The organism is Sphingobium herbicidovorans, from assembly GCF_002080435.1.
Taxonomy (GTDB): domain Bacteria; phylum Pseudomonadota; class Alphaproteobacteria; order Sphingomonadales; family Sphingomonadaceae; genus Sphingobium; species Sphingobium herbicidovorans.
Map to the genome: position 1 here is coordinate 2,305,960 of NZ_CP020538.1, position 111,136 is coordinate 2,417,095.

Here is a 111,136-nt window from a genome sequence, read left to right on the forward strand (position 1 = left end):
TTCCGGGCCTGCAGCACTGGCTGGAAAATGCATTCTATATGGTGCGCGTCGTCGATGCGCAGAGCCCGCGTGAACGCGACGGCCCTGATAGAGATAATAGGCGCGTGTTGCTGGCGACCGAGATCGGCCACGCCACGCATCGCGACATCCTGATCACGCTGATCGAGGGAAAGCCATCACTGGTGGCTGCCTCCAACGGCCTGCCCGCTCGCGTCGCCTTTGCCCTTGAAGATATGGCCTTCGCCTTCGCCCTGATCGCAGAGCTGGCGCGCCCTGCGGCCATCCCGGCGGTGGGCGATGCATCGAGCGCACGGCTGATGACGATGGCCGGGCGCGTCGCCCGCAGCGACGCCACCGTCCTGATCCAGGGTGACACCGGCACCGGCAAGGAGGGCATGGCGCGTTTCCTTCATGCCCAGTCGGGCCGCATTTCGCACGATTTCATCGCGGTCAACTGCGCCGCGCTTCCTGAAACGATGATGGAAGCGATGCTCTTTGGTCACAAGAAGGGCAGCTTTACGGGGGCCGCCAACGCATCGGACGGCCTGTTCCTTGCCGCTGACGGCGGCACGCTGTTCCTGGACGAGATTGCCGAACTGCCGCTGGCCCTGCAGGCCAAGCTGCTGCGCGCGTTGCAGGAAGGCGAAGTCCTGCCCGTAGGCGCGACCCATCCCGTTCCGGTCAATGTCCGCATCATCGCGGCGTGCAACCGCAACCTGGCCGCAGAAGTCGCCGCAGGCCGCTTTCGCGAAGATCTTTACTGGCGGCTCAACGTCATGCCGCTGGAGCTGCGCCCGCTGGCCGAGCGTCCGGGCGACGTGACCGCGATCGCCGCCGCCATGCTGCTGCGCCATCAGGATTTCGTGTGGCCTACCGCCGCCGCGCTGGAAAAACTGGCCGCCCATGTGTGGCCGGGCAATGCTCGTGAACTGGGCAATGTCCTGCAACGTGCGGTCGTGCTGCGCGACGGGGAGAGGATCGATGCCGACGACCTGCATATCGCCGGTGCGCCGCAGCTTCGCGTCGTGGGAACGGAGCCTGCACAAGCCGCCGAGCCGGTCCGCCTGCGCGACGTCGCCCGCCAGTCAAAGCTGGACGCGATCCGCGCCGCGCTGCGCGAGACGGACGGCCATCGCGCCGCCGCCGCCGCGAAGCTCGGCATTTCAGAACGCACCCTGCGCTATCGGCTTGCCGAGATGCGCGAACTCGCAGCGGCTTGAGGGAGGTAAGGCATGACCGGCATTTCCCCTACTGACAGCGTGATGGCCATTCGCAACGCCATCCTCCAGAAGAACGCCGCCCTGCGGGACGTCGCCCAGACCGGAACGGTCGGCGGCGGCGCCGAGGGCGCCAAGCCCGGCGGCTTTACCGAAGCGCTCAACTCCGCGCTCAATCAGGTGAACGGTCTGCAGGCGCAGGCAGGCGAGGCGGCTTCCGCCTTCGAACGCGGCGAAACGACCGACATCGCCGCCGTCATGCTGGCCAAGCAGCAGGCGTCGGTCAGCTTCGAAGCGACCCTTCAGGTCCGCAACAAACTCCTGTCCGCCTACAAGGACATCATGAGTATGCCGGTGTAATATGAGCGAGAACGCACTTTCCACCAACGTCGGCGGCGCTGCCGCTCTCCCCGCCGCCAGCGGCCCGGCCCTTGGCACCGGTATGAACCCCGATGCGCTAAAGGCGCGCTTCACCGGCTTCATCAAGCAGCCTGCGGTGGCGAAAAGCCTGCCGCTGCTGGGCCTGCTGGGCGTGGTCGCCACGGCAGGCGCGGCCTGGCTCGCCCTGCGCGAACCGCCGCAGCGCGACCTGTTCCGCGGCCTGCCCGATGCCGACAAGTCGGCGGTGGCGCAGGTGCTGGACCAGAATGGCCTGGCTTACGACTTCGACAATTCGGGCGCGATGACCGTGGCCGAGAATGACTATTTCAAGGCGAAGATGATGCTCGCCGCGCAGGGGCTGCCCAAAAGCGCGCCTGACGGCAACAGCATGATCGACAGCCTGCCGATGGGCGCATCCCGCGCCGTGGAAGGCGAAAAGCTCCGTTCGGCCCGCGAGATGGACCTTGCCCGCACGATCGAGGCGATCGACAGCGTTGAAAGCGCCAAGGTGCACCTGGCCGTCGAGCCGCCCAGCGTCTTTTTGCGCGAGCGGGCAAAGCCTTCCGCCTCGATCATGCTGCGCCTCGCTTCGGGCCGCACGCTGACCGACGCGCAGGTCAGCGCGATCGTCCACCTCGTCGCTTCTTCGGTGCCGAAACTCAGCCCCGATCAGATTTCGCTGGTGGATCAGAACGGCCGCCTGCTTAGCAATAATGACGGAAACGCCGCCGATGATCGGCAGCTGGCCGTCCAGACCAAGATCGAGGATCGCTATCGCCAGTCGGTGATCGCGCTGCTGACGCCGATCCTTGGCAACGGCAATTTTTCGACCGAAGTGCGTGCGGAGCTGAACTTCGCCGAACGTCAGGCGACCCGTGAAAGCTTTCCGCAGGACGAAGCGCGGTTGCGCGCCGAAACCGGCAGCTGGGCGTCCGATCCGCGCGGTCAGGGCGCTGGCGGCGAGGCGGGCGGCATCCCTGGCGCGCTGAGCAATCAGGCGCCGGTCAATCCCACCGTCACCCAAACCAATCCCAATGGTCAGGCCGTCAGCCAGGGCACGCAGGAAAATCAGCCTGCCACCCAGGCCAGCGCGCCGCTCAAGACCGAAGAAACATTCAACCGCAGCTTTGAACTGGGCCGGGAAGTGTCCGTCACCAAGGACGCGATCGGCACGGTCAAGCGCCTGTCGGTGGCCGTCGCCCTGGACAATGGCGCGGACGGCAAGCCCCGTTCAGCGCAGGAGATCGCGGCCCTCGAAGCGCTGGTGAAAGGCGCGGTAGGCTTTGATCAGGCGCGTGGCGACGTCGTCGCCCTGTCGTCGCGCAGCTTCGTCAAGGCAGAGGAAGTGCAGGCCCCCTGGTATGAGGCCGACTGGATCTCTCCGCTGGTGCGGAACCTGTCCGCCCTGGCCGTCGCCCTGCTGGTCGTCTTTGGCATTGGCCGCCCGCTGCTGAAGCGCCGTGCCGCCGCGCAGGAAGCTGCTGGCGCGCAGGCCGCTGCCGCAGGGCAGAAGATCGGCCGCGAGATTTCGACCGAAATCGGCCGGCAGGCTGTCGCGGCGCCCGGCGCGGGACAGGCCGTCACACTCGACATGATCTCGTCCACCTATGACTATGCGCAGCGCGCCGACCTAATTCGCAACTTCGTGAAGCAGGACCCGGATCGCGCGGCTCTGGTGGTTCGCGACCTTCTGAAGGAAGGGAAGAAGGACAATGGCTGAAGTCGCCGAAGCCGCCGCCATCAAGGGTAGCGCCGCTGCCGCCGTCCTGCTGATGCTGTTCGACGAGGATGAGGCCGCGCAGATCCTCTCGCGCCTTGAACCCGATGAAGTCCGCCAGCTTGGCTATGCCATGTACGACGTTGCCGATGTGCAGGTCGAGGAAGTCAGCGAGGCGCTCGACCATTTCGTGACCAAGGCGAAGAAGCGCACGACCATCGGCTATGGCGCGACCCGCCATATTCGCGGCGCGATGACCAAGGCGCTGGGCGAGGAACGCGCGGAAACGATCCTGGCGCGCATCACCCCGCCGACCCGTTCCACCCAGCTGGAAATGCTGAAATGGATGGACGCAAAGGAAGTCGCGTCGCTGATCGAGGCGGAGCATCCGCAGATAATGGCGATCGTGCTCGCCCATTTGGAAGCGCCGGTCGCCGCCGATGTGCTGCAATTGCTGCCCGCCGAATATCAGGAAGAGATCGTCTATCGCATCGCCACGCTCGGCCCGGTGTCGAACGAGGCGCTCGATGATCTGGAGCAGCTGCTGCTGCGTGGATCGACATCCAAGAAGCAGGGCGCGGCGTCGCAACGCGGCGGCACGATCGAAGCGGCCGCGATCATGAACAATGTCCGCAAGGAAAATGAACAGCGCATCATGAAGGCGGTGGCCAAGCGCGACAAGATGATCGCGCAGACCATCGAGGAAGAGATGTTCGTATTCGATAACCTGATCGACATGGATGACAAGAATATGGGCACGCTGATGCGGACCATCGACAGCTCCGTGCTGGTCGTCGCGCTCAAGGGTGCGAACGACATGCTCAAGGGCAAGATCTTCGGTTCGATGTCGGCCCGCGCGGCGCAGGCCATTGCGGACGAGATCGAAGAACGCGGACCTATCCGCCTGGCCGAGGTGATGGAGGCGCAGAAGCTGATCATCGCCACCGCGCGCCGCATGGCGGACGCCGGCACCATCATGCTGGGCGGCAAGGGGAACGACTTTGTTTAAGGTTCTGGGCGCCAGCAGCAGCCATGACGTCGCCAGCATCCCTTTGGGCAGCATGGGCCAGGTGAAGAGCGGTAGTTTCCGCAGCCTGTTCAACGAAGGTCCGATGGCGGCGATGGCGATGCATGACGCCGCCGCCGCGCCGATGACCGACGAGGACCTGCTGGAACAGGCGCGGATCGAGGCATTCGCCCAAGGGTTTGACGAAGGCTGCCGCGTGATCGGGGACTCCCAGGTCGCAGAGGCCGAAGCCCGCAACCGGCTGGCCGAGGCGCTGGAACTGTTGTCGCCTGCGCCCAGCGGCATGCTGTCCAACATGCTGTCGGCAACCGTCGTCCGGCTGGTCGAGCAGATCGTCGGCGAGGTCGAGATTGATATCGAACGGCTCGTGCAGCGCTGTGACACGGTTGCCGCCTTCATCGAGGAGAACGATCCGAAGGGCGCGCTTCACCTCCACCCGGACGACATCGCCATGTTGCAGGACGAAACAATCGGCGTGCGGATGGTCCCCGACGAGGCGATGCATCGCGGTTGCGTAAGGCTGGAGACCGCCGACGGCTGGGTCGAGGATGGTCCGGATGTGCGCCTGTCGCGCCTGCGCGCGCTGCTCGACGATATGGAAGGTAAGGCGTGATCAAGGCCTCGCTCGCGCAGGCGGAGACGCTGTTCGACCATCTTCAGGTGCAGAACCGCCAGCCGCGTCATGTCGGCCGGCTGGTCAGCCATGATGCCGGGATGTTGGAAGTCACCGGCTTTCGCAAGCCGATCGGCGCGGGCGCGCGCGTAATCGCGTCGGACGGAACGATCTGCCGGGCCGAGGTCGTCGGCTTTCGCGGCGACAGGACGCTGCTGGTGCCGCTGGACGCCGACGCACCGCTGGAAAATGGCGCGCGCGTGGAGCCGGACAGCCAGGCGACGATGGTGCAGGTCGGCGACGGCCTGATCGGTCGGGTCATCGACGCCATGGGTCAGCCGCTGGACCGCAAGGGGCCTATCATCGCTGGCGGATCGTGGCCGCTCAACGGCGTGAAGGGCAATGTGCTCGACCGTGGCCGCGTGACCGAACCCTTTGACCTGGGCGTGCGCGCGGTCAACGCGCTGCTGACCGCCGGGCGGGGGCAGCGGATCGCGATTATCGCTGGCTCGGGCGTCGGCAAGTCGGTCCTCATGGGCCAGATGATCGCGGGCGCCGAAGCCGATGTCGTGGTCGTCGGCCTGATCGGCGAACGTGGCCGCGAAGTCAGCGATTTCCTGGAAACCAAGCTCAAGCACACCATGGGCAAGAGCGTCGTCGTCGCCGTGCCGGCCGATCATCCGCCGGTGCTGCGCCTGCGCGCCGCCGCCCGCGCGACCGCCATCGCCGAATATTTCCGCGCACGCGGGAAGAAAGTGCTGCTCCTGATCGACAGCCTGACCCGTTGCGCCCATGCCCAGCGTGAGATCGGTCTGGCGCTGGGCGAACCGCCCGCGATGAAGGGCTATCCGCCGTCGGCGCTGGCCCTGATCCCCCGTCTGGTGGAGCGGGCAGGGGTGGACAGCCGCACCGGGGGGTCGATCACCGCGCTCTACACCGTGCTGGCCGATGGCGACGACACCGACGATCCGATCGTCGATGCTGCTCGCGCCATCGTGGACGGCCATTTCGTGCTGTCGCGTCACCTGTCGGAACAGGCGATCTTTCCGGCGATCGACATCGGGAAGTCGCTGTCGCGCGTCATGGCTGACGTCGTGCCGGACGAACATCGTTACGCCGCCGCTTCCTATCGCCGCCTTTGGGCCGCTTATGAGGAAAATCGCGATCTTATCCTGATGGGCGCCTATCGCCCTGGCAATGATCCAGTAATCGACGAAGCGGTGCAGCGCCGTCAGGAAATCCTGGACTTCATCCGCCAGGACCAGAAAAGTTTCATCGACCTGTCCACCAGTGCTGACGCGCTGATCGCCGAGTTCGGCGCATGAAGGGGATGGTTGCCCGCCGCCAGCGCGTTCTGCGCGTGCGTCATGTGCAGCATGCCATGGCCGTGGCCGAAACGGCGCGCGCGCGTGACGAGGCCGAAGGGATCGAACGCAATGCCGACAGGCTGCGCAAGGTGCGCGGTGATCTTTTTTCCAACCCCGGCATGGCAACTGGCGCGAATTTTGCAGCGATGCAGGAACTGGCCGGTCGTCTGGAGCAGGCGGGCCGCCAGCTGGATGGTGCGCTCTATGATGCGCGCCGCAAGGTTGAAGTGAAGGAAGGCATCAGTCTCGTGACCAACAGGGATCGTGAAATCGCCGAAAAACTGAAGGATCGCGCCCGCGCGGACCTTGAAGAATGGCGGGAAAACAAGCTGACGGCCTTGCCTCGCTATCGCCGGATGCAGCGGACAGGAGATGTCTGACATGAACATGCTTTCCAGCCTCAAGACACTGCTTTCTTCCTCGACCCTGCAGGGGACTGCCGCCGTGGCGGCCTCCGGGCAGGAGACGGCCGACTTTGCAGCGATGCTGAACGGGTCGATGGCGGCCACGCTTCCCACCGAAGCAGCGGCTACGCCCGCGCCGGATATGGCTGGCGCAGCGCCATCCGTGTCCGCCACGCCGAAACTGGATGTCGACCAGCCGGCTGAGCATGTCCGCCATGATCATGTATCGCACGGCCTGGCGATTGCGGTCGCGGCTGGCAAGGGGACGCCTGCTACCCTTCCGCCCGGCATGGCGCTGGGGCTGATCAAGCATGAAGCGAAGTTGCAGTCTTCGCTCGCGCCCGCGATGGAAGCGGAAAGCGAGACTGCCGATGCTGCGCCTTCGCCTGACGCCGTGACGCCGCAATCCGAAGTGTCGGAGGATGCAGTGGTGGCCGAGGCAAAACCCAAATCGCCTCTTGCGCCTCACCAGAAGGATGCCGGCGCAGACGCTTTGGTAGCGCCGACACCGGCAGAAGCCGAGGCAGAGACAGAGGTGCAGGCGGAAGGACAGGGTCCATCCGAAGCCGGCACTGACGCCGATGCCTCCATGGCATATGTGCCGGGCGTCGGGCCGGTGGCGATGCCCGTAATCGCCGTTCAGCCGACGCCTGTCTCACCTCCGCCGGTCGCTGCGACGCTGGTGGCGATCGACGCGCCGAAGGGTGAAGGTGAAAGGGCGCCTACCCCGACGCAGGGCATCGCGCCCGCGCTTGTGTCGAGTGAAGGTCAGCGTCCTGAAACCGATCAGACGCCCCCTTTATCCAAGGCCACGGCCACGGTGGTTCAGCCTGATAAACCCCACGCCCCTGCGCCCGCGCCTGCTGTCGTCACCAGCCCGTTGCCGATTTCGCAGGAGCGCGCCGCCATCAGGCAGGCTGGAAGTCAGTTTCCACACCGGGCAGCCAGTCGGGATGAACCGGCAGCTCAAGATGCGGAGCCGGTAACGGAAATTCCGCAGCCCACTGCGCCGGTCCTCAACGGCAAGCCGGTGAAGGCCGAGGCGATTGCCCTGCTGCAACTGGTGCGCGAGCAGGTCTCCGCCCGTCAGTCCGGCGCATCCGTGCGGGTGGGTGAGCAGGTTTCTGCCGCTGCCTCTGCGAAGGAAAAGCCCGTTACTGCCAAGGGCGATGCGCCGCCTGCCGTGTCCATGGGCATGCAGCCGATCGACGCAGCGCCGATCACGTCGAGCGTCTCGACACCGTCCCTCGGCGTGCAGCCCTCAATATCACCGGCTCCGGTCGTCGATCTTTCCGCCAGCCTTGGCGCGCAGATGGTCGATATGGGCGTATCGGGCCAGTGGATCGACGGGCTTGCCCGTGACATTGCCGGGCTTTCCGCCAATGGCGCGCAGGGCCGGTTCCAGATCGACACGCATCATTTGGGCGCTGTGCAGGTTGACATAAGACAAGGGGCCGAAGGCGCCGCCGTCAGCCTGACCGTGGCCAGCGAGGCCGCCGAGGCCGCATTGCGGCAGGACAGCGACCGGTTGAAGCTGGACGCGGGTCTTGCCGCCGTGCGCATTTCCGAAGTCCGCGTCGAACGCTCTGCCGCGGTCGCCGAGGCCCAGCGCGCGGACATGGGCGGGCAGTCTTCTTCGCAACAGCAGTCCCACCCACAGCAGCAGGGGTCGCACAGCGCGTCCGCCTGGCAGCAGAATAACGGGCAGAATATGGGGCAGCCCCACGGCCAGCAGTCCCGCTGGCAGGGCCGTGAAAATAACGGTCCTGGCCCTAAAAGCTCGTCCGATCCTGCCGTTCTTAACCATGCGGATGCGCGGTCGAGCGCCCATGATGGGGTGCGCGCGCGCTACGCCTAAATTCCAGGACATTCGGGGGACCGGCACATGAGCGACGAGGCGAAGACGAAGAAAAAGAAGGGGGGAGGCATGAAAGTGATCCTCCTGATCGTCGTCGCACTGGTCCTGGGTGGCGTGGGCACGGCGGGCGGCCTGTATGCCGCCGGTTTCTTCAGCAAGAAGGAAGAAGGGCCAAAGGTTGATCCCAAAAAGCCCGTGCTCGTCCTGGCCGGTGAGAATGCCGAGGAGGTCGCCAAGGCCCATGGCATGGGCGCCGAGGCGCATGGCAAAGGCGGCGCGGCTGGACATCCGGGCAAGGGCATAGACCTGCCTGCGCCCGCCAACCCGGCGGCCTATCAGGCCACCTATTTCCAGCTCCAGGCGCCCTTTACGTCCAACATGTCGGACACGGACGCCTTTGCGCAGATTTCGATCGCCGTATCGACCTATTACGACATGCGCGTCATCGAAGCGATCAAGACTCATGAGATGGCGATTCGCAGCCAGGTCTTGATGTTGCTCGCCCAGCAGCCCGTGGAGATATTGGCGACGCCGGAGGGCAAAAGACAGCTTCAGGGCCGGATCAAGGGCGTTATTAACGATGTTTTGAAGCAAAAGACCGGTTATGGCGGTATCGATAACGTATATTTTACCAATTTCGTTATTCAATAGGGGTGCCTGAAAGGTCGGGAAGTCCCCTGACCCTCTAGGGCAGGGGACTATCATGAACGACGTTCAGACCTTCGCGTTCGGGCGCGGGGAATCGCAGACACCACAGATGCTGTCCGGGCTGGACCGGCTGGGCGAAAAGCTCGGCCGGCGTTTGCGCGCGCTGATCGAGCCGATTTCAGGCGTGCGCCCGCATGTCGGGATGGCCGATGCGCGGGTTCTGGACTTTGCCCAATGGTCCGCCGAAGTGCCTGCCTTTTGCAGTATCGGCGTCTACCGCATCGCGCCGCTGAAAGGGCAGATGCTGCTGCGGATGGACGCGGCAATGATTTCGACGCTGGTCGATTGCTTCTATGGCGGCATTGGCAACCGGCCACTGCCTGATCGTGGCGAGTTCACGCCGACTGAGGACCGCTTGATCGCCCGGATTTCCGAAGCGATCATCGCGCGCCTCGTCGAAAGCTGGGCCGATGTCCTGCCGCTGGAAACAGCGCTCATCATCCGCGAAACCGGCATCGGCTTTGCCTCGGCGGCGCAGCCGGGGGAGCAGATGGTGCTGCAACGCTTCATGCTGAGCATAGCGCGCGACCAGGAATGGCCCATCGACCTTCTGTTCCCCTTGTCCTCGCTGCGCGCCGTCGAGCCGCTGATGGGCGCAAGGGCGCCGACCGACGAGGAACGGATCGACCCCATCTGGCAGGCCCGCATTGCAAACCGCATGCGCGACATCCGCCTGCCCGCCCGCACGGTGCTGGCGCGCCCCAATCTTTCGCTCGCCGACCTCATGCAGTTGAAGGCGGGCGACATCATTCCGGTGACCATCAGCCGCAGCCTGCCGCTGATCGTGGGGGACCGGATCGTCGCCCATGGATCGATCGGCGACCAGGACGGCCGCGCCGCATTCCAGATCGAAAAATTAGCACAGGGACCTGAACAATGAGCGATATGAGCGAAGCGCCGCGGATCGACGGCTTTGGCGATGAAGGCGGCAGCCGCATGGCGAACAATCGCCAGTTCCGCTTGCTGGCCGACATTCCCGTTCGCATGTCGGTGGAAGTCGGATCGACGTCGCTGCGTCTGGCGGAGGTCATGGACCTGGCCGAGGGCAGCATCGTGGAACTTGACCGTCAGGCCGACGACCTGCTCGACATCATGGTCAACGGCGCGCTGATCGCCAAGGGCGAGGTGGTGACGGTAAACGGCCGCTACGGCATCCGCATCGTCGATATCGCCGCCGCCGAAAGCCGTCTGGCGGGGGTCGAACGGCGCGGCTGATCACGCCACACGCGCTTTTCCCTTGCTGTGCGGCGATCTTTCTGATTCGGAAAGACGATTAACCATCATCGCGGATAGCGCTCCATGTTCTGGTATTTCGTCAAACTGCTGATCCTTTTGCCGCTGGTGGGCGGCATGGCCTTCGGCGCGCTGTGGCTATGGCGCAAATATCAGCCCGGCATGATAGCGGGGCAGGACGGGCGGTCGCTGAAGCTGCTGGAGGCGCTGCCCATGGGCACGTTCGGCAAGCTGGCCGTGGTCGAGTTCGAGGGCAAGAAGATCCTGCTGTCCGTCACGCGCGGGCGGATCGAGAAGATTGCGGAAGGCGATCCCTATCGTGCGCGCTAGGGCGCTTCTGATCGGGGGACTGGCGCTGACTGCCGGCCTAATGCTGGCTGAGCCCGCGCTGGCGCAGGCGGCGGCGCAGGCCGCGCCCGTTGCGCCCGTCGATAATGGCGGGGCGCTGACCCGGGCGATGGGCGCGATTTCGGGCGACGGACGCCCGCTATCGCTGTCGCTGCAAATCCTCGTCCTCATGAGCCTGCTGTCGGTGCTGCCGTCACTGGTCCTCATGATGACCAGCTTCACCCGCATCATCATCGTCCTGTCGCTGCTGCGTCAGGCGCTGGGTCTTCAGCAGACGCCGCCCAATCAGGTGCTGGTCGGCCTGTCGCTGTTCCTGTCGCTGTTCGTGATGCGCCCGGCGATCGACCAGATCAACGCGCAGGCGTTCGATCCCTATGGCAAGGGGCAGATCAGCATCGAGGAAGCGGTAGGCCGTTCGGGCAAGGTGCTGCACGGATTCATGGCCAAGCAGACGCGCGAGAATGACCTCAAACTGTTTGCCAACCTCGCCGAAGCGCCCGCCTTTCGCTCGCCCGCCGACATTCCCTTTTCGATCCTGCTGCCAGCCTTCGTGACCAGCGAGTTGAAGACTGCATTCCAGATCGGGTTCATGATCTTCCTGCCGTTCCTCATCATCGACCTTGTCGTCGCCTCCACGCTGATGGCGCTGGGCATGATGATGCTGTCGCCGACGATCATATCCATGCCGTTCAAGCTGCTGCTGTTCGTGCTGGTCGATGGCTGGGCGCTGACCATGGGGTCGCTCGCCGGGTCGTTTGCGACATGACGGGTGTCCGGCTCCTAACGGGGGGAGGCGTTTAGCCCATGGACAATGCCGACTTCTTCATGGGCCTTGCCCAGCAGGCGCTGTGGATCACGGCGCTCGCGGCGGCGCCGATCCTCATCCCCGCGCTGATCGCCGGCGTCCTGATCGGCATGGTGCAGGCAGCGACATCCATCAACGAACAGACGTTGAGCTTTATTCCCAAAATCATCATCGTCGGCGCGATGTTGGTTCTGTTCGGCGGGTCGATACTGGTGCTGATCGCCGATTTCACCCGCGAGATATTCGAACGCATCCCGGACCTGCTGCAATGATCGCACCGGGCTTCGCGAATGTAGAGGCGCAGCTGTGGGTCTGGCTGATCGCCATGATCCGTCCCGGCGCGGCTTTCGTCGCGGCCCCCGTATTTGGCGCGCCCGCCGTGCCGCTGCCGCTGCGTTTCATTCTTTCGCTGGCCCTCGGCCTTGCCGCATTGAACAGCGTCACCATCCAGTTGCCGCAGGACGGCGTCGCCAGCTTTGAAGGCGTGATGATGGTCGCGGGCGAGGTGCTGGCCGGGCTTGCCATGGGGTTTGCCGTGCAGATCGGCTATGCCGCCGCCTTCGTCGCGGGTGAGGCGATCGGCAATGCCATGGGTTTGAACTTCGCCGCCATGGTCGATCCATCTTCGGGTCAAGCGACGCAGGCGGTCGGCACTTTCCTGTCCATTCTCGCCACCTTCCTGCTGCTGGGCATGGACGGCCATCTGATGCTCGCGAGCTTCGTGGTGCAAAGCTATCAGGCGATGCCGCCGGGTGGGGCGATGATGAGCAATGACGCCGTGTGGCATCTGGTTCAGTTTGGCGGATCGCTGCTGGGCGCGGGGGTGACCGTGGCGCTGCCGGTGGGCTTTGCCCTGGTGCTGGTGCAGATCATCATGGGCATGCTCGCCCGCAGCGCGCCATCGCTGAACCTGTTCGCGGTCGGCATGCCGGTTGCGCTCATGGCTGGCCTGGTCCTGCTGGCCATCGCCGCGCCGGTAATGGGGGAGGGGCTTACCGCCGCGCTCAAGGCCGGGCTGGATCAGGCCCAGTCGATTGCGGAAGGGCGCTGAGCGATGTCGGGCGGCAATGGCGGCGGCGAAAAGACCGAGAAGCCAACCCAGAAGAAACTGGATGACGCCGCCAAGAAGGGCGACATCCTTCAGTCCAAGGAACTGGCGACGGCGCTGGTGGTCATGGCCGGGATCGGCTGGTTAGCTGTGACCGGGCCGTCCGTCATCGACGCACTCTCGCAGATGTTGATGGAGGCCCTGCGCTTTCGCCGGGAGGACATTACCGACTTCGCCCCCGCGACGCGCGGCATGAGCCTGCTGACGGGTATCGCCCTGCCGGTGGGCGGCATATTGCTGGCGACGACGCTCGCCGCGATTGCCGGGCCCGCCATATTGGGATCGCTCGGCTTTCGCCCCGGCGCCTTTGCGCCCAAGGCGTCGAAGCTGAACCCGGCGGCGGGGCTCAAGCGCATCTTCGGGATGCAGGGCCTGATCGAGCTGTTGAAATCCATCGCCAAGGTGGCGCTGCTGGGATCCATCGGCGTCTGGCTGATGTGGGACCGGCTGACGGAGATCATCGGCCTTGGCTCGGCGGGTCTGGCCCCGGCCATGTCCGACCTTGGCAACATGTTCATCATGACCTGCCTAGTCATGGCGGGCGGGCTGTTCCTGATCGCTGGCATCGACGTGCCCGCCCAGATCATGCAGCGGTCCAAGCGGCTCGCGATGAGCAAGCAGGACGTCAAGGACGAGAACAAGGAAAGCGAAGGGTCGCCCGAGCTGAAAGGGCATATCCGCCGTCGCCAGTTCGAAGTGCTGAGCGGATCGACCCGTCAGGCCGTGGCCGACGCCAGCGTCATCATCACCAATCCCACCCATTTCGCCGTCGCCCTGCGCTACAAGCCCGGTCAGGACGCGGCGCCGGTGGTGGTGGCCAGGGGTTGTGACGCGATCGCGGCGGCCATTCGCGAGCTGGCGGACGAGAATGGCGTCACCGTCCTGCAATATCCCGACCTTGCCCGCGCCATCTACTTCACCTCACGCGCCGGACAGGTTGTGAATGAAGGGCTTTATATGGCGGTGGCGACCGTGCTTGCCTTCGTCTTTCGGGTCGAAAACCGCATGGCTGGCGAGATGGACCGGCCGTTCATCAATGTGCCCGACGATCTGCGTTTCGACGCGGATGGCCGCAAGCTGTGAAAAAAACAGGGTGAACTAAAACTTAGGCAATGCTGGCCGTATTATGTTCATGGGGACGCATTAGGATGGTGCGTCATGAACGAATATTTTTCGCGGAGCGGCTTAACGCAGGTTGATCGGACCACAAGCCGCGCGCCTTCCGCTGTGCCCGCGGTCCAGCCGATAACGGCGCAGCAGGGCGCCGACCCGCAGGCGGGCAGGTCCCGGCCGGGCAAGCCGTACAATGGCGAAGCGGGGGCCGCTCTCTCTGAAGACGATCTGGCGAGCGCGGCGGAATATGCCAGGGTGCAGGCGCGGGTCGCGGATATTCTGGCAGAATTGCGCTCCACCACTGGCGCATCGACCGTGCAAGGGGCAGAGGCGAATATCCAGTCGCTGCTGCCTGCGCCGATCATTCTCGTGCCGCTGCCGCCTGCGTCCAGGGAAGTTGTGGAAAGCGCGGTGATGCTGGGCAAGCGCATCGCTGAGCAATCCAGCTATGCCCATGCAGCGCAGGCGAATTTGAGGCGCGGCACTGTCGATCAGCTGCTTTCGACAGGCAATTGAGAAAGGTCGTCAGCGTGTGATCTTTCTTAACCACGAAAATCATTCCTAAAGGTCTTCGCCCTAGAGCCGTTCTCACTTTCGAAAGGACGGATGATGACCTCGGTAAGCAGCAGCATCGCGACGGCCCTCGGCATCGGTTCGGGAATCGACACCGGCGCTCTGGTCACCAGCCTTGTGAGCGCGGCGCGCGACCCCAAGCAGAAGGCCATCACCGACCGGCAAAACACCAACAACGCCAAGATTTCCGCGCTGGCTTCGGCCTCCAGTTCGCTCAATACCTTTGCCGATGCGCTGAACAGCCTGCTCGCAGGGACGGGCTTTGCCGGTTCGCCGGCCTCCAACGATCCCAGCATCGCCGCCGTCAGCCTGCTGCCGGGCGGCGTGCCCAAGCTGCCGGCGCAGCTTGAGGTGCAGCAGCTTGCCTCCGCGCAGACCATTTCTTCTGCGGCAGAGGCTGGCGCGACGGCCGCCAGTCCGGTTGGCGCAGGCAGCTTTGAGCTGAAGGTCGGGACCGGCGCGCCGGTCACGGTGACGCTCACCGCGCCCAACACCAGCTATGCCGATCTCGCCGCCGCGATCAACGCGCAGGGAACCGGCGTCACCGCCAGCGTCATCACCGACAATCATGGTACGCGCCTGGTCATGAAGGGCGAGACGGGCGCCGCCAACAGCTTCACCTTCACGCAGGTTTCGGGCGACGCGTCACTCGCGGCCTTTACCTGGGACGGCGCGACGGGCGGCATGACGCGCCAGGTCGAGGCGAAGGATTCGATCATCCTGCTGGACGGCGTCGAACAGCATTATTCCAGCAATACGATTGACGGGGCCGTCGCCCATCTGCGCATCGACCTTAACAAGGCCGCGCCGGGGACAAGCGTCACGTTGGCCTCTACCGAGCCGACCACATCGATGCGCGACCTGATGGTGGAGTTCGTCGATGCCTATAATACGCTGATGAAGGCGCTGAATACGGCGTCGCAGACCAGCGGGGGATCGTCCGGCGCGGGCGTGCTGAACGGCGACTCGTCCATTCGCGACATGAAGCGGCAATTGTCGCAGATGACATCGACGGTTCTGGCCACCAGCGGCACATATACGACGCTGTCCTCCATCGGCGTAAGCACCAATCGCGACGGCACGCTGAAGCTAGACACGGAGGCGCTCGACAAGGCGCTTGCCGCCGATGCCAAGGGCATCACCCAGATGCTCAATCCGGCGGTCAAGTCGGAAACGACGCCGGGCCTCGCCGGGCTGATGGACGGCGTGCGCGACAGGATCGAGCAGAAAGACGGGCCGCTGGCCATGGCCAAGGCCAAATATGAGCAGCTGGGCGAGGATCTGACGAAGCAGCTTGAAAAGCTGAACGATCAGATGACCGATTACCAGGCGCAGCTTTCGAAGGTTTACACCGCGATGGAAACAAGGCTGTCGGCGCTCAAGGCAACGCAAAGCTATCTTGAGCAGCAGGTCGCCATGTGGACCAAGAGCGATAATTGATAACAGGGGTCTGACAAGATGTTTTATTCTCAAGGATATGCGGGCACGAATGCGGCGCGGCGTTATGCGGCCGTGCATTCGGGCAGCCGGATCGAAGGCGCAACGCCCCATGCCCTGGTGAAGGTGTTGTTCGACGAGCTGCTGATTGCACTGGAGGCGACTGCGCTGGCCGAACGGAATAACGACAGGCTGAAGGTTTCGGACAAGCAGGCCCGCGCCATGTCGATCCTGATCGCGCTCGAATCCAGCCTGGATTTCGACAATGGCGGCGACATCGCCACCGGCCTTGCCCAGATCTATCGCGAGGCGCGCCGCCTGCTGCTGTTGAGCGCCAAGGAACGCTCGCCCGAGCACGCCGAACAGGCCCGCGACATCATCGCCGAGATCGCCGACGCCTGGAACCAGATCGCCTGAACGGCAGGCCCGGCGGCATAGGGGGTTTTAGCGCACTTGCACCGCTCCGGCGGCGCTAGTATAGGCGGTGCTCGCAAAGGGCGGCCCGGCGGGGGCCGCCTTTTTGCGTTTTGCGACTTTTTCATCAGCCCAGCGAAGGGAGGGCCTCCATGTCGATTACGCCGCTCATGCCCGTTTACCCCCGGTGCGATGTCCGCCCGGTCCGAGGCGAGGGCTGCTATCTGATCGGCGAGCGCGGGGAACGCTATCTCGACTTCGCCAGCGGCATCGCGGTCAATCTGCTCGGACATGGCCACCCCCGGCTGGTGAAGGCGATCGCCGATCAGGCCGCGACGCTGATGCATACGTCGAACCTCTACGGCATGCCGCTCGGCGAAAAGTTCGCGCAGCGGCTGGTCGATGCGACCTATGCCGACACGGTCTTTTTCACCAATTCGGGCGCGGAGGCGGTCGAATGCGCGATCAAGACCGCGCGTCGTTACCATTATGCCAATGGTGAGGCGCACCGGCACAAGATCATCAGCTTCGACAACGCCTTTCACGGCCGGACGCTGGGGACCATTTCGGCGACCAGCCAGCCCAAGATGCGCGACGGCTTCGAACCGCTGCTGCCCGGTTTTACCGTGGTGCCGTTCAACGACCTGGAAGCGGCCACCGCCGCGGTCGATGAGAATACCGCCGGTTTCCTCGTCGAAACGGTGCAGGGCGAAGGCGGCGTGACGCCCGCGACGCAGGCGTTCCTCGCTGGCCTGCGCAAGCTGTGCGACGAGAAGGGCATGTTGCTGATCCTGGACGAGGTGCAGTGCGGCTATGCCCGCACCGGCACCTTCTTCGCCCATGAGCAATATGGCGTGAAGCCGGACATCATGGCGGTGGCCAAGGGCATTGGCGCGGGTTTCCCGCTGGGCGCGTGCCTGGCGACCGAAGATGCGGCCAAGGGCATGGTGTTTGGCACCCATGGATCGACCTATGGCGGCAATCCGCTTGCCATGGCGGTGGGCATGGCCGTGCTGGACGAGGTGCTGGGCGACGGTTTCCTCGACCATGTGAACAGCATTGGCGCGCGCCTGCGTTCGGCGCTGGAGCAATTGATCCCCAATCACGATATTTTCGAGGATGTGCGCGGAATGGGCCTGATGCTGGGCGTCAAGCTCAAGGACGGCGCCGATTCGCGCGAGTTCGTGGCGCACCTGCGCGACAATCACGGGCTGCTCACGGTGGGGGCGGGGCAGAATGTCGTGCGCATCCTGCCGCCGCTCATCATCGACGAAAGCCATGTCGCCGAGTGCATCGAAAAGCTGTCGGCCGGCGCCCGCAGCTTCGCGGAGGTTCAAGCGGCATAACACCAGCTGCCGTTCGCCCTGAGCTTGTCGAAGGGCATCCCTTCTTCTGAAGAAAGAAGAGGGCTTCGACAGGCTCAGTCCGAACGGGTTGAAGGGTTTGATCATGACCAGACATTTCCTTAATCTCTCGGACGCCGGGGGCGATGCGCTCGCCACCATGATCGGCGACGCCATCGACCGGAAGGCCGCGCGCAAGAGCCTGCCCAAGGGTCAGGCCGATGCCGATGCGCCGCTCGCGGGCCACACGCTGGCGATGATCTTCGAGAAGAATTCGACCCGCACCCGCGTCAGTTTCGACATGGCGATCCGCCAGCTTGGCGGCACGTCGCTGATCCTGGATGGATCGACCAGCCAGCTTGGCCGGGGCGAGACGGTCGCGGATACCGCGCGCGTGCTGAGCCGCATGTGCGACATGATCATGATCCGCACCGACGATCATGCGAAGATCGAGGAAATGGCTCGCCATGCGACGGTGCCGGTCATCAACGGCCTGACCGACCTGTCGCATCCCTGCCAGATCGCCGCCGACCTGCTGACCGTCGTGGAACATGGCCTGGCGCTGCCGGGCAGCCAGTGGGCATGGCTGGGCGACGGCAACAATGTGCTCCATTCGATCATCGAGGCTGCGGGCCTGTTCAAGTTCGACGTCCGGATCGCCGTGCCGGAGGGCTATGAGCCCGATCACGCCTTCATTCAGGAAGCGCGGGCGCTGGGCGCTGGCATCACGCTTACCCGCGATCCAGTCGCGGCAGTTTCCGGTGTCGATGCCGTCGTCACCGACACCTGGATTTCCATGGGGCAGGCGCATGCCGACGAAAAGCTGAAGGCGATGATGCCCTATCAGGTGTCCGTCGACCTGATGGCCAAGGCGAAGCCCGGCGCGAAATTCCTGCATTGCCTGCCCGCCCATCGGGGCGAGGAAGTGGTGCCTGAAGTGATCGATGGTCCGCAGTCGCTGATCTGGGACGAGGCGGAAAACCGCATCCATGCGCAAAAGTCGGTTCTGCTCTGGGCGGCCGGGCGGCTTGGTTGAGTTTGGGGCGAACCGTCCTATCTAGGGGCGGATCGGCGCGAACGACAAAGGGGTTGCCTCATCCTGCAAGACGGTTTGCATGGCTGTCCGGTTGCGCCGAGTGGATTTTGACTTGCCCGCCCCGCGGGTTGCATGGAGCCTGAATTGAATTCTTCCGCTCATATCGATCAGGCCCTGGGCTTCACCATCCCATCGCGCAACGCGCGGGGGCGCGTCCTTCGCCTGGGGCCGGTGCTCGACGATGTTCTGGCCGCGCACAGCTACCCGCCGCCGATCGAGCGGCTGCTCGCCTCGGCGCTCGTGCTGGCCGCGCTGCTCGGCTCGACGCTCAAGGATGTGGACGGCCAGCTGACGCTTCAGGCGCAGACCGAAAATGGGGTCGTCAGCCTGCTGGTTGCCGATTACAAGGGCGGCGAAGTGCGCGGCTATGCCAAGTTCGATGCGGACCGGCTGGCGGAGATTGGCCCCGATCCGACGTTGTTCGGCCTGTTCGGCAAGGGTTATCTCGCCATCACCTTCGACCAGGCGGTGACCGGGGAACGCTATCAGGGCATCGTGCCGCTGGACGGCGAATCGCTCGCCCAGGCGGCGGAACATTATTTCTTCCAGTCCGAACAGATACCCAGCGTCGTCCAGATCGCCGTTCGCCACGAAGCGGGGCAGGGCTGTTTCGCTGCCGGCATGCTGCTCCAGCACCTGCCCGAAGGGGAAGTGGGGCGGGAACGGCTGCACACTCGGCACGATCATCCTGAATGGGAACATGTGCAGGCGTTGGCGACGACGCTGAAGGATGAGGAACTGACCGACGCAGCGCTGCCGCTGACCGACATCGTGTGGCGTCTTTTCCATGAGGAAGAGGTGGTGCGGGTCACCGAACCTGTCGATCTCGTCAAGGGTTGCCGTTGCGACTTGGCCCATATCCGCAGCGTCATTGGCCGTTTCCCGGCGAAAGAACGTGCGGAGATGGCGGACGATCAGGGCGTTATCGGTGTCGATTGCGCCTTTTGCTCGCGCCTGTTTCCGGTTTCGCTGGACAGTTTCGCGCAAGGCTGACACGAATTTATTGCGATATCGGAACGGGTTTTGGAGCGTCCAGCGGGGGCTGGCGCATCAATTTGCCGCAATTGAGGCGTATGGAGGCGGAGACGCGTTCATGCGTGCGGCAACCCGGTCATGGAGTTCGCGATGAAAGACGGGGGCTATCGAATGAAGACAGGTCGGCACGCCTTTGGCGCGGCTGTTGCCATGCTTATCGCACTATTGCCGGCCGGAACGCGCGCGTTGCCGCCGCTGCCGCTTCGCGGGCTTGAACCGGGGGAGTGGGAGCTGCGCGCCCGCCCGGAAGCGGGAGAAAAGGGCGATATTCGCAGAATATGCCTCACCGATCTGCGTCAGTTGATCCAGCTGCGGCACGCCCGCGCCAGCTGCAAAAGCCTGACAGTCGATGAAGGCGCAAAGCGGCTGGTGGTCAGCTATGATTGTGCAGGCGCAGGCGGCGGGCGCACGGACTTGCGGATTGAAACCCCGCGTCTTGTGCAGATACAGTCGCAAGGCATAGCCAATGGCGCGCCATTCTCTTTCAGTTTGGAAGGGCGGCGGGTCGGCGCCTGTCATTGACGGGCTCCCTTGCGTCAAGCCGGTCGGGGCGGTAGCGCGGAATCATGGCTGCCAATAATGGGAAATTCGCCGTCGTCCTGCTGTCGGGCGGCCTCGATTCGATGGTCGCGGGCGGACTCGCGCGGGAAGCGGGCTATCGCATTTTTGCGCTGACGATCGACTATAATCAGCGGCATCGGGTTGAATTGGGGGCGGCGGCCCGCGTTGCGTCCGCGCTTGGCGCGCTGCGTCATATCATCCTGCCGCTGGATCTCACCGCATTTGGCGGATCGGCGCTGACGGCTGATATATCAGTGCCCAAGGGCGGCGTGGGACCGGGCATCCCCAACACCTATGTCCCCGCGCGCAACACGATTTTCCTGTCGCTGACGCTGGGCCTTGCCGAAGTATCGGGGGCCAATGACGTGTTCATCGGCGTCAACGCGCTGGATTATTCCGGCTATCCCGACTGCCGCCCCGAATTTATCGACGCGTTTCAGAAGATGGCGGCGCTCGCAACCAAGGCTGGCGTCGAAGGTCATCCGCTTCGCATCAACGCGCCGCTCCAGCATATGAGCAAGGCGGACATTGTCCGCGAAGCGCATCGCCTGGGCCTAGACGCTGGGATGAGCTGGTCCTGCTACGATCCCGCCCCCGGCGACCTGCACTGCGGCCTGTGCGACAGTTGCCGATTGCGGTCGAAGGGATTTGAAGAGGCTGGCCTGCCCGATCCGACCCGCTACGCGACGAAGCCCTAGGAGCAGGCGGATGACATACGCCGTCAAGGAAATGTTCCTGACGCTCCAGGGCGAAGGAGTGCATAGCGGCCGCCGTGCTGTGTTCCTGCGCTTTGCCGGATGCAATCTGTGGACCGGCCGGGAAGAGGACCGGCGCAAGGCCGTCTGCCAGTTTTGCGATACCGATTTCGTCGGCACCGATGGCGATGGCGGCGGCAAGTTCGCCGATGCCGCATCGCTGGCGGATGCCGCGCTCGCTTTCTGGGGCGAAGGGCAAGAGGGGCGCTATATCGTTCTGACCGGCGGCGAGCCGATGCTGCAGATCGATGAAGCCCTGATCGACGCATTGCATGCGCGCGGTTTCACGATCGCGATGGAAAGCAACGGTACGATCGCCGCCCATCCCGGCATCGACTGGGTCTGCATCAGCCCCAAAGCGGGCAGTGAGGTCGTGCAGCGCAGCGGCAATGAATTGAAGCTGGTCTGGCCACAGCCGGGAATTGGCCACAGCCTTGCCGATGTGGCGGGCATGGAGGGCTGGGCCTTTGGCCATCTGCTGATCCAGCCGCTCGACGATCCCAACGCCCCGGCCAACATGCAGGCCGCGATAGATCTGGTGATGGCCCGGCCCCGCTGGCGCCTAAGCCTTCAATCGCACAAATATCTCGGGCTGCGCTGACTTTAGCCTTGGTTCCTGCCGCCGCCGTCTGCGTTGACGCAAACGGCGGCGGATGAAGGCTATTGCTCGCCCACCTTCTGGTTATAGGCTACTTGGCAGTTCGGCCGGATCTTGTCCTTCTTCCAGCATTTCTTGTCGAAGGACGGCAGCGTCAGTGAATAGGCCCGGCCTGGGTCGCCGTAAAATTGCTCGCCCGCAAGCACGAGCGACTTTTTGATGGAGCCGAGCCCGGTGCGGGCTACTTCATTCAGCGCGCCGCGATTGGCGAAGATCGCCTGCCGCCCGACCAGCGCCGCCGCCTGGCAGAAGCCGCGCTGCGCCTGCACCGTCGAATAGCCCGAATAGATGCGCGTGCCATATTTGTCCGCCGCCGTTTGGCCGGGCTTGCCCTTGCCCACGGTCCGCTGGAAATAGCCCAGCAGCACCGACTGCGCCGAGTCCAGTTCCGCATCATGATGCGCGATCATCGCATTATAATTGCTGATGGACAGCAGCGTCGGTTCGAACTGGCATTGCAGCGCGGCGACGTTCAGCGCTGCCCGCAGGTTCCAGACCAGCCCGGCGCGGATTTCATCCGCCGTTGCGCCCGGCAGGCCCAGCGCGGTCGCAGCTTCGGCGTCGGTCAGCGGCGGCGTGGCGAAATCAGGCGGCGACCAGAAGAACTGGGCGGCAGCCGGTTGCGCGATCATCGGCGCAGCGGCCAGCATCAACGCGGAACATATACGGCGCATGGTGGAACAGGATGTCATGACTTCCCCTTTTTGAACGGCGATCGGACAGGCGGTCTCTTATGATATGCCTTGCCAGCGGCGCCTGTATTGCGCCTGAACGCCTTGCTGCTTCTATTGATCCGAAACCACTTCCGTATCGCCCTGCGCCGCGTTGGCTTCGGCCTCTGGCCTCGGCGCGTCGGCGGCGCTGTTGTTTCCACCGGCAGAAGGCAGGGCGGCGGGCGGCGCTTCGCTCTGCACGCCATCCAGGTCCGTCATCGCGTCGGTGGCGGTGCCGTCCACGACTTCCATGTCCTTCATCTGCATCGTGTTGCTGGTCTTGTCGTCCTTGCCGCAGCCCGCCAACGTGGCGCAGCCCGTCAGCAGCAGGGCGGTAAAGATCATCCTCGCGTTGCCACGCATCCGGGTCTCCCAAACATCCTCATGCCCGGCGGCCCCCCACCCGGCGAAAGCGCAGACCCTAGCGGCCAGCCCCGCATTGCTCAACCCCCGCGCGGCAGCGGCCCAATCGGCTGAGAAATGCCGGAAAATGCGCCTTCAGCGCTGCGTCGAGCGTGGTCATTGACGCTGTCTTTTCCAGCGCGGCCAAGCTGGTCACGGGATATTCCGCCAGCCCGCACGGCACGATGCCTCCGAAATGCGACAGGTCGGGATCTACATTGATCGAAAAGCCATGCAGCGTCACCCAGCGTCGTACCCGGATGCCGAGCGCCCCGATCTTTGCCTCACGCCCGTCAAGGTCGTCGGTCCATATGCCGATCCGTCCATCGGCCCGTCGCGCCTCGACCCCCAGGTCGCCGAGCGCGTCGATCATCCAGCCTTCCAGATGGTGGACGAAGTTCCGCACATCCTTGCCCCGTTCACGCAGGTCGATGTTCAAATAGCCGATCCGCTGTCCCGGCCCATGATAGGTATAGCGCCCGCCGCGTCCCGCCTCATGCACCGGAAATCGCGGGTCGATCAGTTCCGCCGGATTGGCGCTGGTCCCGGCCGTGTAAAGGGGAGGATGCTCCAGCAGCCAGACGCGCTCCCCCATGCCGCCCTCGAAGATCGCCGCCGCCCGCGCTTCCATGTCGGCGAGCGCAGCGGGATATTCGACCGGCGCGGAATCCACCTGCCATTCGATCTGCTGTATGTCGGCAGGATCAGGTGAGGAGGATGACATGGCGCTTCCTTGACTTGGGCGAGGGGAGCGATCAAGTCTCCTCCTCGTTTTTCCGCACGAGAATTAAGGCGAAGATATGACGGTGATGTCGATCGGCAAGGCATGGGAAGAAGCGGTTGCCTTCGTCGCGCGCGAACGCAGCCTGCTGTTCCCGGTTGCCCTGTTGTTTGTCGCTCTGCCCGGCCTCATCCTGCAGGAAATGACGCCGCCCGAACTTGCCGGTTGGACGATGAACAAGGGGGCGATGCCCGATGTTCCGGTCAGCTTCTGGCTGTCGATGCTGATTGGCGTCATTCTCATCTGGTTTGGTTCGCTCGCCTTGTTCGCGCTGGCGCTGCGGCCGGGGATCAGCGTTGGCGAAGCGCTGCGGCTCAGCCTGTCGCGCTTGCCCGTGCTGCTCGGCACGGCTGCTGCGGTGCTCGGCCTGTTGTTTGTCATCTTGATCGTTGGCGCGATCGTCGTCGTCGCTTTCTCGATGGTGGCAAAACCTGCTGGTGCGGCGCTGACCATGTTGCTGGCGGTGGGTCTGGGCGGCGTGATGCTGTTCGGCAGCGTGCGGCTGCTGCTGCTTAATCCCGTCGTGATTGATGGGAATGAGGGCGTGGTCGCGTCGCTCCGGCATAGCTGGACGCTGACGCGCGGCCATTTCTGGCGGCTGCTGGGTTTCCTGCTGGTGTTGACTCTGCTGTCCGCCATCGTCGGATCGGCGGCGCAGGTGATCTTTGGCCTGATCGGTCGGCTTGTCGCCGGGGCGGATGGCGCGCGCCTGACCGGCGGCGTCGCGGCGGCGGCCGTTTCTACCGTGGTGCAGGTCTATATGCTGGTGATGCTCGCCCGCCTCTACCGTCAGGCGGAAACGCGCTGAGCCAGCATCGGTACGTGCGGCGCTGCATCGGGGCTTAGCAATCCCGCGAGCCGAGGGTCGGGAAAAATCTCCACTTCGCGCTTGAAGGGCACGAACCCTGCCCGGCGGTAGAAGCCGAGCGCGCCGGGGCTGTCGAGCGTGCAGCTATGCACCCACAAACGCGTCACATCCCTGCGCCAGGCGAGCGACTTGGCCTGCGCCATCAGCCATTTGCCAAACCCCTTGCCGGTCATTTCCGGGATAAGGCCGAGGAAGCTCAGTTCGCAGTCGGGCAGGTGACGGAAATCGAGTTCCAGCAGGCCCACCTCCACCCCGCGCGGGTCGGTGACGGCGAAAATCTGGACTGCGGGGTCATGGATGATCGCGGCCAGTTCAGCATCGCCCATCACAAGCCGGGAGAACCATAGCCACGGTTCCCCGACGCGCCGGAACAAAGCGCGGTAGGCGTCCGGCGCGGGCTGTTTCCATGGAACAAGCCGCAGCGGCGCGGGCGGGATCGGCGCGGGCCGGGGGCGTTCCACCATCTCCAGATGCGTGACGACCGTCGCGATCTGGTCATTGGCGACCGGCGTCAGGCTCATGACCTTTAGCTCCAGCTCGCCATCGGCGGCAGGCTCATCAGGATGGCGTCGATATTGCCGCCGGTCTTCAGGCCGAACAGCGTGCCCCGGTCATGCACCAGGTTGAACTCCGCGTAGCGACCGCGCCATTCCAGCATCGTCCGATAGTCCTCGTCATTCCAGCTTTCGTTCATCCGCCGTCGCACGATGGGCGGAAAGGCGTTCAGGAAGGCATCGCCGACCGCGCGGGTGAAGGCGAAGTTGGCATCGAACCCGGCATCGTCGGCGCACTCCAGATGATCGTAGAAAATGCCGCCGACGCCGCGATGGACGCCCCGGTGCGGAATGAAGAAATAATCGTCGGCCCATGCCTTGAACCGGGGATAATAGTCCGCGTCATGCGCGTCGCATGCGGCCTTCAGCACGGCATGGAAATGGGCCGTGTCTTCTTCGCGGGGGAGGGGGGGTTGAGATCCGCGCCGCCGCCGAACCAGCTTTTGGACGTGACCAGATAGCGCGTGTTCATATGTACGGCCGGCACATGCGGATTGGCCATGTGCGCGACCAGGCTGATTCCGCTGGCGAAAAAGGCCGGACTGTCCGCCGCGCCATGAATGGTCTTGGCGAATTCCGGCGCGAACTCCCCCGCGACGGTCGATACGTTGACGCCGACCTTTTCGAATATCTTGCCCTTCATGACGCCGCGGACGCCGCCGCCGCCTTCGCCGGGGTTCAGGCCGGGCGCCTCGCGATCCCATGGGGTGTAATCGAAGGATGCATCGCTGCCAGCTTCGCGCTCGATCGCCTCGAACTCGGCGCAGATGCGGTCGCGCAGTGATTCGAACCAGGTACGGGCGGCTTGCTGCTGGGGATTGAGCGCCAAGGTCATGTCATTCTCTGTCATTGTGGAAACTGGCCGGTCTGGCGAAGGGCTTCGGCGACGGCGATGCCCGTCGAAACGGCAATGTTCAAGGACCGAAAGCCCGGCGCCATCGGGATTCGCACGCGCAGATCCGCCATGTCGCGCACCGCGTCCGGCACGCCCGCGCTTTCCGACCCCATCAACAGGATGTCGTCATTCTGGAATTTCACCTCCGGCAGGGGCTGCGAGGCATGGCTGCTCATCAGCACCAGGCGGCGGCCCTGCGCACGGCGAAGCTCGTCAAACGCCTGGAAATTGGCGTGCCGCGTCACTTCGGCGGCGGCGCCATAATCCATCGCGGCGCGTTTCAGCCGGGCGTCTGAGAAGGCGAATCCCATCGGCATGATGATGTCCACAGGCACGGAAAAACAGGCCGCAAGGCGCAATATGGCGCCTACATTTCCCGCAATCTCGGGTTGATAAAGAGCGATACGCATGCCCCGCGCATAAAGCAGCATGGCAAATTGTCATAGCCATGGCCAAATTGCTGTTGGCAAAGAAGCTGCAGTGGGGCTATCAGGCCCCCGAACCACGCCAGGGGGAAAGGCGGGGCCCCAATTCTGTGGGCGCCGTGGCTCTCTCGATAATCAGGGCCGGAGACGGCAATGCGGCGGGTAACAGGGACGTCTTTGCAAGGGTTGAGGTGCATGGCGAGCGTTGAACATACGGACAGCCAAGGTCTATCCGGCGGAGATGGAGTGCGTCGTCGCGACTTCATCAATATCGCCGCAGTAAGCTTCGCGGGGGTCGGGGCCGTCGCCGTCGTCATTCCGCTCGTCGATCAGATGAACCCCAGCGCGGACGTGCTGGCGCTTGCATCGACAGAGGTCGACATCTCGTCGATCCAGCCGGGTCAGGCGATCAAGACGACCTTCCGCTCGCAGCCGCTTTTCGTGCGTCACCTGACCGAAAAGGAAATTGCCGAGGCGGACAAGGTCGATGCTTCGGGCCTGCGTGATCCCCAGACGCTGGAAGAGCGCACGGTGGATGGCAAGAAGAACTGGCTCGTCACCATGGGCGTTTGCACCCATCTGGGTTGCGTGCCGCTCGGTGCCGGCGAAGGTGAGAACAAGGGCGAGTTTGGCGGTTATTTCTGCCCATGCCACGGTTCGCACTACGATACGGCCGCCCGCATCCGCAAAGGCCCCGCGCCCAAGAACCTGGAAGTGCCGAAGTTCAGCTTCACTTCCGACACTGCCATTCTCGTAGGCTGAGGTAAGAAACCATGAGCTTTCCCTGGGCTGAGCATTATTCTCCCAAGCATCCCGCGATGCAGTGGATCGACGAGAGGCTGCCGCTTCCGCGCCTCGTCTACAACGCGATCGGCGCCGGTTATCCCGTGCCGCGCAATCTCAACTATTTCTGGAACTTCGGTGTTCTCGCTGGCCTCGCTCTGGTGATCCAGATCGTTACCGGCGTGATCATGGCGATGCATTATGGCGCCAACACACTGGTCGCTTTCGGCACCGTTGAACAGACGATGCGTGACGTCAACGCAGGCTGGCTGATGCGCTATGCACATGCCAACGGCGCGAGCTTCTTCTTCATCGTCGTCTATCTCCACATCTTCCGCGGCCTTTTCTACGGCTCCTACAAGGCGCCTCGCGAAATGGTCTGGCTGCTCGGCCTCGTCATCTTCCTGCTGATGATGGCCACCGCGTTCATGGGTTATGTGCTTCCCTGGGGCCAGATGTCCTATTGGGGCGCGAAGGTGATCACCGGACTGTTCGGCGCGATCCCGGTCGTGGGCGAACCGATCCAGACCTGGCTGCTCGGCGGCTTTGCTCCTGGCAATGCGTCGCTCAACCGGTTCTTCTCGCTGCACTTCCTGCTGCCCTTCGTCATCGCCGCAGTCGTGATGCTGCATATCTGGGCGCTGCACATTCCGGGGTCGTCGAACCCGACCGGCGTAGAAGTGAAGGGGCCTCAGGACACTGTGCCCTTCCATCCCTACTACACCGCAAAGGATGGTTTCGGCGCGGGTGTGTTCCTGATCGCCTTCTCGATCCTGCTGTTCTTCGCGCCGAATTTCCTCGGCCACCCGGACAATTATATCGAGGCGAACCCACTTTCGACGCCGGCGCATATCGTGCCCGAATGGTATTTCTGGCCCTTCTATGCGATCCTGCGCGCCTTCACCGTCGACTTCTTCTTCATTCCGGCGAAGCTGCTGGGCGTGCTGGCGATGTTCGCATCGATCCTGCTGCTCTTCTTCTTGCCCTGGCTGGACACATCGCCCGTGCGCTCGGGCAACTATCGCCCGACCTTCAAGAAGTTCTTCTGGATCCTGATCATCGACGTCGCGATCCTGGGCTATTGTGGCGGTGCGCCGGCGGAAGAGCCCTATGTGATGATCTCACAGATCGCTTCTGCCTATTATTTCGCACACTTCCTGATCATTCTGCCGCTGATCTCACGCTTTGAACGGCCGCTGCCGTTGCCGGGCTCGATCACCGAAGCGGTACTGGGCCGTGACCACATCAAGGGCGAACAGGACGCGCTTCCCGGCATGGGCAGCGATCCGCAGCCGTCGAACGCCGGCTAAGAGGGGGATAAGAGTAACATGGTTCGCATCGGCGCATTTCTCGTCGGCCTCTTCTTTGCTGGCTGGCTGCTGATCTCCTTTCTGATGGGCGCGGCGGCTTATGTCTCCGAACCGCCAGCCAAGACGGTCGAGCATGAGTTTCACGAGCATCCCAAGAAGGTCGATTTTTCCTTCAACGGTCCTCTGGGCAAGTTCGATCAGGCGCAGCTGCAGCGTGGCTTCCAGGTGTTCAAGGAAGTCTGTTCGGCTTGCCACAGCCTGAAGTTTGTCGCTTTCCGCGATCTTGCCGGCATTGGTTACAATGAAGCGGAGATCAAGGCGATCGCCAAGCAGTGGGCGATCAAGACGCCCGACGTCGACCCCAAGACGGGTGAGATGTCGACGCGCGACCCGGTCCCCGCGGATTATTTCCCCAAACCCTTCGCGAACAATGTCGCGGCGGCGGCGGCGAACAACAATGCGATCCCGCCGGATCTCTCGCTCATGACCAAGGCGCGCCACGACGGGTCGGCCTATGTCTACGCGCTGCTCACGGGCTATCAGGCGCAGCCGGCTGAATTGCTCAAGCATTTCCCGGATGCCAAGACGCCTGAGGGGCTGCACTACAACCCCTATTTCGCCAACCTGAACCTCGCCATGGCGCCGCCCCTGACGGCAGAGGGTCAGGTCACCTATGGCGATGGCACCAAGGCAACTGTCGACCAGATGTCGCAGGATGTGGCCGCGTTCCTGACCTGGACCGCTGAGCCGAAGCTTGAAAACCGCCGCCGCGCGGGTCTGGCGACGATCATCTTCCTCCTGATCGCGACGGGGCTGGCCTACATGTCCTACCAGAATATCTGGGCTGACAAGAAAAAGGCCGCCTGATCGCGGACTGAGGCTGGACAAGGAAAATGGAAGGGGCGCGGTTTCATCAGGGAGCCGCGCCCCTTTTTCTTGTAAGAGGGTTTCGATGAGCACCGTCGATCTTGCCGCGTTGGTTCGCACCATCCCGGACTTTCCAAAGCCGGGAATCCAGTTCCGCGACATCACCACGCTGCTCGCCGATCCGGCGGGCTTTGCCGATCTGATCGCGCGCTTGGCCCGGATCGCCCGCCCGCTGGATGCAGACCTGATCGTGGGCATTGAAGCGCGAGGCTTCATTCTGGGCGCGGCGCTCGCCAATGCGCTCGGCCTGGGCTTCGTGCCCGTGCGCAAGGCTGGCAAGCTGCCCGGCAAGACCGTGGGCGTCGATTATGTTCTGGAATATGGGACCGATCGTCTCGAAGTGCATGAAGGCCAGCTCGCTCGGGGCGCTCGAGCCATTCTGGTCGATGATCTCATAGCAACGGGGGGCACGGCCCTTGCCGCCGCGCAGCTTGTGCGCGAGCAGGCCGCCACAGTTCTCATGGCCCTGTTTGCCATTGACCTCCCCGATCTCGGCGGCCGGACAGCGCTTGAGGCAAAGGGCATAGCTACCTCCGCCATCCTCGCCTTTTCCGGCGAGTGACGCTGTCGTCGTGCCGCCCACGCCTCTGGACGTTCGTTGCGAGACGATTGCAGGCAAGCGCGTTCTGTTCGTCATGGCGATCGAGGACGAATATGGGCCGCATCTAAGATCTCGTTTCACCCCGCTGATGACCGGCGTCGGCCCCGTGGAGGCCGCCATCACGACTGGCCTCGCGCTCCACCGTCTCCATGATGCGAAGATGCTGCCGGATCTGGTCGTGTCCCTAGGCTCGGCCGGATCGCGCGCATGTGAATTGGGTGAAGTCTATCAGGTGGCCAGCGTCTCCTGGCGGGACATGGACGCCTCGCGCCTGGGCTTCGCAAAGGGTGTCACGCCCTTTATCGATCATCCCGTCGATCTGCCCCTCCATGCACCCCTGAAATTGCCCAGCGTGCGGCTATCGACAGGCGCTAACATCGTCGGCGGCGACGATTACGCGTCGATCGACGCCGATATGGTCGACATGGAAACCTTTGCCATAGCGCGCGCGTGTCAGCGCTTCGCGGTGCCTCTGGCAGGGTTGCGGGGCGTTTCCGACGGGCCGGGAGAGCTCAACGATATGCTGGGTTGGACGCAACTGCTCGCCCTGCTTGACGAGCGCTTGGCGGTCGCAGTCGATTTGTTGGCGGATGCCCTCGGGCCATCTCATCGCTGACGGCTGGGCCAAAAGCATTTTCGAAGCGACCGGCAGCCCGCTGGCGCTGAAAATGCGAAAAATGAGAGACCCGCAAAGCATCGCGCTGAACTGTGATCGAGATGTTCATCATCTGGGAGCATCTGCAGTTTCATTCGCACCAATCAGGTACTGAATGGACGATAAACCAAAAAATCCAGTCAAAACGTTGATTTAACAGGATTTTCTATGGTGTGTGGCAAGGATTGAACTTGCGACCCCTACGATGTCAAGGCGACGGGCGCGAGGAGATTCCGGCTGTGAATTCAAAGCAATAAAGTGGCAGCCAGGAGCGCCTGCCCGGAATCTGCCCAACTTTGTCGCTGCCATCGCTCCCACACCTTCAGGATCGCATCCGGGCTACGGCAGGTCAAGCGCGCAGCTGGCCTGAGCATCGGCAGTTTGACCTGCTCCGCTGATTGTTATCGTTCAGAAGGAAGAGCCACGCTCCGCATGATACTTTGATGGGATAGCAACGTGCAAGGGAGCCCTGTTCCCTTGCACCTTGGCCGACGACCTCAACTGAGGTCCTCCGTCGGACTGACCCGGCGGCGATTTTCAGTTGAGGAATTCGACCGACACGCAAGGTAGCTACTTTGACATAGAGGGCGTTCGATTGAGTTGCGGCCGCATCTGTTGCGGCCGGCCTACGCTTGTCATGCGGCAGATAGATCTCGTTCGTCGATACCGCGAGCATTGACTATTTTGAATCGCCTCTCCCATGCATCCTGGGTGGTCATGGACTGGCCACTCCTGCGGTAGGCTTCTTTTTGTGCCGCATAGTTGTCGAGCAACTGCTTCATCACGATCTTGAACCGCCGTCGATTGGCAAAATAACGCGCCTTGTTGATCCGGCAAATATAGCCTGTCCGAGAACCCGCGTCGAAAGTCACTGACCAGCGGCGTCGGAAGCTGTCCCGGGGGTTAGCGCGCACGTCGAGCGGAAAGAGAACGCCTTTGGAATAAAAGAACTTCTCTGGAAGAATATGCCCGTTGAAGCTCAGTTTGCGCCAAAGGGCGCGCCACTTGCCTCTATTGCGCTTGGGCGAATGGGCAGCTGTATCGTTTACGGCAAATTCCAGGGGGTGATGAGCTTTTCTTCGACGGTAAGCGCTGCCAGGTCGGCCCTGCGCTGCGCCATATCCAGATTATCTTCCCAGAACCGCTCGCCTTTCAGGACATCTTCCATCGCCATCAACAGAGCTTCGGCCGACTCATAATGATAGGCATCGTTGAACCGATCAAAATATCCACGCATCATGTCGTGTAAATCGGCTTTGCTCAATTCAAGCCGCTCGAACATCAAATGCGCCACCAGATGATAGCGCATGTCCAGATAAACCGTCATCGGCGACTGCTTGGCGAAGAAGTCTTCTTGGTGGCTAGCGATCCCCGGCACATTTAAGATTCTGAAATCATTCGCCAGAGAGAAACAGATGTCATCTCCACGAACAAAGAAAGGAAAAGGCCAAGTTTTTGTTGCAGCTATAGGAAAGCAAAAATACCACCACCCGCCATAGCGGTTCTCCATCGATCCAATCTGTGATGTGGCTACGACTTCAGGAAATTGGCGTAGATCCCGTCCGTTATGAATGGGCATGCAGCGTCTATTGAACGTGGCGCTGGCTTCCCACATACGCCATTTATGAGATTCGGTGATCATTGATCCGCTTATCGCCAACGCGGGATCTGCAGCATAGCGCAGGATCGCCATCGTGCGCCGCAGCGTTTCGGGAAAGAAAACGGCATCGTCATCCATGAACAGAACGTGCGTGGACGTTCGGTCCTTCACCGTTTCCAAAAGTCCCCGCGTAAACCCGCCAGCGCCGCCATAGTTGCTGTTTTTGATAACCCGGCCATTGGAAAAACCGATGCTATCGGTGTCTCCGCCATTATCAATGACTAGCAGATTGAAATCATCGCGGAGGTCCAGGTTGGCTGCGAAATAATCCTCCAATCGTTTCGCAGTTTTCTGAACGGCGTCGTTTCGCTTGAAGGTTGTGATGACCCCTGTCATCCTGATCTTGTTGCGCACAGCGCCGGCAATCACATAGTCAATTGACCTGATTGTCAGATCATCGATCGCGACGAAACGGGCGTAGATCAGTCCTTCGAGCGGGACCTGCGGAACTTCGATGATTTTTGTCGTGCCGTCGGCATCCAGGATGGTGTGGAAAAGATGCTGCCGGCTTTGGTTGGGGCGTACGAGGATCAGTTCGAAGATGCACTTGCCCCGCGTCGCTACATGAACCTCCAGTCGGTTGGATGGCTGCAGGTCGAAAGCATAGGATGGAAATGCGTTGAAATAGCTATCGAAGCGGATTTCTGCGCGCGGCAGAGCATAGAAATTTCCGGAATTCTGATCGAAGCCGGCCATCCCCCGACGATGGAAGAACAAATCCTGCTCATTGTTTATGACAGCGTCTGGGATCATCAGTTTTTGAACAACATGGCGACTCTCGTGAAGCGCACGGAATTCATTCTGCTCGCCTAAATTTTGAATCACATTTATCTCCGCGACGGGCTCAGGAGGAGTACAGCCAAAGGTTAGAATAGATATTATTTAATGTACTTGTGATGCTCGCTGTCGTTAACGACCTTTTTATCCGACCCCATGATCATTTCTGTTTCTCGAATGTGGCCGACATATTCGCGAAATGCATTGGTGGTAAGATCAACTGCGACGGCATCGAAATGCGCCCATTCGGTATTGCCAAGCTTGACATGTTTTTCCAGCATCCGCGCGCCCGCCGCCACTGCCAAGGCAGATGCCTTCCAGCCATGGTCATGGCTAGAATAGCCAGGAACGATTAGCGGGTTTTGCTTGGACAGGTTATGATAGTGCCGGACAACACCAATATGGCAATGTTCAAGCGGCGTCGGATAGGCTGAATTGCACTGGAGAAGATAAATGCGTTCGCAATTTTTGAAAGTATCCGTGACAAAATTTTCATAGCTTTCATCCGTCATGCCAGTGGAAAGCACAACTGATCCCCTGTAATTCCTAGCAACGAAATTCAAATAGTCGCGATGATCGGAAATAGTAGATGGAAGCTTCACCATCGGAACACCGATATCCATCATCACGTGAAATGACGGTTCATCGAGCACGGATGCAAACCATCCAATTCCAAGATCGCGGCAAAGCGCATCTACAAATGAAAAGTCATCCGTGCTCAACTCCAGTTGATGACGATAATCCCGAAATGTCTTTCCGAATGGAGAGGCATAGGGCGCAGAAAGCTGTTCAGGCGTGTAGAAGCTCTCCACATCCCGCTTTTGGAGCTTGATGTAGGTCGCCCCCGCCGCCTTGCTTGCGCGGATCATCTTTTCCAGGCGGAAGCGATCACCAAAATGGTTGGTGGTCAACTCTGCCACAATATCGACGCTGGCGTCCCCGGAAGCGGCACTTTGCGACGGATGGCCATTGAGCTGTTCGGCGGTCAACGCACTGAAAGAACGATTGCCTACATGCCGAACATCCAGATCGCTGTCGCGCAGGGTATAGAGGGCATTGATGAAGTAATATTCCTGCGTTGAGATCTTCAGTGAGCGCTCATCGGAGCGGTCATGAACATAGTCGGGGGAAAGTGCCTTGCTCTGGCCCATGTCGGCATTGAAATCGAAGCCGAGCATATAGACGGTTTGCGGCCGTCCGCGAACCTGAGCGATCAGACGGGATAGTTTGAGCGCTGTGACGAAGAGTATTTCCTCGATTTCGAGGCTGTCGGTCATCATCCGCTGCATGAGCAACTCAGAGGATTCCTGCGTCAGCTGGATCAGCGGAGCATGCACGACCGTCTTGTCGCCCGCGCGAAAATCCGGCTGAGCGGTCAAGTACAGGCGCGAGCGGAAGCCAGATTGCTTCAGTCCATCTTCTACCCAGTCGCCATGAAAGATGGTGATGTCGGCCGGGGCGATCCGCTCGGCGTCATTAATGCCGATGACCAGCGAATTGGCGTAAACATGCGGATCGATCAGATCGACCGACGGCCCCTTACCCAGGATGTGGATCGTATCGGTGGCGTATGTCGACGCGATATTTTCGATGAGGCTCAAGAAATTGCCCGTGATAGTCTGCATCATTCACCCTAACTGAACAGCCATGTTCCAGCGCCAGCATCACGCCTGGCAAAAGATCCCAGGCATAGGCGCCCTTGGGATTGATGAAGCGTGCGAAGCTTCCCCGGATAACGTTGAAGAGATTATAGACCGCGCAACCCGTCACCCGATATTCGATTGCATCCCGGATACCATCGGCGATCTCCTCATTAAAGGAGGAAGAAAATCCGGTGATGCGCGAATGCAGGTTGGTGCAGGGGTCGCCTGTCATGAGATGTTCGCCAAGTTCCGGTATCATCAACAGGCTGCCCTGGTGGATTCCGTCCTTCCAGACGCCTAGTGAAACGCCCCATTCTTTAAGGCCTGAACAGAAGTTTTCCGTGCCGTCGATGGGGTCCAGAAGCACGAAATAGCCAGGATGTTCGGCGGCCTGAAAATCATAGCTTTCCTCGCCGACGAAGGTGAGGCCTGGCAGGCGGTCTTGCAAAAAAGCGTGAAGCTTGGCCTCTATATACTGGTCCGCTTCCGTCACCGGGCTTCGATCGGGCTTATATTGGATCCGGTAGCGTCGCTCCATGATCTGCGGCATCATCGCCATAATCATTAACCGGCACTCGTCGAGCAACGCTCTGATATCCATGGGAACCCTTGTGCTTTCGTGCCTAGACCGTCGATCGACGGTGCCTAATTGCTGCTGATGATGGGGTCAACGGCAGGATGGTGTTGGAAAATGGGTTAGGCGACCATGCGGCGGCCTAATGCGTCGGTCTGAGGCTCCGTGCCGGCAATTCATGCAGCCCGACGCCCCGGGGCGAAAGCTCTCTATCAGGGGCGTCTGATCGAATGCAGTTTGAGGAAATACACGGCCGGATTGGCATACCACAACCCACTCACCTTATTGAGAGTAGCCGCGTAGAATTATTGCCCAAAACTTTTTGTTTCTATAGTGCATGCCGCACAACGATCTGGAGGCCGGAACTGTATGCCTGACAATCTTTCCTTGGGTGCGGATGCTCAGGTGAATCACACCATTGCCTTGATGCAAAAGGAAAATTCAAAGGGGGCAATTCATGACGGCGCCCGCATTTCGCCTGACGCTTTTTTTTGTCATCGATCCCGAAGGAAAAGTGAAGGGGCAATTTGAGACCGGTGATGGGTGTGCGTTGAAATTATCCTATCGTATCATTGAGCCGGTCCGCTGGTTTGGTCTGCACCTTCCGGCTGGATCTTTCGACCTGAAAGGGAAAAGCATTATCGGCGTGATATGCAAGTCCCAGGCGGAGCATGCAATCACTAGTCGGCTGTGTCTCCGTTCCGGGTTTGAGGGCGGTTTTGAAGACAGCTTCCTGCCCAAGCATCTTGTTTCCTACGGAGAATCCAGTACGCATATTGATCTGATTCAGGTCGAAAAAAGCGATAATCTTAGCAAGCGCGCATTATGGCGTGAACTGATCTTGTTCTCCCTCGTACAGACACCGAGATGACTGTTCAGGAACTAAAATTCTTCGTTGTCTGATGTTCGGGGAATTGCCATGGAACTGACTCTAGTCATACCGGTGTGGAATGACCCCGACGGATTAAAGCGTCTTTTAATGCAGGTGCAGGATTTTAGCACGTTTTCAGAGATCGTCATCTGTGACGACGCCTCTGATGAGCCCATTTCATTGGAATCCGGGGAGCTTTCTTCGGCGTTCCTTGCCCGCATAACCTATTTGCGCTGCGAGCATCAGCGGGGAGCAGGGCATGCGCGCAATCTAGGGCTGCAACGGGTCTCGACAAAGCCATCTGATATTCTTCGACTCCGACGATTTGTTCGAAGACGGGTTTCTGGCAATCGTTGAGGCGCTGCGGGGTCGCGAAAGCGCAGACGATTTCGACTTCTGCATCTTTCGCCATCACGACACCCGCGTGTTGGCAACCGGCGGCGAAGGCAGCTATCCGAAGGAAGAGGGCTTGTGGAAAGCAGTGGGAGCGCAAGAAATACCCGCTGTTCTTACGCAGGACCAGGCCGCAAAACTCTGCAGCCTTGCTGCCTATCCCTGGAACAAGATTTATCGAACCGATTTCTTGAGAGCGAACGATATACGCTGCACCGAATTGCCGGTGCATAATGATCTGGAATTGCACTGGACCAGCTTCCTGGCAGCGAGCACGATCCTGTGCACCAGCACAATCGGCGCTACGCATTTCGTCATGGAGGACGGCACGCGGCTGACGAACAGAAGAGACGAGGATCGCCTCAGAGTCTTTGAAGCGTTTGACGCCGTTCAGGCTCGCATGAGCCAGATAGATCCGTACCGGCGGATCAGCTTTCTGGAGCCTTTCATGTCGTTTGCCCGTAATCTGATGACTTGGATCCGTGATGACCTGCCCCCCGCTGGTCCCGCGGTCATAACGAGAGTCCACCGGTTTGATATTCGTGCTGTCCCACCGGCACAAGCGCGCCGGGTGGGACGCTTCCATTTTGCAGGAACGCCCGGCGCGCTTGTGCCGGTGTTCGGTTCCCCAGGGATGAGTGCGGTCTGACGTTGTTATAGTCATAGCGCCAGACAGCCAGCTTGCGGCGGGCGTCGGCAAGGCTGTCGAACAGTTCCTCATTCAAGAGCTCGTCGCGCAGCGACCCATTGAACGATTCAATGAACGCATTCTGCTGCGGCTTGCCGGGATCGATGTAGTGCCACTCGACCCGGTTCTCGCTCGCCCATTTCAGGATCGCCCGGCTGGTGAACTCGGTCCCGTTGTCGCTGACGATGCAAGTCGGTTTGCCATATAGCCGCACCAGCGTGTCCAGCTCGCGCGCCACCCGCACGCCGGAGATGCTGGTGTCACCTACGAGGCAGAGGTTTTCGCGACAGAAGTCATCGTTGATCGCCAAGATGCGCAGCCGGCGGGAGGCGCCGAACGTATCGGCCACGAAGTCCATCGACCAGCGGGCGTTCGGCCGCAGCGGGACCGGCATCGGCGTTCGACTGCCGCGAGCCCGCTTGCGCCCGCGCCGGCGGCGGACCGACAGACCCTCCTCCCGGTACAGCCGGTAGAGCTTCTTGTGGTTCATGATGTGCCCCTTGCGTTCGAGCATCACGCCGACGCGCCGGTAACCGAACCGGCGACGCGCAGCGGCGATCTCGCGCATCTCCTCGCGGATCTCGGCGTGGTCGGGCGGACGTTCTCGCCGGACCGTCTTGGGATCGACGCCAACCAGCCCGCAAGCCCGGCGCTGCGAGACCTCGTAGTCCCGCATCACGCCGAGCGCTGCGTCCCGTCGCTGGCCTGGCGTCGTCAGACTTTTCCCAACAGGTCCTTCAGGATCGCGTTGTCCAGCACGCTCTCGGCGAGCAACCGCTTGAGCTTCGCGTTCTCGTCCTCCAGCTGGCGCAGCCGCCGTGCATCGGACACCTCCAGGCCGCCGTACTTGGCCTTCAGCTTGTAGAATGTCGCCGGGCTCAGCCCATGCTTGCGGCAAACCTCCGCCGTGGGGAGCCCGGCCTCCTGCTCCTTGATCATGCCGATGATCTGCTCCTCGGTGAAACGGCTCTTCCTCATTCGTCTGCTCCTTCGTTGGGGCAGACTCTACATCAAATCGAGGGAGCCAGCGGGGGGCAGGTCAGTGACAATATGGATGCCGAACATCATGACGATTTAGTCAATCGTGCTCGGCGCTTTTTCCTCACTAATCTGGATACCGATCTCATGACAATTCTCGCCTATCGCAATCCAGCGCTGGCGGGGAGTATCAACAATATTATCATTCAGGGTAGAATGTGATGGGCATCTCCTTCATCATCACGACCTATAATGTTGCTCCCTATGTGCGCCAATGCCTGGATAGCCTGGCGGCCTGTGCAAGGCCCGGCGATCAGGTCATATTGGTGGATGACGGCTCCACTGACGAGACTGCCGATCGGGTTCAGGAATTCTTTCGGGAAGGCGGCTTTCCTGAAGCTGTGCAGTGGACGCCGGTTTGGCTGGGCACCAACACATATGGCGGGGTTGGCATCGCGGGTAACATCGGCCTGGATCATGCCGAACGCGACACGGTGTTTTTCATCGACGGAGATGACTATCTGATCCCCGACGCGTTCGACCGCGCGAGGCGCGACTACGATCGTGATCGATCCGATATCTTCCTGACCAACTATGATGAGTTCGACGAAAAAAATCAGTCATTGAAGCGGCCCGCCGACAGCCACAGATGGCCCACACTCGAAAGTTCGTCACCAGGGGAACCTAGACGGATCGCGGCGCTCGCAATGATAGCGGTGCCATGGCGCAAATTCTATCGACGCTCGATGCTCGTTGACAAAAAAATTCGCTTTCCTGAAGGCGATTTCTTCTTTGAAGATAATCCGTTCCACTGGGATGTATGCCTGGCGGCGCAAAGCATTGGCTTTTCCAATCACATTGTCTGCCATCACCGCATCAACCGGCCCGGCCAGACCATGGCATCGACCGGCATTGAGCTGACGGCCTTTTTTCGTCATTTCGAAACGATATGGAATGCCATTCCAACGTCCCAGACGGAATATCAATTGCAGGCTGTCCGGTGGCTCATCGGTAATATGTCATGGCAACTTTCCCGCCTGCATCCCGAAGCGCTGAACATGTACGTAACAGCGGCGTCTGAAGCATTGGAGAAGATCAATCCTTCCATCTGGATGCATAATGCTTTGCAATCACTGCGCGGTTCAAACGCGTGGCGTTATGCAAACAGAATTCGAAGTGGTAAGGAATGGGACGTTATCGAGGCGCTTCATACTTCGCGGTCCGTCCGGCTACAGGAGGAGTTGAGTGACAGACTGAACGCATTGGAAAAGAATACGAAAGTTCAAAATGCGCATATTAAAACCATCCGAGAGACAATACAGGCACGGAAAAGCGCTGACGAATACCAATCAATACGATCTATCTTCAACAAGTGAAATTTCATATAGATCTCATCACCTATATCATTTACACGATATAATGATACATGAAATAATGGAATAAATATCCTATAATATATAGGTCAGGCGCGATGATATAAATTTATAAATCTATCCATTCAATATCGCCAGTTTTCTTTAATAAGTCGACGTGATTGTCGTATAGTTCTGCAAGATCTCTTCGTTCATCTTCGCTCCAAGGGTCAAAAGAAGACCATCGCTCACCTTTCGGGAATTTTTTCACAGACTGAGACACATCTCTCCGTGCTACTTCTCGCTCTGAGCTTATTGCAAGCAACGCTTGAACAGCTTGATGTGAGAAACCTTCTCGTTCCAAATTATCTGGGACAGCAAAATTCTGCCGCTTGATACCAGTTACGGTGGATAGAAGTTTGGCTTCGTTGCCTCTAACGTCTTCATGCTTGTAGATGTAAATTTTACTGCCGGGAACCACTCTCCTGATTCTATCCACGACATTAACCCAATTCAACTGATGCCGGTCGGAGATATAAAAATTTCTGAAGCTTTTGAATTTTGTGGATTTCAGCGCCTCGCAATAAAGAGAGGGCACATATCCAGCGTAATTTCTTATTCCAAAGTATATATCTGGACATTGGAATTCGAAAAATTCGCATATAGTGGCTAATCTATTAGATACTTCTGGATAAATCCCACTTGGACTCAGTGCATGTTGAACGAGACCCGGAATATTCTCATCAAAAACAAAGTTTAAGTTATACTCTGGATATACGGGACGAATAGTATGTCCGCGGTATAATAGTGGCCTAGTATATTTTTCGCGGAAAGCGTCGAGGGGGAGATAGCTTAATCCGTGCTCCGACAATATGGAAGATGACAATTCCAAAATTCTCTGAAGAAATGTTGTGCCCGTTTTATGTGCGCCGAGCCAAACTATCGAACGCATATTAAATCTGTCCACAGGTACTATTCCCCTTTAAGAGATATGTGAGGAAAATACTTCTTCACCTCATCAAATTCAGTATAATCCTTTCCTTTATTTATTCTATCTTTGTCTTTCTGTGACATGTCACTATGCTCATGTATATTTACAATATACGCAGGGTAACGTGAATCCAGAATAACAGGAGATTTTCTATCGACCTTTTTATGGTCGCCAACACTATAAATAGTACGAACGGAATTTGTATGGCCGTCGCTATTGCTCGATGAAACGAGCGCAAGTCCAAGTCCTATCATAGGATTAAATTGAAGCTGGTAACCCTTCAGTCGCCCATTGGAGTAAAATCCACGGTAGCCTCTGGAAAATGAGAGGCAGAATCCGTCAAAATTTCTGTTGATATACGGAGACATTTGATGAAGAAAGTCTTGAGATAGTGCGTCATCATCATCTAATCTCACTGTAGCATATACACTGGGTCGTTCTGAAGCAGACAAAATCTCCTCTAATAAATAATTTTCCATTGCTTTGATATAATCTTCTTCGATATCTACATCAATTATACGAAAATGATCTTGATGGCATAAATTATAAAGGAATTCCTTATGGATGCTGGGCATTGATGAAGATGTAAATATCATAACCTTCACGTCAATATCGTCAGGCTTGTTATCGATCATGTTTTTTAATGATGGGAGAGTGTGCGTGGAGAATAAATTCTCTCTTTCTTTCATGCGCTCTTTGCTAAACAAGTGATTTTCATAATCTACAAAATCAGACCTGCTAACTATCCATGCCTTATTAACCTTGGATATAATACTATAACGAATTATGATATAAACCATCTTCATGGTGAAACGCCTTTGCGTTGAGAATATATTTTAAATAATATCATCGGCTAGCATCGCTGCTCCGATAGCTGCCTTCATACTTGAAAGCTCTTTGAGCATAAGATTATTGGAAACTCGTTGTGTCAAACGGCTTTTTTCCGGGTAAACGCGGAAAGACGAGAAATAAGCGCTAAATACGCCCTCGGCGGGGCGAAGCTTATATCCGCTGAACTCATCCAACGCGGTGATATACTTGCCTTTAGCGTTGACAGAGCGAAAGCATGCCCACTCTTCTTTCGCAAAAGAGGGTTCAATGTGCCAAGTGGAATCCTTCTCAAATTGCGGGGAGCCGTCATCTGGTTCAAGGCGGACCACGTTGTTTTTGTGCCTGATATATTTGTCGCCCGCCTCATTCATGAGGCGATATGCGCCATCCTTTTCGACCAGGCGGATAAGGCCGGTCCCGAGGACAACGTAATGGCCGTTAACACTGCGTCCGAAATCGCGCCGGACTGCGGAAGGCTTCACGGCCTCTAGGGCGATCTTTTCCAGGGCAAATACGACGCCGCCCGGAGAGGCGTTGAAGGTTTTTACGCCGCGCTTGAGCGCCAGCGCTGCCGTTCGCTCATGCAGATGATACATGTGGGAAGGGTGCGCGGCCGCATAATTCTTTTCGTTCCCAAAAATATGCGTGCTGGGAAAGCTGGCGAGTGCCCCATCCAAGCCTAGAACGTAAATCTCTTTAAAGCCTAAATAGCTTGCGAATGGAATGGCTAGATCCGTTATGACAGATCCTGCAAAGTTGACTGTCCGCAGCCTGTCATCGAATTCGTCGATCTTCCAAACATCCCGAGTGAGGCCATTGCCATAGTCAACATAATCAATGTCGTGATATATATTGAGCGATGATATCTTGTCAGCACGGCGTTCAGCAATCTGTTTTACAGTTATAACCTTTATTTGTGTTCTAAGCCAGTTTTCGTAATCAAAACGTCGGTTGTCTACCACGCAAATCACATCCGGGACGAAATTCGTCCGCAAAATATTATTGGTGCCGATTACGAACTCGTCCTTCAGAAACTCAGGATCCACCTTTGCCAGGCTAGGGCCGAGACCGAGGATAAAGCATCGTTCATTCTTCATAATCTTTTTTGAGATTCGGCCATCAAGACCAAAACGGCGAACGCGCAATTCACGAGGATCACTGTAGCTGGGAAACACCAAATCTTCCTTGCTGGAATGGCTCATCAAACTGACGGGGAGGGGATCGAATTATCTGTAATCCACTGCTCGGTTTTCTTCAGATCTTCAAGATGGTGAACATCAAGGCATCCTTGCGTCAGATAGGGTCTGATGCGATTTCCCATGCAGGGCCATGGGCCTTGGCCCTCAGGATGGCATACGGCCGTTCTGCCGCGAACGACCCAAAAGCTATGGTCGAAGAAAACCGCCTGCGGCAATTCCTGGCGGTTGGCCGACGCAGGGCCGGGCACGAACGGCTGCAGGGTCCCATCATCCATGACGCGTTTGGAGCGCATGGGATGATATTCCTGATTTTCATGGCTTGGAACGACTGCCGTCAGGTCGGGATTTGCCAGGAGGATATCGATGCAATCATCGATCATGGTTTCGCTGATTGTGCCGACATTTGCGTGCTGGATGACAAGAACATCGACTGGAATGCCATCAGCTTCAATGATGTCCAGCGCATGACGCACAGCATCGCAGCTTTGAGCGGTGGCAGAGGCCAGATCGTCAGGTCGGCGGATTTCATTGTAGCCCATTTTCGCAGCTGTCTTGAGGATGGCGTCGTCGTCGCTGGAAATGTAATAGTCGTTGATATGGCGGCTCCGCCTAGCAGCTGCAGCGCCCCAATGCAGAAGTGGGTGGCCGTGAACCGGGAGAATGTTCTTGTTGGCGAGGGAGCTTCCCCCGCGCCCGATCATGAGAGCGCAAATCCTCATTTCAATAGATGTCCTCGCGTCATTTCCTAGCAGCATCGGTCGTTCAGAAGCAGCATCAAAACGCCCGACTAACCGCCATCACGGGCAGCACGGTTGATGCGATGATGCCAAAGAAGCGCTGGAACTCCGCCACAGGTGAGTTGGACACGTACAGCACGTCCCGGTCCTTCATCGCAAAACGCTGCATCGCGAAATAGGTGGCCGGATCCTTCATGTTGATGCGGTAGATGACAGGAATGCGCCCCTGTTCGTCTTGCGCCGCGTTCATCGCGCCGCCGGGGACGGAGCGAGGGTCGGCCCAGCGGAACAGGAACACGCCCTTCGGATCGGCGCGGCGGTCCTCAAGTCCTGCTACGCGTCCCAATGCCTGTGACAGGGTGATGCCGCGCGCCTCGAAATTGACTTCCTGATTGCGGCCGGCTGCGCCCAGCGCGGTGAAGCTGAAGGGCTGGAACACCGCTGTCACGACGTCGCCCGCCTGCAGCACGACATTCTCCCGCGGATTGGCGATGATGTCGGACAGGGGCATGCTTTCCACCTGGTTCCCGCGCGTCAACTGGATCACCATCTTGTCGACGGGCTGCTTGGTGCCGCCTGCGCGGGCGATGGCGTCCAGGAGCCTTTCTCCCCTTGGTGTTAACGGCATGAGCGAGTTGGTGGCGACTTCGCCCACGACCGTCACCTGAGTCGATGTGTTTTGTGCAAGGCGTACGGTAACCTGCGGCATATGCGCCTTGCCCGATAGCCGCCTGACGATCTCGCGCTCGATTTCCGGCAGGGTGCGGTCCTCGACATGGATGCGGCCAGCATAGGGCACGGTGATATCGCCTGTCGGCCCAACCTGCATTTCGGGAAGGGCAGTGGTGTTCGCCACGCCAAGCGAGGTCGTGCTGCCGAGGCTTGTCCCGAACAACGCTGCGGGCGGCGCTTCCCAGATAAGTACCGACAATATGTCGCCCTTGCCGATCCGCTGCCCTGTCGGCTGTGCCTGAGGCATGTCGTCGGCAAAGCTGTTTCGAACCTCCTGCGCATGGATCTGCCGGGCTACCTGATCCGTGACATCGATGACGCGGACCCCCTGAATGGTGCCGTCGCCTTCGATCTTTGCGATGCGGCCCTTGCCGGGGCCGACCGAGGTATCGAAACCCGCGCAGCCGGAGAGCAACGCGAGCGAGGCGACGGAGACCAGGGCATTGGCTAGATAGGATCGCATGATTTTACACTCGTCGCTTGAATCTGTTGGGAAGGAGCAATGCCGTCATCTGGATGACTTGCAAAGCCCTTGTCGTGCGAAGGCGCGTTCGCGGGCGAAGATATCGACAGGTAATCACGCCAGAAACCCGCGCTGGAAAGCCGATTGATCGCGTCGGGATTGGACCGGCGGCGCCAGCGCAGCGTAACGATAGCTGAAAGCGCGCATGCAGAAAGGATAATGATGCTTCGCCAGCTGTGATCTCGAGCCATGCGTCCGACTAGTGCCGAATGATCCTCACCGGACCAGCTTGCCAGATGGGATGGGCCCTTGTTGAAAGCCTCCACGCCCTCCACGATGGCGCGCGCCCGAGCAAAATCGCCCCCCCTGATCGCGTTGGCGAAGCTGCCCCAGGCCGAACGCGCTAGCCGACGCCGGGAAAACAGGCCATGCGCTTCATTCAGGAACAGCATGTTGCGGCGGTCATAAAAGGCCTGCCACGGCTGAACTTTGGGTTGGAAGGGAAGGTGCCAAACCGCAACGCCGGGCCATACGATCGTCGGGAAGCCAGCACGGGACAGGCGAAAGCCGAACTCGACATCGTCGCCCCGGATGAATAGCGGCAGGGGCAGGCCGCATTGTCTGACTGCCGCGACCGGGAAGGCGAAACACCACCATCCGTTGAAATCCGGCTTGTGATTAAGCGCCACGAAGTCGCGCCCGGCGTCGGTGGTGACATCCTCGCACCCCTCCGGTGGCGCGATATTGATGATTGCTGGCCGGCCGGGATTGATCTGGTCCCCGCAGGTGAACAGCTTGGTTGGCGCGTGGATGTCCAACATCGCGCCGCCGATGCAATGCCGCTCCCCGGCGTAGGCAAGGATGGTGGCGATTCGGGCCAGCAGCAATGGCTGTGCCTTTATGTCATCGTCCATCAGCAGGATGTGCGTGACCTGCGGATCGTCCAGGCTTTCGATGATGCCGCGGGTGAAGCCGCCGGCTCCGCCGAAATTGGCCTGATCGATAAAGGTGAACAGCGTTTGTGACCCGCCCCTCGAGATTATCCGCTTCTCAAGGCCCGGAGGCCCTTGGTTGATCACGAACAGCCGATGCAGAAAAGCGGGCGCGGCCGAGATCTGTGCGAGATTATCGGCGAGCATCTCTTCCTGGTTGAATGTGCAGATGACGCCAGCGATCCGGACATCGCGAACACCCGGCGTGGCGGCGCTCCAGTGCAGGTTGCGAAGTCCTGCGCCTGCCGACAGGTGAAGAACGGCTATCAGATAGCTTGCATCTTCATCGCTGCCCGGCTGTTGCAAGACGATCGGAATTGCGATGGGCTGCGCCTTGCCTTCGCAATCGACCTCGGCGAGTGCCTGCTCCTCACCGGTCAGTGCATTTCTCCGCCGGATTTCGATCCGCGCCTTGCCCGTCAGCGTGGCCGTTAAGGCAATTTCGGTGAGGCTGGTGTAACGGCCCCAATAGCTTTCGGGAAAGATGTCGAACAGCCGATCGAGCCGCAAGGCTGTCGCGCTCCCGGCTTGGACCGCGCCGCTATCCAAGGTGGCGTCGGATGTCGTCTCGTAGGAAAGCTGCTCCAGCCCGTCCAGAAGGGAAAAAAGAGGAAAGGCAAAGCGGCCAGTCGAATTTGGCGATCCGGTCATCTTGCCTCAACTCATTAAGGTGCTTTCAGGCTACAGCGCGCTGTTGAAGATAAGCGGCCGCGGCGTCCAGCGCCCGGTCGATGGTCACATCCATGTCGAGATACTGAAAGGTGCCGAGGCGCCCGGCGAAGGTGACATTCTTCAGCTGGGCTGCGCGTTCCTGATAGGCCTTCAGCAGGTCGACGCCACCCACCAAATTGACGGGATAATAGGGAATGTCATCCGGCCCGCAGGTGCGGCTATATTCCCGGAAAGCGACGGTCTTTTCCATCTGGTCGGCTTCCCACGGCGCGAAATGCTTGTGTTCGGCGATCCGGGTATAGGGGATATCGCTGTCGGGATAGTTCATGACGGCCGTGCCCTGATAGTCGCCGTCCGCGCGGATCATCTCGAAATCCAGCGTGCGATAGGCCAGGCGACCAAGGTCGAAGTTGAAATAGCGGTCGATCGGGCCGGAATAGAAGATATGTTCGAAATCCTCGGTCAGATCCTCAAAGCGGCAGTTGGTATGCAACTCGATCAGCGGATGGTCGAGAATTCCCTCCACAATCCGGGTGTAGCCATCCTGTGGCATGCCCTGGAACCGGTGGTTGAAATAGTTGTCGTCATAGTTGAAGCGCAAGGGCAGGCGCTTGAGTATGGAAGCGGGAAGCGCCGACGGTTCTATTTCCCATTGCTTGCGCGTATAGCCTGCGAGAAACGCCTCATACAGTTCTTCACCGACAAATTTCATCCCCTGTTCCTCGAAGGTCTGGGGATCTTCTATGTCCATGCGCGCCTTTGCCGCAATGAAGGCGCGGGCTTCGGCGGGCGACATGGCCATGCCGAAAAACTGGTTGATGGTGTGCAGGTTGATCGGCAGGGAATAAACCTTGCCCCCCACCGTCGTCTTGACGCGGTTCACATAAGGCTTGAACTCACCGAAGCGGCGCACATAGTCCCATACCCGCTCGCTGTCCGTATGGAAGATATGCGGGCCATAGCGGTGGACCATGACACCCGATTCAGCGTCGCGTTCGGTGTGGCAATTGCCCGCGATATGGGATCGTTCATCGACGATCAGCGAAGCGATGCCAGCCTCCGCCAATTCACGGCCGATGACGGCGCCGGTGAAGCCCGCGCCAACGATGCACACTCTGGACAAATTCTATTCTCCGTTCGGTTCAGGCCATCATTGCCTTATGCGTGGCAATGGCTTCGTCCACATCGTCGAAGCGTTCAAGCCGGCCATCGTTCATCAGATAGGCGCGGCTGCAATTCTGTTGAATATACTTCATATTGTGCGAGACGATGATCATCGCCTTGTGCGCACGTTTGACGAACAGTTCCTCGCGGCTCTTGGCGTTGAACTTCGCATCGCCCACAGCCATGACCTCGTCGATCAGTAAGCAATCGAAATCAATCGCCATGGAAATCGCGAAGGCAAGCCGCGCCTTCATGCCCGATGAGTAAATCCTGATAGGCTGGTCGAGAAAGTCGCCCAATTCGGAAAATTCCTTCACGAACGACAGTTTCTCGGCCGGGTCCTGCCCATAGATGCGGCAGATGAAGCGCAGATTGTCGCGGCCGGTAAGTCCCGATTGGAAGCCGCCCGAAAAGGCGATGGGCCATGAAATGCTCATGGTGCGGGTTATGGATCCGGTGGTCGGCTTTTCACCCCCGCCGATCAGGCGAATGAGCGTTGATTTGCCCGCGCCGTTGCGCCCGAGGATGCCGACCTTTTCCCCCATTTCGACCGTCATATCGACCCCCTTGAGGACCTGAATGGGGCCACGGAGCGACGGATATCTTTTCGTTACCTGGTCGAGGACGATCATCAGCTCAGCCTGTGTTCGACCGTCAGATAGCTCAGGCCCAGGCCGGTGATGGACAATCCCAGGCACCAGCTGACCAGATAGGACAGGTCGTAATGGGCGACGAAATGCGATCCGAAAAAGCCGTCACGCAGCATTTCATTGGCGTGAACCAGGGGGATGTAGAGGACAATCTCCTTAAAGCCGTGCGGAAGGGCATCGACCAGGAACATCGCGCCTGAAAGGGGATACAGAATGTAGATCAGGGGCGGCCAAAATTTGGTGACAAGCGTGGTCAGTTCCGACAGCGCGCCTAATGTGAGGGACATGCCCATGGCGAACCACGCAAACAGGCTCCAGGCGAAGACCACCTTCAATATATCTTCCGGCGGAGAAATCTGGTTTGAGAATATCAGGAAGAGCACGCACAGCAGGGCGAAGGAGGTCGTGGTGCCTGCCACTTCAAGCAGCATACGCGCCAGATAGATGTCCAGCATCTTGACTGGACGGTGCCGCAGCAGCGCCCTGTTGGGTTCGATCGCATCGATGCATCGCCTCGACATGTTGCGCCAGAGCTGGATGCCGGAATAGCCGATGATCACGAAGGCGACGATCGGAATGTCCGACATTTGATGCAGCCCGCGCGCGGTCCACAGGGCGGCGATGACGACCGTAACCATCATGGGCTCGGCGAAGAGCCAGAGGAAACCGATGTTCCGGCGACCATAGCGGGTGAGCATTTCCCGCATCAGCAGTGCGCCGATAACGCGGCGCTGGACCATCAACTGCTCGTAAAAACTGTGGCCCAGGCCCGGTGGAGCGGGGGCGGCCATCAGCTCTGATGTTCCCTGACGCCCGCTAGGAGGAGCGAGAGGATGCCCCAGGCGATGAGGCCGACGACGAACGTGGCAATAATGCCGCGCAACCGCTGTGGTTCAAGAGCGCTGTCCGGCCGGTTGGGATTGACGATGCGCTCGACATAGACCTGCTTGCGGCGCGCTTCATTCCGCGCCTCCTGCAAGGATGCCATGGCGCCCGCCAATTGCCGTTCGGCAAAACTGTTTTCCAGTTGCAGGCGCTGATATTCCACCGCGGCGGCGGCCAAGGATCTGTTGTCCCCGGCCACGCGCCCGGTCTGTTCGTAAATCTCTTCGCTCAAGATGCGCGCGCGCTTTTCCAGAACCGGAATCTGCGGGTTCTCGGGAGTGAATGCGCGCAGCTGGATCAACTGGCTTTTCACGGTGATCAGTTCGTCCTGCAACTTCGACACCATCTGCAGCTGGATCGCCGCCTGCTGCTGCGGATCGACCACGCCTTGCTTGTTGCGATAGGCGGCAAGGGCAAGTGAAGCCGTGCGCGCCTGCTGCTTGGCGGCGTCGACTTCTGCCTGCGCATATTTGATAAGATCTTCCCGGCCTCGCGTATTAAGGCGGTTCACCATGTCCTCGGCCAGTTGTAGCAGGCGGCTGTTGAGCCTCAACGCGTCGTCGCTGCTGTAGGCGCGGACCACCAGGGTGCTGATTGCCGATCGGGAGTCGGAAGTGACCTCGACACGATTAGTATAATATTTGAACAGCTTCTCGAATGACCCGTCCCATCCCAGCGGATTGAAACGGTCGAAGATGGATATGCCCGGCGCCGTATAGGCAGCGGTGACCGCGCCATCCCTGTTCAACTGCTGCAAGGCCGAGCGAGAAATTATATAATCGTTCGTCGCATAGACTTCTTCATTGGCGTTATTGAAGCCCGCCGATTGAAGCAACAAACCGACGCCATCGCTGGCTGCCTGCTTGGGCGCTTTTACCACGAAGCGTGATTCAGATATATAGACGTCCGACGCAAATATTCCGAAATATAGTATCGACAATATCGTCGGAATAATAACTACAGCAAGAAATAATGCGTTTTTCTTGCGAAATATGTAAGGCATAATTTTCTACTTGCTGGTAGCCACGCGTGACGATCAGTGCACGTAAAGCTGCCTTCTGGCGATGTCTACTGATTTTTGCCCCGCAGATCCCCGCAGTGTTCCCATGGATCATGGCAGATCGACCACGCCGCACATGACCCCGTTCCAGCGTCGCGAGCCGAATCGACTCGCTCTTTTTACCAATGATAATCGAGATGGCGCGCTTGGATCGAATCAAAACAAGACCCGGGTAGAATAGGGCGATGGCCGGCCGAGGTGGCAGGCGCTCAGGATGATCGCATGTCCGGCGGTTCGGCGTACCGCCGACGAAGATGTCGTGATCAACCGCTTGCGCGAGGCCTGAGCGATGGTTCCTTGTGCGATGAAGGCTGCGGGGTCGATATCAGTTGGTGCCGCAGCTTCGTTTCATGTTCAATGACGAGATGGGCTGCAGCGTCGCTGTCGCTCGGCGGGGCGCCAAACTCTTTTGCCGATGCTGGAGCGGGTAGCGGGGATCAGTCAATATCATACACGCTCGTTAGGTCCAGGCGATGACCGCCCCCGCTCTGCCAAAACCCCGCTAAACCGGGCCTTTAGAAGGGACTAGCCGCTCGACCGGAACGTCTCGGCTATTCGTGATGATAAGTTCCCGCGCCGCCACCGGCGACCCGTTGCCGACCGTATATTGCAGATCGACGGTCATCATGGCGAAGCCAGCGAATGCCTCGCGAATCTCCGGCACGTCATTGATGCTCATCAGGAACTGGCCTTCGATCGTGCGCAGCTGCTCGGCCATCACGCCGAACTCCGCTCGATCGAACATGCCCGCCCCATAGTCCCCCTCGCTCCCATGATAGGGCGGATCGAGATAGAAGAGCATGTCGGGCTTGTCATAGCGGCGGATGAAATCCGACCAGGGCAGCCGCTCAATCGTCACGCCGGCAAGCCGCTCGTGCAGCTGCTCCAGCATGGGCTGCAGCTTCGTCACATCGAACCCGCCCGAGTTTGCCGGATCGACACCGAAGTTGCGCCCCGCCACCTTGCCGCCAAACGCCAGGCGCTGGAGATAGAGGAACCGCGCGGCGCGCTCCAGATCGGTTTGGGTCGAAGGATCGACCCGCATCAGCCGCTCGAAATTGCTCCTGGTCGTCAGCTGGTACCGGAGCATGTCCAGGAACGCGACATAGTGGCGCTGCAGGATCCGGAAGAAAGTCGCCACATCCTCTGACCAGTCGTTGATGAATTCGGCACGCGGGCGGCGACCCCGCCGCAGGAAGACGCCACCCATGCCCATGAACACCTCGCCATAGGACTGGTGCGGCACCAGATCGATCGCGCGCGTCACGCGCTTCCACAGCCGCCGCTTGCCGCCGATGTAGGCGGCCACAGGCGACACGGGCGAGACAAAATCGTCAAAAAGCGGACTCGACTCCATTATGTTTGTTCCATATCTGTTCACCCCTCCCGAGCGCCGGGAGGCGGGATGAATCCGGCAGGCCAGCCGGTGACATGGCGGGTCGTTTCCGCCGGCTTGAGGCGTTGGCGCGCCTCAACCCCCGCCGAGGCGGGGAACTCACTGGCTCGCCGAATGGAGAACCAAATGGACGATGAATTGAAAGCGCGCTTCAGGCGCTTCGCTGAAAGATTGCAGGACGATGAGGCGGTTGACGATGGCGGCCTCACCGGACGGGATGTGAAGTATATCTCGGCCGCCATCGCGGATCTGGTCGAAGTTCGTTACGCCACATTGCAGGAGCTTGCCGACGAGGCGCTGGCGGAATGTGGCCCGGTATAGAGACGGACTAAAGGTCGCCACCTGTCTGTTCGAAGCGGCGGCCTGGCACCGCACGGTGAAGGTTATCTGCCGGTGCGGTCACTTCGGCCTGTTCCACCCTCATGGCGTCTGGTGGCATTTCCACCGCCGTGGCTGGGACGATAATTTCGGGGCTGCGCGCCAGAAGTTCTGGTGCCGGGAATGCGCCCGCCGACTCGGCAAGCGCATTCGGCCGAATGCGATCGACCTGGTCGATGCGTCCCCGCAAATTACGCTAACCCTCCCGGACGAACGGGAATGGAAGCGGATCGTCAATCGGTTTCGAGGCTGACCGGAAGCCGACCAGCCCCTCCGGTTCAGGGAGGATCGATGATGTCGGCGCGCGCGGATGGAGGCGATCGCCCCCCATTGTGCCGGATGATCTCGGCCCTGCTTTCCACATAGGCATTGACGACGCCGGCATGATGCAGGCGGCATTCCTCATAGAGGCGGGCGTCCACCTGGCTCACCCGCACCAGCGTCGCCACCACCGGATCCCAGATCTGAGACAGCGACGGGCAAGGCGCACTCAATTCCGCCGTCAGTTCGGCGGGAACAGGCGCTGCCGGCGCGGGCGGCGCTGAGTTCGCGGAGCACGCCGTCAGACAGGCGAGCATCAGGACGGGCGAGAAGCGGATCATGCGCGATCTCCTTTTCAAGGGCAGGCTGGATGATGGTGCGGTGATAGGTCCGCACGGCCGCGATCTTGTCGGCCAGCGTTCGGTCGTTTGAGGTGACGACGGCCGCCAAGCGGCCCTCGCTCCGACGCAGCAGGATGTTGAAGGTCGCGGCCGCCTCGGCACGGGCGAGGCGCTCATCCGCCTGCGCCCGCTCATAGCCGCGATGGTCGAGATACCAGATCATGCCCACGATCGCCGCGACAGCGAGCAGATGCGGCCAAATCCGTGAGAAGATCGCACCCATCATTCACCCCCATAATTCTTGTCGGGAATCAGCGCCGCGATCGTGCCGGCGACCAAGCTGAGCCAACTCCACGGGCTGGGCAGGATCGAGGCAGCGCCGATCGCCGTCCCGATCCCCACGAAGGTCGATCGCTCCTGCAGGCGCGATCGCAGCCAGCGCACCGCGCTCATGCCTCATTCCTCGACACCGGCACGCCAGCAGCCGTGAGCTTCACCGGCCCACCGATGACCGGCACCAGCGCGGGCCAGCGCCGCGCGACGCATCGGCTCTTTTCCAGCCGCATGATGCTGACCCGGTCGCCCTGGTTGCCGCCCAGCACATGATAGTGCGTTAGATCCTCGCCCACATAGAAGGCGACATGCCCGCCGCCCGCTCGATCGAAGACGAGGATTGCGCCAGGCGCGAGCCGATCGGCCGCGATCGCGCTGCCCCAGGTCGCCCACGCCTTGGCCCGCACGCCCACCTTCATGGCCGTAAGGTTGACGCCAGCGACGCGCAGGCAGTGCGCGACGAACAAGCCGCACCAGGGCGTGCTGTCCGCATTGTAGAGGATGCCCAGCACCTTGATGCCGAGCAGCTTTGCCCAGCCAAGAATGGTGCCATTGTTCGCAGCCCCGGCCGCTTCGCGCGTGCCGAGCAGTTGCCGCGCGGCGAGCAGCCACGCAGGGTCGGTCGAGTTCATCTCATTCCCCCATGAAAAAGGGCGCCGAAGCGCCCGCGAAAAGTTCGGATATGTGCCGGCGTCAGACTCGCTCGGGCTCCGGAGCCGGGCGATCGATCATGGCCGTCAATGAGGCGAGATCCTCCGGCAGGGCTGGATCAAGCGGGAATGCACGATCCAGCATCAACTGAGCCCGAGCGAGATTCGGGTTATCAGGCTCCAGTCGCCGCAGTGGTTCGGCAACCAACTCGAACGCTCGCCGAAGCACGCGATTTTCCACCGCGAGCCGACGCAGCTGCGTTTCGATCCGCTGCTGATAGTCGCGATCGCGCTTGTCCTGCTGCTCTTCCCGGGCCTGCAATTCTTCGTGCCACGCCTGCAGCTTGGCCGCCCGCGTCCGTGCCCGGGCGTCCTTCCAATTCAGCGCCCAGGCAGCCCCTTTGCCCAGCGCCGCCAATATGGCGATCGCGCCAGCCACCATCCCGCCAACCTCACCGGCCGACGCCCCCGTTTCCACTGCCATATTCCTGGATTACCCCGCTGCTATGAGCGCCGCGATAACGGTCGCGACAACCGGCCCGATCCAGTCGAGCCACTGGTCTAGCTTTGGCCAGACGCGAGGATCGAGGCGACCCCACCAGGGCATGTTGATGCGCAGCCCGCCCCCGAACCGCTCGATCCAGCGATATTCAGCCTGGGCGACTTCCCGGCCGATGAAATAAGCGGAACCGAGCGCCGCGCCCGCCCACCAGTTGCCGGTGAGCAGGCCGACGACGGTTTGGGCGACCAGCGCCATGACGATGTGCTGCAGGAAGATCATGCCGCCTCCAACGCTTCGACGCGGGCGGTAAGGTCCGCGATCAGCGCCTCCTTTTCCTTGTCGAGTTCCCGCAGGCCCCAGCTGAGCAGCAAATCCAGTTGGTCAGTCCGCAGGCCGAAGCGGTTCCCTGCTTCGCGTTCGATGGTCTCACGTATGCCCGTCTGCAGTGGCTTGCCGTCAGCGTCGAGCAGCACTTCGGAAAAGATGGGCTCCTGCCGCACCGCTTCGTCCCACTGGTCGAAGCAGAGCCAGGCTGGCGGCGGCGGTCCCTCCCAATCGGGATCAGGCCGCTGCTCAGCCCCGGTGCCAATGAGCGGAGCGCACAGGCCCTCACCGGCGACGATGGCCCATACGGCCTGCGCGCGGACACCGAAGTGCCAGCGCGCGCCGTCCGCGCCTTTCTCCTCGATCGATTCCAGAAACTGAAACCAGCCCAGCTCATCAAGTATCGCGCGGGCAATCCGCAGATACTTCGCGCGATCATCCGCATTGATCCCGATCCACGACTTTTCACGCTCGTCGGAGGTGTGGATTGTGCTGGTGCCAGAGTAAAACTGCCTAATCCTGTTCGCTGCGCCGCCAACGTCATAGACGTTATCTGCGACTGGAAAGAGATGGCCGGACGAAGAGAACTGCCACCTTTCCTGCCCATTCAGGGCAAAGCGGATTGACCCGCCACCGCGATAAGCATTGATAATAAGCCCGGCAGTTGCGTCAGACGCTCCGGTAGTACCGATTACTCCGCAACCATTCCCCGACGATGTAACAAAGTTTAAGCCCCTCCCAGTCGAATCGTCTGCAATAACTGCGCGGGCGCCGGAGAGGTCGGGCGCTGTGCGACCGACACACAATGCACCATTCGAATCGACCCTCACGCGCTCGACGCCGGCCGTAACCAGCGCCATGGCATCTGCGCTTGGGCGATAGATGCCGGTATCCTCATCGCCGCTAAACCGAAATCCCGGCGTGCCGACGCTGCCCCCGGGGAAGATGCCTTGTCCCACGCCATCCCTGACCGTAGCAAAGGACAGCACCAGGACTGCCGCTTGCGTGGCCAGGTCGCGCAGATAGCCCTGCACGGGCATGATCCGATAAGCCTGACCCGACGCGGTCGTGCCGACATAGTTGGTCCGCAGCGTGATCGACGTCGCCGAGTTGACCGACAATATCTCATAGGGAATGCCGTTCGGGCCGATGAAGGCTTGCCCCGCATCGACGTTGCCCACCCATCCGGTGCTGGTTCCGGTGACCGTGGCGCTGTTGTTGGTGACGGCGACCGTCCCCGCATTATACCAAGGCAATAGTTATCTCCCCATGGGCGTGCAGATCCGCGCGCATCCACGCGCAGATGATGAAGGTCGTCAGGTCAGGTGGTCGGATCGGATCGAGGCGAAACCCTCACCACTCCGGAACGTGTGTCATGTCGGCGATGATGACCGCATAGGAGCGATCGACGGAATCCTGATGGTCGTAAGCCATGTCAGGGAATGCATAATCGTCGTCGTCCATGTAGGACATGTCGATCGAGGTCAGCACCCCGCCGGACAGGCGCAGCCCCATGATCTCGCGCCGGATGCGATAGAAGCGCAGGTTGGAGCCGATGTCGTCATAGGCGCGGTCGTCATCCATGCGGGTGCGACCAGCCCATTTGAAGCAGCAGAAGCCCCACTTGCGATTGGTCGGCAGCGACAGGTTGATCGGGTTCGCGACATAGTCGCTCCCGGTCAGAACCTGATGCACCCGCAGGTAGCGATAGCCCGAATAATAGGTGACGACGCCAGCAGCCGTCCTGACAACCAAACCCCATTTATTGAGCGGCGATGGCAATGGCAGCGGCGTATCGAACACAGCCAGCTTCGATGTGCTGCCTCGGGCCTTGTTGGTGACCAGGAAGCCACTGTCGCTCAGGCCGGTGTAAGCATCGGCCGAGAAGAACACGAGCGGCGTCTCGGGCGAGCTTGGCGGCGCCGCGTCCATGTAGCTGTAGCCGTTCTTCGGATATTCCGTGAACGTCTGATAGTCATCCTTGTCGGGCGAAGAGGTGGTCGCGGTCGCGACGGTGCGCAGCATCAGATTCCGGTAAAACTGGTCGATCTGCACTGCGCCGGAACTTCCGACGATCCTCAGGCCGTATGGCATCAATATACCCCGTAAAGCAGGCGAACGGCGGTGACGTTGGGGGCGGGCGAGATATTTCGGTCAATGGACCAGCTCAGCGTTTGTCCCGACACCGAGATAGTGACGCCAGCGACAGGCCGCCTTGGGATAGAGGAATAGTCGTATCTGATCGCCCACCAGGGCGTGCCGGTCAGGAAGATCGCGTCGTTGAACGATCCTGTCCAAGTGGTGCCGGAAACGGTGGAGTTTTCAGCGGTGATGTCGAAGAAACCCGAGACCCGTCCATAACGTGCCCCTTCTTCGATCTGCAGATTGCCATCCTCATCGCGGATGCGCAGGCCCCAGGGCATCAGTTGACGATCCAGCCCAGTTCGACGACACGCACGGAACCGCTTCGGATATATTGCGTCGTTCGGTTGCTCCCATCGATATCGATATAGAAGCCGTCAGTCGTGCCGCTGGGCGGCAGGACGCGGAATCGATCAGATCGGATCGTAAAACTGCCAACAGTGCCGTTGTTGTCGATCTCATAGCCGGTGATGCGGCCGTTCACATCGACGGTGAGCGCCGCCCGCCCGAAGAGTGTCGTGATGTCGCCTTGGGCGGTCCCGATCGCGACGGATTGGTTGGTGATACTCACGGTGTGGCCATTAACCGTGGCTGTGACCGAGTTGATCTGGTTGGACAGCGATGCGTCGCCCGTCGCCCGAGCCGACACCTCTGCCGTGATCGCCGCTGAGTTGGCATCAACCGACGCCGACACGGTGTTTAACTGATTCGACAGCGCGGTGTCGGCCGTGGCGCGTACAGTCTGTTCAGTGCTGATGCCGGCTTCGGCAGCGCCCATGCGGACGCCCATGGCATCTACGGCCCGGGCGATGACCTGATGCGCGTTCGCGCGGATTGTCCGTTCACTGCTGAATGATGCGCTGCTTTCGCTGGTCTTGATGGTCGCTGCCAGAAGCGCGCCAGCAACGGCTTCATTCGTCGTCGCCATCACGCCCAGCTTGTTCGAAAGCTCAACTATCCCCTGCGGACTGAGCGCATCGATCTGCTGCACGAGCAGTTCGATGTCGCCACTGTTCGTGGCGACGTTCTGCTCAATGGTTTCGATCGCGCTGCCTTGCGCCGCGATATCCGCCACGGCGGCATCGATGTCGGCCTGAGCCGCGTTGATGGCAGTCTGGGCGGCTGCAGCATCCTGCTCCAGCTGGGTCATCTGGACATCGATCTGGCTGAGCTGCCCTTCGATGATCGTGATCTTGCCCAAGCCGGTCACGACATTGACGAACATCGTCATGTTGCCGAGCGCGGTGCCGACGCGATAGGCGATCCGCACATCATAGGCCGTCTCGCTCTCGAGCGGTGCGATGACATGCTCGACCGGCTCGACCGCCGAAAGGATGGCAGAGCCGGTCCACGGCTCGTCGCCCGTTTTGCGGTAGTCGATGACGATGGCGTCGGCCGAGGGCATCTCGCTCGCGCCGACCACCTGCAGGGCCGGGAAGCCTTCGCCGGAAGTCACGCCCGTGACGGTCCAGTTCTCAGCAAGCGGTGCGGGCGGCTTCAGGTCCGGCGCCGAGAGCCGGAACGGCTTGGGCGGCGTTGTCGTCTGCCCCAGCGCATAGGCATGCTTGGAATAGGTCTCCGTCTCGCCCGCGAACGACACCTTGCCGGTCGCCGGATCCGGCGCGCGCCGGGTGATGAGTACCGGCTGATTGACCAGCCCTTCTTCCGGCACGTTCAGATAGACGACATCGCCCGTCTTCAGCCCGATCCATTCCGGCCCGGTCGTCCAGGTGAAGGGGCCAGCCTCGCGGCTGTTGACGACCGCATAGGCGGCGAGCTGGCCGGGCTGGCTCGCGGTGTCGCCGCTGAACACCTGCACGAGCGGGAAATCGACTTCTTTGGTGCGCTGGCCGCCGTCCGCCGTCACATAGTCGGCCACGGTGACCGCCGTGCCGCTGATGACGGCCCAATCGCTATCCTCATCGACGTAGCGCGGAATGACGCTGTTGAAGCGGTCGCGGCGGCTCTTGGTCGCCGCGATCGACAGGCCATCGAGCAAATGGCGGCTCTCGATCGTCGCGATCGCCGTGCGCGGCGTGGAGGTAAGACAGCCGATCATCGCGCCCGTCTGGGTCGGGATCGCGCCACCCGCCTGCAGGATCCGCTTCAGCGTGTCCCACTTGCTGTCCGTCGTCCACTCGACGCCGCCGACCTTCCAGCCGTTGGCATCGCAGACATTGGCGCACTCGACGAATTCGGCAACGCGGATGGTCGAGACCGGCGCGCCGATGCCACACACCCGCTTGCCGTTCTGCCAGCGGCCCAGCGCCCAGGTGAGCGCGTGCAGGCCCGGATTGTCCGACCATTCATAGGTCGCCTCGTTGAGCGCGCGGTGCGAGCCCGATCCGCCGGGATAGGTGCTATCCTTGCGCGGATCATAGACCTTCACCCATTTGCCGATCCACGCTGGCTCGGGCGCGCCTGCGCCGAACAGATCGCCGTCGGTATCGAAGCGAAGCGCCCATTGCGCGTGTGCGATGCCGCTCAGCTTGTGATTGGCGGTCCACTCGGGGAAGGGCTTGCCGCCGAAGGTCATCGCCAGCGCCGAGCCGCTCGACGCCCCCAGCGACAGCTTCTGCGCCATGTAGCGGTAGAAGCGGCCGTTGGCGTCGCCGTCGCTATTGGTCGAGAAGGTCACAGCCTCATTGTCGGCCGTGAATTGCTCGATGCTGTGGATTGGCCCGGCGATGCTGAGCAGGGCGACGAAGGCGAGGATGTCGTGCTTCGACTGCTGCTTGAACCCGTCATAGGTGCGGGCATAGACGCGCAGCCCCGACATGCGGGTGCGGCCGATCGCATAGGGTAGGCCGCTCTGCGGATTCGTCGCGAAGGTGGTCGCCGAACCTTCAACGCCCATCTTCGGCGCCATGAAAGCCGTGGCCATCGACAGGATGCCCGCGCCAAGGCTGGCATAGGTGCCGATCGAAAGCGCCGTCGCCGCCGTCGCGGATCCCGCCGCCGCAGCGGCCGCACCGCCGGCAGCGATGCCAACGCCCGTGGCAACCAGCGCGACCGCCGCCACCACCATGCCCGCAGTGCGCAGCACCCTCATTACAACACACTCCAGGCGCGCAGGATCCTGTCGGGCGCGAACGTCACCAGACCGGGATGATCCTCATGAAAACAGAACAGGTTGCCATTGCCGGCGTAGATACCAATCGCGCCCAACGGCGCTTCAGCGGGCATTTCCGCGATATCGCCCAGCAGCATGCGGGCATAGGGAATTGGCGTGAGGCCGATCCCATCGGCCATTTCCGCCAACGTCGCATAACCGAGCCGCCGCAGCGCGCGGGACGCGCCAAGGGGGGAACTGTAGCTGCCAGCCTTGCTGATCAGGATCTTGTGACCCAGCCTTTTCAGGTGAAACGCGGCGACCTTCGCGCAATCCACCTTCCCCCACTCGAAGGGTCGATCCCGATAGCGCGCCATCGTGGCCTCAATCGCTGCGTGTCGGCGTTCCAGCGGCGTCATCGCGGCATGCTCGCTTTTACAGCCTGAGCGTTGGCGAGCCATCCAGCGAGCCCGTTCTTCTGATTGTTGCCCTGCGGCGGCTTCGCACCCCAATAGAGGTTCACGTCGGTACCTGTCATATGCTCGAGGCCGAGCTCACCCGGCCAGATCGACTGATGCCAGGCATTCTGCGCGCGCTGCCCTTCCTCGACCTCGAACAGCCGCTCAAACACGCTGACCACCGTAAAGCTCACGCTTCGCTCGCCCTGGGCATCGATCTCGACCGTTGGAACGTCGATCTCGCCCAGGAACACCACCTCCGGCGTGCCGATGACTGTTCCAGTCGTCATGTTCACCGCGCCGACGAGCAGCTGCACGGAACACCCCTGCATGTGGGGACTGGCAAGGGTCGCGGCCCCGCTGACATTCGGCGGAAACAGCTTGATCGTGATTTCCGGAGCCTGGTCGCCGATCTCTTCACTGAGTTCGGAGAGTTCGGCGATCGTCCCGAACACATCGTCGCAGCCGGTATAGGTCTCGCCGCCGATCTGGAGCGTGCCAGACCCATCCAGCAGCCGGATGGTGTATGTCGGCAGCGCAATCCTGAGCGCGCCAAAGAGCAGCACGCTGGGCTGTGCCAGCGCACTTTTGAGAGTAGGATCCACGGGAACCCCCAAATGGAAAGGGCCGCCGATGACGGCAGCCCAGCAGGATGGAACAGGCGCGCGCTCTGAGCGCTACGCAGCTTCGACGATGGTGAAGTCGGGAATCTGGATCATGGGCGTTTGCAGCACGTCCCATCCGAAGGCGCTATCGATCCAGCCTTCGATCATGGGCGTGGCGATCTCCACCACATCGCCGGTGGACAGTGCGGTGCGCAGCAGCGGGAAGATTGAAGCGCTGATCGTTCCGCCCACGCCGACCGTCACGGCTTCCCTAATCGCATAGACGTAGCGGCGGCCCGCATGAATGATAGAGACGAACTGCCCTGCGCGCAGCTGGTAGCCCGGCGTCATCCCCGACAGCGGGAGGATCGACCCGCTCGCCACATTGGCCGACACGACAGGCGCACCGGGCGAGCCGGTATCGATGTCCTGCACGATCGGCATGACAGCACCAGCTTCGACGGCCTGCGCAAGCGCGTTGGCCCAGACCCGGCCATCCGGATCGGCCATCAGCGTCGGCATCGACACCAGCATGGACCAGCGAGTGCCGAGCCGGTTGATCCTCTGCGTCGGCCCGCCCAGAAACGGCGTCAGGATGGTCCCGAACGACATGAGGTTCATCTTCGCCGCGCGCGGGCCCGGCGACGTCGGCAACGATATGGACGGCATCAACCTCTCCCAGGAATGCGGCGGCGACCCGCCCGCATCGCATCGCTCCTGCTCTGGCCGACCGATGCGGCGACCACAGCTGGCGCGGATTTTTCAACGATGGACACGGCGGCATTGCCCGAGATCTGGTGGACCGCCGCCTGCCACATTTCCGTGCTCGCCACCTCGATCCGGACAGCCCCGCCACCCGATGCCGCCTGCAGCGTGCCGGCGGAGATCCGCGGTGCCCTGAAGCTGCCGTTGCGGATCGCCTCCAGCTGCCCGCGACCGATCCGCTTGACGGCTTCTGCGTCGAAGACGAACTCCTGCCCGTGGACCAGGCCAGCGACCTGGTTGACCGGCATGTTCCCCGTATAGCCGCCCGACGCGAAACCGGGAGGCAGGCTGGGCAGGGTGTATTGCGGCACCGAAGTCGGCATGCTCGCGAGAGCACCGCCGCCCCCGAACAGCCCCCCCAGCGCCCGCGTGAGATTGGCCACGATAGTCTGCTGAATGGCGATCTTGATAAGGTCGGCCACGATGCTGCGGGAGACATTGGCGAACACCTCGCCCAGGTCGCCCGCATTCATGATGGCATCGACCAGGCCATTGTTCAGATCGTCGAGCGCGCTGACCCCGATATTCTCGAAGGCATCGTCGAGATTGGCCCCCGTCTGGGCGATGCTCCGCTGATACTGCTCGAGAGGGCTGGCATAGCGAAGGTTGAGCGATGCCTGCTCGGCGGCCTGCTTTGCAGCCAGCTGCACCAATGCGGCCTGGGCAATCTTTTTCTGCGCGGCCGTCGCGGTCTGGCTCGCGAGCACCGCCTCCTGCTCCGCCCGCTCCTGACTCTGCTTCAGCATCAGGATCCGCCGCTGGATTGCGAGCTCTTCCTTGCGGCCCATGGCAAGATCCAGCTGTGACTCCAGCACGTCCTGCATCGCTCTGTTGGCGGCGGTCTCCAGCTCGAACCGTTCCCTGGAGCGATCGTCAGCCGCCTTCCGTTCGGCATTGATCTTTTCCTGCGCGACCACGGCGGCCTGCGCAGCCACCAGTTCGCTGCGCTGGGCGGAGGAGAGGTTTTCGTCCAGGTCGAGCCGACGCTTATAGCTTTCCAGCTGCGCATCCAGCGCCGCCAGTTCCGCCTTCAACCGATCGTCGATCTCGCCGCTATAGTCGGCTTGGGCGCGGAGACCGGCGACCGCGAAATTATCCTTGTCGTCCTCATAACGCGCATCCGATCGGGCAGCACGACGCGCCGCCGCCCGCTCTGATCGATCGCCCTTGTTCCGCGTTTCGAGCAGCTTGAGCGAGGCATCGCGCGTCTGAGTGTTGCGATTAAGGGCAGCATCATATGCTGATCGGTCGCCGGACCTTTGAAACGCCCGCCACGCCGTCTCATTGGCATCAGCAAACCGCTGCTCCACCGAGGCGCGAGGATCGTTCCTAGCTGCTACGTCGCGCTGCGTGAGTTGCGCGTAACCCGCCAGCATGGAGTTGCTAGACTTGTAAATTTCGGCCTTTTGCTCGTTAACCCGCTTCTCCAGCGCGGAGACCTGCGCCTTCAGTGACGCATCTTCCGGGCTTAGCACCGTGGTCGCCAACTCATCACCCTTGCGCAGCGCGGCGCGCAAACTGGTGTCGGCTTGGAGCTTGGCCTTCGCACGCTCCAATTCTGCAAGTGCCGCTTTTCGGGCATCCATGGCAAGCTGCCGATAGGCGCGGGACTGGTTGATGCTGTCGATTATACCCTGGCGGGTCGCCTCGGATGCCGATCGCTGTGCGCTGTTCAGGCGGTCAACTGCATCGCGCAGATCATCGGCCGCATCCTTGTGCCCCTTCTTTGCCTGGGTAGCCTTGTCCTCCGCAAGCGCGAGCGAACCGAGCACTGTGACCGCGCCGAGAAGGACCGCGCCCCACGGGCCGGCCAAGAAACCGATCAGGCCACTCGCTTCGCCCTTGATCATCCCGATCGCCTGCACCACCTGGGACGCCTGCGCTGCGAAGATCTGCATGGGCTTCGCCCCCATGCCAAATTGAGTGGCGACGTCGCTGATCTGGAAGGACAGCTGCTGATAGCCCGCCTTCTGCTGACCAGCGCTGGCAGCAGCCTTCCGGCCCGCCCCTTGAAACTGTCCCGTGGCGGCTGCCGCGAGATTGGCCTCAATCTGGATCCGCTCCAGTGCGCCCGCTTGCTCCGCCAGCTGGCGCGCCTGCAATTCGGCCTGGGCCGCTGCGGCTCGCGCGGCACGCACCTGCAGATCGGTGGCGCGAGACAGTTGGTCCTCCCCGAGTGCAGCACGCTCCGCCGCGTCCGCGATCAGGCGCAAGGCGGACGCCTGCTGCTGAGCCGCCGCAGCTGCTGCCTTCGCATCTCCGACGCCCAGGTCGAGCCCGCCGCCTTTCAGGCGAGGAGCTTCGATCGCCTGGGCCGCTATTTTCTGGATGTCCGTGAAATTCTTGCGGAAATCCTCTTTGATGGCGCGCAGCGAGTTGGAAAGCCCAGCGCCCTTCAGCTGCGAAAAGCGCTGCTCCACCTTGTCGAGTTCGCGCTCCACCACCTTCTCGAAATCGCCGACGACATTTTCAGCGGCCGCCATGTTCTTGCGCAGCAGTTCGGTCGATGCATCGATCCGAAGCAGCAGGTCTTTGACGTCCGTTGCCAATCCCAATCTCCAACAAAAAAGGCGGCCAGTGGCCGCCCTCCAAATGGATGATGATCAGCGCCAAAGCTCAGTCGAGCAAATCCTCGGCGTTGTTCATCGCTTCAATAGCTGCGCGTTCCGCATTGTCGGCGGCGCGCATTGCCGCATCGGCGGCGGCATTGCTCTCGCGCACCGCCTGATCCACGTCTTTGCCCTTGCCGGAAAAATCCGAGTCGAAATCGTAGTAGCGGGATGTGTCGGGCTTCCCATCTTTAAGTCCGAACACACACACTTGGCGATCTCGAATAGGAGTTCCATATGCATTTGCTGCATCATATTCGACGACAGCCGTAAACGTCTCAGGCTTGTCGAATGGAACCAATGATCCCGATGCCTCGATCCGCTTGTAAGTGGACGGAGATCTCAACTTAGTCAGAATGAAATCTTCGCACGCCTTTACCGCCTCATTTTCGGGCATCGAGCAGCTGCCCACAGCCCAAAGCATTGCCAAAACTGCAAATCGCATGATTTCCCCCATTCGGGGTTCACTTATCACGATCTTCCACGCAATTCATAGACTTCCACCCCTCCATGGCAGCCCAGAACTCGTGCGGCGTGCTCGCCCACCATTCATGAGGCCGCCATTGAAGGGCAGCGGCCGCAAGGCCCATTAGCCGACGGCGGGGGCTGACTCCGTCGTCTTCTTCATCGCCGTCGGCTTCAGTTCCCCCGCTGCGGTGTATCCGCCGGTGGTCGCCATCGCCAGCATGCCGGCGATCGTCGAGAGCGACATGGAAAAGCCCCCCTCGGCCTCGATCATCAGTTCGGCGATGCGCGTGGTGTTCGCACCAGCATAGCCCTTGTTTTCGGTGGCACGGCCCCAGGCGCGGACACACTCGCAAGCGATGATGGCCGTGTCGCCCGCGCTGAGCGTCCCGGCAAGCGCGGCCTGGGCGAGTTCCATGAGGCCCTTGCCGGTGGCGCGCTCAAAGGCATGGATGGCCTCATAGCTGGGGCGCAGGCCCACCGCCGCGCCGTCCAGGGTGAGCGTGAGCTCACCCCGTTCATTGTTCGCCTCGCGGCTCATGCCAGCGTATCCGTGGTGGGCGCGGCGGCCAGCGTCAGCTGGAAGTCGCACTTCACGACATCATTCTTGCCCATGTCGGTGTTGAAGTTGCCGACATACATGGAGGCTTCAAACACAACGTCGGCCTCGAGACCGCCGGAGCCACCCTTGCGGATCTGGAAGCCAACCGGCGCGCTTCCCGCCGCCGCCGCTTCCAGCTTCGTGTAGCCGTTGGCGTCGGGCAGATTCGGGTAGATCTCGCTGTCGATCGTCAGCGCCTTCAGCCCCGGAGCCTGCGTACCATACGGAAAATCGTCTTTCGTCGAGGTGTCGATCAGGTTCGACGTGCGGTTGATCTTGAGTGAGGTGCCGCCCTTGATCTCATTGAAGGTGCCCGGCGTGGCGCTCTCGATCCACAGCCGATAGTCATTGCCCAATTTTTTGCCCATCGTTCACTCCTTCAGGTTAGCCCCTGCGGGGCATGCGATCAGGCGCGAAGCGCCAGGATCTGAAACCGGCTTTCGCCGACATAGCCATCGCCCTCGGCCGTCAGCACCGCCGTGGCGGCGATGAAGGCAAAGGACAGGGTCCAGCCATCATGCTCGGCCTGGGCACCATCCAGCGCCGCCTCGGCCTTGCCCTTGATCTGCAGCAGCGACTTGCGCTCTTCCGCTTCCGTGACGGTCATCACCGACAGCGTGGCGCGGCGATCGGGATCATTCTTCCCACCCAGCGGCGTGGCTTCGATATCGCCGATGATGACGACGGGCGGGGCGGTATTCTCCGGCACATGCTGGTAAACCGGCGCGCCCAGATCCTCGATCGCCGACAGCAGATCGAATGCGACCTTCTCGATCGCGTCTTCGGCACTGGTCATCAATCACCCCCTGCGACACGGCGCAGGATCCGGTCCCAGACGCCTTTCAGCCGATTGTTGAGCACTGCACGCGCGTCGGAATAGCGGCCCGTGACGAAGCGCTTCGCGCCGATCGCGCGCACCCGCATGGTGTAGCGGCTCGTGCCACCACCCGGATTGCGCCTGTTCGCCGTCACGGTCTGGCCCTTGCGGCCCAGGTCGAGGATGCGAGCATAGAAAAGCTTGCGCTTCTCAGCCTTGCTGCCGGTGATGCCGATCGACACCGACAGGGAATTGCGGCGCAGCCGACGCTTGATACCCGCCTGAAGCGCGCCGGTGCGACGTGGCGCGCGCGCCACCATCTGCCGCTCTATTTCGCGGCTGCCGTCATCCAGCACGGTGGCGATCTCATCGCGGGCGGCATCGGGCAGAGAACGGAACAAGCGGCGGATGGACGCGCCACCCTGGACACGGCGCGCCATCAGCCGAGGCCCGCCTGCCATTCGCAGTCGAGCTCGAGCCGATCGCGGCGGCCGTAGGGATCATCGATCCGCCGGATATTCCACGGGCCGCCGATAACCTCATAGGCCTCGCCGACCTGCTTCACTTCGACGATCCGGTGCTTGGCCGTCACGTCGGAACGATGCCGAATCACGAACCGGGTGACGCTGACCGCGCGCTGTATGCTGTCGCGCGTGATCTCATCACCGCGCAGCGGCACCTTCTTCGCCCAGATGACCGCGACCGGCGACCAAGCCGTCGTCCATCCGCCTTGCCCATTGGAAACGCGCCCTTCCACCTCGATCCGGATCCGGGTGCGAAGGTCGCCGGCGCGCAGCGGTTGGAACGCCATTACAGCACCGGCATTCTGTAGCCGCTGCACAGCAGGCCAAAGGCTGCGGGCATGCCGCCGCTTGCCTCGCCCTCCATGGCAACGTCGCGCATGGCGTAGAGGTGGCCGAGCGCCAGTTTAGCGGCCGCGATCAGCGGCCGAGGGCAAGCGTCGGCTGCATAGCCCGCTTCAAACGTCACGGTCACCGGCCCGCCCGTCGGCCAGCTGGTCCCCGGCGCCGGGACCAGCGCGCCATCGACCGAAAGCCGCCAGCTTCCAGCGGGCAGATCGACAGGCTCGCCATCGCTCCCGATGTAGCTGACGGCTGTCACGGTGACGGTGGGCACTGGCCCGACACCCAGGTTCATGCCTCGGCCGAACGCCGGGAACGTCGCCACGATGCCTTCCACCGGGCCGAGGCGAACGCTGCAGAACTTCTCGACCAGCTGCAGGGCAGCGTCGCGAAGCACTTCAATGAGATCATCCTCCTCGGCATCGTCCACGCGCAGATGCAGCTTGGCCGCATCCAGGCTCAACAGGGCGTCCCCATAGCCATCGGGCATGGCCGTGGGGGTCAGGGTGAAAAGCATCGCGGCGCGTGCCCCTTACTTGGCTTCGGCCTTGGCGAAGGCGATTGCCTCCTTGTCCGCGTCGGCCCAGCCCTCTCTGACGGCGCGTTTTGCTTCCGCCGGGAGAAGGCGCGCAACGCTGTCGGCCTTATGCTCGCCGCGATCGACCAGCACGCGCACCTCGACCTTGCTGGCCTCGATCGCTTCGGCGAGCTCCTGCTCGCCATCGGCCAGCGCCTGCGCCGCCTTTGCCAGTTCTGCCTTCAGCGCTTCATTTTCGGGGTCACCGGCCAGCGCCTCACGCGCAGCAGTGACGGCGGCCTGCAGGGCCGCGATATTCGGTTTCGACATGGAAGATCCCCAAACCAGAGAAAGGACAAAGGGCCCGGCGATTAGGCCGGGCCCTGCGTCATCAGGTCGCGCTGTTGCGGTAGCGCTTCACCGCCCCGCCGACGTCCATGAAGTTGCCGCCCGAGCGAAGGAAGGCGAGGAAACCGACCTGGCCCTTCCGCGCATAGGCGCTGTCCGTGAACCGGAACATCTCGATCGCCATGGTGTCGCGGATGACGTAGTGGCTGAAATCGCCGAACGCGATCGAATAGGCGTTCGCTGCCATATCGGCCACGTGCTGGTTCACCTTGATCGGATAGCCGAGCAGCGTGTCGAGCTTGCCATTGTTCGCCAGATCATATCCGGGGAGGAAGATCGGGCGATTCTGGCTGTCCTTCAGCTTCTTCACCACCTTCACCGAACTGTCGTTCATCATGAAGCGGCAATTGCCACCCTCGCGATAGGCCGGATCGACGCTGTGCTCCAGGTCGATCAAATCGTCGAAGACGACGGTTGCGGTCTGGCCGGTCGTGCCCGTCTTGCCGGTGCCCGCCGCGACCATCACGCCGGTGGGTTGACCGGAACCAGTGCCGATCGTGTAGTGCTTGTTGGTGACGCGGCCGAGGCGGGTCACCAGGCGAGCACGGACGAAGGCTTCGATATCGACGCTGCTATCCTGCAGCAGTTCGATCGGGACCGCGACAGTCTTCGAGCTATACTTGTAGACTGGCAGATCCTTGGTGCCGAACGTCAGGTCTGCGTCCGCAGCGGTGGCGTTCTGGTCGAGGATCTCGCCCTCTTCCGAGGTGCCGTCACTGGTCGGCCAGTTCATCCCGTTGCCGGAACCCGTCTGCAGAACGGTCGCCATGCCGGGCGCGCGCATGCCGCCAAATGCCTTCAATGCATCGAGCACCGTCTGCGCGACATCGGTCTGGACGGTATAGCCGCCCTCGCTTCCGGTGGTCGTAGACATGGTGTTCTGCACGGCGGCCAGGTGCGCCTGCCATTCATCGGCCGACAAAGCATTGTCACCGCCGCGCAGCCACTTGGCGAACAGGCGGCTCGCCTCGCTGTTCTGGTCGCGGCCGACGCGATTGGCGGCATCGATCACGTTGCTGGTGAGCGCAGTTTCGGCGGCCAGCTGGTTCATGCGCTGGTGCCGTTCGATCTTGGCGTCGATATCCTCGATCTCGGCGATGCCGGCATCATAAGCAGCCTGGCTGTCGGCGGTCCACGGACCTTCCTTCTTCACCAGATCCTGCAGCGACTTCGCCTTTGCCGCGCGCTGCTCGCGGAGAGCCTGAATGCTCATGTACGCTTCTCCATCATGAAAAAGGGCCGCGAAAGCGGCCCGGGTGGTCTCCCTCGCGCGGCGCGCTCAGGCAGATTGGGTCAGCAGATCGACGGCAAGCCGCCGCTCGCGTGCTGCAATTTCGTCGGATTCGGTCGGCTCCGGCGCGGGCTCGGGTTCGGGTTCGGGTGCCGGTTCGGACGCTGGCGCAGGAATCTTGTTCACTGGCGGATGATCAAAGGCAGACAGGTTCCAGCCCCGCTTGCCCGCGTTCGCCGCCTTGCCGCCCTGCTCGGGCAGCACCTCGTCGATCAGGCCGAGCGCGAGGGCCTCGTCGCCGGTGAACCAGCTTTCCTTGTCCATCAGCGCGATCCAGTCGGTCTCGCCACCGGCCTTTGCGGCGTAGCTGGCCGCGATGCTGGCATCGATCTTGTCGAGCAGATCAGCCTCCGCGCGAAAATCTGCGCTGTTCCCGATCATCAGCGTCCAGGCACGATGGATCATCATGAACGCGCCGGGAGCCGCGACGACATGGTCGCCGCTGATCGCGATGTAGCTGGCGGCACTCGCGGCCAGGCCGTCGATATGACAGGTGACCTTGCCGTCATATTCGCGGATAGCCTGCGCGATCGCGCGGCCGCCGAACACGTCGCCACCGGGGCTGTCGATCCGCACGGACACATCGCCCTCCATCGCCATCAGCTGCCGGGTGAAACCCTCGGCACTGACGCCGCCCCACCACTGTGCGTCGGCTTCCGAGCCGGCGATATAGTCGTAGAGATAGATGGTGTTGCCTTCGGCCTTGATGCCCGCGCCGACCTGGGCATTGCGGGAATAGAGGTTAAGCAGCCGGTTTCGCATTGGCGGTTTCCTCGAAGCTGTCGCCGCCAGGAGTGCGGCCATAGTTGATCAGGCGCCGGACTTCGTCCCGCGTCAGGATCGGCTTTTCTCCCGCGCGACCGAGCGCCGAACGGAAGGTCTCGAACAGGGTTTTCAGGTCGGCGCGCTCCAGCTCGAACGTGTCGAACTCGGCGAGCCGCGAGGCCGTGCGGAAGAATTTCCGGTTGATCTCATTCTGGAAGGCGTTGAGGTGGCGGCGCAGAACGTAGCGCACAAAGGCCGTGCCCATCTCCGCGACGCCGGAGCCCCAGCTAGTCGTCTTCTCATTGTGCCCGATCATGAACGGCGGCACGTTGTAGATGCGGGCGATCTCCTCGATCTGCAGCTGCCGGGTGACGGCGAGCTCCGCATCCTTGTTCGGCAGCGTGATCGTCTTGATGTCGAGACCGCCTGTCAGCAGCATCGGCTTGCTGGCCTGCCCGTTGCGCAGGGCGTGCCGCTCCTCGACCTGGTTGCGCAGATCCTCGATCTTTTCCTTGTCGAACTTCGCTTCGACCGGGGCGACCAGCGCATAATCGGGTCGGGCCTGGTTGGCGAAGAACTGCCCGGCATAATTCTGGGCGGCCAGCGCGACGCCGCCGACATTCTGCAGGGCGTGCCGCAGCGGCGAGAATGACCGCGTGCCGTTAAAGCCGAGGCCGGGCACATGCAGCATGTCGTCCTGGTCGATCACGCGCACGCTCTGGTCGGCGAGATCCGGCTCGGGATAGACGACATAGGCAAGGCGGCTGCCGTCCTTCCACGGCACCGGCTCTACCCGGCGCGGATGAAGCGGCACCAGGCCAGAGACGCGCGGCCCCTTGCGGAGGATCTCGGCATAGGCGTCACCCTCGAACAGTCGGGAGAGCACCAGCCATTCCCATCCTGCCGATGCGACCCAGCGCGGGCAGAACTCTTCGTTCAGCACCCACCACAGGTCATCGCTCTCGCGGATTGTGCGCTCGCCATCGCTCGACCGATTGTAGAGGTTCATAGGCAGCGTCGAGATCGCGCCGGCAATCAGCGACACGCATGACCAGATCGCGCTGATCGTCAGGGCGCTGCGATCGGTGACGACAGGCAGGCCAGCGACAGCGGGCATGCCGGTGAACCATTCATAGGCTTCGGTGCCGCGACGGATCGTTGGCAGCGCTACTTCCGCCGAGTTGCTGATCGGCCCGCCGGAATCCGCCTGTGCGGCGTCCGTCCCGATCAGCCAGCGGCCGACCTTTTCGCGAAAGCTCATAGGTTGTGGATCTCCGGTTCCGGTGCGTCGTCCTCGGGGGCCATCGCCACCGCCTTCGCCATCACCGCCGCGACGATGCCGTCGATCTTATCCTTCGACCGCTTCTTCGCAGGCATGTAGTTCAGGTTCTCATCGAACCGGACCATGGTGTTCCGCGCCATGTAGCGCAGCAGGGGATGCCCCCATGATCCAGAGTGCCGGCATAGACATGCCGCTCGAATTCCTTGGTCGGCTCGCCCAGCGAATGGATGCCCTGGCGAACCTGAAGGAGCAGATCGGTGTCGATCCCTTCCTTCTGCATGTCCGTCACCAGCTTGACGCCGCCCCATGGGTCATAGCCGATGCGCTGCACGTCGAACCTGTTCATGCCGATCTCGACCGCGCGCAGGACGAAGTCCTGATCGACGATATCACCCGGCGTCACCTCCAGCGCGCCCGCCTCTTTCCAGCGGTCGAAGGGCACCTTCGTTTCCTTCACGCGCTGGGCGAGCGATGCCTCGGGAACCCAGAAGCGGCACAGCAGATGCCAGAGCGGGTCGCCCGCGATCGGCGGGAACAGCCAGACCAGCGCGGTGATGTCGCGCACCGATGACAAGTCCCATGCGCCGAAGCAGCGGCGACCCGCCATGCGTTCGGCCATCGTCATCCAGCCATTGGAGCCGACCTGGCACTTGTCCCACTTCTGCATGTTGAGCCAGAGGGCCTGGTCATCGACCCACTGGTTCAAATGGTAGCAGCGGAAATGCGCTTCCTTGACCGGGTTCCCCTTCGCAAGGCGCGCTTCACCGCGCAGAAACTGCAACGTCGGCGACAGGCCGAGCGACGGGTTCGCCGAGCTCCAGACCGCCTCATCTTCCCAATCCGCATCATCCGGCGCGGCGAAGATGACCACCAGCGTCGAGGGATCGTCGATCGTCCCGTCGAGGATCTGCTCGCTTTCCTCCCAGATCTCGACGCCGGTTTGGTTCGTCTTCAGGCCAGCGGTCGATGCGAACAGCGCAATCGGCTGCAGGCGAGCACCTTGCCCCTGCCGCAGATCGTTCTCGATCTTGCGGCTCTTCCACTCGTGCATTTCGTCGCCGAGCGTCACGCTGGGCGACTTGCCGTGCTTGCCCTGGTCGCTGCCCGTCAGCACCACGAACGATGACGACAGCGGCTTCAGCCACATGTGGCTGCTCTGCACCTGAATGTCGCGCGCCAGCACCTCGCTGTGCGCGACCATCGCCTTCATCTTGGCGAACGGTATTTCCGCCTGATCCTCGTCGCGGGCGAAAGCGTAGCCTTGGCCGCCCTGTAACCCCTCGACCGCCCAGAACATGAGGGCGAGCGCCGCCAGGAATTCCGACTTGCCGTTCTTGCGCGGGATCCAGAGCCGCAGGATCTGGAAGATCCGCACATGCTCTTCCACTTCCGCGCCAGTCATCGGATCGATGATCTGGATCGGATGCTTCCACCCGAACAGCAGGCGGACGATGATCTCCTGCCACAGGTTGAGGCGGAACGGGACACCGGCGAAGCGGTCGTCCGTCAGCCGGAAAATCTGCGGCCATAGCTCGACGACATGATCGGCCTTGGCATGGTCGAACCATGCCCCAGGCTGTCCCGCCGCCTTCTTCCACGCGCCGATCGCCCAGGCATAGGCCGGGTCGCTCTCGACCGACGCGAGCCAGGGCGGCAGCGGATCTTCATCCCGCCACCAGGGCGACAGCGTTGCCGCTGCCGACTGGTCGGCCATATCAGTTCGGCCGTTGTCCCGGAGGCGGTGAGTCCATGCCGCCTAGCATGCCGACGCGAGGGCCAACATCGGCCGCAGGCTCGCGCGCTTCTTCCTCCGGCTCTCCCTTCCGCTGCGCCGGCACGGCCAGCGCGCCGCCGAACAGGCCCGGGTTCGTCGCCGCCGCGCCCGCCTGATTCTTGAACAGGTCATATTCGTCGTGCGGGGTCAGGCCGAACTGCTTTGACAGCGCCATGACATTGTCGAAGCATTCCTGCCGACGACGCACGGCAGGGTGGTCGCGGATCATGAAGCCACCGGCGACCGTCTTCACACGCTGCGTCATGCCTTCCTGCTTCAGCTGATCGTTCAGCGAAACCCAATCGGCATAATAGACGCAGAACATGGCGAAGATCATCCGGTGCTGCTCGGGCAGGCGATGCGTGCGCGCCAAGCGCGGTGCCATCTCCCGCCACACTGCGACAGCGCCAGCATAGAGCGGGCCCTGGTCGATCATCGCGGGCGGCTGCAGCACGTCGCCCGATGTGGACGCCATCAGCAGCTGCGCGACGCGCTCGGCTTCCTCTTCACGCTTGCGCGTTGCGGACTTGCGCCGGTTGGGAAAGCCCTTCGCTTCCTGATCGGGGTCGGGCCTACGTCCACGCGCCATACAAAATCACTCCTCGGCCGACCGTCGCGCGGCCCACCTCCTTCGCCAAATCGCGCCCGAATTCAGCGCCTTAAAAAAATATCTGGCGCAGAATTTCGCGCCGATTTTTCCGTGTCTGAACCGCCGGTCATGAGGCCGGGGTCGCTAGACTTTGACCACCCCCCCTCCCTGGGCGGGTCAGGTCAGGGGCTCGCGGCCGAGGCGGCGGGCGAGCGCGTCGATCGCGGCCTTGCCCGCAGCCTCGACGGCCTGCTTCATCCCCGAATGGCATGAGGCGCAGCTGGCGACCCACCACTCCACCCGCCAGAACACACCGTCGTAGGTGCGGTGCGGGTAGAGGTGGTCAACCAGCGTGGACGGTTCCACCCGATCCTCCAGCGAGCAATACTCGCAGAGCGGATGCCCCCGCCGGAACGTCGCTGCCGCTTTCGACCATCGGCTTGTATAGCCGCGTGAGGCCGCCGAGCCGCGCCTGTCGTCCGCCTCCTTGCGGGCCTGCGCCTGCGATCGTGTGCCCGCTGGTCGTAACCGCTTCGGCATGGTCGGCATGGCGTCACCCAAAAAGAAGCGGGGCCGATGTCGCCACCAGCCCCGCTTCCAGTTCCAAGGAGAGGAATGCTTGGCTCCCCCCAATCGCACGACTGGACCAAGCATATATCTGAAATAGGGCCATTCACTGCGGAAACGGACACCCATTATTTACTCCGGAAAAATTCCGGGGGTTGACACATTCCGCAACCGGGAATGCTGGCTTTCGTGGCGCATCAGAGCAGATCGTGCGACGAACCGTTGCGGTTGAGGCGCACCGCAATGCCGGTGATGGCCCTCGAATAGCGCTTCCGCAGCGCCTCCGCACCCACCATGACGCCCTCCGATTCGGCAACGTCCCGCCAATCGAACCCGACCTTGCGCGAGCGCAGGCGCAGCACCGTGGCGACCAGCGACCGATCGCGCGGCACCACCCATTCGATCCATGCGCCGTCGCCCGTGAGGAGCCGCTCGACCAGATCGACCTGGGCAGAGCGCAGGCCGGGGCGACCGGGCCGCGTCTCCATCCAGTCGCCCTTGCGCACATCACGGATGACAGCGGGCATGGAGGAACGCGAGCAGGAGCGCAGCCACGCCGCCTCACCATCGGGCATGCGCACCAGATAGCCCCATGCCTCCACCAAGCGCTCCTGCACCGCCTCAAACGTCCAATATTGCGAACCTTCCACTGCCGGAACCGTCATGCTCTCACCCTTCCGCTACTCAACTCTATGAAAAGCCTATCTAAATTCTTGTATTTGGAAGCTTTGGAAGGATTGGAATGATTATTGTATATTTTCATCACGCATGCGCCCGCGCACACGCGCATATGTGAAGGAAACATGCGAACAATCATTCCAACCCTTCCAATGGCGCAGAAATCCGCGCTTCCTTCCTTCCAGTGATGCTTCCGCCACCCTTCCAACCCGGAACCATTCGAACCTGTCGCGCCGCCGCCGCTCAGAAGTCGGGCACAAAGTTGTCATCGTAAGGAGGAGGCGCGAGCGGCATGTCGGGCGATGCATCGGCCGAGCTCGGCGCTGCATCGGGCAGCATCGGCGCATCCTCGCGTGCCCGGCCGTGCTCATCGACGAAGTCGGACGCCTCGCGCACCAGGCGAATGCCCAGCCACTGGATGCCGTCGCTGGGCTTCTTGACGTAGCCCTTGTCCAGCATCGCCCTGGTGAAGCCCTTATTCGACCAGTCGCGCTCGCCAGCGACCTTGCACCAGGCCAGAAACACCTCGTGCAGCTTCGACGACTGGATTCGGCCTTTCGGATCCTTCTCGACGCAAAGGTTCAGGAATCGACCCAACGGATCGCTGGCCTCCCGATATTCCGCCGTCGCATCCTTCACCGCCTGCGGCTCGATCAACCCGTTGTCGAGCCAGTCCAGCAGGCCGCGCACAATATGGTTGAGCACGCCGGCGGCCTCCGCCCGCAGCTTCGCAGGCAACTGCTCGTCGCGATCGCCATCGGCGACATGCGCATTCCACGGCACCAGCTTCATGCGCCGCCAGATGCCTTCGTCCGTGCCGGGAATATCCGGCTTGTAGTTGCCGCCGATCGTCAGCTTGAACAGCGGCATCAGGTCGAAAAAGCCGCGATGCAGGGCGCGCACCGCCATCGGTTCTCCACCCGTCGCCGCCTTGATCAGCGCTTCATTGAGCTTGGCCCCGCGCTCCGGCTCCGACGCGCGCAGCATGCGCACGCCGCCGAGCCGCGCGAGATCCGGCGATGCCTGTTCGCCGCGCTTCTTGATGCCCTGGTCGAGGAAGGTCTCGATCCCGATCGTGCCGCTATAGTCGCCGACCACATGGGCCCACAGGTCGATCGCGGTCGATTTGCCGTTCGCGCCGAGGCCATACCAGAAGTGCAGCTTCTGCTCCGATATGTCGCCACTGGCGCTATATCCGGCCCACTGGTGAAGATAGCGGCGCATACCGGCGTCGGGCTGGGCCCATGCCAGGAAGTCGTCATAGATCGGGCTGGTCGCGGCCGCGGCATAGGTGACCGGCGCGAGCTTCGTGTTCAGATCCTCGCGCCGGTGCGGCTCGAGCGTGACGGTCGAACCATTTTCCTTGTCGCGCCGGAAACGCAGCGTGCCGTTCAGCACGTTGATGGCGAGCGGATCTCGATCGAAGTCCTCGATCGGCGCGGTCACCCACCGTTTGGCGAGACCGGCGATGCATCCGATCCGACCCGATCCTTCCGACGCGCGGCCCCATTTGGCGATGAGCTCGGATAGCAGCACCGGGCCGCCCTTCATGTCAGTCACGCGGTTCATCGCGCCGGGACGCTCGCCGCTGTCACGATAGAGCCGCCATTGGACCACCAGCATCAGGGTCGGCTTCTCATCCTCCGGCAGCGGTTCGTCAGGCTCGACAAAGCCGGTGGCTGACACGAAATCCGCCTCCCGCTGGATCGATCGCACCGTGTCGAACACGGCCGCCTGCACTTCCGCTGGCAGCGTATCCTTGTCCTGGTCGAGCACCTTCCAGCGGCGGCCGTCCCAGCCCAGCCAGCCCTTCGCCGTGGTGAAGCGGAAGCTGCCGCCATAACGGGCGTTGAACCGCTCGGCATTGCCGAGATCCGTGCGCTGGAATCCGGCGCACCGCATGTCGAGCAACATGGGCGCGATATCGAAGCCCTTGGCGACGCCAGCGGCGAAGCTGCGCTCGATATCCTCGGCCGAGACACCCTCGACGCCGTCGGCCACTTCGTCGATCGCGTCGTCGGCCATGTCCTGATCGATCAGGCCCGCGCCGACGCGCCGGCCCATGCCCCAGGCGAATAGGGTGACGCCATCCTTCGTCCGTTCGGCCGAGGCAATCGCACCGGGCAGCCGCTTCGCCGCCACCGCCTTCAGCCGGTCCCGCACTTCCTCCGTCTGGTCGGAGAATTTCGCCTCCATGGTTCCACCCGGAAGCTTTTGATCCTCAACCACCCACCGGGGGGCCGGGGGGAACTCGGCGTTGAAGAGGCCGCGCCAATAGGATTGGTACTGCAGCCGCGTCTCTTCATGCCCGACGCTCGCCGCCAGGTCGGCCAGTTGCTGCCAGATCGCGGCCCTCCCTTCCGGCGTGTCGTGATCGCCAGCTGCCAGCACGGCCGTCCAGACATAGCTGGAGAGCGAAAGCGCGCGATCGACCAGATCATCGACCGCCTCCCGGCCGCACTCGCGCACCAGGCTGTCAGGATCATAGCCGTCCGGAAGGGTAGCGATCTTCAGCGACCGGCCCGGGCCGACCATGGGCAGCGCGCGGATGCAGGCGCGCGAAGCCGCCTTGCGACCGGCCTCATCGCCATCCATCAGCAGGACCGGGCATTCCGTCACGCGCCATGCGCGCTCCAGCTGGGCGGGCGTGATGGCCGTGCCCATCGGCGCAACCGCTTCGCCAATCCCGGCCTGGTCGAGCGCGATCGCGTCGAAATAGCCCTCGACCACCAGCAGGCGGCGAGCCACCCGCGCCGCCGGAGCCGCGCGATGCAGGTTGAACAGCACGCGACCCTTGTCGAAATGCTCCGACTGGTCGCTGTTCAGATATTTGGGCTGGGCCTCGCCGAAGGCACGCCCGCCGAAACCGATCGGCCGACCGCGGGCATCGTGAATCGGAACGATGAGGCGGTGCCGGAAGCGATCGCGCCGGCCGTTGTCGGTTTCGACGACCAGGCCAGCCGCCATCAGCTGGTCGGCCGCAATGCCGATCGCCGACACCCCGCCGCGCATGGGAGCGAAACCGAGGCCGAAGCGCTCGATCGACGCGGGCATGATGCCACGCGCGGCCAGCGCTTCCATCGCCATGCCGGTCGGCTCCAGCTGGCGCGCATACCACGCCGCCGCTTCGCCCAGGACGTCGCCGACTTGGCTCACGCGACGCGCCCGCTCCGCCTGCTCGGGCGTGCGCGCCGGCATCTCCATCCCGGCCGCTTCCGCCAGCTGCTTCACCGCGTCGATGAAGTCCATGCCCTCATGATCAGTGAGCCAGCGCAGCGCGTCGCCATGCGCACCGCAGCCGAAGCAGTGATAGAATTCCTTGTCGTCATTGACGGTGAAGCTGGGCGTCTTTTCGCTATGGAAGGGGCAGCAGCCCTTATGCTCCTTGCCCTTTTTCTCCAGCTTCACCTTCTGCCCGACGAGGGCAGACAGCGGCGTGCGGGCGCGGAGTTGGTCCAGGAATGAAGTTGGCAGAGACACAGAAAGCCACCCCGAAAATCAGGTCAAAAATTCACATCGATGTCGCGGAAGTCGCAGCCGTCAGGACGGCGGCGCGCTACTCGCCGTCATGTTCGATCGTCATGGCCGTCGGATCGTCCCGATCGCCGGCGAGATACATCCAATAATGCCCCTCAACCGCTTCGATGATCGGCGCAGGAGCAAGGTGGAAGGCGAGCGCGGCCGCACCGACCGTCTGCCCCTCCCAGCCATGGTCCTGCAGGCCGCTCCAAACCTGGAGCGCCGTGCCCAACGTGCCGATCGCGTGCAGTTCTATCCCCATGCAGTCGCGGGCGAGCTCGATCGGTAGGTTGAACACGCTCGCCACCATCTCGGCCGTAGGCTCGACCGGCTGTGTCAGGGACCAGCGCGCGACGGCCTGGCCGACCAGCCAGCGGCCCGGCAGGCCGGAACCGTCACTGTCGCCACCCTCCGCGTCCTGGTCGGCATTGTCCTCATCCAGTTCGGTGACGTTCCAGCTGTCCGTTTCCCGGCCCCAGCGCGTCACCCACGGTTCCTTGACCACCGTAGCCATCATTCCTCCCCCAAGAGATCCGGCGCGCGAAACGGCGTCAGAACGTCATAAGCACAAAGATTGTCGATCGCGGCCGCGTCCCAGACGCACCAGATCACTTCCATCGTCGGGTTGCCCTTGCCGAGAAAATCAGGCCGCCAGTTCAGCGCGTAGATCCGCGCTGGTGTCCGCTGCCGCCACAAGCCCGTGCGGACCTCGGCATGCCAGAAGGATGATTTCAGCAGCATCGCAACATAGGTGCAGCCCAGATTATTCAGCAGATGCCGGATCATCTCGGCCGCAAGCGCGAAGGGCGGGTTTGTCACGACGACCGGCGAAAGCGCCTGTCGGCAGAGCAGCAGATCCTGCTGTGCGACGAGGTTGGCCGGGTCCGCGACCAGGTCGGTCGCGATGGTCGCGAAGCCCGCGCGCTCCAACTCACCTGAGATCGCGCCACCACGGCCGCACGGTTCCCAAACTGGCCTTTCAAGGATCACGTCGCCGACTTTACAGGCATCGCGCAGACATTCCCGCTCGGCCGCAATGAACGCGCGCGTCACGCTCGCGGGCGTTGGATAATAGTCGTTCCCCTGCCGATCGACCTTGGCCCCGCCGCCAGTCATCATGCGGCCGAGCCCCTTGGGTGCAGGGCCGGCAATGGGCTGCTCGTTGAAGAAACCGTTCACGCTGCACCCCTTGCCAAAGAGGCACGAGCGGTTGATGAGACGAAATCAGCTAAGCGCGAGGCAGTATGGCGGGCGAACGCAAAGCCAAAAAATATGCTTGGATGGACGCCGGCACCATCGCGACTTCCATCCGTGGAATTGACGAGCTCATGCGAACTGAGCCGCTTAGGAGCGGCGTGAATCCTGCTGTTCGAACGGCGGTGATTACACAAACCCTGATTTATCTTAACGATCTTCTTCAGAAGATGAGTGAAGATGGCGCGAGAATGTCTTGGGCAGATGACATTAAGCAGCCTGATCGGGACATCACGGACTTGGTCAATGATTGCCGAAACGCGGCCGTGCACCAGAATAGCGGAAGCCGAGTGGTGGACGCCAACTCGATCAGCTTCAGTTACGCTATAGGTAGGTGCATCGTAATCAGTACCCCTAGCCACGATCTCGGGTGCGAATACGCTGATGACGCTGCTCTCATTTTCGGTCAGCACGCATTGCTGGTACGGCGCCACGTTGCACGCGCGCATAGTGAGGCCATCACTTATTTCCGTGGAACCGGAGAGTATCGAGACTAGGTTTTGCACGGTCAAACCCTCAGCGGCATCAGAACATAAAGGCGGGCGGCATCATCGCTGGTCTGCCAAAGCGAGGGCGCGGCGGGATCCGCCAGCTTCACCCGCGCCCGTTCGTTCCCGGAATCGGTGCCCTTCAGGTGCCGCAGCACGTCGAGCAGATAGCTGCCGTTGAACCCGATGCGCAGGGGCTCGCCTTCATATTCGCAGGGCACTTCCTCGCTGGCCGTGCCATTCTCGGGGCTGGTGACCTCCAGCGTGACCGCCTCGGCCGCGAAGTTGAAGGCGATCGCCTTCGCCTTGTCGCTGCTGATCGTCAGCACCCGCTCCACCGCTTCGGCCAGCGGACCAGGCTCAAACCAGCAGTCCAGCTGGTTGGCCGCAGGAATGACGCGGGTGTAATCCGGGAACGTCCCGTCGATCAGCTTGCCGGTCAGCACTGTCTTGCCGACCTCGAACCGGAACTTCGTCGTGCTCACCGCTACATCGACCGTGCCACCCTCTTCGTCGAGCAGCTGGGCAAGCGCAGCGACCGCCTTCCGGGGAATGATGATGTCGGGCATGCCGTCCGCGCCATCGGCCACGCCGCAATGGAAGCGCGCCAGGCGGTGCCCGTCGGTCGCGGCCGCGAACTGGCATTCCGACCCGTTCGGCACATGAAGGAAGATGCCGCCCAGATAATAGCGCGTCTCTTCGGTCGAGATGGCGAAACGCACGCTCTCGATCATCTGCACCAGTTGCGTTCCGTCCTGCTCCCACTCAGCGTCCCAATCACGGGCGGCCAGCACCGGGAAATCATCGGTCGGCAGCGTGGGCAGCTTGAAACGGGCGCGGCCGCACTTGATCGTGATTCCGGTGTTGCCGTCCGCCTCGATCTTGGCCACGCCCTCCGCTGGCAGCTTGCCCGCGATCGACGCCAGCAGCGACGCATCGACGCAGAAGTTCATGGCGCTGTTAGCGCCAGCATCCTCCAGATCGACCGTCTTTTCGACCATGATTTCCAGGTCGGTGCCGGTCAGGAACATCTGCCCTGGCGTCGATCGCACCAGCACCGTAGCGCAGATCGGCACCGTCGTGCGCTTCTCGACCACGGCGTTGACCGCCTTCAGCGCCGCGCGCAGCACCTTCACATTGACGTTGATCATGCAGCCTGCTCCTCGGGCTCGGCGACATTGTCGCCGTGGGGATTGTCGGCCCACGCTTCGATCGACGGCCAGACAAGGCCGATGATCCCGGCATGCTCCAGCAATTCTTCAAGATCGTCGTAGAGCGAGCATTCCTCCGCCTCCGGCGTATCCTCCTGCTCATCGCCATACGCGCCGTCGGCCCACCGGAAGTGCGCGATGCCATCAACCTGGATCACGACGGGCTGCGGATCCATCGCCAGCACTTCCGCGCGCCGCGCCTCCAGTGCCTCTGCAGCCTCTGCCTTCGCCCGCTCTTCCGCCTCACGGAGGGCAGCCTTCTCAGCTTCCTGGAGCAGATACTCTTTCTCTGCATCCTCCAGCCGGGCCTCGATCTCTTCCGGCGTGACCAGGATCGACACATCGACGCTGTAGCAGTCCCCCAGGCCTTTCTGCTTCATCAGCGAGCCCAGATGCGGCTGCTGCGATTTCCACCAAAGCCGCCCTTCGGTGCGATCCTTGTGGTGATCGCGCGCGACCAGCCAGGCGGCGACGGACCGGATTGATGCAGCGCGCCTCTCAGCGGCCCATTCCGCTTCCGTCTTGCGCGGGGCCTCCCGTTGCGGCGGGATCAGGTCCGACATGCGCGCGCCGGGGATGAAGAATTGCTCGGCAAGTACCAGCGCGCCCAGATGATCGACCCCGGCGAAAGCGACGATATCGATCCCTAGATCGCAAGCCTTTCCACGCAGCTTGTCATAGCTGGGCAGATCCTGCCGCCAGTAGGGCCGCTCAACGACCTCATAGCCCTTGGGAGCTTTGGGCAATTTGCCGAGCCGAAGCCCGGGCACAAGGATGACATCACTGGTCGTCCGGTGCGAAGCCTTCGCCTCGCTAAGCAGCCGCGCCTGCTGGAAATATGCGCGATCGGCGGCGATCGTCGCCACGATGTCGGGATCGATCAGCTTGCGGCCCGAATAGCTCTCCGCATCGCCAAATAGATCATCCTCATACCGGCCGCCCTTCTTCTCATAATCGGCCTTGCCGACGAACTTGAACAGCGCATCGCCCGTGGTCATCTGGGCGTTGATGATGCCGGAGCGGATGCTCTGGACGCCGTGGCCCCAGCTGCCCTTCTTTTCCTCGGCCGCGAAGATCTTGACCTGCAACTTCTGATCCTGCGTTCCCGCGTAGGCCATGGCCGCATCCATCGTCAGCTTGCCGCGCCGCATGGCGTCGAGGATCTCCGGCGCCAGCGAGGCCAGCCGCAGCCGCTGCTTCACATAGCGTTCCGAAAAGCCGAACCGCTTGGCGATATCCGCTGGCGACATCGTGCCCGGCCGCATCAGCTCCTGAAACGCGGCGAACTCATCCGCCGGGTTCATGTCCCGTCGCGCCAGATTTTCGGACAGCGACAGTTCGATCGCCTCGGCCTGGTCGCGGATCAGAACCGACACTTCATAGCCATCGTCGATGGACCCGCGCTCGCGCAGCAGCTGCAGCGCCTGCAGGCGACGCCCACCGCCGATGATGTATACCGCCGCCGCGTCGATATCGGTGTCACCGGCATAGCCGATCAGCGACTGGAGCAGCCCGTGCGCGGCGATATCGTCGGCCAGGCTCTCCACATCGGCCGCCTTGTCCGTATGGCGCACATTTTCCGGCGCGCGGACAAGACGGCCGAGCGGCACCGGCTGAATGGCCATGGGCGCGACCCGAGGGCTCGCCGGTGCTGTCGTCTCTTCAGGCGCTGCCTGCGCCGTCGCTTTCTTCGGTCTGGCCATGAAACGTCCTTCTCTCTTGGGCTTGCCGGTTGCGGCTTATGGATTTGCGGAGGGGGAAGAGGCGGAGGCCGGGCGATGTGCAGTCGCACCGGCCCCCGCAGTCGAACCGCCGCCCGAAAGGGGCCTGCAGGCAGCGGCAATCTGCTCATTGGTTTCGCGGTCGATCTCGTCGGCCCATTGCTCGGCCGTCTCGAATTCGATGCCGAAGATCTGCGCCAGGTCGGCCAGCATGCAGCGGCCCACCTGATTGTAGCGGGCCTCGAAGTGGCGGCGGGTGATGGTCATATCGACGAAGGTCACCGGCGCGCCTCCACCGTCAGCTGCTCGGCAAGGCCGCGCACCGCCAGCGCCGCAGCGATCGCCGCCACCAGCTGCTCCGCTTCCCTCTCGCTGATTTCCGCCATGCCATCCGCCGTAGCCAGCAGCACTTGCTTCGCCGCAGGGCGATAGAGCGCCATGAAACCGTTTGGGAACCGCCAGCGCGCACGCCGGGGAAGCCCCTGTTGCGCCCGATACTGCTCCATCATGCCGCCATCGACGCACCCCCCGCAGAAGTAGGCGGGCTCAAAGCCGGGGATGCGCATGGCGTCCCAGCCGTCAGGCAGGGCCGCTTCCGGCACGCCCTGCTGCATGTCGGCGCAGCCCATGCAGGAGATCAGATCGCTCATAGCGCGCCCCGCACTGTCGATTTGCCGGTGGCGACGAAGGTGACGACGCGCCGCTCGCGCGTGCCGAAGTTCGTGACGGTCAGCAGCTTCTGCTCGACCAGCTGGTTGAAGAGGTAACGGGCGGCCTCTGCGTTCTTCAGGCCCATTTCCCGTGCGATCTCGGCATTGGTCCGCGCCGGAAGGCCAAGCTTCAGGCAGCGCTCCATGATCGCCAGCACCCGGCCAGCCGGTGTTTCCGCGACCACATGCAGGGGCCGGGTGACCGCCTTGCCGTGCCGTTCGGGATGGCGGCGGACGACGAAATATTCCCATTCGCCGTTCACCTTGCGCTGGTGCGTGCGAACCTCGCCCTCCTGCGCAAGCTCCCGCGCCCGCACAACGACATCGCGGCGCTGGTCCAGGACCGCGCCGCGCGCATAGACGAAATCCGCGCCCTCTGGCGCACCCGCCACCCATTCCTCCAGTTCCCGCACGGAAGTGGAGAGGCAGAGCGGCCCGATCGAGAAGCGTAGATCGCGTGCGTTCGTGGCCATCCTCAGCGTCCCCCGTCCATGGCCAGCATGCGCTGATCCAGCGCGGCCAGCGTTTCCTGCATCGTCTGAATGTCGGCACGAATGGCGTCCCGCTCACGCGGCGAAACCGCCTCGCCAGCCTCGCCCTGGCCGCTGATCGCTTCCCGGATGCTATCCGACAGACCGCCGAGCTCGCCCGCCAGTTCGACCACCGACAGCGTCAGGCCGTTGGCATCGTCCTGCGGCTCCGGCATCGGCACGAACACGCCGCCCAGCTGGCGGCAGTAGGCGCGCAGGATGAAGGGCTGCCCCTCCACGCGCGTTCCCAGAAGATCGATGGTGATGGCGTCCCGGATCGTGATGCTGTCGGGCTCATTGACCGAACTGCACCGCGACAACTGGCTCTTTTTGATGGAAGTTTCGGCGGAGCAGCGTTCCAGCCCGCCAGCCGCTTCGATGGCGCGTTTGGTCGCCAGCGCAAGCGCCTTCTCCCCCGTGGCAATATCCCCCGTGGCATTTTCTAGGCTGTCTCCTCTACAAGAGGGGAAGTTGCGGGAGAATTTCCCGGTGACGGTGCAACGCTGCTGCTCGTATCGGGGGCGACATGACCGACCCCGTAGAAATCGTTGGGCATCACCTCGCTGCGCGTCTTATCGACAATGCGCAGCATCATCGTGCGGTCGGGAATTTGCTGTCCCTTGGCATATCGCTCGACCGTGCGCGGGTATTTCGTCCCGATCAAAGCGGCGAAGGCGGTAAAGGTAAGTCCTTCACGAGAGAGGTAATCTTGCAGCGTCATGCCATCGCTTTAGCTACATTGGCTAATTCGCGTCAAGCCAAATTAGCTATATCCAGCCAAGACGGATTTAGCCGGGTCGGCTATTCGGAAGACATGGCCGAAAACCAGAACATGATCCGCGAAATCCGGAAGCGCCGAGGGCTCACACTGGAGCAGCTGGGGGCGCTCACGACGAACCCGCGCACGGGTAAGCCGACCGATCTGGCCACCATTCAGAAGATCGAAACTGGCAAACGGAAGTTAGACGGCGACTGGCGCGCTGCAATCGCCGAAGCGCTAGGGGTTGAACCCGACGATTTGGTCGGCGCGACTGTCCCTCGTCGTCCTGTGAGAAGGGTGCCATTGTTGGGAAAAATCGCTGCGGGCAACTGGCGCGAGGCGATGGAAGATCCGCTGGACCTTATCCCAACCACCAAGGGCGGGCCGAACACCTTCGCTCTCGTGCCCGACGGGGACAGCATGGACAAACTTGTTCCGCACGGCGGCATCATCTTCTGCGATCCCGACGACAAGGCCCTGATCGCAAACAGCTATTATGCAATGATGCGGCCGGGCGGAGAAATGACGTTCAAACAGTATCTCGACAACCCGCCCAGGCTCGCTCCGTGCTCCACAAACCCGGAGCACAAGGAAATGCTCTTAGGTGAGGAGCCGTTGACTGTCATCGGACGGGTTATCGGATACAACGCGGACCTCTAGGGCCAGATCGGAGCGATCCAGGTCAGAGGCTCGAGGAACACCCGCCCGTATTGCACATCGACGTGCGCTTCGCGCGCCTCCACCGCATCCTGCACGGCTTCCGCGCGGGTTTGACGTAGCGGCCCCTTCACCTGTGTATCGATCATGAAGACATAGCCGATCGGCTTGCTCTTACCCACGGCCGCATCAATCGACCGCTGCACCTTACCAGAATAACCCACCCACGACTCCTTTCTGCTGGTGAGAACATAAATCGAACAAAGATTGCCAAAGAGTCAACGGGCTTGGGGCGGATTAGCTAGACCGGCTAAATTCACCGTTGACATGATTTAGCCAAGATAGCTAATTGAGCCAATCTCCAACACGGGAGGCTCATGTGCTTCAAACTGAAAACCAATTTCCGTATCCCGGCAGCATCGCGCTGTTTCTCGGCCTGCGCTGGCGCGTCCTGAGCCATGCGGCCGACGGCACGGCGCACATCGCCCGCGAAGGCGACGCTGCGAGTCTCACCCGCCGGGCTAACATCAACGAATTGGTCGATCCCAAGATCGCCGACGAAAACGCGATGATCGCGCTCACCGACATGAGCGAGGCAGCGGCCCGGATCGGCCTCTTCATCGCCCGCCAGCTGCGCGACGCCAATGAAGTCACCATGTCGGACCTGCGCCGCCAGCTGGCCGAGGCCAGCCGCGAAGGTCGCATCCCGGCACCGCGCGACAACTTCCAGATTGCGATGCTCCTGCGCCGCCTGGGCTGGCGGAAGGTGGGCTATGTCAAGGAAAGCTACGGCACGTCGGCCCGCTATGCGCGTGGAGCCGTCCAGTGAGCGCCTTCAGCCAGATTGCCGCGGTCATCTTCGCCTGCAGCTTCCTGCTCGCTGGCTGGACGATCGTCAGCATGTTCGCCGCCTACCGCCACAAGATGGCAGCGGCCCTTCTTTTTGAGCCGATCCCCCAGGACCGGCCGATCATCACGATCAGGAGGCGCGCGTGATTGTTGTCCTTCATGGCCCCATGGCAAGCGGCAAGACTTTCCATAGCGAAGCCTTCGCCAAACACTTCGGTTGTTCGGCCGTCGCAGATTGGGACTGCCGGGAGCGGGAACTTCCTCGGAGCAATGCGCTCCTGCTGCTCACCAATGAACACCCCGACCGCGTAGTGGCGAAGATCCGCAAAGGCCGCCCCGATGCTGAGATACGGGTTGTCCACATCCGAACGGCGCGCCTCGCAATCGGCGTGGCGCCCGTGGCCCCGCCGCTGCGCGCAAGGAGGCCAGCGCGATGAGCATGGATTACATCTGCAGCCATTATGGTGTGCCGGCACGTCAGGGCGGCCGCGTCCGCTACACTGGCGGACGGCACCCGCAACTGGGCACGATCGTCGATGCCCAGGGCGCGCATCTGCTCATCCAGATCGACGGCATGCAGCACGCCATGCCCTACCATCCGACGTGGCAGATCGAATATCTGGAGGCCGAGGCCGACCACGCGCAGCTGCTGTCGATGTGGGTCATCATCGACAATCCCTCGGACCATCCGGGCAAGTTCGTCGCCCATCGCTGGCTGATCGGCAGCGGCGTCCAGGCGGCCACCCACCAGTGCCTGGTCGGCAACACCCTCGACGATGTGCGGGCCCAGCTTCCCGCCTTCCGGGTCAAACTCGCGCGCGACCCGAGCGACGACCGCGTGATCGTGGAGACATGGATATGAGCGAAGCTGACAACCGCACGCTGGCGCAGTTCTTTTTTGACCACGGCTTCACCGCCTGTTGGGCAGATGCGATGATGGCGAACGCACAGCGCCCCGTCTTCGACTTGACCGACGCACGTTTCGAGCGAGCCTGGGCGATCATGCCCGAGTGCTGCGACACGCCGGAAGACGCGGCCGAATTCGTCCAGAAGAAAGCCCTTGCCGACGCCGCGCCCGAACTGCTCGCGATCGCGCTCCGCCTGATCAAGTGGGACAAGGATTTTCCCGTCAACTGCCACAATGGCTATGCCGGCCTGAAAGAGCTCGACGCGATCATCGCCGATGCGACGAAGGCAACTGGACGATTGCCGGACGGGACCGAGCATAACGGCTCTCCGGAGGCGCTATCATGAGCGGGATTCTGCAGCGGCTCTTTGGCATCATGCCCGAGCGGTCGATCGCGTCCTTCAGGGCAGAGGCGCTGGAAGCGGTTCGCATCGCTCAGCCGGCAAATATCTTCTCACCGCCGTCACCCGACGCGCCGGGCGAAGGAACTCTCGATATCGAGGGATACAAGCATGTTATCGCGCATCCGCGCGAGTATTACCTTTGCAGCCACTGCAAGGATGGGCCTTGGCACCGTTCCTGGACGATCTCAGCCAACCGGCACAAGATCCTCGGGCCGTGCTGCACAGGCGCGGATTAGGCGTCGTGCCGGAACCGACGCCTGCCCAGCTGCACCAGTTCGCGCAAGATGAGCGCGCGCGCCGCAAGGCCGCGTTCAAGGCAGCAGGGCAGGGGCTTTCCGACCGGGCGCAGCAGGACGATATCATCTGGTCGAACATCGAGCAGATGGCCGGGCGCGAGGCAGGCGATGCCGTCTGCCTGAAGCGCCAGCCTTGGTATTGGACCACGCCGGAACGGATCATCATGGCGCGCAGCGCGTGGGCCACCGCCTGCAAGGCCGAGACCAGCCTCGACGCGTCGATTGAGGCGAACGCCGCAAAGATCACAGCACTCTGGCAACTTTACCGCTGGCTGAAGCCAGTTGGCTGGTCGCCCTACATTAATCGGGAGGCCACATGAACGCGCCCTTCCTGCGCCGACCATCGGCCGAAATGCTTGATTTTATCCGCGCTCTTGCGCGCGCAGACGAAGCGCGCGACTTTGAGCGCCGCTCCCGCCCCACAGAAAGCCCCGTCCATGCGGACCATCATCTACGCCCGGTTTTCCAGCGACCTTCAGAATAGCCGCTCGATCGCGGACCAGATTGCGCTGTGTCGCGAGCGCGCCGCCCGAGAAGGCTGGCAAATCGTCGATACCTTCACAGATGAAGCTATCAGCGGCGCTGCCGGCATTGGCGAGGATCAGCGCCCAGGCCTGAGCGCGCTGCTCGCCCGCGTGGAGCGCGGCGGCGTTGACCAGATACTCGCCGAATCGACCAGCCGTATCGCCCGTCATCAGGGCGACGGCTTCGCCATCCGCGAGCGCCTCTCCTATTTCGGCGTCCGCCTTTTCACCCTTTCCCAGGGCGAGATCGACGAGATCAAGGGCTGGGTCCAAGGCTTTCTGGATTCGCAGGCCCGCAAAGATATCGCCTTCAACGTGAAGCGCGGCCAGCGCGGCACCGTGCGATCTGGTCGATCGCCAGCTGGGCTCGCCTATGGCTACCGCAAGGCCAACCGGCTCGACGAGCGAGGAGAACTCATTCGCGGCCTCCGCGCGATCGACCCGGAGCAGGCTGAAGTCGTCCGCCGGATATTCGAGGAGTATGCCAGCGGCCGCAGCGCCCGTCAGATTGCGGCAGGGTTGAACGCCGAGGCCATTCCCGCACCCACTGGCGGCACATGGCGCGCCTCGACCATCAATGGCGATCGCCAGCGCAAGAACGGCATGCTGCAGAACCGGATCTACATTGGCCGCATCGTGCATGAGCGGACCAGCAAGGTCGCGGATCCGCGCACTCGGAAAGAGCGCATCCGGCCCAATGCGGAGAGCGAGTGGATCGAAGCCGAAGCGCCCGATCTCCGCATCATTGACAATGCGACATGGGAGCGCGTCCAGCTGCTGCGCAACGCCTTCAGCATGGACAAGCCGCACATGGCGCGGCGGCCCAAGAGGCTGCTGTCGGGCGTTGGCCGCTGCGGGATCTGCGGCGGTGGATGGATCGTCATCGGCCGCGACCAATGGGCATGCGGCAAGCATCGTGACGGGGGAGGGTGCTCGAACAACCGCACCATCAAGACGCACATCTATGAGCAGAAGGTGCTCGACGGCCTGCGCGACGACATGCTGCACCCTGACGCCGTCGCCGCCTATGTGAAGGAGTTCCATGAGAGCCGCCGCCGCCGATCGCAGGGCGTGGCTCAGGAGCGCACCAAGCTGGAACGCCGCCATCGCGAGGCATCGGCGAAGGTGGAGCGCCTGGTCAACGCCATCGCAGACGGCGGCGATGAGTTCGTGGAAATCCGCGCAGTGCTCGCCAAGGCTCGAAATGATCGTGACGCGATCGCGCAGCAGATGGCCGACCTGGAGGCGTTCCCCGTTATCACCCTGCACCCCGGCATCGCGAAGGACTATCGCGAGCAGATCGAGGAACTGGCTAAGGCACTCGACGGCAACAGCCACGCGCAGCTGGAGGCAATCCCAAAGCTGCGCGCGCTGATCGGAAGCGTGACCGTTTTTCCTGCAGAAGGGCGGCGGGGCGTTGAAGTCGAGGCCACTGGCCGCATCGCTAACATGCTGGCGCTTGCCGCCGGTCAGCCGCTTGATGCGGCCATGTATGTTAACAGTGGAGCGGGTAGCGGGGATCGAACCCGCATCACAAGCTTGGAAGGCTAGTGCTCTACCATTGAGCTATACCCGCCCGCAGGCGCAGCGCCCTGCCATCATTGGGATGCTTCAGTCAACACTAAAACGCGGTTTGCATGAAAGGCTCGATCCTGCATGGATCGACCAGTTCAGGCCGTCCATAGCTGCCTACCGTGGTTGTCGGCCCGCAGGATATCGGAGGGACGGGATAGCCGTTGCTTCAACAAACACATTCGATGGCTTCGGCGATTCCTCGCGACGCGCTGTAGCGCCGATTTCATTAATCGCGCAGCGGCCCTAGGTTCGACCATCAGTTCGACGTAGCATCCGCGTCACGCGTTCGTAAACCGATCCCCTGTCCTTCATCCCTTCTCTCGCAACCCCGCGTGTCGGGCTCTGATGAAGTTGCGATCGCTGTCCAGGAAGGCGGTCAGCATCGCGGGGATGAGTTCGACCACCGGTTCCTCTATGGTGGCGGACCCACGGGCGGGTTTGACAGCGGTGGCAATGTTCATGGCTGTTCTCCTGAGGACGACGCGGCCGCGGCGCGGCTAGTCGATGGCGTATCGTAGCGTGAGCATCACCGAGCGCGGTGCGCCCGGCATGTTTAGTTTCCCGACCGTTCGGTGCGCGGGCACGATATATTCCCGGCCGAAGATGTTACGCAGGCGGGGAGCGCCTCCTACGTATGGCGTCAGCGCGCGTGCGAAACCCTGGATGTCAAAAACGCCAGCTCGGATCGCCGTAATCACACCCCAGCCTCCACCGAGGTTAACGATATTAAGGTCCAGGCCATGCTCGCTGGTCCAGGTTCGCGCGTCTCTTCTGCGCCGCCACCGAATTTGCAAGACGTAGCATTGATTCGCGGATGGCTTGGAGGGGATTGCTTTCGCCGCTAATCGACATTCGGAATCGACACCCACCAAGGCCGCCGGCGAAGCCTCTGAGAAGTTCTCAGCTATGGAAGCCGACCTTATCTAACTAGGCTTGTTGAATTTCAGAACCCAAGGACAATTGGCCCGAACGCAGGTAGCGCCGACTTCGACACACCGACCACAGCAAGAGCAGGGCGCCCAGGCTCATGAGGGCGCCGGCCCACTCCTGCCAGAGATACACCCGCTCGATCCGATAATGGCCAGGACGCGCATGGAAGCGGATGACAGGGCCTTGATACGGCACGATCTCCTTTTCCCGCATGACCCGCCAGATCGGAAAGGCGGCCCGGCGCATCATCGCCTCTCCAGAACTGTTCACCGCCAGTTCGTCGCCTGCCTTGATGCTACGCCACGCGCTGAGATCGGGCCAGCGGTCGACTTCCTGTATGAGCCGGATGTCGAACCCCGCAGGAAGATACTCAACGGCATCAGGCAAATCACGCGCTATCCTGGAGTAGGGCACCGGCTTGGTCAGATATTCTGCCGACTGCGGTATCCATTTCATGTAGGCGAACAGGACCAGGCCGATTCCAATACCCAAAAAGATCGGCTTGGGATGACAGGAGAGCATCGCCGTTATGGCAGCGAATTCGATTAGCCCCAGCAGCCGCCATGGGAATTGCGCGCGGCTGAACGGCGGAATGTCCCAGATGAAGGGGATGAGACCGAGCGCGGCCAAGCCTGCGATAAGGGTGATCAGGGTCCAGATGGAACGGGCGCCAAGAGAAAGTGAAATGAGTCCGATCACGAGCGCCGGAATGGAAAGCACCTGAAGTAGCGAACCCGGTGCCAGCAGACCCCATGAGGAAGGTCGATACCAAGGTCCCCAGAGCAGTTGCGAGGAAACATGCTCCTGCAGCGTAAGTGCGGGAAGCAGATAGAAGGCGGCCAGGCTTATGGCGAGTGCGCCGCTTGCAGCGAGAGGCCAGAAGACGCGGCGGTCCTGCATCATCCTGTGCAGCCCCAGGGGAGCAATCAGGAAGAAGCCGGTCAGCATCGCCATCGGCAGATGCGTCAATACTAGGCCGCCATAGGAAAGCGTCAGCAGGAGAATGCCCCGGCGTTCAGGCAGGCGGGTGATTGCCAGAGCGATGAGCGGATACCAGATGAACGCCGCAAACTCCGCCAGTGCGCCCCGCACATAAAAGTCCATGAGATGATAGGGAGCCGCCATATAGAGGATGGCTCCCAGAAGTGGATAGGTGCCGCGTTCCGACAGCCAACGATGCATGGCCCAGCCGGACAGCAACAGCATGGTAAGCCCGGTCATGTTGATCGCGGCGAATGTGGAAAGGCCGACTGCATCGAAAGCGCCTGCCACCCAAAAGGTGATCGGCGGATAGAAATAGAAGGTGGGACTGCCCAATCCTTCAAAGCTGTCCGGCAACCAGCGGGGGTAGAAATTGCCTTCCGCCATTTCGGTCCCGAACTGGCTGGTCCAGATATAGTTGTAGCTAACCGAATGGGAGTCACCGGGACCCAGCAGAAGCGTGGGCAGCATGATGAGCAACGCCACCAGTGTGAGAAGGCCGACGTTCCAAACGCCGTTCCTGATCGTCATATTTTGCCATTCCCCGTCTCGACCATCCTCATTTGCTCGCAGAAAATGGTAAACATTATATTCACCTCTGCGATCGGGTGATGGCTTGTTAACCATTTTCCGAGATAGTTCATGCGCAAGGGGCGCCGGCCCGGATGTGGGGATTAATGAGGAATGGCTAAACCATCGCTGCTGTCGATCGTCGTGCCTGTCTTCAATGAGCAGGAAAGCATTTCGCTGTTCATGGATGCGGCGCGGCCTGCGGTAGCGGAAGCGCTTGGATTCATGGGTGCGGACGCACGGGCCGAATTTCTCTTCGTCAATGACGGCAGCACTGACCGCACGGGCGACATATTGGCGATCCTGGCGCGGCTGAACGCCGATGTTCGTTATGTCGCCCTGTCCCGAAATTTCGGCAAGGAAGCCGCCTTGGCCGCAGGCATTGACCGGGCGAGGGGGGATGCGGTCATTCCGATCGACGTTGATCTTCAGGATCCGCCCGAGTTGATAGTCGCGATGGTGCGCGAATGGCTGGCGGGCGCACGGGTGGTGAACGCCCGGCGTATCGACCGGTCGAGCGACGGGTGGTTCAAACGGTGGAGTGCGCAAGGCTTTTATCGCCTGATCAACCGCTTGTCCGATCATCCCATTCCCGAAAATGTCGGCGATTTCCGGTTGCTGGACCGGCAGGCGGTGGATGTCATCAAGCAGCTTGGCGAACAGGCACGGTTCAACAAGGGCCTGTTTTCCTGGGTGGGTTTTAGCGTCGCAACCGTCGATTATGAGCGCGCGCCGCGCGAGGCGGGGAGGAGCAAATGGCGGCTCGGTAAGCTTTGGGCGCTGGCGATCGACGGCATCACCGCGTCGACCACCATGCCGCTGCGGATCTGGTCCTATATCGGCGGCGGCATCGCGCTGATGGCGTTCGCCTATGCCGCGTTCCTGGTTCTGCACACGCTGCTCACCGGAGTGGATACCCCGGGCTATGCATCGATCATGGTCGCCGTGCTGCTGCTGGGCGGTCTCAACCTGATGAGCCTCGGCATCATCGGCGAATATCTCGGCCGCGTCGCGCAGGAAGTGCGTCATCGGCCACTTTATGTGGTGGCCGAGGAAAGCGAACCTGTTGTTTCGCCCGCCGCTGAAATCCCCACAGAGGAAGAAATATGGATCGATCAGCCTATGCGAGCATGAGCGCGCAGGAGCAGGATCATTGGTGGTTCGTTGCCCGGCGCACCATTATCGACAGCCTCGTTCGCGCCCATGTTCCTCTCCCCTCGGATGCTCGCATATTGGAAGCGGGATGCGGCACTGGCGGCAACCTTGCCCTGCTGGCGCAATATGGCGCGCTCGATGCGATCGAATATGACGCCGATGCGCGCAGCCACGCCTCTGCGCGAGGCCTGTGCCGGGTGGAGGCAGGGGCCTTGCCCGATGCGATCGGATTTGGCGAAGCCCGCTATGACCTGATCGCTTTGCTGGATGTTCTGGAGCATATCGATGCGGACACGGCGTCGCTGGAAGCCCTGGGCGCAAGGCTGGCACCGAACGGGCGTCTGCTCCTGACGGTGCCTGCAGCGCCCTGGCTGTGGTCGGACCACGATGAGCTGCACCATCACAAGCGCCGTTACACCCATGCCGGGTTGCTGGAAGTCATCCGTGCCGCCGGGCTGAAAGTCGAGGTCTCCGGCTATTTCAACAGCCTGCTATTCCCGCTCGCAGTTGCTCAGCGTATCGCCCACCAGTTGCTGCGCCGCGCCGCGCCGCTGGACGCGCGACCGTCGCCGCTCGTCAACGCCGCGCTCCAGAGGGTTTTCGCGGCAGAGCGGCATTTGCTCGGCCGTGTTTCATTTCCTGCTGGCCTGTCACTCTACGCCATCCTGTCCGCCTGACGCCGCTTTCCGCGGGTCGGACGAGCGAGGCCAACTGCCGCTCCAGCAGCGCGCCGGTTCGTTCACCGATACATAAGCCGGGCGATGAGGACGAACGAGCGCGGGAACCTCATCCACCGGTGCCAGATAGGAGCCCTTGGGAAAGGTGGCAAAAGCCTGGTCCCAGGCCTTGAAGAAGCTGCAGCGTACCTCTGGTGCTGGAGGGTTGATGAACGCACGCCGGATCTCGGCAAGACCGGTCATGCTTCCGATCGCCAGCACTGCGATCAGCCAACGGCGCATTGCGCCCTGCTCAGCCAATTGATCGCTGACCATCGCCGCAATCAGTGCCAGCGCCGTGATCGATCCCCGCATCATGAAGTCGTTTGACCATCCGATCTGCACAAATGGGATCTGCATCAGCCAGATAAAGGCCAGCCACACACTGTCCCGACCGAACCGGATCGACTTGCCGGCGATCAGCAGCGGAACAAGGAAAGGCAGCGTTTCGAGCGACTGAAATATCAGCCATTGGACGAAAGGAACTGGCATGAATCGGATGCCGACATCGTCACCGGCGGCGCCGAGATAGACGAGCGTCGGAAAGCACAGGAGCAGAGCGGCGGCGGGGATCAGAACGTCCTGCCATTGAAGCGTGCGCGCGATCAGCGTTCTTACCCCCGCCAAAGCGACAAAAGGCATCGCCGCCATTAGTCCGAGCGGCGACCAGAGCGCCGTCATCGGCAGCAGCGCCAGCCAGGGCGCCAGCGGCATGCGGCCGTCCCGCCACAGCATATAGCCGACCGCGCCAATCCAGGCGGCAAGGGCGTGCTGGGGCACCCAGAAGAGCAGGGTGACGGTCGAGGAATATTGGAGGAAGGCCCAATCCTCCATATGGTCAGTAAGCATTCCCTGCACGAGCAGGTCGCCAACCGCGTCCATGCCGGAGAAGCAGAGAAACACCGCGAGCGCTATGATGCGCGACCGGCGATTGGAAAATAGCTGGCTCCCCAAAGCGAGCAGCGCCGCGATAAGCGTCGCATTCTGCAGGAGGAGGGTAATGTCTCCTGCGCGAGGGCCGAACGCTTTGAAGGCCAAGGCCGGAACCAGAAACATGCCGATCGGCGCGCGCAGCAGATCGGGTTCTGCGCGTACGGTATAGACGAAGGGCCAGGGATATTGCCCCATGTCCCGCAACACGGCGAAGCGCACCTGCCAGTCCACATTGGCGTAGAAAAACCGCCCTTCGCCGCTCAACAGCAGCAGGCTGAAAGCAATGAGAAAGCAGGTCAGCAAGGTGCCCAGGCTCAGGCGGCGAGTATCGCTGACGTCATTGATCACTCTGACGGTGAAGAAACAAAGCCCGGCCAGCAGCATGCCGCCCAGCGCATAAGCCCACAGGGGCGCGATATCGAGAAAGCGCCAGAGCAGCAGCTGACTGCCACCCATCCACCCGATCAGAAACGCCCAGATCCAGCCCGGCGCGACCGACGCTGCCCGCCATTTCCGGTCTGACGAAGCGACTGTATCGACGCCACTGGACGGCTCAGCGGTATGAGCCAAGGCTGATGCTTCCCCCATGCGGCCGGTCCTAAGGGCTTTTATGTTGCGGATCGATAATGCGCATAGCGGTCTGGCCTTCTCAGGAAGCGGTATTTGATGACACCTATTTCCAGAACAGTGGAAGCGGCAGACATGCTGTAACCTGCAACCGACGCCTTAACCTTTAAGCAGGAGCTTTTGGTTAACATGTCCTTGCCGAACGGTTAGAGAGAAAAGATATGCAACTGGTCAAGCGTTCCTATTCCAATTTCATGCACGTTTGCGCCAGACTTGGACCGTTGGAAAAGCTTATTCATGAGGCCCGCGACAGGGATCCGTATCGCTGGCATCGTTGGGCCGCATCACTGCTCGCCATTCATGATGTGAAACGCATGGTCGCACTCGATCTACCTTGGTGGAATGTTCGGGCCACCCGGGAAGTAGAAGCATTCCTCGCTGGGCGTGCCAAGGCACGAGTATTTGAATATGGCGCGGGAGCAAGCACTGCATGGCTGGCGCGTCGTGCTGCCAGTGTGACTTCCGTTGAACATCATGCCGAATGGCAAAAACTGATCTCTCCCATCATAGAAAGGCTTGGCAACGCGCAGCTTTGGGGCAGGGAACTGGCAGGTGACGCCTATATTGGGGCGATTGACGAAGCCGACGGTGAATTCGACCTGATCGTCATTGATGGCCGCCGCCGTGTCGAATGCTTGGCACGCGCATTGCCGCATTTACGGAAGGACGGTTTCGTCCTCTTCGATGATTCTGGCCGCCGTCGCTACCGCGCAGCCATCCGGAACTGCGGCTTGACGGAAGAACGACATTTCGGTCGATCCTACTGCGTGCCATATCCTGATTTTACCAGCATCCTCCATGTCTGAAGCAGGTGACGTACCTGGCGCGTCCATCTTGGGCAAAGCAAGCCGCTGGGCAGGCGGCGCAGTGCTGGTTGCCAGTGTTGGGTTCATCGGTCATCGGTTCTGGCACCTGGAATGGTCGAGCCTGCAGGACCATGTCTCCTGGCCATTCGCCATTGGTTTAGCAGGTGCTTGTGCATCTTTTGCTGCAGCCGACCATGCGCTGGCTAGAGCTTGGATTGCGACTAGCGATCCCATCGCCCTGGTCCCGAGGCTGGGTCTAGTCCGCGCCTACGCCCGCGGTGTTCTAACGAAATATCTGCCTGGCTCAATATTCCAATATGTAAGCCGCCATGTCGGAGGGCGCCAAGTCGGCTTGGCTCATGGCCAGCTTGTTCGTTCAACTGTCACGGAGGTGGGACTGCATGTTGTCGCAAGCCTCACCGTCGCGGCTCTGTGCCTGCTTGCCAATCGCATGCCCTTTATCGCTGGTGCAGGCGCGGCCATCCTGATTGCGGGAGGAATGGTGACGCTCCGCCCTTTGCTTACGGCCCTTGCGCTCCAGATTGCGGCGTTCGGGCTGTTCGCGTTGGCAGCCGTGCTGGTGGGAGGGGCTGTCCTGCCGAGTGGGACGGAGCTCGGCCAATTCGCCGCACTGTTTATGCTGGCCTGGCTCGCTGGTTTCGTCATTCCGGTTGCACCGGGAGGATTGGGCGTCCGGGAGGCTGCCTTTTTGGCACTGGCTGGCAATGAGATGCCTGCGACAAGCCTGCTTGCCGCAGTTCTTGCCTTGCGGGTCGCTTCCCTTGCAGGCGATCTGACTTATGGACTTGGCATCATGGCGGTCACGCGTTCGAAAACAACGGAACTGCCATTCAGAACGGCATGAAGTAGGGTTCTTTAGGCGGGTTGGAGATTGGCTTCGCAAGCCTGTTACCCCATAGCAGCCGCGCACTTTCTTCCTCTGCAGACAAAATATATGTTCCCCGGTTTAAGGTCATGACCTCATCCTTGGCGAAGCGACGGCCATCAATGATCATTGCACCGTCGCGAACCGTATAGGCTCCCGGCACCCTCACATTCCATTTCACGGGGCGGTTGCCAGTCGTCACAATCTTACCCGCTATCCAAAATGGACCCCAGAACGGAACATAGGTGTCTCGGATCGCGGCGAGGTCCTGCGGCAGCAGAACGCCGACCTCATTCTTGGTGCGGAGCGCCTCGTCGAACATCCAGTCATTCTTGACCAGCAGCGGCACGGGTTCACGCTTCATGGCTTCAACCATGCTTGGCAGATTGCCCCTTAGGTAATGCTGAATGCCCCAAGGCGTCATGAAGATGTTCACCTTCGGAAAGGTGCTCAGCATCGCGCAGGCGTCGAAATAGGAAACGCCCTTGGGGAAAAGCCGCTGCGCCTCCCGCTGAATCTGGCGCTGACGCTCTGTCGTATTCTCCGGTTCGACGACGAGCACTGCACCAGCACATAGTAGCATTACTCCAGCAATGAAGTGTGCTCCATATCGGCGCTGCGCGAGCGCGAACGCTGGACTTGCTGCCACCGCCACGGGAGCCATCATGAAAACATAATAATAGGGCGCCGTGTTCTGATAAAACAGCAGCGTGGTAAGCGGTAGCCACATGCCCGTCAGCGCTATCTTGCGCCCATTGCTGCCACTTTCGCGCCAAATTACGACAGGTGCGGCGAGTGTCGCGATGGCAAGGAGGGGAGAGGTGATGGCGAAAACGAAAATGAACCAGCGATAGAGCGGATTGCCCAGCGTGAACATGCTGCTGCCCGCGCGCGAAACAAGATCTCGGGCCTCGTCACCGCTTTCTTCACCCAACGTTCCGGCGTGCAAAGCGTAAATAAGCGCAGCGAACGACATCACGCCGAAAGCCAGCACAAGGAGCCGCACAAGGTCCTCGCGCCGCCGCCCGCCTTCTGTCCACAGTAGCCAGGCGATGCCGACGAACACCGGTGCGTACAGCATCGTCTTCACGGTAAGTACGGTCGATGTCCCGGCCAATAAAGCGGCGCCCAGCATGGCGGGCGGGCGCAGCCCCCAGCGGAGCAATATCCACGCAGACGTCATCAGCAGCGCCGTCGCGGGTGGATCGAAGCGAAATGAGGTGCCATGCCGAAAAATGAAACTGGCGCTCAGGTAGGCGAGGGCACACAGCAGTCCCGTCGTCCGGTCGGTGAAACGCGTCGCCATCCCTGCGATGCAAGCCAGCGTGGTCAGTTCGCAGGCCAGCATGAACAAACGGATGATGATAATGTGATCGACGCCCAGACCTGGTAATCCGGGGACCCAGATAAAGGCCCTTGTGTACAGGGTTTGGAGTGGCTCGGTCAGCGTACCGTTCGCCAGTTTGACGACTTGACTGTAGTGATAGAATTCATCCCAATTGATTGCCCGGTTGAGCACCAAAGGTAGTTGCAGGGCCAGAGTCGCCAGCAGGGCCGCGACCACCCATCTGAGCGCCTTGCCTTCCGATGTGGAGCGCCCCGTCGCGAGCGGGTGGGATTGTTCGATGGCGACATCCACGATCAGGCGATCCGACGGCCGGTAAGAGGCGTCTGCTCCTCCGCAGGCTGCGCATCCTGTATCAAAACCAACTGATCTTCTATCCGGCGCAGGTGAACTAGATTGGCTTCGATCAGCTTACGGTTGGCGGCGATCAGATCGGCCAATATGCCCATGACGGCAATGAGCGCACCAAGCACCAACAATGCACCGCCCAGCACCAACGATTGCACATGACCCTGTCCATCGCCGGACAGATAGAAGAACAGGAACCTTACGATCGGTATCATCCCTATCAGGATGATGAGCGCGCCTGTTCCCACAAAAACCCGCAGCGGATTGTAGGTTGTGTATGCCCGCGCCATGGTGACGCCGGTATTGAGGATGAAACGCGGGATTGACTTGAACAGCCGGGATGGCCGCAGCGTCGCGTTTGTGTTGATGGGCACGCTGCGGATCGCCAATCGCTTGCGGCCAGCTTGGATCAGCATGTCCGTGGTGTAGCTGAACTCAGTCGTGATATTGATGCGCATCGCCGCTTCTCGGCTGATCGCGCGGAAGCCGCTCACCGCGTCGTTGATGTGCGTGTTTGACAGACGCTGGACCATCGCGCTGCCCAGTTGTTGCAGGCGACGCTTGATAAGACCGAAATGAGCATTGTTCGCGACCCCGCGATCCCCGATTACAATATCGGCCTCGCCGGTCAGGACCGGCATGACGATATTTTCGATGTCTTGACCGGCATATTGGCCGTCTGCATCTGTGTTGACAATGATGTCCGCGCCAGCGCGCAATGCGGCATCAATACCGGACCGGAAAGCATCAGCTAGTCCTCGGTTCGTGCGATGGCGCACAATATGATGGACCCCGCATCTGCTTGCAACCTGCGCGGTATTGTCGACGCTGCCGTCGTCAATCACCAAGACTTCGATCGTATCGATACCTGGCAGCTGGCGAGGCAGCGCAGCAAGCGTCTGAGGCAAATCTTCCGCCTCGTTGAAACATGGAATCTGAATGATCAGCTTTGTCACGCTCGCCCCCCGAGCAGAATAGCCCGCCCCATCCGTCGTTTCGCACGAGCCGTTTTAAGGAAGCGTAAACTATGAACATTATGGGCTCAACCTCAAAACCCGGCTGAGTACGTTGCAAATGCCGGGGCGAGGCAGGCCGACAACGCTGCCCAGCGTGGGGGAAGGTTGAATCGAACGACTGGTCGATGGCTTTATCTGCAAGGAAGAGTTCGCGGACAGCATAGCGCCCTGGGTTGTCTCTGCTGGCTCTGCTTTTGTAAGCGATGGAGACCGATGGCTCCGCATCGGAACGGTATTACCGCGCGTCTTTCTTGGAAATTGGAGCGGTCCAGATTCCAATTCGCAACCCTTCGAAGGTGGGTGTGGCAATGATTGAACGTGCGAGCCCTGCGATGGGGCGAATAAAGCGAGAGCCAATGGCGGCGGCCAATCAGAATAGGACCTGAATTGGGCAATAATCCTGGGTACCATGCAGAACATGGATGATGACCGCTTTCTCCTCCTCGACCCGACAGAAGATCAAAAAGTTATCATGCCCGCGACGCTGTACGCCCGTCGCTTCACAGCGCGCACAAAAGGGAAGCGTTCGGGCAGGTAGCTATCCCGCCTCCGAAGCGCTCGAGATCATCCGGACCGTCGAGCAGTCGCGCCTGCCTTCCGAACGGATGACCAGCAGACATGGCGTTATGGCAGGCGGGCAGTCGAGTGTTCCGTGGAGGGCGAGAACTCGGCTTGATGGCGCTGGCGCTCCGGCGGAACAGAGGGATGTTATGCCACAGCTCTTCCAATGCCTATCGTCGAAGCCGATGAGGCGCATGGTTCCCGAGCGGATTGCGGCAGAGGCAAGCGCCACGTGCATGACGGCTTGCCTGAACATCGACCCGCCGGTGGGTCCACACCCCCCTCCCTCTGCAGTCGCAGACCGGGGGGTTGCGGCTATAGGGCGGCTGCCAACGCCTGATCAATGTCAGCCAGAATGTCGCTGATATGCTCGATGCCGACGGACAGCCGGACGTAGCCCGGCGAAACGCCGGATGCGCGTTGCTCGACCTCGCTCAGCTGAGAGTGCGTGGTGGACGCCGGATGGATTGCGAGGCTTCGGGCGTCGCCAATATTCGCGACATGATAGAATAGCTGCAAGGCGTCAATGAAGCGCCGGCCGGCCTCGATACCGCCGCTAAGTTCAAATCCCACAAGGCCGCCTTGACCGCCCTTCAGATAGCGATCTGCCAAGTCTCTGGCCCGCCCTTCCTGCTGGGAGGGATGGATCACTCGCGTAATAGCGGGATGCTGCGCCAGATGGGCGGCGACCTTGACCGCATTGGTACAGTGGCGCTCCATTCGCAGCGCGACGGTCTCGATGCCTTGGATCAGCTGAAACGCGTTAAAGGGCGAGAGAGCCGCGCCAAGATCGCGCAACAGAATGACCCTGGCTCGCAAAATATAGGCGATTGGACCAAGTGGCTTTGCCGCCTCCGCCCAGACCGCTCCATGATAGGAGGGGTCGGGCGTGTTGAGCAGTGGCTGCCGGTCGGGAAAAGCCGCCCAATCGAAATTGCCGCCGTCGACGATCAGGCCGCCGATCGACGTGCCATGACCGCCCAGATATTTTGTCGCGGAGTAAACAACGATCGCCGCGCCATGCTCGATCGGGCGACACAGCAGCGGCGCCGCGGTGTTGTCCATGATGAGCGGGATGCCAGATTCGCGGCCAATGACGGCTACGTCTGCGATCGGGAACACTTCCAGTTTTGGATTTGGCAGGGTCTCGGCATAATAGGCGCGGGTGCGCTCATCGGTTGCGCGGCGGAAATTTTCAGGATCGGACGGATCGACAAAGCGCACCTCAATCCCCTGATCCTTGAGCGTGTTCGCGAACAGATTGTAGGTGCCACCGTAGAGAGCCGTCGAACTGACGATATTGTCACCCGCGCGCGCCAAATTCTGGATTGCATAGGCCGATGCAGCCTGTCCCGACGCTACCGCCAAGGCTGCTGCACCGCCCTCCAGCGCAGCAATGCGCTTTTCCAGCACATCGGTCGTGGGGTTCATGATCCTGGTATAGATGTTCCCCATCTCCTGCAGCGCGAAGAGGGACGCCGCATGATCGGCATCGCGAAACTGGTAGGAGGTGGTCTGATGAATTGGCACCGCAACGGAACCGGTTGTCGGATCGGCCCGCCAACCCGCGTGCACCGCGAGGGTTTCCGGGTTCCGGCTGATCTCAGACATATATGCTCCTGGAGAAATGTGTAAGCTTCAGGGTGGCTGTGGAATAGGGCAAATGCAAGATGCGCGTCTTCCCCGAGATTTCAGTGCATCCGCCGACGTGGAGTGGTTGGCGGCCAGCCCCTGATCATGCCGCCGTCACCGATAATCGTGAAGTATGCTTTATGAGACGCTCCTGCGCAGGATCAGGCGCTGCCAAGAGAGAGCACAAGGCCAGGCGGTCGGTTCTTCATACCGGCCGCCTGGCGAGTGCTGCTCCCACCGAGCCTAAAAGTCGATCGAAGCAGAAGCTTTGAAGGTTCGAGGCGTGCCCTGAAGCAGCTGGGTTCCGAACGAGCTGAAGGCTGAAGCCCAATAACGCTTGTTGGCGACATTATCGACGTTGAAGCGCAGCGTGAGCGGACGATTCGCCACCAGAGCGACATAGCGCAGGCCGAGGTCGAAGCGGGTCCAATCCTCAAGCGTCAGCGTGTTGGCGCGGTTGGCGGCCTGCTCGCCGGTGTAGACCACCCGGCCCGTCACAGTCAGCTGGCGCAGGAAGGGCAGGTCCCATTCGACATTGGCATTGGCCAGAACCTCAGGCACGCCAGGAGCATCATTGCCTTCGTCCACGCCACCGGCAGTGCGGCGCAACTCGGCGTCGATCAGGGAAAGGCCGGCGATGATACGCAGACCCTCTGTGGGTTCACCATCAACGGTAAGTTCCAACCCGCGGTTACGTTGTTCGCCGAAATTGCCATATTCGGCAAAGCTCGGGTTGGAGGCATCCACCCGATAGAAGGCGCTGGGCCGATCAATCTGGAAGACAGCGATTCCGGCATTGAACCGGCCGAAACTCAGCTTCCCGCCGACTTCATATTGAACTGATTTTGTCGGCGGGAGCACCTCGCCTGCGTTAGAGACTGGGATATCATTCCCCAGCGCGTCGGCGACTGAAGCCGAAGCGGTTGATCCGGGGGCAAGGCCTTCAATCCGGTTAGCGTAAAATGATAGCCCCTGGGCAGGCTTAACCACCATGCCAACCACGGGGGTTACCGCGTCCTTTTGGTAGGCGTTTTGCAGCGAGCCGTCCGAGTAGGAGAAAGATTTCGTCTTGATCTGCTGAAGCCGCAAGCCGCCGGTAATCAGCACACGATCGTCCCAAAATCCGATCGTATCGGATGCGAAGACGCTTGCCACGCGCGTGCGGCCGATGGGGAAAGGATCGTCCAGATCACCGCCGGCGAAGTTCGACGGCGGCAGCGCGACGGTCGGAGTATCATAGAGATTTGTGGGAAATGGGGTGGAGAAATCATACGCGTTGCGGTTGACCTGCCAGCTGATCTGTCCGCCAAGATTAACCTCGTGGCTGATGCCAGCGCCGACCAATTTGACGCGCAGGCCAGCCGTAGCGGACTCGTTATTATCCGTGCGCGGCACGTAGGAAGCACTGCCCGTGGAAGCCCCCGTGACCGGATCAAGCACGGTGATGCTCGACGTCACTTGATCTTCCCGTCCGTCACGTGCGCCGACACGCGCGTAGAGGAGGGCGTTTTCGGCGAGATCATATTCGATGCTGAACGCACCGAAAATGTCCCTTGTCTTGATCAGGCTCCAGGGTTGGGAATAGTTCGCGTCGGCCTCCGGCACGCGGGGGATGAACGTGTTGATCCCCACCTTCGGTCGCCAGTTCGACTGCCGCAGGCGCTGATAATTGACGTTCAACGCCATGCGTAGCGGACCGCTATCATAGTCGAGCGTGCCGCCCAGCACATAGCTGGAGTGGAACTCATCATCGATCGCTATGTCGCCGCGACGTGCCGAACCGTTGATGCGCAGTCCCCATTCATCATTGGCGCCAAAACGACGAGCGATGTCGAAGGCGCCAGAGAAATGCGCGTCCGACGTATATCCTACCGTCGCCCGGCTGAGCATCCGCTCGGCCTTTTTCGCAACCAGGTTGACGCTGCCGCCAATCCCGGAGCCACCGGGGGCTGCGCCGTTGAGGAACGCGCTTGCGCCATTGATGACCTGCACCGAGGAAAACAGCTCCGGCGCGACGAGCTGGCGCGGGGTAATGCCATACAGGCCCTCGAAGCCCACATCGTCAGAGGCCAGCTCGAAACCACGAATAACGAACACCTCGCCTGCTATACCAAAGCCCAAGGTTGTGCGGATCGTGGGATCATTCTCCAACACTTCGCCCAGGGAGTCGGGCTGCTGGTTCAGGATCAGTGCTTCATTGTAGGATCGCACGTTGAACGGCACGTCGGAGGCCGGCTTGTCGCCCAATATGCCGACACTGCCGCCACGCACCACTGTGGTCTGATTGAACTGCTGTGCCGTGACGATGATGCTGTCGCGTTCCTCGGTCGTTGCCTCCTGCGCCTGAGCGGGCGCTGTCGCAACGATAGCTGCCAAGGCCGATGCAGCCTGCAAGGCGGCGCGAATATTCCTGTTCATCTGATATCCCCCATTTTCTGATCACATGTAAATTCAGCTGCGCCGGATCTTGATCGCCCAGGCGACTGCAAACACCGGTACGGCCAGGCCGATCCAGGAAAGACCATCCCGCCAGCCGTCGCCCGTGAGTGCGCTGACCAGGCCGACAGAACTCAAGATGGCGATAGCCAAGGGCAGCGCGAACACGCGGCGCAGAGACAGGCGGTGCTTCATTCGGCTGGAACCGCGAGGCCGCCGGTTTCAACTTCCCGCACATGGGCGTCGGTGGATGTCCGTCGCTTGCCCAGCCAAAGATAAATGCCGGAGCCCAGCACGATCATCGTGAAAAGCGTCAATAGCGCCCAAAGTATCTTGAGCGGCAGCCCGCCATAATCGCCGAAATGCAGCGGCTGCGACAGCGAAAGCGCCTTATTGTACCAAGGCATGGGGCGAGAGGCGACGAACGCGCCGGTTTCGGCATCGATCAGCGCGGGCGTCAAAAGCCGCTGCGTCAGCGGCGTGTCGCCCTGGAAGAATACGGCATAATGATGCTTGGAGCTGTAGCTGCCGCCAGGAAAGGCAATGAATTGCGGATTGTTGCCTGGCAGCGCCTTGCGCGCCTCCGCCATCGCCTTGTCGATCGAGCCATAGCGCGACGGCGGCACCGCGCCTTTGCCGGCATACTCACGGGTCATTTGGGCCAGCTCAGTGCGCTGCCACAGCTGCATGATTGGCGTCGCCAGCGTATTGATCACGCCCGTCGTGCCCACCACGATGGTCCAGGCCAAGGCGGTGATGCCAAGGAGATTATGATAATCGAGCCACCTCAAACGGCGAGAGCGGGCAGTCCGCACCGTGCCGAAGGGCAGCTTTCGCATGAATGGCGCATACAGAACCACGCCGGAAATGATCGCGACCAGGAACAGCACGCCCATTGCACCCAAGAACAGCATGCCGGGCAGTCCCAAAAACATGTCCGTATGGAGCTGCAACAGGAAGTGCATCACGCCGCTTTCATCCACATGGCCGACCTGTTTCCCGGTTGAGCGATCCCACAGCTGGATCGACATCGTGCCGGACGGCGCATCGGGGGCAGGGGCGGTCGTGACGGTCATCGACGGTTGATCATTGTCGAATGCCATGAACACAGGCACCTCGCCCGGCTTCTCTACAAGGGCCTTGGCAAGGATGGTGTCGAGCGGAAGCAGGCCCGGCGCTTCTGTCGAAGATCCCACTCCCGGCATGCCGAGCCGCGGAGCGCTTTCCGTCAGCGCGTCGATCTCATCATGGAAGATCAGCGGCAGCCCGGTGACGCACAGCATCATCAGGAACAGGGTGCAAATGAGGCTCGTCCACTTGTGGATCAGGAACCAGCTGCGGATCGAATGGCTTGTCACGATGGTTCCCGAAGAATGCGAACAACTCGCATTAGCCCTTAGCTCGCCTTCTTTGGTCGATCAATCATATCCATGCGCCTGTGCTACCTGGTAGCAGTTGTCCAAACGGTGAGGTGGCGCATCGAGGTCTTTGGTTATGCGGCGGTTGCCCGCATAGAATTCCCGCGCGAGCTTAATGTGCGTAGATCATCCGGCGCGTCATGCCGCCATCGACAGTGATCTGCTGTCCGGATCGGGTTGCCGCCGGGAATGTTCGCCTTACGCGTGTCCTGATAGGGTTCGCCGAACCGGTTGAGGAAGACGTGGCCCTGTGTCGGCTTTCCGCGCCGTTCCCAGATCGGACTTAGCATTTCGAAGACCCGCGGATGCATCGGCACCGATTTGATGACGGCGTTTTGCTGTGATTGAGCCGGATCGATCTTTCCTTCATGTCGATCCCATCGACGCCCCACTGTATCTGCAAGGCGGTCTGGATGCGCGGGCCCTGGAAAGCCAGCATGGTTGATCGCCGCCTGAAACACCGATCCGCATTCCTGAAGGAGGTGGCACATTCCGGTGCTCGCACGGCGTCGGCCGTGCCTGGCTGGGAAGGAGTGCCACCAGACCTTGAAGGGGCTTGTGCGTGTTTTGGGGGAGGGCGGGCTTTTATGGGCGCCGAAGGCATCGTTTCGTTATCGTAATATGGTTGTCATGTGCAACTGTGGAAACGAGCCGTCCGCCGACCATCGTCGAGACGTCATATGGCTTTGTGCAAGCAGGTTCACGAGGCACGCGCGAATCGGGATTTCGCTGGTTCGCCCGGCATTTTCATGCCCAGAATTTGCCCAAACGGGGTGGAATTTGCCCAAAATTTGCCCAGAAAAATCGTGGGCACGGCAGGGCTCGGCGCCTCCGCCAGGCAAACAAAAACCCCGCCAAACCGTTGATTTGACGGGGTTTTCGATGGTGGGCGTGGCAAGGATTGAACTTGCGACCCCTGCGATGTCAACACAGTGCTCTACCACTGAGCTACACGCCCACGGGAGTTGCGCCAATAGCGGCGGTCGGGGGGTGTGCAAGCGGGAAATTCGCTTGCGCGTTCAATTCTCTGATGGGAGTGTTCCGCGCTCCGGCGGCGCGGTCAAACGTGCGATTTTCAGTTGAGTCCAGTCATGCTGTTGCTGCCAAAGATCCGGTCGATCTCCAGCACCAGGTCGCGCAGATGAAATGGCTTGGACAGCACTTTGGCCTGCGGCACGGCCTTGCCGGCCTTCAATGTGACGGCGGCAAATCCGGTGATGAACATGATTCGCGTGTCCGGCGCCACCGCCGCGGCATGCTGGGCCAGTTCGATGCCGTCCATCTCCGGCATGACGATGTCGGTCAGCAACAGGTCGAACGGTTCGCTGTCGATGTACGGCACCGCCTGCGCCCCGGTAGCCACGGCCACCACATCATAACCCGACCGCTCCAGCGCGCGGGCGAGATAGGTGCGCATGCTGTCATCATCTTCGGCCAGCAAAATTCGAACCATCGCTTGGGTCAGTCTCGTCTCTGGCCGTTTCCGGCGGATCTGGTGCGGCACCCCTCGCGGGTGGCGCTGCATGTCATTATATGCGACAACAAACATAGATATCCAGCCGGGTAACCATTTTTGGCCGCGTCCTGTGGAAGGAGATATTTTGAGCTATTCCGCACCGCGCATTCCGGCCGAATCCACCTTGTCACATGATCTGTACGGACCGGAACGGCCGATCGCCCCGGTCATCATTTCCGTTCCCCATGCCGGACGCGATTATGACGCGGCGCTGCTGAATGCGGCCAGGGTCGCGCCGGACGTGCTTCGGCGGCTGGAAGATCGCTGGGCGGACCTGCTGGCCCATCCGCTGATCGACCGGGGCTATCATGTTCTGGTTGCTCGCGCGCCGCGCGCCATGATCGACCTGAACCGCCACGAGCGAGAGATTGATCCAGCGATGGTTGCGGCCATGCCGCGCGACATCCCGCTACAGGGCAGTGCGAAGCTGCGCGGCGGACTGGGCCTCATTCCCCGGCGGTTGCCCGGCGCCTATGAATTGTGGCAGCGGCCGATAGGCTGGGACGAAGTGCGCCGCCGCATTGACCTCATCCATCGCCCTTATCACGCCACGATCAGCCGGATGATGCGCGCGGCGAGGGAGGCGCATGGCCACGCCGTGCTGATCGACCTGCATTCCATGCCGCCGCTTGCGCCCCCTGCGGCGGGGCAGCCCGCCCCGGCAGTCGTGCTGGGCGACCGCTTCGGCCGCGCCGCTTCCACGCGCCTGATGACGCTGGCGGCGGATGTGCTGGCGGGTCATGGGCTGACGGTAGCGCAAAACCATCCCTATGCCGGCGACCATATGATCGAACGGCATGGGAAGCCGGCCCATGACCTTTATGCGATGCAGGTGGAAGTGGACCGCAGCCTTTATCTGGACGCGGCCCTGGACAGGCCCGGCCCCGGCCTGCCGCGGCTTCAGGCGATCATCGGGTCGTTGGTCGAAGCAATCGCCGCTGAACTGCCGCGCGCCGCTTATCCGCTCGCCGCCGAATAGCGGCAGGCGGGGCTTCAGCCGTCAGCTCGCCTGCTGGTTCGTCAGGTCGCGAGTGGGGCGCGAACCCCACAAGGCGTAGAACAGGATGTACAGTTCACACACCGCCGTCAGCAGGAAGGAATTTTGCAGGCCGTAATTATCGGCCAGCCACCCCTGCACCACGACCAGCGATCCGCCCGCGATGGCCATGACCAGCAGGCCCGACCCTTCTTCCGTCAATGGCCCCAGCCCGCGAATGCCGAGCGCAAAGATGGTCGGGAACATGATGGAATGAAAAAGCCCGACGAGGATTAACGACCACATCGCAATGGGGCCATCGGACAGGACCGTGACGATCATCACGATGAAGGCGCCGGTGGCGAAGGCAGCCAGCACCTTGCCGGCATCGAACCTTTGCATGATCGCGGAACCGGCGAAGCGGCCGACCATCATGCCACCCCAAAGGAAGGTCAGGTAACGGCCCGCCTGCTCATGGGTAAGGTTCGCGATGTCCGGCTGGCTGACGAAATTCACGAACAGGTTGGCGACGCCGATTTCCGCCAGAACATAGATGAAGATCGCCGGAATGCCGAAAACCAGGTTGCGATGCGCCCAAATGGAATGCTTTTTGCGATCTTCCCGCGCCATCCGTCTCGTCGCTGATCCCATGGCGGGCAGGGGGAAGCGGGCAATGATGATCGCCAGCGCCACCAGCACCAGCGCGACAATGCCATAGGGCAGGATCACCGACTGCGCGTCGGCAATCCGCTCCGCCTCGGTCAGCACGGTTCCGGCGGCGGATGTGCCGCCCTTCGACCGGCCCAGGATCAGGTATGCGCCGAACAGGGGCGCCAGCATCGTTCCGGCGGAATTCATCGCCTGCACCAGGTTCAGGCGCGACGATGCGGTTTCCGGCTTGCCGACCACGACGACATAGGGGTTCGCGGCGACCTGAAGCAGCGTGATGCCGCTGGCGATGATGAACAGCATGGCCAGCGTCACGCCATAGGAGGGCAGGCTCGCCGCCAGCATCATGCCAAGCGATCCTGCCGCCATGACGAGCAGACCGATCACCAGCGACTTTTGATAACCCACGCGCTCAATCAGCTTGGCCGAAGGCACGGACGCGAAGAAATAGGCGATGAACCAGACGGATTCGATCAGCGTGGTTTGCGTGTAGCTAAGGTCGAACACGCTGCGCAGATGCGGCAGCAGCGTATTGTTGATGACGGTGATGAACCCCCACATGAAGAAGAGGCTGGCAAGCAGCGTCAGGGCAGGGCCGTAGCGGGTGGCGGGGTTATGATCGGCCGCCGTGGCGGATGATGAGAGGGGGGCTGGCATTCATCTTCTCCAAAAGCGGCGGTCGGCTTCTGCTTTTCCGATATGTCGGCGTATATATCGGCTGGTCGAGCGTCAACGTGCGTCGATAATTATCGAACATGATCGTCCTATTGTCTCTCGCTGCCGATGACAAGCAGGCTGAATAGCTATCCGCCGGGCGGTGCGGAGCTGTCGCGCGGAACCAGTTCGAACCGGAATGCGGGGGCTTCTGCGGGGCCATTGATCAACGCATCGATCACGGCGGCCCCCATCTCGGCCAGCGGTTGGCGCACGGTGGTAAGCGGAGGCCATGCGGTGAGACTTGCCGGCGTATCGTCAAACCCGACGACGGAAAGCTGCCCCGGCACTGTCAGCCCGCGTTGCCGAGCCAGCGCCAGCACGCCCAGCGCCATGTCGTCATTGGTCGCGAATATCGCCGTGGGCGGCTCGTCCAGGTTCAGCAGGCGTTCGCCCGCCGCCATGCCCGAAGCGTAATCGAACGCGCCCTCGACGAACAGGGCCTCGTCGCTGGCCACCCCTGCGGCCGTCAATCCTTCGCGAAATCCATCGACCCGGCAAGCGGCCGCCCGATGAAAGGGGGGCGGCGTGATAATGCCGATGCGGCGATGGCCCAGCGCAATCAGATGATCGGCGACCATCCTTCCCGCATCCAGTTCGGGCGTCGGGATATTGAGGCTTTGCGTCGTGACCGATCCGGCGATCCGCGCGCAGGGAAGGTTCCGGTCGGCCAGCCACTGCAGCACGGCCGGATCGTCCGACAGGGGCGGGGCAAGGAAAACGCCATCGGGCCGAAGCGCGGCCACAAGCCCCTCCAGAATGTCAAACCGTGCCGTACCGTCCAGCGGGATCAGCTCGACCACCAGATGATAGCCAAGGGCTCGGCACCGGGTCACCGCGCCTGCCTGAATGCCGCTGATATAGCTCGCCACCGGGTTGTTGTAGAGGAAGGCGATCATGAATGACCGGCCCCCTGCGAGCCGGCGCGCCGACTGGTTGGGGCGGTAGTCGAGCTGCGCGATCGCGGCCATCACGCGATCGCGCAGCGCGTCGCTCACGTTAGAAGCCTTGTTGACCACCCTGGACACGGTCTTGATGGAGACGCCGGCCTGGGCCGCGACGTCAT

The 111,136-nt window shown here is 61.6% G+C and carries 125 protein-coding genes, 2 tRNA genes and 1 pseudogene (2 of these 128 running past the window's edge); 51 read left to right on the forward strand and 77 right to left on the reverse strand.

Annotation, left to right across the window (positions count from 1 at the left end):
• The 25 genes from B6S01_RS11305 to queE form a co-directional block, all read left to right on the forward strand.
• Window positions 1-1,220, forward strand: partial view of a sigma-54 interaction domain-containing protein gene (locus B6S01_RS11305; protein ID WP_037467810.1) — the 3' portion only. Its footprint begins 40 nt before the window's first position; only the last 1,220 of its 1,260 coding nucleotides appear in the window; the start codon falls outside the window, past its left edge; it ends in the stop codon at window positions 1,218-1,220.
• 12 nt (window positions 1,221-1,232) lie between these two features.
• Window positions 1,233-1,577 carry a flagellar hook-basal body complex protein FliE gene (fliE, locus tag B6S01_RS11310; protein WP_037467606.1) on the forward strand — a complete coding sequence of 115 codons (345 nt, stop codon included), beginning with the start codon at window positions 1,233-1,235 and terminating at the stop codon, window positions 1,575-1,577.
• A 1-nt stretch (window position 1,578) separates the two neighbouring features.
• Entirely contained in the window at window positions 1,579-3,318 is a 1,740-nt protein-coding gene (fliF, locus tag B6S01_RS11315; protein ID WP_037467605.1) for a flagellar basal-body MS-ring/collar protein FliF, read from the forward strand.
• The gene (fliG, locus tag B6S01_RS11320; protein ID WP_037467603.1) at window positions 3,311-4,324 is read left to right on the forward strand and encodes a flagellar motor switch protein FliG; all 1,014 of its coding nucleotides are present in this window, start codon (window positions 3,311-3,313) and stop codon (window positions 4,322-4,324) included. Before fliF ends, fliG begins: the two co-directional genes overlap by 8 nt.
• A 52-nt stretch (window positions 4,325-4,376) precedes the next feature.
• The gene (locus B6S01_RS11325; RefSeq protein ID WP_156103389.1) at window positions 4,377-4,955 is read left to right on the forward strand and encodes a FliH/SctL family protein; all 579 of its coding nucleotides are present in this window, start codon (window positions 4,377-4,379) and stop codon (window positions 4,953-4,955) included.
• Complete coding sequence (locus tag B6S01_RS11330) at window positions 4,952-6,280, forward strand: FliI/YscN family ATPase (protein ID WP_037467601.1); 1,329 nt, start codon at window positions 4,952-4,954, stop codon at window positions 6,278-6,280. The genes B6S01_RS11325 and B6S01_RS11330 overlap by 4 nt, the downstream gene beginning before the upstream one ends.
• Complete coding sequence (locus tag B6S01_RS11335) at window positions 6,277-6,702, forward strand: hypothetical protein (RefSeq protein ID WP_037467600.1); 426 nt, start codon at window positions 6,277-6,279, stop codon at window positions 6,700-6,702. The genes B6S01_RS11330 and B6S01_RS11335 overlap by 4 nt, the downstream gene beginning before the upstream one ends.
• A gap of 1 nt (window position 6,703) precedes the next feature.
• Entirely contained in the window at window positions 6,704-8,584 is a 1,881-nt protein-coding gene (locus tag B6S01_RS11340) for a flagellar hook-length control protein FliK (protein ID WP_051908403.1), read from the forward strand.
• Between the two features lie 27 nt (window positions 8,585-8,611).
• Window positions 8,612-9,235 (forward strand): flagellar basal body-associated FliL family protein, encoded by a 624-nt coding sequence (locus B6S01_RS11345; protein WP_037467595.1) that lies wholly within the window; start codon window positions 8,612-8,614, stop codon window positions 9,233-9,235.
• A 52-nt stretch (window positions 9,236-9,287) separates the two neighbouring features.
• Window positions 9,288-10,172 carry a flagellar motor switch protein FliM gene (locus B6S01_RS11350; protein WP_037467593.1) on the forward strand — a complete coding sequence of 295 codons (885 nt, stop codon included), beginning with the start codon at window positions 9,288-9,290 and terminating at the stop codon, window positions 10,170-10,172.
• Window positions 10,169-10,507 (forward strand): flagellar motor switch protein FliN, encoded by a 339-nt coding sequence (fliN, locus tag B6S01_RS11355; protein WP_037467588.1) that lies wholly within the window; start codon window positions 10,169-10,171, stop codon window positions 10,505-10,507. Before B6S01_RS11350 ends, fliN begins: the two co-directional genes overlap by 4 nt.
• Window positions 10,508-10,591: 84 nt before the next feature.
• Entirely contained in the window at window positions 10,592-10,855 is a 264-nt protein-coding gene (locus tag B6S01_RS11360) for a FliO/MopB family protein (RefSeq protein ID WP_037467586.1), read from the forward strand.
• Between the two features lie 40 nt (window positions 10,856-10,895).
• Window positions 10,896-11,639 (forward strand): flagellar type III secretion system pore protein FliP, encoded by a 744-nt coding sequence (gene fliP / locus B6S01_RS11365; protein WP_407695215.1) that lies wholly within the window; start codon window positions 10,896-10,898, stop codon window positions 11,637-11,639.
• A gap of 38 nt (window positions 11,640-11,677) precedes the next feature.
• The gene (gene fliQ / locus B6S01_RS11370) at window positions 11,678-11,950 is read left to right on the forward strand and encodes a flagellar biosynthesis protein FliQ (protein ID WP_037467583.1); all 273 of its coding nucleotides are present in this window, start codon (window positions 11,678-11,680) and stop codon (window positions 11,948-11,950) included.
• Window positions 11,947-12,729 (forward strand): flagellar biosynthetic protein FliR, encoded by a 783-nt coding sequence (gene fliR / locus B6S01_RS11375; RefSeq protein ID WP_037467581.1) that lies wholly within the window; start codon window positions 11,947-11,949, stop codon window positions 12,727-12,729. The genes fliQ and fliR overlap by 4 nt, the downstream gene beginning before the upstream one ends.
• Window positions 12,730-12,732: 3 nt before the next feature.
• A complete protein-coding gene (flhB, locus tag B6S01_RS11380; RefSeq protein WP_037467580.1) occupies window positions 12,733-13,869 on the forward strand; it encodes a flagellar type III secretion system protein FlhB in 1,137 nt (378 codons plus the stop codon).
• 75 nt (window positions 13,870-13,944) lie between these two features.
• The gene (locus tag B6S01_RS11385; protein WP_037467579.1) at window positions 13,945-14,415 is read left to right on the forward strand and encodes a hypothetical protein; all 471 of its coding nucleotides are present in this window, start codon (window positions 13,945-13,947) and stop codon (window positions 14,413-14,415) included.
• A gap of 93 nt (window positions 14,416-14,508) precedes the next feature.
• A complete protein-coding gene (gene fliD / locus B6S01_RS11390) occupies window positions 14,509-15,912 on the forward strand; it encodes a flagellar filament capping protein FliD (protein ID WP_037467809.1) in 1,404 nt (467 codons plus the stop codon).
• An 18-nt stretch (window positions 15,913-15,930) separates the two neighbouring features.
• Window positions 15,931-16,326: a flagellar export chaperone FliS gene (locus B6S01_RS11395; RefSeq protein WP_037467578.1), complete on the forward strand. Its 396-nt coding sequence runs from the start codon at window positions 15,931-15,933 to the stop codon at window positions 16,324-16,326.
• Between the two features lie 149 nt (window positions 16,327-16,475).
• Window positions 16,476-17,669, forward strand: coding sequence for an aspartate aminotransferase family protein (locus B6S01_RS11400; protein WP_037467576.1), 1,194 nt, complete (start codon window positions 16,476-16,478; stop codon window positions 17,667-17,669).
• Window positions 17,670-17,772: 103 nt separating this feature from the next.
• Window positions 17,773-18,702, forward strand: coding sequence for an ornithine carbamoyltransferase (argF, locus tag B6S01_RS11405; RefSeq protein WP_037467808.1), 930 nt, complete (start codon window positions 17,773-17,775; stop codon window positions 18,700-18,702).
• 144 nt (window positions 18,703-18,846) lie between these two features.
• Window positions 18,847-19,755, forward strand: a complete 909-nt coding sequence (gene hslO, locus B6S01_RS11410; RefSeq protein WP_407695214.1) for an Hsp33 family molecular chaperone HslO — start codon at window positions 18,847-18,849, stop codon at window positions 19,753-19,755.
• A 132-nt stretch (window positions 19,756-19,887) separates the two neighbouring features.
• Window positions 19,888-20,319, forward strand: a complete 432-nt coding sequence (locus B6S01_RS11415) for a DUF3617 domain-containing protein (RefSeq protein ID WP_231568044.1) — start codon at window positions 19,888-19,890, stop codon at window positions 20,317-20,319.
• Between the two features lie 44 nt (window positions 20,320-20,363).
• Complete coding sequence (queC, locus tag B6S01_RS11420; RefSeq protein WP_037467573.1) at window positions 20,364-21,056, forward strand: 7-cyano-7-deazaguanine synthase QueC; 693 nt, start codon at window positions 20,364-20,366, stop codon at window positions 21,054-21,056.
• A gap of 10 nt (window positions 21,057-21,066) precedes the next feature.
• Entirely contained in the window at window positions 21,067-21,714 is a 648-nt protein-coding gene (gene queE / locus B6S01_RS11425; RefSeq protein WP_037467571.1) for a 7-carboxy-7-deazaguanine synthase, read from the forward strand.
• Between the two features lie 59 nt (window positions 21,715-21,773).
• On the opposite strand, the gene B6S01_RS11430 is transcribed toward queE, so the two are convergent.
• The 3 genes from B6S01_RS11430 to lipB all read right to left on the reverse strand — a co-directional run bounded on the left by B6S01_RS11430 (window position 21,774) and on the right by lipB (window position 23,610).
• Window positions 21,774-22,463 (reverse strand): hypothetical protein, encoded by a 690-nt coding sequence (locus B6S01_RS11430; protein WP_037467569.1) that lies wholly within the window; start codon window positions 22,461-22,463, stop codon window positions 21,774-21,776.
• Window positions 22,464-22,556: 93 nt separating this feature from the next.
• Window positions 22,557-22,847 (reverse strand): hypothetical protein, encoded by a 291-nt coding sequence (locus tag B6S01_RS11435; protein WP_037467568.1) that lies wholly within the window; start codon window positions 22,845-22,847, stop codon window positions 22,557-22,559.
• Window positions 22,848-22,905: 58 nt separating this feature from the next.
• On the reverse strand, window positions 22,906-23,610 hold the full coding sequence (gene lipB, locus B6S01_RS11440) for a lipoyl(octanoyl) transferase LipB (protein ID WP_037467566.1): 705 nt from the start codon (window positions 23,608-23,610) through the stop codon (window positions 22,906-22,908).
• Window positions 23,611-23,686: 76 nt separating this feature from the next.
• Between lipB and B6S01_RS11445 the strand changes: the two genes are divergently transcribed.
• Window positions 23,687-24,475 (forward strand): glycerophosphoryl diester phosphodiesterase membrane domain-containing protein, encoded by a 789-nt coding sequence (locus tag B6S01_RS11445; protein ID WP_037467565.1) that lies wholly within the window; start codon window positions 23,687-23,689, stop codon window positions 24,473-24,475.
• On the opposite strand, the gene B6S01_RS11450 is transcribed toward B6S01_RS11445, so the two are convergent.
• From B6S01_RS11450 to B6S01_RS11460, 3 genes and pseudogenes are all read right to left on the reverse strand, one after another.
• On the reverse strand, window positions 24,457-25,056 hold the full coding sequence (locus B6S01_RS11450; RefSeq protein ID WP_037467564.1) for a GNAT family N-acetyltransferase: 600 nt from the start codon (window positions 25,054-25,056) through the stop codon (window positions 24,457-24,459). The two genes, B6S01_RS11445 and B6S01_RS11450, sit on opposite strands and share 19 nt — an antisense overlap.
• 5 nt (window positions 25,057-25,061) lie before the next feature.
• A pseudogene (gene hemF / locus B6S01_RS11455) lies at window positions 25,062-25,924 on the reverse strand (oxygen-dependent coproporphyrinogen oxidase).
• 11 nt (window positions 25,925-25,935) lie between these two features.
• The gene (locus B6S01_RS11460; protein ID WP_037467805.1) at window positions 25,936-26,394 is read right to left on the reverse strand and encodes a tRNA (cytidine(34)-2'-O)-methyltransferase; all 459 of its coding nucleotides are present in this window, start codon (window positions 26,392-26,394) and stop codon (window positions 25,936-25,938) included.
• A 210-nt stretch (window positions 26,395-26,604) separates the two neighbouring features.
• Between B6S01_RS11460 and petA the strand changes: the two genes are divergently transcribed.
• The 5 genes from petA to B6S01_RS11490 all read left to right on the forward strand — a co-directional run bounded on the left by petA (window position 26,605) and on the right by B6S01_RS11490 (window position 30,646).
• Window positions 26,605-27,171, forward strand: coding sequence for a ubiquinol-cytochrome c reductase iron-sulfur subunit (gene petA, locus B6S01_RS11470; RefSeq protein WP_037467561.1), 567 nt, complete (start codon window positions 26,605-26,607; stop codon window positions 27,169-27,171).
• Between the two features lie 11 nt (window positions 27,172-27,182).
• On the forward strand, window positions 27,183-28,502 hold the full coding sequence (locus B6S01_RS11475) for a cytochrome b (RefSeq protein WP_037467556.1): 1,320 nt from the start codon (window positions 27,183-27,185) through the stop codon (window positions 28,500-28,502).
• 18 nt (window positions 28,503-28,520) lie between these two features.
• Window positions 28,521-29,369 (forward strand): cytochrome c1, encoded by an 849-nt coding sequence (locus tag B6S01_RS11480; RefSeq protein ID WP_037467554.1) that lies wholly within the window; start codon window positions 28,521-28,523, stop codon window positions 29,367-29,369.
• Between the two features lie 85 nt (window positions 29,370-29,454).
• Window positions 29,455-29,991, forward strand: coding sequence for an adenine phosphoribosyltransferase (locus tag B6S01_RS11485; RefSeq protein ID WP_037467552.1), 537 nt, complete (start codon window positions 29,455-29,457; stop codon window positions 29,989-29,991).
• 73 nt (window positions 29,992-30,064) lie between these two features.
• Window positions 30,065-30,646, forward strand: coding sequence for a 5'-methylthioadenosine/S-adenosylhomocysteine nucleosidase (locus B6S01_RS11490; RefSeq protein WP_051908423.1), 582 nt, complete (start codon window positions 30,065-30,067; stop codon window positions 30,644-30,646).
• A 674-nt stretch (window positions 30,647-31,320) separates the two neighbouring features.
• Here the strand turns inward: B6S01_RS11490 and B6S01_RS11495 are convergent.
• From B6S01_RS11495 to B6S01_RS11510, 4 genes are all read right to left on the reverse strand, one after another.
• The gene (locus tag B6S01_RS11495) at window positions 31,321-31,557 is read right to left on the reverse strand and encodes a hypothetical protein (RefSeq protein WP_081570376.1); all 237 of its coding nucleotides are present in this window, start codon (window positions 31,555-31,557) and stop codon (window positions 31,321-31,323) included.
• Window positions 31,558-31,730: 173 nt separating this feature from the next.
• Entirely contained in the window at window positions 31,731-33,170 is a 1,440-nt protein-coding gene (locus B6S01_RS11500; RefSeq protein WP_081570377.1) for a glycosyltransferase, read from the reverse strand.
• 53 nt (window positions 33,171-33,223) lie between these two features.
• Window positions 33,224-34,750: an N-acetylneuraminate synthase family protein gene (locus B6S01_RS11505; protein ID WP_081570378.1), complete on the reverse strand. Its 1,527-nt coding sequence runs from the start codon at window positions 34,748-34,750 to the stop codon at window positions 33,224-33,226.
• Complete coding sequence (locus B6S01_RS11510) at window positions 34,662-35,351, reverse strand: inositol monophosphatase family protein (RefSeq protein WP_157704816.1); 690 nt, start codon at window positions 35,349-35,351, stop codon at window positions 34,662-34,664. The genes B6S01_RS11505 and B6S01_RS11510 overlap by 89 nt, the downstream gene beginning before the upstream one ends.
• 445 nt (window positions 35,352-35,796) lie before the next feature.
• Here B6S01_RS11510 and B6S01_RS11515 point away from each other — a divergent pair, with 445 nt between their 5' ends.
• The gene (locus B6S01_RS11515; protein ID WP_081570380.1) at window positions 35,797-36,210 is read left to right on the forward strand and encodes a hypothetical protein; all 414 of its coding nucleotides are present in this window, start codon (window positions 35,797-35,799) and stop codon (window positions 36,208-36,210) included.
• A 108-nt stretch (window positions 36,211-36,318) separates the two neighbouring features.
• A complete protein-coding gene (locus tag B6S01_RS22120; RefSeq protein WP_409372956.1) occupies window positions 36,319-36,567 on the forward strand; it encodes a glycosyltransferase family 2 protein in 249 nt (82 codons plus the stop codon).
• Between the two features lie 548 nt (window positions 36,568-37,115).
• Here the strand turns inward: B6S01_RS22120 and B6S01_RS11525 are convergent.
• Window positions 37,116-38,269, reverse strand: a protein-coding gene (locus B6S01_RS11525; protein WP_094182604.1) for an IS3 family transposase whose coding sequence is annotated in 2 segments (ribosomal slippage) — window positions 37,116-38,011 and window positions 38,011-38,269 — 1,155 coding nt in all. Because the reading frame shifts where the segments join, the coding sequence is not laid out codon by codon here.
• 72 nt (window positions 38,270-38,341) lie between these two features.
• Here B6S01_RS11525 and B6S01_RS21040 point away from each other — a divergent pair.
• Both B6S01_RS21040 and B6S01_RS11530 read left to right on the forward strand, forming a co-directional pair.
• Entirely contained in the window at window positions 38,342-38,491 is a 150-nt protein-coding gene (locus tag B6S01_RS21040; protein ID WP_157704817.1) for a hypothetical protein, read from the forward strand.
• Window positions 38,491-39,645 carry a glycosyltransferase family 2 protein gene (locus B6S01_RS11530; RefSeq protein ID WP_037462655.1) on the forward strand — a complete coding sequence of 385 codons (1,155 nt, stop codon included), beginning with the start codon at window positions 38,491-38,493 and terminating at the stop codon, window positions 39,643-39,645. Before B6S01_RS21040 ends, B6S01_RS11530 begins: the two co-directional genes overlap by 1 nt.
• A gap of 106 nt (window positions 39,646-39,751) precedes the next feature.
• Here B6S01_RS11530 and B6S01_RS21045 read toward each other — a convergent pair whose 3' ends face one another.
• The 11 genes from B6S01_RS21045 to B6S01_RS11580 all read right to left on the reverse strand — a co-directional run bounded on the left by B6S01_RS21045 (window position 39,752) and on the right by B6S01_RS11580 (window position 51,354).
• The gene (locus tag B6S01_RS21045) at window positions 39,752-40,588 is read right to left on the reverse strand and encodes a hypothetical protein (protein ID WP_156103314.1); all 837 of its coding nucleotides are present in this window, start codon (window positions 40,586-40,588) and stop codon (window positions 39,752-39,754) included.
• A 5-nt stretch (window positions 40,589-40,593) separates the two neighbouring features.
• Entirely contained in the window at window positions 40,594-41,418 is an 825-nt protein-coding gene (locus B6S01_RS11535; RefSeq protein WP_081570382.1) for a glycosyltransferase, read from the reverse strand.
• A gap of 30 nt (window positions 41,419-41,448) precedes the next feature.
• Window positions 41,449-42,645: an AbfB domain-containing protein gene (locus tag B6S01_RS11540; protein ID WP_037462654.1), complete on the reverse strand. Its 1,197-nt coding sequence runs from the start codon at window positions 42,643-42,645 to the stop codon at window positions 41,449-41,451.
• Window positions 42,645-43,343, reverse strand: a complete 699-nt coding sequence (locus tag B6S01_RS11545) for an acylneuraminate cytidylyltransferase family protein (protein ID WP_051908004.1) — start codon at window positions 43,341-43,343, stop codon at window positions 42,645-42,647. The genes B6S01_RS11540 and B6S01_RS11545 overlap by 1 nt, the downstream gene beginning before the upstream one ends.
• A gap of 73 nt (window positions 43,344-43,416) precedes the next feature.
• A complete protein-coding gene (locus B6S01_RS11550; protein ID WP_037462651.1) occupies window positions 43,417-44,574 on the reverse strand; it encodes a polysaccharide biosynthesis/export family protein in 1,158 nt (385 codons plus the stop codon).
• A complete protein-coding gene (locus B6S01_RS11555; RefSeq protein ID WP_037462650.1) occupies window positions 44,559-46,217 on the reverse strand; it encodes a glycosyltransferase in 1,659 nt (552 codons plus the stop codon). The genes B6S01_RS11550 and B6S01_RS11555 overlap by 16 nt, the downstream gene beginning before the upstream one ends.
• Before the next feature lie 25 nt (window positions 46,218-46,242).
• A complete protein-coding gene (gene glf, locus B6S01_RS11560; protein WP_051908002.1) occupies window positions 46,243-47,352 on the reverse strand; it encodes a UDP-galactopyranose mutase in 1,110 nt (369 codons plus the stop codon).
• 28 nt (window positions 47,353-47,380) lie between these two features.
• Complete coding sequence (locus tag B6S01_RS11565) at window positions 47,381-48,034, reverse strand: ABC transporter ATP-binding protein (RefSeq protein ID WP_037462646.1); 654 nt, start codon at window positions 48,032-48,034, stop codon at window positions 47,381-47,383.
• Complete coding sequence (locus tag B6S01_RS11570; RefSeq protein WP_037462644.1) at window positions 48,034-48,843, reverse strand: ABC transporter permease; 810 nt, start codon at window positions 48,841-48,843, stop codon at window positions 48,034-48,036. The genes B6S01_RS11565 and B6S01_RS11570 overlap by 1 nt, the downstream gene beginning before the upstream one ends.
• Window positions 48,843-49,817 carry a hypothetical protein gene (locus B6S01_RS11575; RefSeq protein ID WP_231567917.1) on the reverse strand — a complete coding sequence of 325 codons (975 nt, stop codon included), beginning with the start codon at window positions 49,815-49,817 and terminating at the stop codon, window positions 48,843-48,845. Before B6S01_RS11575 ends, B6S01_RS11570 begins: the two co-directional genes overlap by 1 nt.
• A gap of 682 nt (window positions 49,818-50,499) precedes the next feature.
• The gene (locus tag B6S01_RS11580) at window positions 50,500-51,354 is read right to left on the reverse strand and encodes a DNA adenine methylase (protein WP_037462639.1); all 855 of its coding nucleotides are present in this window, start codon (window positions 51,352-51,354) and stop codon (window positions 50,500-50,502) included.
• A 165-nt stretch (window positions 51,355-51,519) separates the two neighbouring features.
• Here B6S01_RS11580 and B6S01_RS11585 point away from each other — a divergent pair, with 165 nt between their 5' ends.
• Both B6S01_RS11585 and B6S01_RS11590 read left to right on the forward strand, forming a co-directional pair.
• Window positions 51,520-51,714, forward strand: coding sequence for a hypothetical protein (locus tag B6S01_RS11585; protein WP_037462638.1), 195 nt, complete (start codon window positions 51,520-51,522; stop codon window positions 51,712-51,714).
• Window positions 51,701-52,024 (forward strand): hypothetical protein, encoded by a 324-nt coding sequence (locus tag B6S01_RS11590; RefSeq protein WP_081570384.1) that lies wholly within the window; start codon window positions 51,701-51,703, stop codon window positions 52,022-52,024. The genes B6S01_RS11585 and B6S01_RS11590 overlap by 14 nt, the downstream gene beginning before the upstream one ends.
• Window positions 52,025-52,049: 25 nt before the next feature.
• Here the strand turns inward: B6S01_RS11590 and B6S01_RS21050 are convergent, their stop codons facing one another.
• The 40 genes from B6S01_RS21050 to B6S01_RS11775 all read right to left on the reverse strand — a co-directional run bounded on the left by B6S01_RS21050 (window position 52,050) and on the right by B6S01_RS11775 (window position 84,288).
• The gene (locus B6S01_RS21050; protein ID WP_169802859.1) at window positions 52,050-52,193 is read right to left on the reverse strand and encodes a hypothetical protein; all 144 of its coding nucleotides are present in this window, start codon (window positions 52,191-52,193) and stop codon (window positions 52,050-52,052) included.
• Window positions 52,174-52,659, reverse strand: a complete 486-nt coding sequence (locus tag B6S01_RS11595) for a hypothetical protein (RefSeq protein ID WP_081570385.1) — start codon at window positions 52,657-52,659, stop codon at window positions 52,174-52,176. The genes B6S01_RS21050 and B6S01_RS11595 overlap by 20 nt, the downstream gene beginning before the upstream one ends.
• Window positions 52,656-52,826 carry a hypothetical protein gene (locus tag B6S01_RS21055; RefSeq protein WP_156103312.1) on the reverse strand — a complete coding sequence of 57 codons (171 nt, stop codon included), beginning with the start codon at window positions 52,824-52,826 and terminating at the stop codon, window positions 52,656-52,658. Before B6S01_RS21055 ends, B6S01_RS11595 begins: the two co-directional genes overlap by 4 nt.
• The gene (locus tag B6S01_RS11600) at window positions 52,823-53,338 is read right to left on the reverse strand and encodes a TIGR02594 family protein (RefSeq protein WP_037462633.1); all 516 of its coding nucleotides are present in this window, start codon (window positions 53,336-53,338) and stop codon (window positions 52,823-52,825) included. The genes B6S01_RS21055 and B6S01_RS11600 overlap by 4 nt, the downstream gene beginning before the upstream one ends.
• Window positions 53,339-53,399: 61 nt before the next feature.
• Window positions 53,400-53,840: a hypothetical protein gene (locus B6S01_RS11605; RefSeq protein WP_037462631.1), complete on the reverse strand. Its 441-nt coding sequence runs from the start codon at window positions 53,838-53,840 to the stop codon at window positions 53,400-53,402.
• A gap of 9 nt (window positions 53,841-53,849) precedes the next feature.
• The gene (locus tag B6S01_RS11610; RefSeq protein ID WP_037462630.1) at window positions 53,850-54,137 is read right to left on the reverse strand and encodes a hypothetical protein; all 288 of its coding nucleotides are present in this window, start codon (window positions 54,135-54,137) and stop codon (window positions 53,850-53,852) included.
• Window positions 54,134-55,438, reverse strand: a complete 1,305-nt coding sequence (locus B6S01_RS11615) for a tail fiber domain-containing protein (protein WP_051908000.1) — start codon at window positions 55,436-55,438, stop codon at window positions 54,134-54,136. The genes B6S01_RS11610 and B6S01_RS11615 overlap by 4 nt, the downstream gene beginning before the upstream one ends.
• A 97-nt stretch (window positions 55,439-55,535) precedes the next feature.
• Window positions 55,536-56,276 carry a hypothetical protein gene (locus B6S01_RS11620; RefSeq protein ID WP_037462627.1) on the reverse strand — a complete coding sequence of 247 codons (741 nt, stop codon included), beginning with the start codon at window positions 56,274-56,276 and terminating at the stop codon, window positions 55,536-55,538.
• On the reverse strand, window positions 56,276-56,605 hold the full coding sequence (locus B6S01_RS11625; RefSeq protein WP_037462625.1) for a hypothetical protein: 330 nt from the start codon (window positions 56,603-56,605) through the stop codon (window positions 56,276-56,278). The genes B6S01_RS11620 and B6S01_RS11625 overlap by 1 nt, the downstream gene beginning before the upstream one ends.
• On the reverse strand, window positions 56,605-59,376 hold the full coding sequence (locus tag B6S01_RS11630; RefSeq protein WP_051907997.1) for a phage tail protein: 2,772 nt from the start codon (window positions 59,374-59,376) through the stop codon (window positions 56,605-56,607). The genes B6S01_RS11625 and B6S01_RS11630 overlap by 1 nt, the downstream gene beginning before the upstream one ends.
• Window positions 59,376-59,795 carry a DUF6950 family protein gene (locus B6S01_RS11635; protein WP_037462623.1) on the reverse strand — a complete coding sequence of 140 codons (420 nt, stop codon included), beginning with the start codon at window positions 59,793-59,795 and terminating at the stop codon, window positions 59,376-59,378. Before B6S01_RS11635 ends, B6S01_RS11630 begins: the two co-directional genes overlap by 1 nt.
• Window positions 59,792-60,400, reverse strand: a complete 609-nt coding sequence (locus tag B6S01_RS11640; RefSeq protein ID WP_231567916.1) for a hypothetical protein — start codon at window positions 60,398-60,400, stop codon at window positions 59,792-59,794. The genes B6S01_RS11635 and B6S01_RS11640 overlap by 4 nt, the downstream gene beginning before the upstream one ends.
• Before the next feature lie 111 nt (window positions 60,401-60,511).
• On the reverse strand, window positions 60,512-61,108 hold the full coding sequence (locus tag B6S01_RS11645; protein ID WP_037462620.1) for a hypothetical protein: 597 nt from the start codon (window positions 61,106-61,108) through the stop codon (window positions 60,512-60,514).
• Entirely contained in the window at window positions 61,108-63,753 is a 2,646-nt protein-coding gene (locus tag B6S01_RS11650; protein ID WP_037462617.1) for a phage tail length tape measure family protein, read from the reverse strand. The genes B6S01_RS11645 and B6S01_RS11650 overlap by 1 nt, the downstream gene beginning before the upstream one ends.
• Window positions 63,754-63,820: 67 nt before the next feature.
• A complete protein-coding gene (locus B6S01_RS11655; protein ID WP_037462616.1) occupies window positions 63,821-64,270 on the reverse strand; it encodes a hypothetical protein in 450 nt (149 codons plus the stop codon).
• Between the two features lie 132 nt (window positions 64,271-64,402).
• Entirely contained in the window at window positions 64,403-64,819 is a 417-nt protein-coding gene (locus B6S01_RS11660; RefSeq protein WP_037462615.1) for a GTA-gp10 family protein, read from the reverse strand.
• Window positions 64,816-65,247, reverse strand: coding sequence for a phage tail tube protein (locus B6S01_RS11665; protein ID WP_037462614.1), 432 nt, complete (start codon window positions 65,245-65,247; stop codon window positions 64,816-64,818). The genes B6S01_RS11660 and B6S01_RS11665 overlap by 4 nt, the downstream gene beginning before the upstream one ends.
• A gap of 38 nt (window positions 65,248-65,285) precedes the next feature.
• A complete protein-coding gene (gene gp17 / locus B6S01_RS11670) occupies window positions 65,286-65,675 on the reverse strand; it encodes a tail completion protein gp17 (RefSeq protein WP_037462610.1) in 390 nt (129 codons plus the stop codon).
• Window positions 65,675-66,136 carry an HK97 gp10 family phage protein gene (locus B6S01_RS11675; RefSeq protein WP_037462609.1) on the reverse strand — a complete coding sequence of 154 codons (462 nt, stop codon included), beginning with the start codon at window positions 66,134-66,136 and terminating at the stop codon, window positions 65,675-65,677. The genes gp17 and B6S01_RS11675 overlap by 1 nt, the downstream gene beginning before the upstream one ends.
• Complete coding sequence (locus B6S01_RS11680; RefSeq protein WP_051907996.1) at window positions 66,136-66,507, reverse strand: phage head closure protein; 372 nt, start codon at window positions 66,505-66,507, stop codon at window positions 66,136-66,138. The genes B6S01_RS11675 and B6S01_RS11680 overlap by 1 nt, the downstream gene beginning before the upstream one ends.
• A complete protein-coding gene (locus tag B6S01_RS11685; RefSeq protein ID WP_037462607.1) occupies window positions 66,507-67,076 on the reverse strand; it encodes a head-tail connector protein in 570 nt (189 codons plus the stop codon). Before B6S01_RS11685 ends, B6S01_RS11680 begins: the two co-directional genes overlap by 1 nt.
• Before the next feature lie 15 nt (window positions 67,077-67,091).
• Window positions 67,092-67,406, reverse strand: coding sequence for a hypothetical protein (locus B6S01_RS11690; protein WP_037462604.1), 315 nt, complete (start codon window positions 67,404-67,406; stop codon window positions 67,092-67,094).
• A 61-nt stretch (window positions 67,407-67,467) separates the two neighbouring features.
• On the reverse strand, window positions 67,468-68,697 hold the full coding sequence (locus tag B6S01_RS11695; protein WP_037462603.1) for a phage major capsid protein: 1,230 nt from the start codon (window positions 68,695-68,697) through the stop codon (window positions 67,468-67,470).
• Between the two features lie 66 nt (window positions 68,698-68,763).
• Window positions 68,764-69,537 (reverse strand): head maturation protease, ClpP-related, encoded by a 774-nt coding sequence (locus tag B6S01_RS11700; RefSeq protein WP_037462600.1) that lies wholly within the window; start codon window positions 69,535-69,537, stop codon window positions 68,764-68,766.
• Complete coding sequence (locus B6S01_RS11705; protein ID WP_051907994.1) at window positions 69,518-70,801, reverse strand: phage portal protein; 1,284 nt, start codon at window positions 70,799-70,801, stop codon at window positions 69,518-69,520. The genes B6S01_RS11700 and B6S01_RS11705 overlap by 20 nt, the downstream gene beginning before the upstream one ends.
• Window positions 70,798-70,947, reverse strand: coding sequence for a hypothetical protein (locus B6S01_RS21365; protein ID WP_197689934.1), 150 nt, complete (start codon window positions 70,945-70,947; stop codon window positions 70,798-70,800). The genes B6S01_RS11705 and B6S01_RS21365 overlap by 4 nt, the downstream gene beginning before the upstream one ends.
• The gene (locus B6S01_RS11710) at window positions 70,923-72,536 is read right to left on the reverse strand and encodes a terminase large subunit (RefSeq protein WP_197689935.1); all 1,614 of its coding nucleotides are present in this window, start codon (window positions 72,534-72,536) and stop codon (window positions 70,923-70,925) included. The genes B6S01_RS21365 and B6S01_RS11710 overlap by 25 nt, the downstream gene beginning before the upstream one ends.
• Before the next feature lies 1 nt (window position 72,537).
• Window positions 72,538-73,185 carry a P27 family phage terminase small subunit gene (locus tag B6S01_RS11715; protein ID WP_022681165.1) on the reverse strand — a complete coding sequence of 216 codons (648 nt, stop codon included), beginning with the start codon at window positions 73,183-73,185 and terminating at the stop codon, window positions 72,538-72,540.
• Window positions 73,186-73,362: 177 nt separating this feature from the next.
• Window positions 73,363-73,881: an HNH endonuclease family protein gene (locus tag B6S01_RS11720; RefSeq protein WP_197053193.1), complete on the reverse strand. Its 519-nt coding sequence runs from the start codon at window positions 73,879-73,881 to the stop codon at window positions 73,363-73,365.
• Between the two features lie 68 nt (window positions 73,882-73,949).
• Window positions 73,950-74,417 (reverse strand): hypothetical protein, encoded by a 468-nt coding sequence (locus B6S01_RS11725; RefSeq protein WP_037462598.1) that lies wholly within the window; start codon window positions 74,415-74,417, stop codon window positions 73,950-73,952.
• A 256-nt stretch (window positions 74,418-74,673) separates the two neighbouring features.
• Window positions 74,674-77,910 carry a DNA primase gene (gene dnaG, locus B6S01_RS11730; protein ID WP_051907990.1) on the reverse strand — a complete coding sequence of 1,079 codons (3,237 nt, stop codon included), beginning with the start codon at window positions 77,908-77,910 and terminating at the stop codon, window positions 74,674-74,676.
• Window positions 77,911-77,986: 76 nt separating this feature from the next.
• Complete coding sequence (locus B6S01_RS11735) at window positions 77,987-78,436, reverse strand: hypothetical protein (RefSeq protein WP_234810762.1); 450 nt, start codon at window positions 78,434-78,436, stop codon at window positions 77,987-77,989.
• Between the two features lie 26 nt (window positions 78,437-78,462).
• On the reverse strand, window positions 78,463-79,128 hold the full coding sequence (locus B6S01_RS11740) for a hypothetical protein (RefSeq protein WP_051907987.1): 666 nt from the start codon (window positions 79,126-79,128) through the stop codon (window positions 78,463-78,465).
• Window positions 79,125-79,616 (reverse strand): hypothetical protein, encoded by a 492-nt coding sequence (locus B6S01_RS21615; RefSeq protein ID WP_218017111.1) that lies wholly within the window; start codon window positions 79,614-79,616, stop codon window positions 79,125-79,127. Before B6S01_RS21615 ends, B6S01_RS11740 begins: the two co-directional genes overlap by 4 nt.
• A gap of 95 nt (window positions 79,617-79,711) precedes the next feature.
• Window positions 79,712-80,842, reverse strand: a complete 1,131-nt coding sequence (dnaN, locus tag B6S01_RS11750) for a DNA polymerase III subunit beta (RefSeq protein WP_037462593.1) — start codon at window positions 80,840-80,842, stop codon at window positions 79,712-79,714.
• Window positions 80,839-82,605 carry a ParB/RepB/Spo0J family partition protein gene (locus tag B6S01_RS11755; RefSeq protein ID WP_062793045.1) on the reverse strand — a complete coding sequence of 589 codons (1,767 nt, stop codon included), beginning with the start codon at window positions 82,603-82,605 and terminating at the stop codon, window positions 80,839-80,841. Before B6S01_RS11755 ends, dnaN begins: the two co-directional genes overlap by 4 nt.
• Before the next feature lie 36 nt (window positions 82,606-82,641).
• The gene (locus tag B6S01_RS11760; protein ID WP_037462591.1) at window positions 82,642-82,905 is read right to left on the reverse strand and encodes a hypothetical protein; all 264 of its coding nucleotides are present in this window, start codon (window positions 82,903-82,905) and stop codon (window positions 82,642-82,644) included.
• Window positions 82,902-83,273, reverse strand: a complete 372-nt coding sequence (locus B6S01_RS11765; protein WP_037462589.1) for a hypothetical protein — start codon at window positions 83,271-83,273, stop codon at window positions 82,902-82,904. The genes B6S01_RS11760 and B6S01_RS11765 overlap by 4 nt, the downstream gene beginning before the upstream one ends.
• A complete protein-coding gene (locus B6S01_RS11770) occupies window positions 83,270-83,806 on the reverse strand; it encodes a hypothetical protein (protein ID WP_037462587.1) in 537 nt (178 codons plus the stop codon). The genes B6S01_RS11765 and B6S01_RS11770 overlap by 4 nt, the downstream gene beginning before the upstream one ends.
• Window positions 83,807-83,808: 2 nt before the next feature.
• Window positions 83,809-84,288, reverse strand: coding sequence for a phage regulatory CII family protein (locus B6S01_RS11775; protein WP_322788864.1), 480 nt, complete (start codon window positions 84,286-84,288; stop codon window positions 83,809-83,811).
• A gap of 101 nt (window positions 84,289-84,389) precedes the next feature.
• Here B6S01_RS11775 and B6S01_RS11780 point away from each other — a divergent pair, with 101 nt between their 5' ends.
• A complete protein-coding gene (locus B6S01_RS11780) occupies window positions 84,390-85,283 on the forward strand; it encodes a helix-turn-helix domain-containing protein (RefSeq protein WP_081570390.1) in 894 nt (297 codons plus the stop codon).
• Here the strand turns inward: B6S01_RS11780 and B6S01_RS11785 are convergent.
• A complete protein-coding gene (locus B6S01_RS11785) occupies window positions 85,280-85,504 on the reverse strand; it encodes a hypothetical protein (RefSeq protein ID WP_037462581.1) in 225 nt (74 codons plus the stop codon). The two genes, B6S01_RS11780 and B6S01_RS11785, sit on opposite strands and share 4 nt — an antisense overlap.
• Window positions 85,505-85,659: 155 nt before the next feature.
• On the opposite strand from B6S01_RS11785, the gene B6S01_RS11790 reads away from it, so the two are divergent.
• From B6S01_RS11790 to B6S01_RS11820, 8 genes are all read left to right on the forward strand, one after another.
• Entirely contained in the window at window positions 85,660-86,109 is a 450-nt protein-coding gene (locus B6S01_RS11790; RefSeq protein ID WP_037462580.1) for a hypothetical protein, read from the forward strand.
• On the forward strand, window positions 86,106-86,276 hold the full coding sequence (locus B6S01_RS21370; RefSeq protein WP_169802860.1) for a hypothetical protein: 171 nt from the start codon (window positions 86,106-86,108) through the stop codon (window positions 86,274-86,276). Before B6S01_RS11790 ends, B6S01_RS21370 begins: the two co-directional genes overlap by 4 nt.
• Window positions 86,273-86,566 carry a hypothetical protein gene (locus B6S01_RS11795; protein ID WP_081570391.1) on the forward strand — a complete coding sequence of 98 codons (294 nt, stop codon included), beginning with the start codon at window positions 86,273-86,275 and terminating at the stop codon, window positions 86,564-86,566. Before B6S01_RS21370 ends, B6S01_RS11795 begins: the two co-directional genes overlap by 4 nt.
• Window positions 86,563-86,991 carry a hypothetical protein gene (locus tag B6S01_RS21375; protein ID WP_174525924.1) on the forward strand — a complete coding sequence of 143 codons (429 nt, stop codon included), beginning with the start codon at window positions 86,563-86,565 and terminating at the stop codon, window positions 86,989-86,991. Before B6S01_RS11795 ends, B6S01_RS21375 begins: the two co-directional genes overlap by 4 nt.
• Window positions 86,988-87,383 (forward strand): hypothetical protein, encoded by a 396-nt coding sequence (locus tag B6S01_RS11805; protein ID WP_037462575.1) that lies wholly within the window; start codon window positions 86,988-86,990, stop codon window positions 87,381-87,383. Before B6S01_RS21375 ends, B6S01_RS11805 begins: the two co-directional genes overlap by 4 nt.
• Window positions 87,380-87,676 carry a hypothetical protein gene (locus tag B6S01_RS11810; RefSeq protein ID WP_037462574.1) on the forward strand — a complete coding sequence of 99 codons (297 nt, stop codon included), beginning with the start codon at window positions 87,380-87,382 and terminating at the stop codon, window positions 87,674-87,676. Before B6S01_RS11805 ends, B6S01_RS11810 begins: the two co-directional genes overlap by 4 nt.
• Before the next feature lie 5 nt (window positions 87,677-87,681).
• Complete coding sequence (locus B6S01_RS11815) at window positions 87,682-88,056, forward strand: hypothetical protein (protein WP_037462571.1); 375 nt, start codon at window positions 87,682-87,684, stop codon at window positions 88,054-88,056.
• 117 nt (window positions 88,057-88,173) lie between these two features.
• Window positions 88,174-89,811, forward strand: coding sequence for a recombinase family protein (locus B6S01_RS11820; protein WP_081570458.1), 1,638 nt, complete (start codon window positions 88,174-88,176; stop codon window positions 89,809-89,811).
• Here B6S01_RS11820 and B6S01_RS11825 read toward each other — a convergent pair.
• The 3 genes from B6S01_RS11825 to B6S01_RS11840 all read right to left on the reverse strand — a co-directional run bounded on the left by B6S01_RS11825 (window position 89,763) and on the right by B6S01_RS11840 (window position 92,277).
• Window positions 89,763-89,836, reverse strand: a tRNA-Gly gene (locus tag B6S01_RS11825). The genes B6S01_RS11820 and B6S01_RS11825 overlap by 49 nt on opposite strands.
• 307 nt (window positions 89,837-90,143) lie before the next feature.
• Window positions 90,144-90,296, reverse strand: coding sequence for a DUF2274 domain-containing protein (locus B6S01_RS11830; protein ID WP_081570392.1), 153 nt, complete (start codon window positions 90,294-90,296; stop codon window positions 90,144-90,146).
• Between the two features lie 466 nt (window positions 90,297-90,762).
• A complete protein-coding gene (locus B6S01_RS11840) occupies window positions 90,763-92,277 on the reverse strand; it encodes an integral membrane-like protein (RefSeq protein WP_174525925.1) in 1,515 nt (504 codons plus the stop codon).
• 153 nt (window positions 92,278-92,430) lie between these two features.
• On the opposite strand from B6S01_RS11840, the gene B6S01_RS11845 reads away from it, so the two are divergent.
• Both B6S01_RS11845 and B6S01_RS11850 read left to right on the forward strand, forming a co-directional pair.
• Window positions 92,431-93,450 (forward strand): glycosyltransferase family 2 protein, encoded by a 1,020-nt coding sequence (locus tag B6S01_RS11845; RefSeq protein WP_037462566.1) that lies wholly within the window; start codon window positions 92,431-92,433, stop codon window positions 93,448-93,450.
• The gene (locus B6S01_RS11850) at window positions 93,423-94,148 is read left to right on the forward strand and encodes a class I SAM-dependent methyltransferase (RefSeq protein WP_037462563.1); all 726 of its coding nucleotides are present in this window, start codon (window positions 93,423-93,425) and stop codon (window positions 94,146-94,148) included. The genes B6S01_RS11845 and B6S01_RS11850 overlap by 28 nt, the downstream gene beginning before the upstream one ends.
• On the opposite strand, the gene B6S01_RS11855 is transcribed toward B6S01_RS11850, so the two are convergent.
• Complete coding sequence (locus B6S01_RS11855) at window positions 94,122-95,708, reverse strand: hypothetical protein (protein ID WP_234810763.1); 1,587 nt, start codon at window positions 95,706-95,708, stop codon at window positions 94,122-94,124. The two genes, B6S01_RS11850 and B6S01_RS11855, sit on opposite strands and share 27 nt — an antisense overlap.
• 200 nt (window positions 95,709-95,908) lie before the next feature.
• On the opposite strand from B6S01_RS11855, the gene B6S01_RS11860 reads away from it, so the two are divergent.
• Window positions 95,909-96,553 carry a class I SAM-dependent methyltransferase gene (locus tag B6S01_RS11860; RefSeq protein ID WP_051907981.1) on the forward strand — a complete coding sequence of 215 codons (645 nt, stop codon included), beginning with the start codon at window positions 95,909-95,911 and terminating at the stop codon, window positions 96,551-96,553.
• Complete coding sequence (locus tag B6S01_RS21065) at window positions 96,546-97,418, forward strand: hypothetical protein (RefSeq protein WP_156103308.1); 873 nt, start codon at window positions 96,546-96,548, stop codon at window positions 97,416-97,418. Before B6S01_RS11860 ends, B6S01_RS21065 begins: the two co-directional genes overlap by 8 nt.
• Here B6S01_RS21065 and B6S01_RS11870 read toward each other — a convergent pair.
• The 8 genes from B6S01_RS11870 to cpdR form a co-directional block, all read right to left on the reverse strand.
• Complete coding sequence (locus tag B6S01_RS11870) at window positions 97,405-99,078, reverse strand: ArnT family glycosyltransferase (protein WP_037462560.1); 1,674 nt, start codon at window positions 99,076-99,078, stop codon at window positions 97,405-97,407. The genes B6S01_RS21065 and B6S01_RS11870 overlap by 14 nt on opposite strands.
• A gap of 2 nt (window positions 99,079-99,080) precedes the next feature.
• Window positions 99,081-100,088, reverse strand: coding sequence for a glycosyltransferase family 2 protein (locus tag B6S01_RS11875; RefSeq protein WP_037462558.1), 1,008 nt, complete (start codon window positions 100,086-100,088; stop codon window positions 99,081-99,083).
• 936 nt (window positions 100,089-101,024) lie between these two features.
• Window positions 101,025-102,320 carry an O-acetylhomoserine aminocarboxypropyltransferase/cysteine synthase family protein gene (locus B6S01_RS11880; protein ID WP_037462556.1) on the reverse strand — a complete coding sequence of 432 codons (1,296 nt, stop codon included), beginning with the start codon at window positions 102,318-102,320 and terminating at the stop codon, window positions 101,025-101,027.
• A gap of 264 nt (window positions 102,321-102,584) precedes the next feature.
• Window positions 102,585-104,759, reverse strand: a complete 2,175-nt coding sequence (locus tag B6S01_RS11885) for a TonB-dependent receptor (RefSeq protein ID WP_037462555.1) — start codon at window positions 104,757-104,759, stop codon at window positions 102,585-102,587.
• A 33-nt stretch (window positions 104,760-104,792) separates the two neighbouring features.
• A complete protein-coding gene (locus tag B6S01_RS20865) occupies window positions 104,793-104,972 on the reverse strand; it encodes a hypothetical protein (protein WP_037462554.1) in 180 nt (59 codons plus the stop codon).
• Window positions 104,969-106,135: a PepSY-associated TM helix domain-containing protein gene (locus B6S01_RS11890; RefSeq protein WP_037462551.1), complete on the reverse strand. Its 1,167-nt coding sequence runs from the start codon at window positions 106,133-106,135 to the stop codon at window positions 104,969-104,971. The genes B6S01_RS20865 and B6S01_RS11890 overlap by 4 nt, the downstream gene beginning before the upstream one ends.
• Window positions 106,136-107,078: 943 nt before the next feature.
• Window positions 107,079-107,153: transfer RNA gene (locus B6S01_RS11900), tRNA-Val, on the reverse strand.
• A 117-nt stretch (window positions 107,154-107,270) separates the two neighbouring features.
• Window positions 107,271-107,648 carry a cell cycle two-component system response regulator CpdR gene (gene cpdR / locus B6S01_RS11905; protein WP_037462549.1) on the reverse strand — a complete coding sequence of 126 codons (378 nt, stop codon included), beginning with the start codon at window positions 107,646-107,648 and terminating at the stop codon, window positions 107,271-107,273.
• A gap of 148 nt (window positions 107,649-107,796) precedes the next feature.
• On the opposite strand from cpdR, the gene B6S01_RS11910 reads away from it, so the two are divergent.
• Entirely contained in the window at window positions 107,797-108,690 is an 894-nt protein-coding gene (locus B6S01_RS11910; RefSeq protein ID WP_037462695.1) for an N-formylglutamate amidohydrolase, read from the forward strand.
• A 21-nt stretch (window positions 108,691-108,711) separates the two neighbouring features.
• Here the strand turns inward: B6S01_RS11910 and B6S01_RS11915 are convergent, their stop codons facing one another.
• Entirely contained in the window at window positions 108,712-110,013 is a 1,302-nt protein-coding gene (locus B6S01_RS11915; protein ID WP_037462546.1) for a sugar MFS transporter, read from the reverse strand.
• 146 nt (window positions 110,014-110,159) lie between these two features.
• Window positions 110,160-111,136, reverse strand: partial view of a LacI family DNA-binding transcriptional regulator gene (locus B6S01_RS11920; protein ID WP_037462544.1) — the 3' portion only. It continues 13 nt past the right edge of the window; 977 of the gene's 990 nt are visible here — the last part of the coding sequence; the start codon falls outside the window, past its right edge; its stop codon occupies window positions 110,160-110,162.

Bases quoted from the DNA above. Each gene is read 5' to 3' on its own strand.
- fliE (WP_037467606.1), top strand. From the start codon at position 1,233: ATGACCGGCATTTCCCCTACTGACAGCGTGATGGCCATTCGCAACGCC.
- fliF (WP_037467605.1), top strand. From the start codon at position 1,579: ATGAGCGAGAACGCACTTTCCACCAACGTCGGCGGCGCTGCCGCTCTC.
- fliG (WP_037467603.1), top strand. From the start codon at position 3,311: ATGGCTGAAGTCGCCGAAGCCGCCGCCATCAAGGGTAGCGCCGCTGCC.
- B6S01_RS11325 (WP_156103389.1), top strand. From the start codon at position 4,377: ATGGGCCAGGTGAAGAGCGGTAGTTTCCGCAGCCTGTTCAACGAAGGT.
- B6S01_RS11335 (WP_037467600.1), top strand. From the start codon at position 6,277: ATGAAGGGGATGGTTGCCCGCCGCCAGCGCGTTCTGCGCGTGCGTCAT.
- B6S01_RS11340 (WP_051908403.1), top strand. From the start codon at position 6,704: ATGAACATGCTTTCCAGCCTCAAGACACTGCTTTCTTCCTCGACCCTG.
- B6S01_RS11345 (WP_037467595.1), top strand. From the start codon at position 8,612: ATGAGCGACGAGGCGAAGACGAAGAAAAAGAAGGGGGGAGGCATGAAA.
- B6S01_RS11350 (WP_037467593.1), top strand. From the start codon at position 9,288: ATGAACGACGTTCAGACCTTCGCGTTCGGGCGCGGGGAATCGCAGACA.
- fliN (WP_037467588.1), top strand. From the start codon at position 10,169: ATGAGCGATATGAGCGAAGCGCCGCGGATCGACGGCTTTGGCGATGAA.
- B6S01_RS11360 (WP_037467586.1), top strand. From the start codon at position 10,592: ATGTTCTGGTATTTCGTCAAACTGCTGATCCTTTTGCCGCTGGTGGGC.
- fliP (WP_407695215.1), top strand. From the start codon at position 10,896: ATGCTGGCTGAGCCCGCGCTGGCGCAGGCGGCGGCGCAGGCCGCGCCC.
- fliQ (WP_037467583.1), top strand. From the start codon at position 11,678: ATGGACAATGCCGACTTCTTCATGGGCCTTGCCCAGCAGGCGCTGTGG.
- fliR (WP_037467581.1), top strand. From the start codon at position 11,947: ATGATCGCACCGGGCTTCGCGAATGTAGAGGCGCAGCTGTGGGTCTGG.
- flhB (WP_037467580.1), top strand. From the start codon at position 12,733: ATGTCGGGCGGCAATGGCGGCGGCGAAAAGACCGAGAAGCCAACCCAG.
- B6S01_RS11385 (WP_037467579.1), top strand. From the start codon at position 13,945: ATGAACGAATATTTTTCGCGGAGCGGCTTAACGCAGGTTGATCGGACC.
- fliD (WP_037467809.1), top strand. From the start codon at position 14,509: ATGACCTCGGTAAGCAGCAGCATCGCGACGGCCCTCGGCATCGGTTCG.
- B6S01_RS11395 (WP_037467578.1), top strand. From the start codon at position 15,931: ATGTTTTATTCTCAAGGATATGCGGGCACGAATGCGGCGCGGCGTTAT.
- B6S01_RS11400 (WP_037467576.1), top strand. From the start codon at position 16,476: ATGTCGATTACGCCGCTCATGCCCGTTTACCCCCGGTGCGATGTCCGC.
- argF (WP_037467808.1), top strand. From the start codon at position 17,773: ATGACCAGACATTTCCTTAATCTCTCGGACGCCGGGGGCGATGCGCTC.
- B6S01_RS11415 (WP_231568044.1), top strand. From the start codon at position 19,888: ATGAAAGACGGGGGCTATCGAATGAAGACAGGTCGGCACGCCTTTGGC.
- queC (WP_037467573.1), top strand. From the start codon at position 20,364: ATGGCTGCCAATAATGGGAAATTCGCCGTCGTCCTGCTGTCGGGCGGC.
- queE (WP_037467571.1), top strand. From the start codon at position 21,067: ATGACATACGCCGTCAAGGAAATGTTCCTGACGCTCCAGGGCGAAGGA.
- B6S01_RS11430 (WP_037467569.1), bottom strand. From the start codon at position 22,463: ATGACATCCTGTTCCACCATGCGCCGTATATGTTCCGCGTTGATGCTG.
- B6S01_RS11435 (WP_037467568.1), bottom strand. From the start codon at position 22,847: ATGCGTGGCAACGCGAGGATGATCTTTACCGCCCTGCTGCTGACGGGC.
- lipB (WP_037467566.1), bottom strand. From the start codon at position 23,610: ATGTCATCCTCCTCACCTGATCCTGCCGACATACAGCAGATCGAATGG.
- B6S01_RS11445 (WP_037467565.1), top strand. From the start codon at position 23,687: ATGACGGTGATGTCGATCGGCAAGGCATGGGAAGAAGCGGTTGCCTTC.
- B6S01_RS11450 (WP_037467564.1), bottom strand. From the start codon at position 25,056: ATGAGCCTGACGCCGGTCGCCAATGACCAGATCGCGACGGTCGTCACG.
- B6S01_RS11460 (WP_037467805.1), bottom strand. From the start codon at position 26,394: ATGCGTATCGCTCTTTATCAACCCGAGATTGCGGGAAATGTAGGCGCC.
- petA (WP_037467561.1), top strand. From the start codon at position 26,605: ATGGCGAGCGTTGAACATACGGACAGCCAAGGTCTATCCGGCGGAGAT.
- B6S01_RS11475 (WP_037467556.1), top strand. From the start codon at position 27,183: ATGAGCTTTCCCTGGGCTGAGCATTATTCTCCCAAGCATCCCGCGATG.
- B6S01_RS11480 (WP_037467554.1), top strand. From the start codon at position 28,521: ATGGTTCGCATCGGCGCATTTCTCGTCGGCCTCTTCTTTGCTGGCTGG.
- B6S01_RS11485 (WP_037467552.1), top strand. From the start codon at position 29,455: ATGAGCACCGTCGATCTTGCCGCGTTGGTTCGCACCATCCCGGACTTT.
- B6S01_RS11490 (WP_051908423.1), top strand. From the start codon at position 30,065: ATGGCGATCGAGGACGAATATGGGCCGCATCTAAGATCTCGTTTCACC.
- B6S01_RS11505 (WP_081570378.1), bottom strand. From the start codon at position 34,750: ATGATGCAGACTATCACGGGCAATTTCTTGAGCCTCATCGAAAATATC.
- B6S01_RS11515 (WP_081570380.1), top strand. From the start codon at position 35,797: ATGACGGCGCCCGCATTTCGCCTGACGCTTTTTTTTGTCATCGATCCC.
- B6S01_RS22120 (WP_409372956.1), top strand. From the start codon at position 36,319: ATGCAGGTGCAGGATTTTAGCACGTTTTCAGAGATCGTCATCTGTGAC.
- B6S01_RS21040 (WP_157704817.1), top strand. From the start codon at position 38,342: ATGGATGCCGAACATCATGACGATTTAGTCAATCGTGCTCGGCGCTTT.
- B6S01_RS11530 (WP_037462655.1), top strand. From the start codon at position 38,491: ATGGGCATCTCCTTCATCATCACGACCTATAATGTTGCTCCCTATGTG.
- B6S01_RS11535 (WP_081570382.1), bottom strand. From the start codon at position 41,418: ATGAAGATGGTTTATATCATAATTCGTTATAGTATTATATCCAAGGTT.
- B6S01_RS11540 (WP_037462654.1), bottom strand. From the start codon at position 42,645: ATGAGCCATTCCAGCAAGGAAGATTTGGTGTTTCCCAGCTACAGTGAT.
- B6S01_RS11545 (WP_051908004.1), bottom strand. From the start codon at position 43,343: ATGATCGGGCGCGGGGGAAGCTCCCTCGCCAACAAGAACATTCTCCCG.
- B6S01_RS11550 (WP_037462651.1), bottom strand. From the start codon at position 44,574: ATGCGATCCTATCTAGCCAATGCCCTGGTCTCCGTCGCCTCGCTCGCG.
- B6S01_RS11555 (WP_037462650.1), bottom strand. From the start codon at position 46,217: ATGACCGGATCGCCAAATTCGACTGGCCGCTTTGCCTTTCCTCTTTTT.
- B6S01_RS11565 (WP_037462646.1), bottom strand. From the start codon at position 48,034: ATGATCGTCCTCGACCAGGTAACGAAAAGATATCCGTCGCTCCGTGGC.
- B6S01_RS11570 (WP_037462644.1), bottom strand. From the start codon at position 48,843: ATGGCCGCCCCCGCTCCACCGGGCCTGGGCCACAGTTTTTACGAGCAG.
- B6S01_RS11580 (WP_037462639.1), bottom strand. From the start codon at position 51,354: ATGGAGTCGAGTCCGCTTTTTGACGATTTTGTCTCGCCCGTGTCGCCT.
- B6S01_RS11585 (WP_037462638.1), top strand. From the start codon at position 51,520: ATGGACGATGAATTGAAAGCGCGCTTCAGGCGCTTCGCTGAAAGATTG.
- B6S01_RS11595 (WP_081570385.1), bottom strand. From the start codon at position 52,659: ATGATGGGTGCGATCTTCTCACGGATTTGGCCGCATCTGCTCGCTGTC.
- B6S01_RS21055 (WP_156103312.1), bottom strand. From the start codon at position 52,826: ATGAGCGCGGTGCGCTGGCTGCGATCGCGCCTGCAGGAGCGATCGACC.
- B6S01_RS11600 (WP_037462633.1), bottom strand. From the start codon at position 53,338: ATGAACTCGACCGACCCTGCGTGGCTGCTCGCCGCGCGGCAACTGCTC.
- B6S01_RS11605 (WP_037462631.1), bottom strand. From the start codon at position 53,840: ATGGCAGTGGAAACGGGGGCGTCGGCCGGTGAGGTTGGCGGGATGGTG.
- B6S01_RS11610 (WP_037462630.1), bottom strand. From the start codon at position 54,137: ATGATCTTCCTGCAGCACATCGTCATGGCGCTGGTCGCCCAAACCGTC.
- B6S01_RS11620 (WP_037462627.1), bottom strand. From the start codon at position 56,276: ATGCCATACGGCCTGAGGATCGTCGGAAGTTCCGGCGCAGTGCAGATC.
- B6S01_RS11625 (WP_037462625.1), bottom strand. From the start codon at position 56,605: ATGCCCTGGGGCCTGCGCATCCGCGATGAGGATGGCAATCTGCAGATC.
- B6S01_RS11630 (WP_051907997.1), bottom strand. From the start codon at position 59,376: ATGAGGGTGCTGCGCACTGCGGGCATGGTGGTGGCGGCGGTCGCGCTG.
- B6S01_RS11635 (WP_037462623.1), bottom strand. From the start codon at position 59,795: ATGACGCCGCTGGAACGCCGACACGCAGCGATTGAGGCCACGATGGCG.
- B6S01_RS11645 (WP_037462620.1), bottom strand. From the start codon at position 61,108: ATGCCGTCCATATCGTTGCCGACGTCGCCGGGCCCGCGCGCGGCGAAG.
- B6S01_RS11655 (WP_037462616.1), bottom strand. From the start codon at position 64,270: ATGGGGGAAATCATGCGATTTGCAGTTTTGGCAATGCTTTGGGCTGTG.
- B6S01_RS11660 (WP_037462615.1), bottom strand. From the start codon at position 64,819: ATGAGCCGCGAGGCGAACAATGAACGGGGTGAGCTCACGCTCACCCTG.
- B6S01_RS11665 (WP_037462614.1), bottom strand. From the start codon at position 65,247: ATGGGCAAAAAATTGGGCAATGACTATCGGCTGTGGATCGAGAGCGCC.
- gp17 (WP_037462610.1), bottom strand. From the start codon at position 65,675: ATGACCAGTGCCGAAGACGCGATCGAGAAGGTCGCATTCGATCTGCTG.
- B6S01_RS11675 (WP_037462609.1), bottom strand. From the start codon at position 66,136: ATGGCGCGCCGTGTCCAGGGTGGCGCGTCCATCCGCCGCTTGTTCCGT.
- B6S01_RS11680 (WP_051907996.1), bottom strand. From the start codon at position 66,507: ATGGCGTTCCAACCGCTGCGCGCCGGCGACCTTCGCACCCGGATCCGG.
- B6S01_RS11685 (WP_037462607.1), bottom strand. From the start codon at position 67,076: ATGCTTTTCACCCTGACCCCCACGGCCATGCCCGATGGCTATGGGGAC.
- B6S01_RS11690 (WP_037462604.1), bottom strand. From the start codon at position 67,406: ATGTCGAAACCGAATATCGCGGCCCTGCAGGCCGCCGTCACTGCTGCG.
- B6S01_RS11695 (WP_037462603.1), bottom strand. From the start codon at position 68,697: ATGAGCATTCAGGCTCTCCGCGAGCAGCGCGCGGCAAAGGCGAAGTCG.
- B6S01_RS11700 (WP_037462600.1), bottom strand. From the start codon at position 69,537: ATGCGAAACCGGCTGCTTAACCTCTATTCCCGCAATGCCCAGGTCGGC.
- B6S01_RS11705 (WP_051907994.1), bottom strand. From the start codon at position 70,801: ATGAGCTTTCGCGAAAAGGTCGGCCGCTGGCTGATCGGGACGGACGCC.
- B6S01_RS21365 (WP_197689934.1), bottom strand. From the start codon at position 70,947: ATGGTCCGGTTCGATGAGAACCTGAACTACATGCCTGCGAAGAAGCGG.
- B6S01_RS11710 (WP_197689935.1), bottom strand. From the start codon at position 72,536: ATGGCCGACCAGTCGGCAGCGGCAACGCTGTCGCCCTGGTGGCGGGAT.
- B6S01_RS11715 (WP_022681165.1), bottom strand. From the start codon at position 73,185: ATGGCGCGTGGACGTAGGCCCGACCCCGATCAGGAAGCGAAGGGCTTT.
- B6S01_RS11720 (WP_197053193.1), bottom strand. From the start codon at position 73,881: ATGGGTGTCCGTTTCCGCAGTGAATGGCCCTATTTCAGATATATGCTT.
- B6S01_RS11725 (WP_037462598.1), bottom strand. From the start codon at position 74,417: ATGACGGTTCCGGCAGTGGAAGGTTCGCAATATTGGACGTTTGAGGCG.
- dnaN (WP_037462593.1), bottom strand. From the start codon at position 80,842: ATGATCAACGTCAATGTGAAGGTGCTGCGCGCGGCGCTGAAGGCGGTC.
- B6S01_RS11755 (WP_062793045.1), bottom strand. From the start codon at position 82,605: ATGGCCAGACCGAAGAAAGCGACGGCGCAGGCAGCGCCTGAAGAGACG.
- B6S01_RS11765 (WP_037462589.1), bottom strand. From the start codon at position 83,273: ATGAGCGATCTGATCTCCTGCATGGGCTGCGCCGACATGCAGCAGGGC.
- B6S01_RS11770 (WP_037462587.1), bottom strand. From the start codon at position 83,806: ATGGCCACGAACGCACGCGATCTACGCTTCTCGATCGGGCCGCTCTGC.
- B6S01_RS11780 (WP_081570390.1), top strand. From the start codon at position 84,390: ATGACCGACCCCGTAGAAATCGTTGGGCATCACCTCGCTGCGCGTCTT.
- B6S01_RS21375 (WP_174525924.1), top strand. From the start codon at position 86,563: ATGAGCATGGATTACATCTGCAGCCATTATGGTGTGCCGGCACGTCAG.
- B6S01_RS11805 (WP_037462575.1), top strand. From the start codon at position 86,988: ATGAGCGAAGCTGACAACCGCACGCTGGCGCAGTTCTTTTTTGACCAC.
- B6S01_RS11810 (WP_037462574.1), top strand. From the start codon at position 87,380: ATGAGCGGGATTCTGCAGCGGCTCTTTGGCATCATGCCCGAGCGGTCG.
- B6S01_RS11820 (WP_081570458.1), top strand. From the start codon at position 88,174: ATGCGGACCATCATCTACGCCCGGTTTTCCAGCGACCTTCAGAATAGC.
- B6S01_RS11830 (WP_081570392.1), bottom strand. From the start codon at position 90,296: ATGAACATTGCCACCGCTGTCAAACCCGCCCGTGGGTCCGCCACCATA.
- B6S01_RS11840 (WP_174525925.1), bottom strand. From the start codon at position 92,277: ATGACGATCAGGAACGGCGTTTGGAACGTCGGCCTTCTCACACTGGTG.
- B6S01_RS11845 (WP_037462566.1), top strand. From the start codon at position 92,431: ATGGCTAAACCATCGCTGCTGTCGATCGTCGTGCCTGTCTTCAATGAG.
- B6S01_RS11850 (WP_037462563.1), top strand. From the start codon at position 93,423: ATGGATCGATCAGCCTATGCGAGCATGAGCGCGCAGGAGCAGGATCAT.
- B6S01_RS11855 (WP_234810763.1), bottom strand. From the start codon at position 95,708: ATGGGGGAAGCATCAGCCTTGGCTCATACCGCTGAGCCGTCCAGTGGC.
- B6S01_RS11860 (WP_051907981.1), top strand. From the start codon at position 95,909: ATGCAACTGGTCAAGCGTTCCTATTCCAATTTCATGCACGTTTGCGCC.
- B6S01_RS21065 (WP_156103308.1), top strand. From the start codon at position 96,546: ATGTCTGAAGCAGGTGACGTACCTGGCGCGTCCATCTTGGGCAAAGCA.
- B6S01_RS11880 (WP_037462556.1), bottom strand. From the start codon at position 102,320: ATGTCTGAGATCAGCCGGAACCCGGAAACCCTCGCGGTGCACGCGGGT.
- B6S01_RS11885 (WP_037462555.1), bottom strand. From the start codon at position 104,759: ATGAACAGGAATATTCGCGCCGCCTTGCAGGCTGCATCGGCCTTGGCA.
- B6S01_RS20865 (WP_037462554.1), bottom strand. From the start codon at position 104,972: ATGAAGCACCGCCTGTCTCTGCGCCGCGTGTTCGCGCTGCCCTTGGCT.
- cpdR (WP_037462549.1), bottom strand. From the start codon at position 107,648: ATGGTTCGAATTTTGCTGGCCGAAGATGATGACAGCATGCGCACCTAT.
- B6S01_RS11915 (WP_037462546.1), bottom strand. From the start codon at position 110,013: ATGCCAGCCCCCCTCTCATCATCCGCCACGGCGGCCGATCATAACCCC.